Raw genomic sequence first — 108,533 nt, 5'->3', positions numbered from 1 at the left:
TGTGGCTGGCGCGGCCGGCCTTCGCCAGCGCCGACACCGCCGCCAACCGCGCCCTGAAGCTGATGGCCGGCACCTTGGGCATCGTCCCGGCCTGGTGCGCGCTGGGCTGGCTCCACGCCGAAGGCCCGCTGGGCCCGCGCTGGACGCTTTACGCCCTGCTGGTGGTCTGGATCGCCGACAGCGGCGCCTATTTCGCCGGCTCGAAGTTCGGCAAGCGAAAGCTGGCCCCGTCGATCAGCCCCGGCAAGACCTGGGAAGGCGTGTACGGCGGCCTCGCCGCCACCGCCCTGCTGGCCGTGGCGGGCTTCCCGCTGCTGGGCCTGGGCTGGACCTCGCTGCCGGCGCTGCTGGTGGCCACGCTCCTGGTGGCCGGCGTCTCGGTGGTGGGCGACCTGTTCGAAAGCCTGATGAAGCGGCACTCCGGCGTGAAGGATTCCGGCGCCCTGTTCCCGGGCCACGGCGGCCTGATGGACCGGCTCGACAGCATCCTGGCCGCGCTGCCGGTGTTCGTGGTGGCCAAGGCATGGCTGGGCCTCTGAAAACGATCGCGCTGCTGGGGGCCACCGGTTCGATCGGCGGCTCCACCCTCGACGTGGTGGCCCGGCACCCGGACCGCTTCCGCGTCGGCGCGCTCAGCGCCAACGGTCGCGTGGACGAGCTGCTCAGGCTCTGTGCCCGCTTCCGCCCCGACGCGGCCGTAGTGGCCGATGAATCCGCCTGGCCCGCCCTGTGCGACGGCCTCGCCGCCCTGGGCCTGCCCACCCGCGCCCTGGCCGGCGCGGCGGCCCTGGACGAAGTGGCCGCCGACCCGGCCAACGACACCGTGGTGGCGGCCATCGTCGGCGCCGCCGGCGTCGCCTCCACCCTGGCCGCCGCGCGCGCCGGAAAGCGCCTGCTGCTGGCGAACAAGGAATCGGTGGTGCTGGCCGGCGACCTGCTGCTGCAGGCCGCGCGCGAAGGCGGCGCCACCATCCTGCCGGTGGACAGCGAACACAACGCCATCTACCAGTGCCTGCCGGCCGACGGCGGCCGACAGGGCGTGCGCCGCCTGCTGCTGACCGCCTCGGGCGGCCCCTTCCGCGGCCGCCGCCGGGCCGAACTGGAAGGCGTCACCCCCGACCAGGCCTGCGCGCACCCGAACTGGTCCATGGGCCGCAAGATCTCGGTCGACTCCGCCACCCTGATGAACAAGGGCCTCGAGGTCATCGAGGCCCGGCACCTGTTCGGCCTGCCCGCCAGCCGCATCGAGGTGGTGGTGCACCCGCAGAGCGTCATCCACTCGCTGGTGGACTACGTGGACGGCTCGGTGCTGGCCCAGCTGGGCAACCCCGACATGCGCACGGCCCTCGCCTACGGCCTGGCCTGGCCCGAGCGCATCGATTCCGGCGTGGCCCCGCTCGACCTGGCCGCCCTCGCCCGCTTCGACTTCGAGAAGCCCGACCTCGCCGCCTTCCCCTGCCTGGGGCTGGCCTACCGCGCGCTGGAGGCCGGCGGCGCCGCGCCCGCCGTGCTCAACGCCGCCAACGAGGTCGCCGTTTCAGCCTTCCTTCAGGGCAAACTGGGCTTCCTTGGCATTCCGGACCTGATCCAGGCCTGCCTCGACGCCCACCCGGGCGGACCGGCCGACTCCCTGGAGCAGCTGTTGGAAACCGACGCCGAGGCCCGGCGCCTGGCCGGTGACCTGATCGCGAGGATGCGGCGCCCATGACGGAATTCTTCGGCTCGGTTTGGTGGCTCATCGTGAGCCTGGGCATCCTGGTCACCTTCCACGAATTCGGCCACTACTGGGTGGCCCGCCGCTGCGGCGTGCGCGTGCTGCGCTTCTCGGTCGGCTTCGGCCGGCCGCTCTGGACCCGGGTCGGCAAGGACGGCACCGAATACGTGGTGGCCATGCTGCCGCTGGGCGGCTACGTGAAGATGCTCGACGAGCGCGAGGTCGAAGTGGCCCCGCACGAGCGCCACGAAAGCTTCAACGCCAAGACGGTCTGGCAGCGCATCGCCATCGTGGCCGCCGGCCCGCTGGCCAACCTGCTGCTGTGCATCGCCCTGCTGTGGCTGATGTTCGTGATCGGCAAGCCCGACTTCCAGCCCGACATCGGCCGCGCCGAGGGCATCGCCGCCGAGGCCGGCTTCCAGCCGGGCGACCGCCTGCTGGACGTGGCCGGCCGCCCCACCCGCACCTGGACCGAGGCCGGCATTGCCCTGGCCACCGCCGCCATCGACCGCGAATCCACCCCGGTGCGCGTGCGCACGGCCGGGGGCGAGGAGCGGGTTCGCATCCTGCCCCTGGACCGCCCGGGCCTGCAGGTGAGCGAGGAGCGTCCCTTCACCGACCTGGGACTGCGCCCGTCCTGGCCGCCGGTGGTGGGCAGCGTGGCGCCGGATTCGGCCGCCGAGGGCAAGCTGCAGGCCGGCGACCGCCTGCTGGCGATCAACGGCGAGCCGGTGCGCAACTACGACGAAATCGGCCCCCTGCTCCAGCGCCTGGCCCGGCCGGACGCCGAGCTGGCGATCCGCGTCAGCCGCGCCGGCGCCGAAACCACCGTGTCCGTGGCCCCGCGCCAGGCCGAGCGCGACGGCCAGGCGGTGTGGCAGCTGGGCATCCTGGCGGCCGCGCCGGTGGAAGACGCGATGCTGCGCTTCGGCCCGCTGCAGGCCCTGCCGGCGGCGCTGGCCGAGACCCGGCAGATGACCTCGGACGTGGTCGGCATGCTCTGGCGCATGGTCACCGGCCAGGCCTCGCTGAAGAACATCTCGGGCCCGATCACCATCGCCCGCGTCGCCAACGGCAGCGCCAGCCTGGGCCCGGCGTGGTTCCTGAATTTCCTCGCCGTGCTCTCGCTGAGCCTTTTCATCATGAACCTGCTGCCCATCCCTGTCTTGGATGGGGGGCACCTGCTGTATTACCTTATCGAATTGGTCAAGGGCAGCCCGGTCGGCGAGCGTGGTCTCGTGGCGGGCCAGTACATCGGCCTGGCCCTGCTGGCCGGCCTGATGGGACTGGCCTTCTACAACGACATTCTCCGCCTCGGTTCCTGACCTCCACCCTTTGCGCGGCCGTTCCCCGCCCGCCTTCCACGGATTGATGATGACGCGACCCACTGTCCGCCGCTGCCTCCTGAGCATCGCGCTCGCCGCCGCCCTCGCCGGCCCCGCCCACGCCCAGAACTTCGAGGCATTCCAGGTCGCCGACATCCGCGTCGAGGGCCTGCAGCGCATCTCGGCCGGCACGGTCTTCACCTACCTCCCGGTGGAGCGCGGCGACCTGCTCGACCGCAGCCGCTCCAGCGAGGCCATCCGCGCCCTGTTCCGCACCGGCTTCTTCAGCGACGTGCGGCTCGAGCGCCAGGGCGACATCCTGGTGGTGGTGGTGGCCGAGCGCCCCGCCATCAACACCATCACCCTGACCGGCAACAAGGACATCAAGTCCGAGGACCTGCTGGGCGGCCTGCGCAGCATCGGCCTGGCCGAGGGCGAGACCTTCAACCCGCTCAACCTCGACCGCGTCACCCAGGAACTGATCCGCCAGTACAACAACCGCGGCAAGTACAACGTCTCGATCCAGCCGACGATCTCGAACCTCGACCGCAACCGCGTCGACGTCAACATCATCATCGCCGAGGGCAAGGCCGCCCGCATCCGCGACATCAACATCGTCGGCAACGAGACCTACGTCGAGGAAGACCTGCGCGCCGGCTGGGAGTCGAACACCAGCAACTGGCTGTCCTGGTACCGCCGCGACGACCAGTACTCGCGCGAGAAGCTCTCGGGCGACCTCGAGAAGCTCAACAACTACTACCTCGACCGCGGCTACGTCGACTTCAACGTCGAATCCACCCAGGTCGCGATCAGCCCGAACAAGCGCGACATCTTCGTCACCGCCAACATCGCCGAAGGCGAGGTCTACACCATCGGCGAGGTGAAGGTCAGCGGCGACACCATCCTGCCGGTCGAGGAACTCGAGAAGCTGCTGATGGTGGCCGAGGGCGGCACGTTCTCGCGCGCCCGAATCGAGCTCACCACCGACGCCATGATCGCGGTGCTGGGCAACATCGGCTACGCCTTCGCCCAGGTGAACCCGATCCCGGAGATCGACCGCGAGAAGCGCGTGGTCGGCCTGAACTTCTTCGTCGAGCCGGGCCCGCGCGTGCAGGTCCGCCGCATCGTGTTCAAGGGCAACACCGGCACCGCCGACGAGGTGCTGCGCCGCGAGATGCGCCAGTTCGAGGGCGCCTGGTTCTCGCAGGCCGCGGTGGACCGCTCCAAGGTCCGCCTGCAGCGCCTGGGCTTCTTCGAGGAGGTCGACATCGAGACCCCGGAAGTGGCCGGCGCGCCCGACCAGGTGGACGTGGTCGTCAACGTCAAGGAGCGCAACTCGGGCCAGTTCACCTTCGGCCTGGGCTACCAGCAGACCTACGGCCTGATCACCAGCCTGCAGCTGGTGCAGAACAACTTCCTGGGCACCGGCAACCGCGTCTCGGTGGCGGTGCAGAACAACTCCTATTCCAAGCAGTACTCGCTGGGCTTCACCGACCCGTACTTCACCGACAGCGGCGTGAGCGTGGGCTACAACCTCAGCCACAGCGACTACAGCTACTCGCGCCAGGACGCCAACCTCGCCCAGTACAACAACGCCGTGTCCGCGGCCGAGGTGCTGGTCGGCCTGCCGATCACGGAAACCGACTCGATCCAGTTCTCGCTGGGCATCGACCGCAACCAGATCACCACCCAGGACGGCTTCACGCCGGAGCCGCTGATCCAGTACCTGGTCAGCACCCTGGGCGACCGCCGCCGCTTCCCCGAGTTCCACGTCGACGACGACAACAAGCCCGAGACGCCGTCGGACAACGACGACAGCGACCCGACCACCACCGACCCGCTGCAGTTCGGCGGCTCGCGCCAGTGGAACATCAACGCCTGGCGCCTGCAGACCGGCTGGGTGCGCGACTCGCGCAACGACTACCTGCTGCCGACCCGCGGCACCTACCACCGCATCAGCGGCGAGTTCGTGCTGCCGGGCAGCGACCTCGAGTACTACAAGCTGGGCTACAACTTCGAGCACTACATGCCGCTCACCCGGTGGATGGTGATGAAGATCGGCGCCGAGCTCGGCTACGGCGACAGCTACGGCGACACCGGCGGCAACACCTGCCCGTCGTTCGACACCGAAGGCGACATCATCACCACCAGCACCCAGTGCGGCCTGCCGTTCTTCCGCAACTACTACGCAGGCGGCCCGAACTCGATCCGCGGCTTCGAGGTGAACACGGTGGGCCCGACCTACCAGTTCACCGCGGATGGCTACCGCCAGCCGATCGGCGGTTCGCTCAAGACCGCCGGCACCGTGGAGTTCTATTTCCCGACCCTGTTCGACGGCAAGGGCACGCGCCTGTCCGCGTTCGTGGACTACGGCAACGTGTACAACGGCTTCGACGACTGGGAAGCCAAGACCCTGCGCATCTCCACCGGCGTGGCGCTGCAGTGGCAGTCGCCGATGGGCCCGATCCAGATCAGCTATGCCCTGCCGATCCAGCGCGAGCGCTCCGACCAGATCGAACGCCTGCAGTTCACCTTCGGCGGCAGCTTCTAAGGCCACCGCGATGTCGGCGCAGGCCCCGGCACCGACCCTGGCCGAACTGGCGGAACGCTTCGGCCTGGAACTGCGCGGCGACGGCGCCACCCGCATCCGCGGCGTGGCGACCCTGGCCGGGGCCGGCGAGGGCCAGCTGTCCTTCCTTGCCAACCCCCGCTACCGCCGCGACCTCGCCACCACCGCCGCCTCGGCGGTGGTGCTGGCCGCCGGCGACGCCGGCGACTGCCCGGTACCCTGCCTGGTCGCGCGCGCGCCCTACGTGGCCTTCGCGAAGATCGCCGCGCTGTTCGAATCCGTGGCGGCACCGGCGCCGGGCATCCACCCGTCGGCCGTCGTGGCCGCCGATGCCGTGGTGCACCCCAGCGCCGAAGTCGGCCCGCTGGCCGTCATCGGCGCGCGCTGCCAGGTGGGTGCCGGCGCCGTCATCGGCCCGGGCTGCATCCTGGGCGAGGACAACGTGGTCGGCCCTGGCTGCCAGCTGCTGGCGCGCGTCACGCTGGTGACGCGGGTGCGGCTTGGCGCCCGCGTGCGCATCCACCCCGGCGCCGTGCTCGGCGCCGAGGGCTTCGGCCTGGCCATGGACGCCGGCCGCTGGATCAAGGTGCCGCAGCTGGGCGGCGTGGTGGTCGGCGACGACTGCGAGATCGGCGCCAACACCACCATCGACCGCGGCGCGCTCGAGGACACCGTGCTCGAGGAAGACGTCCGCCTCGACAACCAGATCCAGGTCGGCCACAACGTGCGCATCGGCGCCCACACCGCCATGGCCGGCTGCGTGGCCGTGGCCGGCTCGGCCCGGATCGGCCGCTACTGCCTCATCGGCGGCGGCGCCGGCATCACCGGCCACCTGGAGATCTGCGACAAGGTCACCATCACCGCCATGAGCCTGGTGACGGCCTCGATCACCGAGCCGGGCGAGTACTCCTCGGGCATGGCCGTGCAGGACAGCCGCAGCTGGCGTCGCAACGCGGCCCGTTTCCGGCAATTGGACCAGCTGGCGCGTAGAATGGGCGCCCTGCCCAAGGATTGAGTCGAAGGAACCCCAGGATGAGCGAAGACGCCATCAAGATGCCCGTGGATGTCGCCTGCATCCTGCACCTGCTGCCCCACCGCTACCCGTTCCTGCTGGTCGACCGCGTGGTCGAGCTCGAACCGCACCAGCGCATCCGCGCGCTCAAGAACGTCACCTTCAACGAGCCGTTTTTCCAGGGCCACTTCCCCGGCCGCCCGGTGATGCCCGGCGTGCTGGTGATCGAGGCCATGGCCCAGGCCGGCGGCCTGCTCACCCAGCTTTCCCAGCCCAAGGGCAACGGCACCGAAGCCAAGCTGTTCTACCTGGTGAAGGTGGACAACGCCCGCTTCAACCGGATGGTGGTGCCGGGCGACCAGCTCGACATCGAGGTGGTGCTCAAGCGCACCATCCGCAACATGGCGCTGTACGTGTGCGTGGCGCGCGTGGACGGCAAGGACGTCGCCAGCGCCGAGATCCTCTGCGCCGAGGGGAAGGAGTGACATGGTCCACCCGAGCGCCCTGATCGACCCCGGCGCCCGGATCGGCGCCAACGTCAGCATCGGCCCCTACGCCATCATCGGCGCCGACGTCGAGATCGGCGACGGCTGCCGCATCGGCCCGCACGCGGTCATCACCGGCCCCACGCGCATCGGCCGCAACAACACCATCCATTCGCACGCCACGCTCGGCAACGACCCGCAGGACAAGAAGTTCGCGGGCGAGCGCACCGAGCTGGTGATCGGCGACGGCAACACCATCTTCGAGTTCACCACCCTCAGCCGCGGCACCGGCGACGGCGGCGGCGTCACCCGCATCGGCAACGACAACTGGATCATGGCCTACGTGCACGTCGCCCACGACTGCATCATCGGCGACCACTGCATCCTGGCCAACAACGCCACCCTCGCCGGCCACGCCGTGCTGGGCGACTGGGTGATCCTGGGCGGCTTCGCCGGCATCCACCAGTTCTGCAAGATCGGCTCGCATGCCTTCGTGGGCATGGGCAGCCTGGTCAACGCCGACGTGCCGCCCTTCGTGATGGTGGCCGACAAGTACGCGGCGCCGCGCGGCATCAACGCCGAGGGCCTCAAGCGCCGCGGCTTCGACGCCGAGCGCATCGCCGCCATCAAGCGCGCCTACCGGGCGCTGTACATGTCCGGCAAGCCGCTGGCCGAAGTGCGCGAACAGCTGGCCAACGGCGAGTCGCAGGACGTGCGGCTGATGCTCGATTTCATCGAGCGCAGCGAGCGCGGCCTGCTGCGCTGAGCCCGCCGTGGCCCCCGGCACGCCGCGCCGGCTACGCTTCGCCCTGGTGGCGGGCGAAGCCTCGGGCGACCTGCTCGGCGAGGGCCTGGTCCGGCAGCTGAAGGAACGCTTCCCCGACGCCGAGTTCGCCGGCATCGGCGGCCCGCGCATGCGCGAGGCCGGCTTCGAGACCTGGCACGACTACGGCGAACTGGCGGTGATGGGCCTGGCCGAAGTGCTGCGCCACCTGCCGCGCCTGCTGCGCCTGCGCAGCGGCCTCGCGCGCCGCCTGCTGGCCTGGAAGCCCGACGTCTTCATCGGCATCGACGCCCCCGACTTCAACCTCGGCCTGGAGCGCCGCCTCAAGCGCGCCGGCATCCGCACCGTGCACTACGTCAGCCCCTCGGTCTGGGCCTGGCGCGAGGGCCGGGCGGCGAAGATCGGCTGCAGCGCCGACCGCGTGCTCTGCCTGTTCCCGATGGAGCCGCCGATCTACCAGCGCCACGGGGTGGACGCGCGCTTCGTCGGCCACCCGCTGGCCGACGCCTTCGACGCCGTGCCCGACCGGCGCGCCGCGCGCGAGCGGCTCGGCCTGCCGCAGGACGCGCCCGTGCTGGCCGTGCTGCCCGGCAGCCGCCTGGGCGAAATCCAGCGCCTGTGGCCGGTGTTCATCGACGCCGCGCGCCTGGTCACCGTGCAGCAGCCCGGCCTGGTGGTGGCCGTGCCGGCCGCCAACCACGCCTGCCGCGAGGCCATCGAGCAGGGCCTGGCGAAGTCGCAGCTGGCCAACATCGCGCTCTACGACGGCCAGGCGCACGACGTGATGGTGGCCGCCGACGTGGTGCTGCTCGCCTCCGGCACCGCCGCGCTCGAAGCCATGCTGGCCAAGCGGCCGATGGTGGTGGGCTACCGCATTTCCGCGCTCACCTACCGCCTGGTCATGCTGCTTGGCCTGATGAAGGTCAACCGCTACAGCCTGCCGAACGTGCTGGCCAACGAGCCCATCGTGCCGGAGCTGATGCAGCACGACTGCACGCCGGAGAACCTCGCCGACGCCGTGATGGGCTGGTTCCGCGACCACGAGGCGCGCGCCGCGCTGCTGCCGCGCTTCGAGCACATCCACGCCAAGCTGCGCGGCGACGCCTCGGTGGCCGCCGCGGAAGCCGTGGCCGGCCTGCTGCCGCCGGCGCCGTGAACGCGCCGCGCATCGCCGGCGTGGACGAGGCCGGGCGCGGCCCGCTGGCCGGGCCCGTCGCGGTGGCGGCGGTCATCCTGCACCCGGACCGGCCCATCGCCGGCCTCGGCGACTCCAAGGCGCTTTCGGAAGCCCGGCGCGACGCGCTCGAGCCCCTGATCATCGAACACGCCTTGGCCTGGCACGTGGAATGGGTGCCGCCGGAAGAGATCGACCGCCTGAACATCCTGCAGGCTACGCTGGCCGGCATGTCGCGCGCATTGCGCGCGCTCCGGCCCGCCGCAGAACACGCGCTGGTGGACGGCAACCGCCTGCCGCGGGACCTGCCCTGCCCCGCGCAGGCGCTGGTGAAGGGTGACGCGCGCGAGCCGGCCATCATGGCCGCCTCCATCCTCGCCAAGGTGGCGCGCGACCGCCTGATGCGCGAGCTCGACGCACAATTCCCCGGCTACGGCTTCGCCCTGCACAAGGGCTACCCGACGCCGGAACACCTCGAGGCGCTGCGCCGCCTCGGCCCCTGCGCCCAGCACCGCCGCAGCTTCGCGCCGGTGCGCGCCTGCCTGGAACCCACGCTGCTCGACTGAACGAGGCGGCACTGGACAGCCCCTTTTCGCGGGCGTAAACCAAGCCTGCATCCCGGTGGATGCGGCTGCCCGCGGCGAACGCCGACCGGCCGCGGCCACGCTCCCACCCAGGCCGGCAGCGAGCACTGCCATGCGCCATGACGCCCCCCTCCCGGCAGGCACCGCCCTGCCCCTCCCGCGCACGCCCCGCCACGAAGCCCACCCCGGCGACAGCCCGGTGCCGCTGGCACCGGCGGCCATCGCCGATTTCAACGACCTGCTGCACGAACTGCACCCCGACGCACCGCACGTGGACGAGTACGCGCTCGCCAGCGTCGCGCGCTGGCTGGTGGCGCTGCCGCCGGCGCAGGGCGACGCGCTGCTGCAGGCGCGCCTGGGCCGCCTGAAGGAACTCTCCGAACTCGCCGCCGACCGCGACTGGGCGGTCGAACCCGCCCTGGCCAAACGCATCGCCCGCCTGCTCGACTACGTGACGCGCGAACGCGACCTGATTCCCGACGACACGCCGCGCCTGGGCCAGCTCGACGACGCCCTGCTGGTGGAACTAGCCTGGCCGATGGTGGCGGAGGAGCTCGAGGACTACCGCGACTTCTGCCGCTTCCGCGAGGAATCCGGCGCCGGTTTCGGCGGCCACCCCACGCGCGACGACTGGCTGCGCGCGCGGCTGGAGGAAGGCGCGCTGTGGGAGCAGCTGCACCGCGTGCGGCACCAGCGCTACGTCGACTACGGTCCGCTCGAGGGCGGCCTGCGCGTGGTGTGAAAACTGTCGCGACGCTGAATTAGCCCGAAGGTCACGACGACTTCCGGAACGCGCCGCGGACGCTGCAACGCTCCACCATGGCGGTGCATCTGACGAGGCATGCGGCGCGGGAATGGTTCCCGGCGCCGCCTGCCGAAGAGACCCGCCATGAATGCCCAGCTCCGCCACGACGACCTCGCGCTCCCGCTGCCGCCGCCCTCGAACGACGCCCGCCGCCGCCAGCTCGGCGACCTCACGCTCGAGGACGCGGCCGTGGCCCGGTTCAACGCGCTGCTGGCCGAGCTGGCGCCCAATGCGCCGCGCGTGAGCGCCGACCAGCTGGTCACGCTCGCGCGCTGGCTGCAGGCGCAGCCGCCGGGCCAGGCGGTGGCCATCCTGTCCGAGCGCCTCGCGCGCGCCGAGCAACTGCGCCGCATGCTCAACGACGGCGACTGGGACGTGGACGCCGACATGCGCGAACGCGCCCGCATGCTCACCAGCTACCTGCAGCAGGTGGACGACCTGATCCCGGACGACCAGCCCCTGGTCGGCCACCTCGACGACGCGCTGCTGGTCGAGCTGGCCTGGCCGGCTTTCCGCGACGAGACGCTCGACTACCACGACTTCTGCCGCTTCCGCAGCGCCGAGCGCCCGCGCGGCACCGCCGCCGAGCGGCGCCTGGCCTGGGAAACCGCCTGCCTGGCCGAAGCCGCCCTGCTGCTGCAGCGCCGCGACGTGCGCGCGCGCCGCTACGCCGGCGGCCAGCCGCTGCCGGCGCTGTTCCGCGTGTCCTGACGATCTCTCCAACGGGCGGGGCGGCGGGGCTTGGCAACAGGGACTGTCAAGCCTTGTCCGCCCCCACCCTCGGGGTAAACTGCCGGTTGACCCTTGGTCCCCGGCATGACGCCCCGATTCGTCCACCTCCACCTTCACAGCGAGTATTCGCTCACCGATTCCAGCATCCGCATCCCGGAACTGGTGTCGCGCTGCGCCGCGCTCGGGCTGCCGGCGGTGGCGGTCACCGACGTCAGCAACCTGTTCGCGCTGGTGAAGTTCTACAAGGCCGCCGAGGGCGCCGGCCTCAAGCCCCTGGCCGGCGCCGACCTGTGGGTCACCGACGGCGGCGCACCCGCACGGCTCACCCTGCTCTGCCAGGACCGCCGCGGCTACCTGGCGCTGTCGCGCCTGATCAGCCGTGCCTTCCTCGAAGGCCACGCCGGCGACTACGTCGCCATCGAACCCGACTGGCTGTACGCCGACTGCGAGGGCCTGATCGCCCTGGCCGGGCGCGAAAGCCCCGTCGGCCGTGCCGTGGCCACCGGCCGCGACGAGGCCGCGCGCCAGGTCCTGGACGAACTGGCACGCGCCTTCCCGAACCGGCTCTACCTCGAGCTCACCCGCACCGGCCGCGACGGCGAAGAAGCCTTCAACGCCGCCGCCGTGGCCCTGGCCGGCGCGCGCGGGCTGCCACTGGTGGCCAGCAACGACGTGCGCTTCCTCTCGCGCGACGACTTCGAGGCGCACGAGGCGCGCGTGTGCATCGCCACCGGCCGCGTGCTCGACGACCCCAAGCGCCCGCGCGAGTTCACGCCCGAGCAGTACCTGAAGTCGCCGGAGGAAATGGCCGAGCTGTTCGCCGACCTGCCCGAGGCGCTGGAAAACACCGTCGAACTGGCCAAGCGCTGCAACCTCGAGCTCAGCCTGGGCAAGTACTACCTGCCCGACTTCCCGGTGCCGGAAGGCCACACGCTCGACACCTGGATCCGCGAGGAAGCCCACCGCGGGCTGGCCGCGCGCCTGGCGAAGATAGAGCTGGCCCCGGGCCGCAGCGCCTCCGACTATGCCGCGCGGCTCGACATCGAGCTCGACGTGATCGTGAAGATGGGCTTCCCCGGCTACTTCCTGATCGTGGCCGACTTCATCAACTGGTCCAAGCGCAACGACATCCCGGTCGGGCCGGGCCGCGGCTCGGGCGCCGGCTCGCTGGTGGCCTACGCGCTGGGCATCACCGACCTCGATCCGATCCGCTACGACCTGCTGTTCGAGCGCTTCCTGAACCCGGAACGCGTGTCGATGCCCGACTTCGACATCGACTTCTGCATGGACCGGCGCGACGAGGTGATCGACTACGTCGGCCAGAAGTACGGCCGCGACAAGGTCAGCCAGATCATCACCTACGGCACCATGGCCGCGAAGGCCGCGGTGCGCGACTGCGGCCGCGTGCTGGGCCACCCCTACGGCTTCGTCGACGGCGTGGCCAAGCTGATCCCGAACACGCTGGGCATCACCCTCGACGACGCCCTGGGCCTGAGCGAGGCCGCGCGCAAGAACAGCGAACTGGCCTCGGCCGAACTGATCTCGCGCTACCAGACCGAAGACGACGTCCGCGACCTGATCGACCTGGCCCGCAGCCTGGAAGACCTGACCCGCAACGCCGGCAAGCACGCCGGCGGCGTGGTCATCGCGCCAACGCCGCTCACCGACTTCAGCCCGCTGTTCGCCGAACACGTGGCCAAGGGCGAATCGAGCCGCTCGGTGGTCACCCAGTTCGACAAGGACGACGTGGAAGCCGTCGGCCTGGTGAAGTTCGACTTCCTCGGCCTGCGCACGCTCACCATCATCGACTGGGCGCTCAAGGCCATCAATGCCCGCCGCCAGCGCGCCGGCATCGAGCCGGTGGACATCCTGGCGCTGCCGCTGGACGACCCGGACACCTACGCCCTGCTGTCGAAGGGCCAGACCACCGCGGTGTTCCAGTTCGAATCACGCGGCATGAAGGAGTACATCCGCAAGCTGCAGCCCTCGACCTTCGAGGACCTGATCGCGCTCGCGGCGCTGTACCGCCCCGGCCCGCTGGGCGCGGGCATGGTGGACGACTTCATCGACCGCCGCCACGGCCGCGCCGAGGTGAGCTACCCGCACCCGCTGCTCGAGCCCATCCTCAAGCCCACCTACGGCGTCATCGTTTACCAGGAACAGGTGATGCAGATCGCCCAGGTCCTGGCCGGCTATTCGCTGGGCGGCGCCGACCTGCTGCGCCGCGCCATGGGCAAGAAGAAGCCCGAGGAGATGGCCAAGGAGCGCGTGAAGTTCGAGGCCGGCGCGGCCGAACGCAGCATCGAGGCCGCCAACGCCAGCGCCATCTTCGACCTGATGGAGAAGTTCGCGGACTACGGCTTCAACAAGTCGCACTCCGCCGCCTACGCGCTGGTGGCCTACCAGACCGCGTGGCTGAAGGCGCACTACCCGGCCGAGTTCATGGCCGCGACGATGTCCTCGGACATGGACAACACCGACAAGGTGGTGACCTTCCTGGACGAGGCGCGCGAGATCGGCCTGGCCGTGCTGCCGCCCGACGTGAACTCCTCGGCCTACATGTTCGAGGCGCTCGACGCGAAGACGGTGCGCTATGGCCTGGGCGCGGTGAAGGGCGTGGGCCGCGGCGCCTGCGAGTCCATCGTCGAGGCGCGCCGCGCCGGCGGCGAGTTCCGCGACCTGCTCGACTTCTGCCAGCGGGTCGATTCCACCAAGCTCAACCGCCGCGTGCTCGAGGCGCTGGTGCACGCCGGCGCGCTCGACGCGCTGGGCCCGAACCGGCCCTCGCTGCTGCTGCAGCTGCCCGAAGTCATCAAGGCCACCGAACAGCTGGCGCGCGAACGCGCCGCCGGCCAGGTGTCGCTGTTCGGCGGCCCCGCCGACGCGCCCGCCATCCACATCGACCTGCCCGTGGTGCCCGACTGGCCGCTGGAAACCAAGCTGCTGGGCGAGCGCGAAACCCTGGGCCACTACCTCAGCGGCCACCCGCTCGACCCCTGGCGCGCCGAATTGCAGGGCCTGGTGGGCGTGTCGCTGGCCGACCTCGACCACCTCTGGAGCAGCAAGAAGGACCGCCGCGGCGAAGCGGCCGTGGTGCTGGCCGGCATCGTCACCGCCGTGCGCCGGCGCGGCGACACCATGGCCTTCGTGCGCATCGAGGACGGCCGCGGCCAGCTCGAGGTGGCCTTCTTCCGCGAAGCCTTCGCCGAGTCCGGCCACCTGCTCTCGCGCGACCGCATCCTGCTGGTGGAAGGCAACCTGGCCGAGGACCAGTTCAGCGGCGGCTTCGTGCTGCGCGCGCGCCAGTGCTGGGACTTCCGCGCCCTGTGCTCGCAGCACGCGCGCCGGCTGGCCATGACGGTCGACCTGCGAGCCCACGGCGCCTGGGAGCGCCTGCAGTCCACCCTGGCCGCCTACCGCCCCGGCGCCACCCCGATGCGCCTGGACCTGCTCACGCCCGGCAAGGCCCGCGGCACCGTGGACGTGAACGGCCCGCTGGGCGTGCGCACCGACCCGGAGCTGATCAGCCAGCTGCGCGCCCTGCCCGGCGTCAGCCAGGTGAGCCTGGCCCTGCACCGCCCCTGGCAGCAGGGCGGCTAGTGCCCCCTGTTGTAGGAGCGGCTTCAGCCGCGAAGCTCCTCGCGAAAGGCTTCGCGGCTCAAGCCGCTCCTACAGGAACCCAGCCCGTGGTGACCAACCGGCAACCCGGCTAGAATCCCGGCCTTGAGTATTTGCTCCAGACCGCCGGCCGCAGGCTGGCCCGGTCCCACCCGAGTCCCCGAATGAACCCGAACTTCCTCGATTTCGAACAGCCCATCGCCGAACTGGACGCCAAGATCCAGGAACTGCGCAAGGCCAGCACCGGCCCCGCGGTCAACATCGAGACCGAGGTCAACGGCCTGCAGGAGAAGCTGCGCGCCCGCACCGCCGAGATCTTCAAGGCGCTCACGCCCTGGCAGATCTCCCAGCTGGCGCGCCACCCGCAGCGGCCGTACACCAACGACTACATCGGCCTGATGTTCGACGAGTTCCACGAGCTGGCCGGCGACCGCGCCTTCGCCGACGACGCCGCCATCGTCGGCGGCCTGGCCCGCATGGACGGCCGCCCGGTGATGGTCATCGGCCACCAGAAGGGCCGCGACACCAAGGCCAAGATCCGCCGCAACTTCGGCATGCCGCGCCCCGAGGGCTACCGCAAGGCGCTGCGCCTGATGAAGATGGCCGAGCGCTTCAAGCTGCCCCTGCTCACCTTCATCGACACCCCGGGCGCCTACCCCGGCGTCGGCGCCGAGGAGCGCGGCCAGTCCGAGGCCATCGCGCGCAACCTGCTGGAAATGGCCGAGCTCAGGATCCCGGTCATCTGCACCGTCATCGGCGAAGGCGGTTCCGGCGGCGCGCTGGCCATCGGCGTCGGCGACCGCACGCTGATGCTCGAATACAGCACCTACTCGGTCATTTCGCCGGAAGGCTGCGCGTCCATCCTGTGGAAGTCGGCCGACAAGGCCCGTGACGCCGCCGAGGCCCTGGGGCTCACCGCCAGGCGCCTGTTCGAACACGGCCTGGTGGACGTGGTGGTGCCCGAACCGCTGGGCGGCGCGCACCGCGACCCGGCCGCCATGGCCGCCACGCTCAAGCAGCAGATCCAGCTGGAACTGGCCGCGCTCGACCCGCTCGACCACGCCAGCCTGCTCGAGCAGCGCTACCAGCGCCTGCGCCGCTACGGCGCCTACGAGGCGGCCTGAGGCCCCGGCCGCCCTGCGGCCGCCCGCCACCGCCGCCCGGGACGACGCCATGGCCCTGACCCTGCCGCCGCTTCCCGTCGAAGGCCCCGTGCTGGTGGCCTACAGCGGCGGCCTTGATTCCACCGTGCTGCTGCACGCGCTCGCCGCCGACCCGGCGATGCGCGCGCGCGGCCTGCGCGCCCTGCACGTGGACCATGGCCTGCACCCGCAGTCGGCGGCGTGGCTGGAAAGCTGCCGCGCCACCTGCACGGCGCTGGGCCTGGCCTTCGAATCGCGCCGGGTGCAGGTGGTCGATGCCGGCGACGGCCTGGAAGCCGCCGCCCGCCACGCCCGCCACGCCGCCTTCGCGCAGGTGCAGCAACCAGGCGAGGTGGTCGCGCTCGCCCACCACCGCGACGACCAGGCCGAAACCGTGCTGCTGCGCCTGCTGCGCGGCGCCGGCGACGGCCTGGCTGCCATGCGCCCGCTGCGCGCCTTCGGCCAGGGCTGGCTGTGGCGCCCGCTGCTGGCGGTTCCGCGCGCCGAGCTGGCGGACTACGCCCGCCGCCACGCCCTGCACTGGCTGGAAGACCCGTCCAACGCCAGCGACCGCCACGACCGCAACTTCCTGCGCCACCACGTGCTGCCACGGCTGCAGGAACGCTGGCCCCAGGCGGGTGCCGCGCTGGCCCGCAGCGCGGCGCTGCTGGCCACCCAGGCCGACCTGCTGGCCGGCGAGGACACGCGCCGGCTGGCGCAGGTGCAGGGCCTGGACGCGGCCACGCTGTCGGTGCCGGCCCTGCTTGCCGAGCCGCCGGCCTGGCGCGCCCGCCTGCTGCGCGCCTGGCTGGCCGGCCTGGGGCTGCCGCCGCTGCCCGCCGACGCCACCGAAACCATAGACACCGAACTGCTGCCGGCGCGCCCGGACGCCAGCGCCCGCTTCGCCTGGTCGGGCGCCGTCATCCACCGCTGGCGCGACCTGCTGCACGCCGGCCCCGAACGCGCGCCGCTGCCCGCCGACTGGTCGGCCGACTGGACCGGCGAGGCGCCGCTGCCGCTGCCCACCGGCGACACGCTCGCGCTCGACCCGCCCCGCCGCTTCGACGCCCCGCTGCGCGTGCACACCCGCCAGGGAGGCGAACGCCTGGTGCTGCCCGGCCGCGCGCACCACACCGAGCTCAAGCACGCCCTGCAGGAGCTCGGCGTCCCGCCCTGGGAGCGCGCCCGCCTGCCCCTGCTCTCCGCCCCCGACGGCACCCTCCTCGCCGCCGCCGACCTGGTGCTGTCCGCCCCACTCACCGCCTGGCTCGCCCGCCACGAAGCCCGCCTCCGATGGAGCGCACGTAACTAACGCGGATCAGATCCGATTGAAGCGGATGAAGGCAGATCCCCTTTTCAGCGAATCCGCTCTTATCCGCACCAATCCGCTTTTATCCGCGTTCAAACCCGCGCCCGTTGACCGGGCCGCCGGATAGCCGCCACACTTCGCGCATGGCTGCCAAGACCCCCGCCCCGCCGTCGCCCGTCGCCCAGTTCGAGTCCTCGCTGGACGAGCTCGAGCAGCTGGTGCAGAAGATGGAGAAGGGCGAGATGTCGCTCGACGACTCGCTGGCCGCCTACGAGCGTGGCGTGAACCTCTACCGCCAGTGCCAGGGCGCGCTGGAGCAGGCCGAGCTGCGCGTTCGCCTGCTCAGCGACCCGGCCGACCCCGAGACCGCCCAGCCCTTCCAGCCCGATGCCGGCTGAGCCGCGCCTGGCGCGCTGGCTGCAGAGCGTCGAGGCCCGCCTGGAATCCGAACTGCCCCGCGGCGACGAGTCGCCCGAACGCCTGCACCTGGCCATGCGCCACGCCGTGCTCGGCGGCGGCAAGCGCCTGCGGCCGATGCTGGTGTACGCCGCCGGCTGCGCCACCGGCGCCGACGAAACCCTGCTCGACGCCCCCGCCGCCGCCGTGGAGCTTGTGCACGCCTACTCGCTGGTGCACGACGACCTGCCGGCCATGGACGACGACGACCTGCGCCGCGGCCGCCCCACCGTGCACGTGGCCTTCGACGAAGCCACCGCCATCCTGGCCGGCGACGCGCTGCAGGCCCTGGCCTTCACCGCGCTGGCGAACGAAACCCGCGCCGGCGCCGGACTGCGCGTGGCCTGGCTGGCCGCGCTGGCCGACGCGGCCGGCGCCCGCGGCATGTGCGGCGGCCAGGCGCTCGACATGGACGGCACCGGCGCCACGCTGGCGCTGCCCGAGCTCGAGCGCCTGCACGCGCTCAAGACCGGCGCCCTGATCCGCGCCGCCGTGCGCCTGGGCGCGCTGGCCGGCCACGCCGACGCCGGCACGCTGGCGCGCCTGGACGAATTCGCCGCCGCGCTGGGCCTGGCCTTCCAGATCCGCGACGACATCCTCGACATCGAAGCCAGCAGCGAACAGCTGGGCAAGACCGCCGGCAAGGACCAGGCCCAGGCCAAGTCCACCTACCCTGCGCTGCTGGGCCGCGACGGCGCCGCCGACGCGCTGGCCGCGCAGGTGCGGCGCATGGACGCCGCCCTGGCCGGCCTGCCCGGCGACCTGGCGCCGCTGCGCGCACTGGCGACGATGGCGGTCGAGCGCCAGCACTGACCCCCCGCGCCGGCGAACGCCGCGCAAACAAAAAGGGCGGCCCGCGGGCCGCCCTTCCTGTTTCCGCCGGAGCGGGAATTACTTGATCAGGCGGATCGTCATCGGATAGCGGTACGAGATGCCGTCCTTGGCCTTGATCGAGGCCATGATGATCAGCACCAGCGCGCCAATGCCGATGATCACCATCAGCGGCACCGCCACCACCAGGCCGATGCCCAGGGTGACGATGGAGAAGATCGTCAACGCGACCATCGCGATGGCGATGGTGATGTTGAAGTTCAGCGCCTCCTTGCCCTGCTCATTGACGAAGGGCATGGTGTCCTTCTTCATCAGCCAGATGACCAGCGGGCCCAGGAAGCAGCCCCAGCCACCGACGGCGCCGGTCAGCAGGCCGCCCAGCAGGGCGGAGAGGTGGGCGAACATGGCCCACTGGCGCTCGTCCTCGGACGGCGAGCCGGAGGGCGCCGGCGGCGGCGCTGCGTTTTCCATCGGATCCGACATCATTCTTCCCCTTGCGTGGTGTTAGGCCCGCCAGCGGCGGGCTCGCCGGCCACTGTCACGCCTCGTGAAGAAGCTGTCAAGGCTCCGGGGTCATGCCTCGCCGGCGACCGTCATGCGGCCCACCAGCACCGAGCCGATGCCCACGTGCGAGCGCCGGTCGACGTCGGCGCCGACCGCTTCGATGGCCTGGAACATCTCCGGCAGGCGGCCGGCGATGGTGAGTTCGTCCACGGCATGCACGATGCGCCCGCCTTCCACCCAGAAGCCCGCGGCGCCGCGGGAATAGTCACCGGTCACGGTGTTCGCGCCCTGCCCCATCAGCTCGGTCACCAGCAGGCCGGTGCCCATGCCGCGCACCAGTTCGTCGAGGTCGCGCGCGTTCGCCGACACTTCCAGGTTGTGCACGCCGCCGGCGTTGCCGGTGCTTTCCAGGCCCAGCTTGCGCGCCGAATAGCTGCCCAGCAGGTACCGCACCAGCACGCCGTCGCGCACCAGGTCGGAATCGACCGTGGCCACGCCCTCGTGGTCGAAGGCGGAGGAGCGCAGGCCGCGCATCACGTGCGGCCGCTCGGCGATCGAGAACCAGGGCGGCAGGATGCGCTTGCCGGCGTGGTCGAGCAGGAAGCTGGCGCGGCGGTAGAGCGCGCCGCCCGAGACCGCATTGAGCAGGTGGCCCACCAGGCTGCGCGCCATCTCGGGCGCGAACAGCACCGGGTACTCGCCGGTGCGGATCGGCTGCGGGTCGAGCCGGGCCACGGTGCGCTCTGCGGCCTTGCGGCCCACCTGCGCCGGTGACTCGAGGTCGTCGGGCGAAAGCGCGCTGGTGTACCAGTAGTCGCGCTGCATGCCGTCGCCGCGGCCGGCGATGAGCGAGAGGCTGAGCGAATGGTTGGTGCCGCGCTCGGCGCCCAGGAAGCCGTGGCTGTTGGCGTACACCGACACGCTGTCGCCGGTGTAGGCCGAAGCGCCGTCGGAATTGGCGATGCGCGGGTCGGCGGCGCGGCCGGCGGCCTCGGCTTCCAGCGCCAGCGCGATGGCGGCGTCGGCGTCGAGCGACCACGGGTGCCAGCCGTCGAATTCGCGCAGGTCGGTGGCCATGCGGTGGGCATCGGCCAGGCCGTTGCAGGGGTCGGGCTCGGTGTAGCGGGCGATGGCGCAGGCCTGCTCCACCGTGGCCTCGAGGCTCCCGGGCTGCAGGTCGGCGGTGCTGGCGTTGCCCTTGCGCTGGCCGAAGTAGACGGTCACGGCGACGCCGCGGTCGGAGGTGCGCTCCACCGTCTCGACCTCGCCCATGCGCACGTTCACCGACAGGCCGCGGTCGTCGTTCATCAGCACGTCGGCCTGGCTGGCACCGCGGGCGGCGGCCAGGCGCAGGACCTCGCGGGCGGCGGCCGAAAGGCGCTCCATCCGGGCCCGGGAGTCGTCGGAAGCTGCTTCAATGGGGTTCATGGGCGTATCCTTGCGCTCCGGACGGATGGTTTGCGATGCACGAAGAAGAAGATTTCAACGAAGAAGACGGCGATTTCGGCCCGAGCCGCAGCGAGCAACGCCGCGAGGCGCTGGCGGTGCTCGAGCTGGCCCTGCGCCTGGTCGAGCTGAGCGAGGCGCAGATCGCCCAGGTGCCCATGGACGAGGACCTGCGCGACCTGGTGCTGGCCTCGCGCAAGATCACCGCGCAGATCGCCCGCAAGCGGCAGGTGCAGTACCTGGCCAAGCACATGCGGCGCGAGGAACCCGAGGCGCTCGAAGCGATCCGCGCCGCGCTCGACCACGACAAGGCCGACCACCGGCGCGAGGCGCAGGCCCTGCACCAGGTCGAATACTGGCGCGACCGGCTCATCGCCGACGGCGACGACGCGCTGTCCGAACTGCTTGCGCAGTACCCGGACGCCGACCGCCAGCACCTGCGCCAGCTGGCGCGCAACGCCCAGCAGGAGCGACTGAAGAACAAACCCCCGCACGCCTTCCGCGAACTCTTCCGGGAACTCCGCGACCTGCTCTCGCATCCGTCGGAAAGCGAGTGACTGGGTTTGAACACGGATCAAATCTGATTGAAGCGGATAAACACGGATAGGGCGAAGTCCGATAGTTGATCTCGCTCTATTCGCTTCTATCCGCATCGATCCGCTGTTGTCCGCGTTCAAATACGGAGCCCTCACGCCCGCGTGCCGCCGATGGTCATGGCGTCGATCCTGAGGGTGGGCTGGCCGACGCCCACGGGCACGGACTGGCCGTCCTTGCCGCAGACGCCCACGCCTTCGTCCAGCGCCAGGTCGCGGCCGACCATGGAGACGCGGGTCATGGTTTCCGGGCCGTTGCCGATCAGCGTGGCGCCCTTCACCGGCCGTGTGATCTTCCCGTCCTCGATCAGGTAGGCCTCCGAGGCCGAGAACACGAACTTGCCGCTGGTGATGTCCACCTGGCCGCCGCCGAAGTTCGGCGCGTACAGGCCCTTCTTCACCGAGGCGATGATTTCGCCCGGGTCGTAGTTGCCGGCCAGCATGTAGGTGTTGGTCATGCGCGGCATGGTCAGCTGCGCGAAGCTCTCGCGGCGGCCGTTACCGGTGGGCGCCATGCCCATCAGGCGGGCGTTGAGCGTGTCCTGCAGGTAGCCGCGCAGGATGCCGTCCTCGATCAGCGTGGTGCACTGCGTCGGCGTGCCCTCGTCGTCGACATTGAGCGAACCGCGGCGGCCGGCCAGGGTGCCGTCGTCGACGATGGTGACGCCCGGCGCCGCCACGCGCTCGCCGATGCGGCCGGCGTACACCGAGGTGCCCTTGCGGTTGAAGTCGCCTTCCAGGCCGTGGCCCACGGCTTCATGCAGCAGCACGCCGGGCCAGCCCGGGCCGAGCACCACCGGCAGCGTGCCGGCCGGGGCGTCCACCGCCTCCAGGTTCACCAGCGCCTGGCGCAGCGCTTCGCGCGCCACCGCCTGCGGGCGGCCGCCGGAGAACAGCTCCTCGTAGGAATAACGACCGCCAGCGCCCGCGTAACCCTGCTCGCGCCGGCCGCCCTGCTCCACTATCACCTGCACGTTGAAGCGCACCAGCGGCCGCACGTCGGAGGCCAGCACGCCGTCGCTGCGGGCGACGAGCACGGTGTCCACGCCGCCGGAGAGGCTGACGATCACCTGCTTCACGCGCGGGTCGGCTTCGCGCAGCCACTGGTCCACCGCGCGCAGGGCGGCGATCTTGTCGTCGGTGCCCAAGCCTTCGACCGGGTCGAGCGGCGCGTACAGTTCGCGGCCCGGCACCACGATGCGCTGGCCGGCGCGGTGCGACTGGCCGTCGCGGCTGATGGCGCGCGCGGCGGCGGCCGATTCCAGCAACGCCTCGGCGCGGATGTCGTCGGAATAGGCAAAGCCGGTCTTCTCGCCGCTGACCGCGCGCACGCCCACGCCCTGCTCGATGGCGTGCGAGCCGTCCTTGACGATGCCGTCCTCGACCATCCAGCTCTCGCGCCGGCTGTGCTGGAAATACAGGTCGCCGAAGTCCACGCCCGGGCCCATCAGGCGGCCGAAGGCCTGGTCCAGCACCTCCAGGCCAAGGCCGGCGGGGGCGAGCAGGCGCGACTGCGCCAGGGTCAGGGTCTGGGTCATCCGGGGGTGCCGACGTGGGAAAGGGATAGCTTGTCAGATGCGGCCCGAAGCCGCCCGCTTCAAGGCTGGCGCGGGGGAGCGGCCGCCGGCGGCGGACCGCGCTCGACCACCTCGACCTCGGGCTCGGCCCAGGGCCCCGTCACGCGGTAAACGGTGCGCGCGGCCTGCTTGAGCGGCTGCTGCAGCACCGCCTGCGCCACCGCGCCCACCGCCGCGCCCACCGGGCCGCCGGCGATGGCGCCGATGGCGGGCAGCACGCCGCCGGCCTTGGGCAATACTTCGATGCGCTGGTCGTAACGCTGGCGGCGCAGGTCGGTGGAGCCGCTGACGCGGATCTCCGCGGCCGGGCCATTGATCTGCAGCAGGTCGGTGCTGGCCTGGCCGTTGGCGAACACGAATTCGCCGCCCATGGTGTTGAAGCCGAAGCCCTTGGCGAAGAAATCCTTGAAGTCGAGCGTGAGCCGGCGCGGGATCTCGGCCAGCGAAATCAGGCCCAGCACGCGTCCGCCGCCGCCCGGCTCCACTTCCAGCAGCGCGCCCTCGCCCACGTCCACCTTGAAGCGGCCGTTGAAGCGCGCCAGGGAAAAGTCGCCCGGTGAACCGGCCCAGTAGCCGTCCAGGCGGCCCGTGGTGGGCCCGCCCTCGACCATGCCCGCCAGGCCGAAGGCGCCGAGCAGGTCGCCCAGCGCGCCGGCCTTGAAGTCCACCTCGAACTGCGAGCGCGAACGCCCGGCCGGGGTGCGCAGCCAGTCGCCGGCGGCGGTGAGCTGGAAACCCGGCGCGCGCGTGGCGAAACGCTCGACGCGCAGGCCCTCGGCGGCCGGGCTTGCCTTGAGCTCGGCCTTGCCCAGCGCCAGCGCGCCCAGGCGCAGGTCGTCCACGGTGAAGTCGAGCGGCGGCAGCTTGCGCGGGTCCTGGCCCTCTTCCGGCGGCGTTTCCGGCGCGGGCGGCGGCAGTTCCGCCAGCGCTTCGCCGGCCGTGGCCAGCGCGTCGTCGCCGGCGGCGGCTTCGGCCGGCGCCGGCGCTTCGCGCTCGGGCCAGTGCAGGCGTGCGAAGCGGCCCACCACGCCCTGCGCCAATTCCGAGGGCACCAGGATTTCGCCCGCCACCGCCGGGCCGGCCAGGTCGATGCGGGTGCGCGACGGTTCGCGCAGCAGGCGCACGCGGGTGTCGGCGAAGGGCGAACCGAGCAGGTCGAGCGAATCCACCTGCAGGTCCACCTCGCGCAGGCCGCCGGTGCCTTCGCCGCCCGCGGCGAAACCCACCCAGCCGGCGGCGTCGAGCGTGGCGCTGCGGCCGCGCACCACCAGGCCGCGTTCGGGCAGGGCCAGGTTGCCGCCCTCGCCCATCCGGATCACGCCGGTCATGGCGCCGTCCTCGCCGGTGCGGCCACGCAGGCGCAGCAGCTCGCCCAGGCGCAGCTGCACTTCGCCGCCGGCCACCGGCAGCGGCGCGTCCAGGCGCAGCGGCAGGCCCACCTCGGCGGGCTTGGCCAGCGGCGCCGGCAGCGTGATGGCCACGCCGGCCAGGTCGCTTTCCACCCGCAGGCGCGACACGGGCGCGGGCTGGCCCGGCGCCGTCGCCGGCACGTCCACCTGGATGTCCCAGCGGCCGCGGCCCTGCAGGTAGGGGCGCAGCCAGGCCAGCGGCTCGTGCCGGGCCAGCAGCGCCTCGGCCGGGAACTCGCCGCGCAGGCTGGCGCGCGCCGCGAGCGCCGGGTCGTCGGTGTCGCTGCCGACGACCAGGTTGAACACCGCCGGCTGGCCTTCGAACATCACCTGCAGGTCTTCGGTGTAGAAGCCGCCGTCGCTGAAGCGCGTGGTGCCTTCGACTTCGGTGAACTCGATGTCCCAGCGCGGGTCGGCCAGGCGCGCGTCCGACAGCGCCAGCGTGCCCTCGATGCGGCGGCCGCCGAGGCGCGCGGCCAGCGGCAGGTCCAGTTGCACCTCCACCCGCGCATCGCCCGCCACGGAAGCTTCGCGCAGGTGCGTTTCGTACTTCTCGCGCAGCGGGCTGGCCAGCATCAGCGCCTGCAGCGGTTCGCCGCGGGTGGGCGAAACGATGTCCAGGCGCAGGCGCGGGTCCTTGAAGCTGGCGATGTCGCCGGCCACGCGCTCCACCGGGTTGCCGGCGATGGCGCCGGTGCCTTCCAGGGTCATGCCGGGGCCGTCGAAACCGACGTCGAGGTTCATCTCCTCGGCGTCGGGCCAGGCCGGGTTGAAGCGCACGCGCGCGCCGGCCACGCGGGTGCGGGCGTCGAAGCGGCCCTCGCCCTCGCGGAAGGGCCAGTCGTCGAGGTCGCCGGCGAAGGCCACGCGGCCGTCGAGCACCGCGCCTTCGAGCAACGCTTCGTCGAGCCACTTGATGGTGGCCGGCGGCATCTTGCCTTCGACCCAGAACTTGCGCGCCGCCAGCACCGTGGTCGGGTCCACCGACGCGGCCAGGTCGAGCCGCGGCTTGCTGCCGTCGCCCTGGAACTGCAGCTCGGCGCGCACGGTGGTGCCGAAATCCTCGCCGCGCAGGCGCAGCCGGCTGGCGCCAAAGTTCCATTGCCCGCCCTCGCGCCACCAGCCCAGCAGGCCGTCGAGCCGCAGGTCGAGCGGCTGGCGGAACCGCCCCGGCCACTGGAACGCCGCCGGCGACGGCTCGAGCTGCAGCACGCCGCCACGCTGGTCGAAGGCCGCGCTGCCGTCCAGGCCCTGCAGGCCCGGCCGGGTTTCGTAGGGCTGCCAGCCCACTTCGTGGAAGCGCAGCGAGCCCGACCAGTTTCCCTCGCGGCCGGCGACGCGCACGTCGCGCAGTTCGCCGTCGGGCGCGGCGCGGTGCAGCCACTGGCGCAGGCCGTCGGGCACGCGGTCGCTGAGGCTGGCGAACTGGCGCGCCGGCACCAGGTCCATGCGCGGCGCCTGCAGCGCGAAGCGCTCGCCGCCGGCCAGCCACAGGCCGTCGAAATAACGCGGCTCGGCGCGGCCCGGTTCGTGGAAATGCAGCTCCGGCGCATGCAGCTGCCAGCCGCGTTCGCCGGCCTGCCAGCGCGCCAGCAGGTTCACGCGCTCGAAGGCCACCGGCGGCGAGCTGGCTTCGCCCTCCGGCCCCGGCAGCCAGGGCCGGCGCGCGCCCAGCGCCAGCGGCGCGAATTCGGCGCGGGTGCGCACGTCCATGATGCGCTGGGCGTCGATGGTGGCCCACAGGTCCACCTGCGCCGAACCGGCCACCACCAGGCCCAGGTCGGCCAGCAGGCGCGACCACTGGCCCAGCTCCAGCCGCTTGCCGCCGGCCCAGAGCTTGCCGGACCAGTCGCCGCGGCGAAGGTCGGCCACCGCGTTCAGCGGCTGGCCGGCGGGGTCGGCCCAGGCGCGCACGCCGGCCAGCACGTGTTCGCCGCTGACGCGCAGGCGCAGGTCCACGCGCTCCAGGCCCAGCGGCGCCCGGAAGTTGGGCGAGCGCACTTCCAGCCGGGCGCGCTCCACCTGAAGTTCGCCCAGCGCCTCGAGCGTGTCGAGCGGGTCGACGCCGGGCTTGGGTTCGAACGGCAGGCCGGCCAGGCGCCAGCGGCGGTCCTCGCCCTGCTCGAGCACCAGCGACAGGTCGCGCACTTTCAGTTCCGTCAGCGGCTCGCCGGGCAGCAGGCCCGAATACACCGCCACCAGCAATTCGGCGCGGCCGATGTCGAGCCGCCGCTCGCCGGCGCCGACGCTCAGGCCCTCGAGCGTGAAGCGCGGGCCGCGCCGGGTCCATTCGCCGCGGGCGCCGTCGAAGGCCACCGGCTGGCCGATGCGCAGCGACAGCCAGCTGGCGATCTTCGCCGGGTTGCGTTCGACCAGCGGCAGCAGCTGGTTGAGCGCGCCCACCGCCGTGGCCAGCAGGATCAGCACCACGAGGAAGCCGTAGCCGAGCAGTCGGCGGGCGTGGCGGAACCGTCGGCGCAGGGCGGAGGTCATGCGTGTGTTTACAGCAGGACCACGTCGTACTGCTCCTGCGCGTACTGCTCGTCGGCCTGGAAGCGGATGGACTTGCCCAGGAACTCCTCGAGCTCGGCCACCGCCGCCGATTCCTCCTCGGTGATCTTGTTCACGACCTTGGGCGAGGCGATCACCAGCAGCTGCTGGGCCTCGAACTGGCGCACGGCGCGGGTGATCTCGCGGAAGATTTCGTAAGTCAGGGTCTCGGCGGTCTTGAGCGTGCCGCGGCCATTGCACTCGTGGCAGGGCTCGCAGAGCTGGCGCTCGAGGCTGTCGGTGGTGCGCTTGCGCGTCATCTCCACCAGGCCCAGCGGCGAGAATTCATGGAACGACGTGCGGGCGTGGTCGTGCGCCAGGCCCTTCTCGAGCGTGCGCAGCACCTGGCGCTTGTGCTCGTCGTCGGTCATGTCGATGAAGTCGATGATGATGATGCCGCCCAGATTGCGCAGCCGCAGCTGGCGCGCCACCGCCTGCGCGGCCTCGAGGTTGGTGCGGTACACCGTTTCCTCGAGGTTGCGCTGGCCCAGGAAGGAGCCGGTGTTGACGTCGATCGTGGCCATGGCCTCGGTCTGGTCGATCACCAGGTAGCCGCCCGACTTGAGCGGCACTTCCTTCTGCAGCGCGCGCTGGATCTCGTCCTCGACGCCGTAGAGGTCGAAGATGGGCCGCTCGCCGGCGTAGTGCTCGATGCGCGAGGCCAGGGCCGGCATGAACTGGCGGGCGAAGGTGCTCAGGCGCTCGTGCGCCTCGCGCGAATCCACCTTCACCGAATCGACGTTCTTGCGCATCAGGTCGCGCACGGCGCGCATGGGCAGCGCCAGGTCCTCGTAGATGCGCTGGCCCACCTTGCGGCTGGCGCTGGCCTCGCGCACCACCTCCCAGGCGCGGCGCAGGTAGGCCACGTCCTCGGCCAGGGCTTCGGCCGGCTGGCCCTCGGCGTTGGTGCGCACGATGTAGCCCTGGCCGCTGCCGTTGGCCAGCTCGGCCATGATGGCCTTGAGCCGGGCGCGTTCGCCTTCGTCCTCGATGCGCGCCGACACGCCCAGAACGCGCGAATGCGGCAGGAACACCAGGTAGCGCGAGGGAATGGAGATCTGCGTGGTGAGCCGGGCGCCCTTGCTGCCGATCGGGTCCTTGACCACCTGCACCACGATTTCCTGGCCCTCGTGCACCAGCGAACCGATGGCCGGGGTCGGCGCCGGCGCGGCGGCGGGGTCGGCCTCGGCCTCGGACTGCGCGGCCGGCACCTTGATGATGTCGGAGGCGTGCAGGAAGGCGGCGCGCTCGAGCCCGATCTCGACGAAGGCGGCCTGCATGCCGGGCATCACCCGCTGCACCCGGCCCTTGTAGATGTTGCCCACCACGCCGCGGCGCGAGGCGCGCTCGATGTGCAGTTCCTGAAGCATGCCGTTCTCGACCACCGCCACGCGGGTTTCGCGCGGGGTGACGTTGATCAGGATTTCCTCGGACACGGCGCCCCCTCAGTCGAGCAGGCCGAAGCCGCGCAGCAGGCGCGCGGTTTCGTGCAGGGGCAGGCCCATCACGCCGGAATGGCTGCCGGAGAGATGGTCGACGAAGGCCGCGGCGCGGCCCTGGATGGCATAGGCCCCGGCCTTGCCGAAACATTCGCCGCTGGCGACGTAGGCGTCGATGCGCGCCTCGGTGAGCGGCTCGAAGCGCACGTCGGTGATGCAGGTGGCGTGCGCCTCGCGGCCGGCGCTGACCAGCCACACCGAGGAGATGCAGCGGTGGGTGCGGCCCGAGAGCGTGCGCAGCATGCGCGCGGCGTCGGCGGCATCGGCGGGCTTGCCGTAGACCACGTCGTCGAGCACCACCTCGGTGTCGGCGCCCAGCACCACGGCCTGGGGGTTGGCCACCACGGCCAGCAGGCCGGCGCCGGCCTTCTCGCGGGCGACGCGGCTGACGTAGGCCTCGGGCGGCTCGCCCGGCTCGCGCTGCTCCGGCACGTCGACGTCGAGCAAACCGAAGGTCATGCCGAGCTGCGTGAGCAGCTCGCGGCGGCGGGGCGATTGCGAGGCGAGATAGAGCATGCCGCAAGCATAGCCTTTGACCGCCGCGGGGGGCATCACCCGCGCGGGGCGTTCAGGCGCGGTGGTAGGGGTGGTTGGCGAGCAGGCTGGCGGCGCGGTAGACCTGCTCGGCCAGCACCAGGCGCACCAGCATGTGCGGCAGCGTAAGCGGGCCCAGGGACCAGGTTTCGTCGGCGGCGGCCAGCACCTCGGGGGCATGGCCCTCGGGGCCGCCGATCAGGAAGGCCAGGTCGCGGCCCTGCTGGCGCCAGTGCTCGAGGCGCTGGGCCAGTTGCTCGGACGACCAGGCCTTGCCGCGGCCGTCCAGCGCCACCACCCAGGCATTGCGCGGCAGCGCGGCCTGCACGCGGGCGCCTTCGTCGGCCATGGCACGCGCGGCGTCGCGGCCCTTGCCGCGCAGCCCGGGCGCCACTTCCACCAGCTCCAGCGGCAACCAGTGCGACAGCCGCTTCTGGTACTCGGCGAAGCCTTCGGCCACCCACCCGGGCGCCTTATCGCCGACCGCGACGAGCCTTGCCTTCACTCTTCGGGCGGCTGGTCGCCGACGGTCCAGAGGCGCTCGAGGGCGTAGAACTCGCGGATGCGGGGCAGCATGACGTGCACGATCACGTCGCCCAGGTCCACCAGCACCCACTCGGCCTCGCGCTCGCCTTCCACGCCCAGCGGCATGACGCCGCACTTCTTGGCGAACTTCACCACCTCGTCGGCCACCGACTTCACGTGGCGGGTGGAGGTGCCCGAGGCGACCACCAGGTAGTCGGCGATGCTGGTCTTGCCGCGCACGTCGATCTCGACGGCATCCTTGGCCTTCATTTCCTCGAGGGCGAGGCGGACCTGGGCGAGGATGGCTTCCGGCTTCGGGGCCGGGTCGGGCATCTGGGTCTTGATGACGTGGGCTTGGGTGGTCAACGGGCTGCTCTGGCGGGAAAGACGGGCCGGATTATACGCCCGGGGACCTCAGGGCGCCCGGTACAGGCCCCGGCGGGCGATTTCGGCGGCCACGGCCGGGGGCAGCCAGTCGCCGGGGTCGGCGCCTTCCCGCAGCCGGCGGCGCAGTTCGGTGGCCGAGGCCGGGTGCAGGGGCATGTCCAGGCGCCACAGGCGCCCGGCGGTGGCGGCGCCCAGCTCGGCGGGTTCGCTGGCCCAGCGGCCGGCGCAGGCTTGTTCCAGGACCGGCGGCAGGTGGTCCAGGCCGTGGCCGGGGCGCACCGCCACCACGAAATGCGCCAGCCCGAACAGCGCCGTCCACTCGTGCCAGGTCGGCAGTCCCCGGAAGGCGTCGGCGCCGACGATCCAGGCCAGTGGCGCCGCGGGGCCCAGTTCGGCGCGCAGGCCGCGCAGCGTGTCCACGGTGTAGGAGCGGCCGGCGCGGTGCAGTTCGCGGCAGTCCACGGAAAGCCCCGGTTCGCCGGCGATGGCCAGCTCCAGCAGGGCCGCGCGGTCGTCGGCGCCGGCGCCGGGAGCGGCGCGGTGCGGCGGGTCCGCGGCCGGCACCAGCCGCACCTCGGCGCCCAGGGCGTCGCGGGCGGCGCGGGCCACGGCCAGGTGCCCGGCATGCACCGGGTCGAAGGTGCCGCCGTACAGGACGGTCAGGCTCACGAGGCCAGCAGGTTGCGCGCCCGCGCCTCGGCGATGGAGACCAGCAGGCGCTCGAGCATCAGCCAAGGGTCGCCGTCGCCGCGGCCCTTGGCCGTGCGGTCGATGCGGCCGCACTCGGCGGCGAAGGCCTCCCAGCGCGAGGGCGGGTGCCGTTCCACCGCGCGGCGGTAAACCGCCTGCTTGCTTTCCCAGATGCGCGCCTCGCGCATGGCCGACATCAGGTTGCCGCCGCTGCCGGCGCGGGCCAGCGCGCAGAGCGTGAGCACTTCCTTGGCCACCATCGGCATCAGGCCGGCCACCTGCTCGCCCTCGGCGCGCAGCGCGGACAGCATGCGCACGGCGCGCGCGGATTCACCGGCGAGCGCGGCGTCCACCAGCTTGAACACGTCGAAGCGCGAGGAGTCGGCGACCAGCGCCTCCATCTGCGCCAGGTCGATGGCCTCGCGCTTGTCGGCCACCAGCAGGGCCAGCTTGTCCACTTCCTGGGCCGCGGCCAGCAGGTTTCCCTCCACGCGGTCGGCCAGCCGGCGCACCGCGTCGGGCGTGGCCACCAGGCCTCGGCTGCGCAGGCGGCGCTGCAGCCAGTCGCCCAGCTCGTGCGGCTTGAGCGAATACATCGTCACCAGGTGGCCGACCCTGGTGATGGCCTCGCTCCATTTGCCGGCGTGCTGCTTGCTCCATTCCTGGGCGGTGATCAGCAGCACGGTGTCGGGCGGCGGGTTCTCGCAGTATTCGCGCAGGGCCTCGCTGCCTTCCTTGCCGGGCTTGCCGGTGGGCAGGCGCAGGTCGAACAGGCGGCGGCTGGAGAACAGGCTCATCGAGGCCAGGCCGCGGCTGAGCGAATTCCAGTCGAAGCCGGCCTCGACGTCGTAGACCTCGCGCTCGCCGTAACCTTCCTCGCGCGCTTTCGCACGGATGGCGTCGGCGCACTCGAGCACGATCAGCGGCTCGGCGCCCGCGACCAGGTACACCGGCCGCAGCGGCTCGCCGGCGAGCTGGCGCTCGAGGCGGTCCGGCTTGAGTTCCATCAATCGGCGCGCAGGGCGGCGTCGACGCGGCGCAGGATGGCGGCCTGCATGTCGCGGCGCAGTTCGTCCTGCAGCAGCTGCTGCTCGGCCGGGCTGCCGGCGGAGGCCAGCGCGTCGTAGGTGTATTCGCGCGAGAGCTCCACCGCCTGGCGCGGCACGCGCACCGCGCCGTCGGCGCCGCGCAGCTCGAACTCGACCGTGTAGATGGTTTCGTACTCGCGCACCTGGGCGGCGGCGTCCACCGCCAGCGGGCGGGTGCGCATGCTCTCCGACACCACTTGCAGCGTGGCCGAGGGCTGGCCGGCGACCGCTTCGGCCACGCCGGCGCGGCGCAGCGCCGTGGCCAGGCCCTGCCCCAGCGGGCTGTAGGGGTCGGCGGTGCTCACCGCCACCGGGCCCAGTTCGGAGGCGAAGGCCAGCTGGGCGCGCGGCTTGAAGCCACAGCCCGCGAACAGCGCGACGACGCAAAGCACGACAAGCAGACGACGCATCCGATCACCCCACGACGATGTTGACGATCTTGCCCGGCACGACGATCACCTTGCGCACGGACATCCCTTCCATGAACTTTTGCACGTTCGGCTCGGCCAGGGCCAGCGCCTCGACGGTTTCCTTGCTGGCGTTGACCGACACGTCGATGGTGCCGCGCAGCTTGCCGTTCACCTGCACCGCCAGCGTGACCGCGTCGCGCACCAGCGCGGCCGGGTCGGCCTCGGGGAACGGCAGGTCCTCGATGGTGGTTTCCGCATGGCCCAGCGCCTGCCACAGGGCGTGCGAGGTGTGCGGGGTGATCGGGTTGAGCAGCAGGGTCACCGCCTCGAAGCACTCCTGGCGCAGGGCGCGGCCCTGGGCGCTGGCGTCGTCGAACTTGGCGATGGCGTTGAGCAGCTCCATCACCGCGGCGATGGCGGTGTTGAAGGTGTGGCGGCGGCCGTAGTCGTCGCCCACCTTCTGGATGCACTCGTGCAGCTGGCGGCGCAGCGTGCGCTGGGCGCCGTCGAGCGAGGCGGCGTCGAGCTTCGGCGCCGGACCTTCGGCCACGTGCTTGTGCACCTGCGTCCACAGGCGGCGCAGGAAGCGCGCCATGCCCTCCACGCCGGCCTCGTTCCACTCCAGGCTCTGCTCGGGCGGCGCGGCGAACATGGAGAACAGGCGCACGGTGTCGGCGCCGTACTTGTCCACCATCACCTGCGGATCGACGCCGTTGTTCTTGGACTTGGACATCTTCTCGGTGCCGCCGATGCGCACCGGCTGGCCGTCGGCGCGCAGCACGGCGCCGGTGGCATGGCCCTTGGCGTCGCGCTGCACGTCCACGTCGGCCGGGTTGTGCCAGTCCCTGGAACCATCCGCGTTCTCGCGGAAGAAGGTGTCGGCGATCACCATGCCCTGGCACAGCAGGTTGGTGGCCGGCTCGTCCGACTTCACCAGGCCCGCGTCGCGCATGAGCTTGTGGTAGAAGCGGAAATACATCAGGTGCATGATCGCGTGCTCGATGCCGCCGATGTACTGGTCGACCGGCAGCCAGTAGTTCGCGCGCTCGTCCACCAGGTCGGTGGCGCCCGGCGAGGTGTAGCGCGCGTAGTACCAGCTCGACTCCATGAAGGTGTCGAAGGTGTCGGTTTCGCGTTCGGCGGCGCCGCCGCAGCCCGGGCAGGTGGTCTTGCGCCACTCCGGGTCGGCCTTGATCGGCGAGGCCACGCCGGTGAAGGCCACGTCCTCCGGCAGCACCACCGGCAGCTGGTCTTCCGGCACCGGCAGCGCGCCGCACTTGTCGCAGTGGATGACCGGGATCGGGCAGCCCCAGTAGCGCTGGCGGCTCACGCCCCAGTCGCGCAGGCGGTAGTTCACGCGGCGGCGGCCCTGGCCGCGGGCCTCGAGCTGCTCGGCCAGCAGGTCGAACGCGCCCTGGTAGCCCATGCCGTCGAGCGGGCCGGAATTGATCACGCGCAGGCGGTCGTCGGTCTTGTCCGAGTACCAGGCCTGCCAGGTGTCGGGGTCGTAGGACTCGCCGACCATGGCGATGACCTGCTTCACCGGCAGCTGGTACTTGTGCGCGAACTCGAAGTCGCGCTCGTCGTGGCCGGGCACCGCCATCACCGCGCCGGTGCCGTAACCCATCAGCACGAAGTTGGCGATCCACACCGGCACCTTGTCGCCGGAAATGGGGTGCACGGCGTACAGGCCGGTGAACACGCCCTTCTTTTCCTGCGTCTCGAGCTCGGCCTCGGACACGCCGCCCTTGCGGCATTCCTCGATGAAGGCGCGCACCTGCTCGTTGCCCGACGCGGCCCACAGCGCCACCGGGTGCTCGGCCGCCACGGCCAGGTAGGTCACGCCCATCAGCGTGTCGGGGCGGGTGGTGAACACGGTCAGCGGCTCGGCCAGCGCTTCCATCGCGAACTGGATTTCCAGGCCCTCGCTGCGGCCGATCCAGTTGCGCTGCATGGTCTTGACCGCCTCGGGCCAGCCCGGCAGCGTGTCCAGGCCGTCGAGCAGCTGCTGCGCGTAGTCGGTGATCTTGAGGAACCACTGCGGGATCTCGCGCTTTTCCACCAGCGCGCCGGAACGCCAGCCGCGGCCGTCGATGACCTGCTCGTTGGCCAGCACGGTGTGGTCCACCGGGTCCCAGTTCACCACCGAGTTCTTGCGGTAGACCAGGCCCTTCTTCATCAGGCGCGTGAACATCAGCTGCTCCCACCGGTAGTACTCCGGGGTGCAGGTGGCGAACTCGCGGCTCCAGTCGTAGGCGAAGCCCAGGCGCTGCAGCTGGCCGCGCATGTGCTCGATGTTCTTGTAGGTCCACTTCGCCGGCGCGGTGTTGTTCTTGATGGCGGCGTTCTCGGCCGGCAGGCCGAAGGCGTCCCAGCCCATCGGCTGCAGCACGTTGAAGCCCTTCATGCGCCGGTGCCGGCTGATCACGTCGCCGATGGTGTAGTTGCGCACGTGGCCCATGTGCAGCGCGCCCGAGGGGTAAGGCAGCATGGACAGGCAGTAGTACTTCGGACGGCTGGCGTCCTCGGTCACGCGGAAGGCGCCGGTGGCCTGCCAGTGGGTCTGCGCGGCGGTTTCCACCGCCTTCGGGTCGTAGGCGCTGGGATCGATGGTGTCGGACATGGGGGATGGAGGCGAAAAAACAGGCCTCCAGCGTAACAAATCCGCGGCCCTTCCGGCCCGGCCCCGGCTTGCGGTTACCATCGGGGCAACCTGCCCGGAGACCACCCATGCGCCCCACCCCGCTGCTGCTCGCCCTGACCCTGGCCCTGCCCGCCGCCGCCCAGGCCGAAACCCTGGCCCTGCAGTGCGGCCGGCTGTTCGACAGCGCCACCGGGCGCAACCTGCCCGAGCGCACCGTGGTGGTGGCCGACGGCAAGGTCAGCGAGGTGCGCGAGGGCCACGCCGCCGTGCCCGGCGCCACCGCGGTGGACCTCAAGGGCCACACCTGCAGCCCGGGCTGGATCGACCTGCACGTGCACCTGAGCGGCGAATCGAGCCCACAGAGCTATTCCGAGGGTTTCCGGCTCAACCCCGAGTTCACCGTCCTGCGCTCCACCGCCTACGCCAGCCGCACCCTGCGCGCCGGCTTCACCAGCGTGCGCGACCTGGGCGGCGAAACCACCCTGGCCCTGCGCGACGCCGTGAACCAGGGCTGGGTGGAGGGGCCGCGCATCTTCGCGGCCGGCAAGTCCATCGCCACCACCGGCGGCCACGCCGACCCCACCAACGGCTTCAACCACCTGATCTCCGACGCCCTGGGCACCCCGGGTCCGGCCGAGGGCGTGGTCAACAGCCCCGACGAGGCCCGCCAGGCCGTGCGCCAGCGCTACAAGGACGGCTCGGACGTGATCAAGATCACCGCCACCGGCGGCGTGCTCAGCTACGCCCGCAGCGGCGACGCGCCCCAGTTCACCGTGGACGAGGTGGCGGCCGTGGTGCAGACCGCGCACGACTACGGCTACCGCGTGGCCGCGCACGCCCACGGCAAGGAAGGCATGCGCCGCGCCATCGTCGGCGGCGTGGACACCATCGAGCACGGCACCTACATGGACGACGAGATCTTCGCGCTCATGAAGAAGAACGGCACCTGGTACGTGCCCACCATCTCGGCCGGCCGCTTCGTGGCCGAGAAGGCCAAGATCGACGGCTACTACCCGGACGTGGTGCGCCCCAAGGCCGCGCGCATCGGCTCGCAGATCCAGGACACCTTCGGCCGCGCCTGGAAGGCCGGGGTGAAGATCGGCTTCGGCACCGACGCCGGCGTGGGCCTGCACGGCGACAACGCCGACGAGTTCGTGTTCATGGTGGAAGCCGGCATGCCGCCGGCCGAGGCCCTGCGCGCCGCCACCGCCAACGCCGCCGAGATCCTCGGCCGGCCCGAGCTGGGCCGTGTCGCCGCGGGCCTGCCGGCCGACATCGTGGCCATGCCGGGCGATCCGCTGGCCGACATCGCCGCCACCAGGAAGGTGGACTTCGTGATGAAGGACGGCCGCATCGTCCGCCAGCCGGAGTAAGCCGGCGGCGGAAACCATGGCTTGAGTCCGGGGGGTGCTGGCACCATCTGTGCCAGATGCCTTCCCGGACGGACCCGCCATGACCCCCGCCACCCCCCATGTTTTCGACGCCGGCCTCGAGAAGTTCGAGGTCGACGTGCTGCTCAAGTCCAAGCAAGTCCCGGTGCTGGTGGACTTCTGGGCCACCTGGTGCGGCCCCTGCAAGACCCTGGGCCCGGTGCTGGAAAAGCTGGCCGCCGAATTCAACGGCGGCTTCCTGCTGGCCAAGGTGGACGTGGACAAGGAGCAGCAGCTCGCCGGCTACTTCCAGATCAAGTCGGTGCCGACGGTGATGCTGGTGAAGGACGGCCAGATCGTCGACGGCTTCCCCGGCGCCCTGCCCGAGGGCCAGCTGCGCCAGTTCCTGGCCCACCACGGCGTCACCGCGAAGGAAGCCGAGGCCCCGGCCGAACCCGAGGCCGCCGCGCCCGCCGACCCGCACGAAGAAGTGGTGCGCCTGCGCGCCGCCGTGCTGGCCGAGCCGGAAAAGGATGAGCTCAAGCTCGACCTTTCCCTGGCCCTGCTGCGCACCGGCGCCGTGGCCGAGGCCGAGGCCCTGCTCGACGCCCTGCCCGCCAACCTGGCCCAGGACGACCGCGCCCTGCGCGGCCGCGCCCGCCTGGCCTTCCTGGCCCTGCTCAAGGACGCGCCGCCGGCCGACGTGCTGCACCAGGCCCTCGCCGCCGACCCCGCCGACCTGCGTGCCCGGCACCTGCTGGGCGCCGCCGACATCGTCGCCGGCCGCTGGCAGGACGGCCTGGAGCAGTTCCTGGAGATGCTGCGGCGCGACCGCAACTACGCCGAGGGCCTGCCGCGCAAGGCGCTGATCGACGCCTTCCGCGTGGTCGAGGACGAGGACCTGGTCGGCGCCTACCGGCGCAAGATGGCCTCGCTGCTGTTCTGAGCCCGCGCCGATGAAAGCCTCCCGCCTGCGGCTGCTGTTCAACGTGTGGCCGCCCTTCCTGTTCGCCGGCATCCACGTCACCCACCTGGCCGACGACTTCAGCCACGCGCGGGTGGAGCTGCGCCAACGCTGGTACAACCGCAACTACGTCGGCACCCACTTCGGCGGCAGCCTGTTCGCCATGACCGACCCGTTCTGGATGATCCTGGTGATGCGCCGGCTCGGCCCCGGCTACCTGGTGTGGGACCAGGCCGGCGAGGTGAAGTTCGAGAAGCCCGGCCGGGGCACGGTGGTGGCGGAGTTCGACCTGCCGGAGGCCGTGGTGGAGCAGCTGCGCGCCGCCGCCGAGGACGGCTCGAAGGTGCTGCACTGGTTCGACACCGAGGTGCGCGACGGCGAGGGCCACGTGGTGGCCCGGGTGCGCAAGCAGGTCTACGTGCGCCGCAAGCGCCCCAAGCCCGGGGATTGATCGCCCGCCCCTGGGAACCGTGACGCGGTTCACGTTTTCACAAATGGCTTGCCTGAACGGGCCGCTGCCGTATGCTGGAAGGCCCCGTCCCCCCGCCCAGCCCCGCCCCGCGCCATGCAGCAGGAAGAAGAGCTTTCCCCTGACGAGCTGACCGCGCTGCTCTCCAGCTACATGCCGGAGATCCCGGGCTACCGGGTGCTGCGCCGCATCGGCAAGGGCGGCATGTCCCAGGTGTACCTGGGCGTGCAGGAATCGCTCGACCGGCAGGTGGCCATCAAGGTCATGTCGCCCACCGCGCTGACCGACGAAATCTCCAAGCAGCGCTTCGAGCACGAGGCTCGCACCATCGCCAAGCTCGAGCACCCCTGCATCGTCGGCATCCACGAGGTGGGTCGCACGCGCCAGGGCCTGCTTTATTACGTGCTGCCCTACCTGGCCAAGGGCCACCTGGGCCAGCGCGACTTCACGCACGACGAGCCGCGCGCCATCGAAGTGCTGCGCTCGCTGCTCTCGGCGCTCGAATATGCCCACGCCCGCGGCATCGTGCACCGCGACGTGAAGGCCGAAAACGTGCTGTTCGACAACGCCGACCGGCCGCTGCTCACCGACTTCGGCATCGCCCTGAGCAAGCGCGACGCCACCCGCATCACCACCGCCGGCCTGGCCGTCGGCAGCGGCGGCTACATGGCGCCCGAACAGGCCCGCGGCGAAGTGGTGGACGGCCGCGCCGACCTCTACAGCGTCGGCGTGCTGGCCTTCGAACTGCTCACCGGCAAGCTGCCCTTCCAGGCCGCCGACCCGCTGGCGCTGGCGCTGATGCACGCCCAGGACCCGGTGCCGCGCCTGCCGGCCGACAAGAAGCACTGGCAGCCCTTCATCGACCGGGCGATGGCCAAGTCGCCCGACAACCGCTACCGCAACGCGCAGCAGATGCTGGGCGCGCTCAACCAGCTGGCCGAAGGCAAACCGGCCGCGCCACTGGTGGACCCGGGCAAGCTCAAGGCCTTCGCCGAACGCTGGTGGAAGCCGGCGCTGGCCAGCGTCTCGGGCGCGCTGCTGGCCGCCGCCGCCATCGCCTGGCTGATGCGCGACCCGGCCCCGGCCGCCGCCCCGGAAAGCGACTTCTTCACCGTGGAAGACGCCGCGCCCGCCGCGGAGCCCGCGCCGGCCGAAGCCGCGCCCGTGGCCACGGCTGAAACCGCCGCCCCGGAGGCCGCGTCCGCCGCGCCCGAAGCCGCGCCGGAAGCCCCGACCGCCCCCGCGGCGGCGCCGTTCGCACAGGCCAGGGCCGAAGTCGCCGTGTTCACCCTCGACTACGACCCCACCCGCCCCGGCGCCCGCGAACTGGCCGCCGCCCGCCGCCAGATCGACCGCCAGCGCCTGAGCCTGCCGCCCGGCGACAACGCCATGGATTCGCTGCGCACCGCCCGCCAGCTGGCGCCGCGCGAGCCGGCGCTGTTCCGCCTGTCCGACGAGGTGATCGGCTTCTACACCAGCCGAGTGCTCGAAGCCGTGCGCGCCGGCAACGACGACGAGGCGCGCCAGAACCACGAAAAGGCCGCGCCCTTCGCCGCCGAGATGGACCGCCTGGAAGGCAAGCCCTGGCGTGAACTCACCGCCGCGCTGCCGCCGCTGCTGCTGGCGCGGCTGGAAGCCAACCTCGCCGAACTCGACGCCGACGCCGTGGCGGCCACCAAGGCCCTGGCCACCGCGCTGGCGGTGCCGCCGGCCAGCCTGGAGCCGGCCTGGTCGAAGGCCATCGCCCTGCCCAAGGCCGGCGACGTGCTGGCAGATACCGCCGTGGCCATGGTGCTGGCGCGTACGCCGCGCGGCACCCGCGCCGGCCTGGCCGCCATGCGCAGCGAAGTGACCCGCGCCGAATACGCCGCCTTCGCCAGCGCCACCGGCCGCCCGGCCGCGCGCTGCCGCAACCGCCTGGCGCCCATCTCCATCAAGAAGCGCACCTGGGACGACCCCGGCTTCAACCAGAGCGGCAACCACCCGGTGCTGTGCGTGAGCTACGACGATGCCCAGGCCTACGCGCAGTGGCTCAGCCGCCGCAGCGGCAAGGAATACCGCCTGCCCACCCTGGCCGAATGGCGCCCGCTGGCCGACTACCGCGGCGGCGGCAACGCCTGCCAGGACGGCCGCATCGGCTGCGCCGGCGTGGAAGGCACGGTGAACGCCGCCCAGGGCCCGCTCAGCCCCATCGGCCTGGCCGGCACCCGCGGCAACGCCCGCGAGTGGGTGAGCGACTGCACCCGCGGCTGCCAGCGCCGCCTCGCCGCCGGCGTGGGCTGGCGCGACGGCCCCAACCGCGCCAACCCGACGCAGAGCAACGACTTCGACGCCGGCACCGGCTTCGACGACATCGGCTTCCGCCTCGTGCGCAGCGTGCCGGCCGGGGAACTGGGCAAGCGCTGACCCCGCCGCGACGCGGCCTGCCCTACACTGCCCGGCATGCGAAGACTTCGTGCCTATTTCCTCACCGGCCTGCTGACCCTGCTGCCGATCTGGCTGGTCTGGATCGTGTTCAAGTTCGTGCTGGTGCTGCTTTCCGACATGAGCCGGCCGCTGGTGGCGCCGCTGTCGGGCCGCCTGGCCGCCGCCCACCCGGAGTGGCTGGGCTGGATGGACGACCCCTGGGCCCAGGCCACGTTCGCCGTGGTGGCCACCGTGTTCGTGATCGTGGCGGTGGGCGCGCTGGCGCGGCGCGTCATCGGCCAGCGCATCCTGGCCTGGTTCGAGGCGCTGATCGCCCGCATCCCGCTGATGAAGACGGTGTACGGCAGCGCCCGCAAGCTGCTCGACCTGCTGCAGACCAAGCCCGACGGCACCCAGCGCGTGGTGCTGATCGACTTCCCGCACCGCGAGATGAAGTGCGTGGGCTTCGTCACCCGCGTGATGCGCGAGCAAGGCACCGGCCGCGAGCTGGCGGCGGTGTACGTGCCCACCACGCCCAACCCCACCTCGGGCTACCTGGAAGTGGTGCCGGTGGACCGGTTGACGCCCACCGACTGGAGCGTGGACGAGGCCATGGCCTTCATCATCTCCGGCGGCGCCGTCAGCCCCGAGACGATCCCGTTCGAGCGCACCGGGCCGGCCGCGTGACCAGCGCCGAACGCAACCACCGGCTGTTCCTGGTGCTGGCGGTGTTCTTCGTCGCCAACGCACTGCTGGCCGAGTTCATCGGCGTGAAGATCTTCGCGCTCGAGGACACGCTGGGGCTGCGCCCGCTGGAATGGAACCTGTTCGGGCAGAGCGGCTCGCTCAACTTCACCGCCGGCACCCTGCTCTGGCCGATCGTGTTCGTGATGACCGACGTCATCAACGAATTCTTCGGCAAGCGCGGCGTGCGCTTCATCAGCTGGCTGGCGGTGGCGGTGATCGTCTACGGCTTCGCCTTCGCCTACGTGGCCATCGGCCTGGCGCCGGCCTCGTGGTGGGTGGGCGTGGCCGCCGAACAAGGCGTGCCCGACTACCAGGCCGCCTTCGCCGCCGTCTTTGGCCAGGGGCTGTGGACCATCGGCGGTTCGCTGGTGGCCTTCCTGGTCGGCCAGCTGATCGACGTAAGCGTGTTCCACCGCATCCGCCACGCCACCGGCGAACGCATGGTCTGGCTGCGCGCCACCGGCTCCACCGCGGTGTCGCAGCTGGTGGACAGCTTCATCGTGCTCTACATCGCCTTCGTGCTGGGGCCGCAGCAGTGGCCCACCTCGCTGTTCCTGGCCGTGGGCAGCATGAACTACGCCTACAAGATGGCCTGCGCCATCGCCCTGATCCCCCTGCTCTACCTGGTGCGGCGCGGCATCACCGCCTGGCTGGGCCGGGACCAGGCCGCGCAGCTGCGCGCCGCCGCCGCCCGGGACTAGGGCCGGCGTGACTTCCAGCCCGGGCCAGTCCGCCCCGGCTGCGCCAGACTGTGGGGTGAGTTTCCCGCCCCCGATGCGAAGTCCAGCCATGACCAAGCCCCGCCATTCCCCGCCACCCGCCCGCCGGCTCGCGCTGCTCCTGGTCGCCGCCCTGCTGCCTGCGCTGGCGACGGGCGCCGAAGTGGCGGTGCTCGGCACCGCCCACCTGGCGCAATTGCAGCCCGCCGCGTCGCCGGCGCAGCAGGCGGCCGTGGTGGACCGGCTGGCCCGGTTCGCGCCCACCCGCGTGTGCATCGAAGCGGTGCCCGGCGAATCGGTCGAGGCTTTCGCCGCCGACCCGGCGCGCTACGGCGAACTGCTCTCCACCTTCGCGATGAATGCCGTGCGCCTGGCCGGCGAACAGCAGGTGCGGCGCCAGCGCACCGCCGCGCAGGCCCGTGCCGAAGCCGCCCGGCTCGTCGAGCAGGCCTCGCTCGACGACATGCAGCGGCTTACCCTGGTTTCGCTGCAACTGGCCGCCTACGAGCCCTGGTCGGCCGCATTGAACTGGAGCGCCCTGCCGGCCCCGGCGCGCGAATCGGCCGCGGCCACGCTGGGCCTGGCCGCGACGGAGCGGCTTGACGCCATGTCGGCCAGCGACAACGAGATCGCCACGATCGCGCTGCGGCTGGCCCGCCAGCTGGGCCAGCGCGAGCTGTGCGCCGTGGACCCGTTTGCCGACGAACTGGGCGTCAACGCACTGGCCGATGAGCTGATGCCGCGCCTTTCCGTCCCCGCCGTGCAGCAGGGGCTGGAGGCGCTGAACGCCGAACAGGCGAAACACTGGCACGCCGACCAGCCCGACGGGCTGCTGGCCCTGCTGCGCTGGATGAATTCCGACGCCTGGGCGCGTGCCGACCTGGCCGCGGAATGGGCCGTGTTCGACAACGCGGACGGCAGGCACGACGCCGGCCGCCGCCGGCTGATGCTGTGGCATGCCCGCAATGCCGAGATCACGGCGCGGCTCGCCCGCGAAATGGCGCGCGAAGAGGGTGGCCGCACGCTGCTGGTGATCGGTGCCGCCCACCGCCCCTTCCTCCAGGCGTCGCTCCGGGCCCTGCCCTGGGTGGACGTCATCGACGGCGAGGCGCTGCTTGCGCCCTGACCACCCTGCTCCCCGCCAAGGAAATCCCATGACCCTGCGCCCGCTCGCCCTCGCCCTGGCCCTCGCCCTCACGGGCTGCGCCACCACGCCCGCCGCCGACACCGCGGCCGCCGCGCCTGCCGTCGCCGCCCCGCAGCCGGGCGAGCGCGCCGCGCAGCTGTCGCAGCTCTACGCCGACTTCTGGGAAGCCTCGCTGGCACTGAACCCGCTCAACGCCACCTTCGTCGGCGACCCGCGCTACAACGACCAGATGCCCGACTTCTTCAGCGCCGAATTCCGCGCGAAGGAAGCGGCCTTCAACCGCGAATGGCTCGGCCGCGCCCAGGCCATCGGCAGCGACGGCCTGCAGGGCCAGGACCTGCTGAGCTACCAGATCTTCGTGCGCGACCTGGAAGCCAGCATCGAAGGCGAGCGTTTCCCCGACTGGCAGCAGCCGCTGAACCAGTTCTACAACCTCACCGGCCTGTTCGCGCAGCTGGGCTCGGGCTCGAGCGCGCAGCCGTTCAAGACCGTGCAGGACTACGACAACTGGCTCAAGCGCGCCGGCCAGTTCCCGGCGCTGATGCGCAGCATGCAGGCCAACATGCGCGCCGGCATGGCCAGCGGCGTGGTGCAGCCGAAGGTGCTGATGGCCAAGGTCATCCCGCAGATCGACGCGCTGATCAAGGACAAGCCCGAGGACACCCTGTTCTGGCGCCCGGTGGCGGAGTTCCCGGCGGACTTCAGCGAGGCCGACAAGACCCGCCTCGCCGCCGCCTACCGCGAGCTGATCACCACCCAGCTGATGCCGGCCTACCGCGAACTGCGCCGCTTCGTGAACGACGAATACCTGCCGGCTGCGCGCGACACCGTGTCGCTCTCGGCCCTGCCCGACGGCGAGGCCTGGTACGCCTACCGCGTGCGCCAGTCCACCACCACCGACATGAGCCCGGCGCAGATCCACGAGATCGGCCTGGCCGAGGTGGCGCGCATCCACGGCGAGATGGACGCCGTGATGAAGCAGGTCGGCTTCAAGGGCACGCGCGCGCAGTTCTTCGAGTTCGTCACCAAGGACAAGCAGTTCGAGTTCGGCAGCGAAGAGGAGCTGCTCACCGCCTACCGCGCGCTCGAGGCGAAGATCAACCAGCGCATCCCCGAGCTGTTCTCGCTCACGCCCAAGGCGCCGTTCGAGATCCGCCCGGTGGAGGCCTTCCGCGCCCAGTCGGCCGCCGGCGGCAGCTACATGCGCCCCAGCGAGGACGGCACGCGCCCGGGCATCTTCTACGTCAACACCTACGACCTGCCCACCCGCAAGCGCTGGGACAGCGAAAGCCTGTACCTGCACGAAGCCATCCCGGGCCACCACTTCCAGCTGGCGCTGCAGCAGGAGCTGGGCGAACTGCCGAAGTTCCGCCGCTTCGGCGGCGAGACCGCCTTCGCCGAGGGCTGGGGCCTGTACGCCGAGTCGCTGGGCAAGGAGCTGGGCGTCTACACCGACCCCTACCAGTACTTCGGCCGCCTGCAGGCCGAGCTGTGGCGCGCGATCCGCCTGGTGGTGGACACCGGCCTGCACAGCAAGGGCTGGAGCCGCGAGCAGGTGATCGAATACATGAAGGCCAACTCGGCCACCAGCGACACCGAGGCGGTGTCGGAAACCGAGCGCTACATCGCCATCGCCGGCCAGGCCCTGGCCTACAAGATCGGCGAGCTCAAGATCAAGGAACTGCGCGCCCGCGCCGAACGCGAGCTGGGCGACGACTTCGACATCCGCGGCTTCCACGCCGAGGTGCTGCGCGACGGCTCGGTGCCGCTGGCGGTGCTGGAGGCCAAGGTGGACCGCTGGATCGCTTCCCGCAAGAAATACCCCCCCCAAGGACTGGACGCATGAACTTCAACAAGACCCCCCTCGCCCTCGGCCTGGCCGCGCTGCTCGCCCTGGGCGGCTGCACCGGCGGCGACGACGCCGACGTTTCCGAGGACACCGAAGAGGTGGCGCTGGAGGATTCCGGCGACGGCTATGCCGACGACGGCGAAACCATGGACGAGGACGGCGGCGAAGCCGCGCCCCTGCTGCTCACGGCCGAGAACCTCGACGACCTCGAACTTGGCCTAGTGAAGGAAAACGAGGGCCTGCAGGCCGCGCTCGACAAGCTGGCCGCCGCCGACACCGACGCCGGCAAGCTGATGGCGCTGGGCGAGATCGACATGGAGGCCATCGACGCCGACGCGGCCGACGCCGCCGATGTGTCGAAGGATGAGTACGCGGCGCTCAAGGACCAGCTGTTCGAAGTGCTGGGCGCCATCGAGATGCGCGAGATGATGGCCAAGCAGGTCAGCGACTCCGACACCTCCGGCATGGACGAAGCGACCCGCGCCGAGGCCGAGAAGAACATGGCCGAGATGATGGCCGGCGTGCCCGATCCGTTCGAAGGCATGGACCCCGGCCTGGCCGAGGCCCTGCGCGCCAAGCAGGCCCGCCTGGCCGAACTGCGGGCGCAGAACATCGGCCTGCTGTTCAAGTTCATCGGGGGCTGAGCATGGGTGCCGCGCCGACGCTCCGCGTCGCCCGCCCCGTGGGTGACCTGGCGCGCTCCAGGCGGATGTACGTCGAAGGGCTGGGCCTGTCCGTGCTCGGCGGCTTCGAAAACCACGCCGGCTTCGACGGCGTGATGCTGGGTGTTCCGGGCACCGGCTGGCACCTGGAATTCACCGTGTGCCGCCACCACCCGGTGGCACCGGCGCCGACGGCCGAGGACCTGCTGGTGTTCTACCACCCCGTTGCCGACGACTGGCAGGCCGCCTGCGCGCGCCTGCTGTCGGCCGGCTTCGCGGAAGTGCCGGCCTTCAACCCGTACTGGAACCAGGGCGGACGCAGTTTCGCCGATGCCGACGGCTACCGCACCGTGCTCTACCATGGCCTCTGGCCGCCGGCGACCTGATACCAGGAGGGAGCGATGGCCGACTTTCTTCTCGCGACCGAGGTGGACATTCACGCCAGCCCGGCGAAGGTGTGGTCGGTGCTGGCGGACTTCGCGCGTTATCCCGAGTGGAACCCGTTCGTGCGGGCCGTCGAGGGACGCCCCGAACCCGGCACGCGGCTGCACGTCACCGGGCAGCCGCCCGGCGGCAAGCCGATGCGCTTCCGGCCCCGCGTGCTGGCGGCGGTGCCCGGCGCCGAACTTCGATGGCTGGGACGGGTGGGCCTGCCGGGAATCTTCGACGGCGAACACCGCTTCGTGCTCGAAGCCACCGCCCCGGCCTGCACGCGACTGCACCACAGCGAACATTTTTCCGGCCTGCTGGTGGGTGCCATGCGACGCCAACTCGACACCGGCACGCGCGCCGGCTTCGAAGCCATGAACGCCGCGCTCAAGGCCCGGTCCGAGGCCTAGACTTCCTGCACAGGTGCCGCCGGAAGCGAAGGGCTAGCCTGCCGCTTCCCCCACCGAACGGACTTGCCATGAAGGCCCGCCTCATCTTCCCGCTCTTCGCGCTTTCCCTGGCCGGCTGCGCCACCACGGGCAACGACGCACCGGTGCCGGACAACGCCGAGCTGGTGCGCCAGGCCACGGCCGCCGAGACCGCGTTCGCGCAGTCCATGGCCGACCGCGACCTGGAGGCCTTCGCCAGCTTCATCGCCGACGACGCCATCTTCTCGCCCGGCCCGAACACGCTTCGCGGCAAGGCCGCGGTACTGGCGGCCTGGAGCAGGTACTTCGAAGGCGAACAGGCGCCGTTCTCCTGGCGCCCGGAAACCGTGGTGGTGAGCGCCGCCGGCCAGCTGGCCGCGACCAAGGGGCCGGTCTTCGACCCGAGCGGCAAGCCCATCGCCGAATTCCGCTCCACCTGGCGCCGCGAGCCCGACGGCCGCTGGAAGGTGGTGTTCGACGACGGCACCTGCCTGTGCAAGCCGCAGGCGGCGCAATGAGCCGGCAGGTGCAGGGCGCGTTCGACGTGGTGCTGGGCCCCCAGCCGGCCGACGAACGCGAACTGGGCGCGGCCATCGGGCGGATGACGCTCGACAAGCGCTTCCATGGCGCGCTCGACGCCCGCAGCGAAGGCCAGATGCTGGCCTTCCGCAGCGGCGTGGAAGGCTCGGCCGGCTACGTGGCCATGGAGCGCGTGGAAGGTCGCCTGGAAGGCCGCGTGGGCGGCTTCGTGCTGCAGCATTCCGGCACCATGGAGCGCGGCGCGAAGCACCTGGACCTGCACGTGGTGCCCGACTCCGGCAGCGGCCAGCTGGCCGGCCTGCGCGGCAGCATGGCCATCGAGATCACCGGCGGCGAACACTTCTACCGCTTCGAATACACGCTGCCGGGCGGCGCATGAACTTCCGCCGCCTGCTGGCCACCGGGATCCTGCTGCTGGCGCCCGCGCTGGCGCAGGCCGCGGCGCAGACCCCCGGGCAGGCCGTGGCCAGCCTCTGGCGCGCGCTGTCGCACGAACCCGGTGAAGCCGCCGACCTGGCCACGCTGCGCGGACTCTTCCACGAAGACGCCGTGGTCTTCGGCAGCCGCAGCCGCGACGGCAAGCCCAGCCTCACCCGCCGCAGCGCCGCCGAGTTCCTGGCCGCGCTGGCCGGCGTGGACGCGTCGGGCTTCCACGAGAGGGAGATCCACCGCATGGTGGAAGTCGTGGACCGCTTCGCCACGGTGTACAGCGTGGTGGAGTCGCGCACCGACCGCGATGCGCCCAAGGCCGACTTCACCGGCGTGAACAGCCTGCAGCTGTATTTCGACGGGGAGCGGTGGCGGGTGCTGTCGCTGTACTACCACGTGCCCGACGACGCGCGGGACATCCCCGCTCCTCCGCCCGCGCCCGCGCCCGGGCGCTAGGCGGCCCGGCCCGGCCAACGTCGGATCCCGCCCTTGCCCGCGCCCGCCGCGAATCGCCAGACTCGCGGCATGAGCCTGGACCCCGCGGACCGCGTCGTCTTCCATCTCTCGCTTCCGGTACTGGACCTGGGCGAGGCCAAGGCCTTCTATTGCCGCGTGCTGGGAGCCACCGTGGGCCGGGAAAACGCCGCGTGGGCGGACATCCTGCTGTTCGGGCACCAGCTCACGCTGCACCAGCGGCCCGACGAAGTGCTGCCTCCGGAGAAGACCGGCGTGCGCCATTTCGGCGCGATCCTGTCCTGGCAGGACTGGGAGGCGCTGGCCGCCAGGCTCGGGGCGAAGGGCATCCGGTTCCTGCGGCCGCCCACCGTGCACGGGGCGGGCACGCCGCGGGAGCATGGCAAGCTGGTGCTGGCCGACCCCAGTGGCCACGTCATCGAACTCAAGGCCTACCGCGACATGGGCGCGGTGTTCGGTATGCTCGGGCCACCCGCCTGAGCCTGGAAGAGTTCGCATGAAAGGACTGTTGGCCCTGTTTCCCATCCTGCTGCTGGCCAGCCTCGCGCAGGCGGAGGAATCCGTCTGGCACCCGATCGAGGCTGGCTGCCACGAACAATCGCCGTATGCCTCCCTGCGCGACTGGCGGAACGCGCCGCGCTCGACGTCCACCCTGCGCTTCGCGGTCGAACCCGACACCGGCCGAGGCCCCACCGTTGTCGTGGCGATGGACACGGGGCTCAATCGCGCGCTGAAGGCGGACGGGAAGCCGGTGCTGCTCGTCGCCGTGGGTGACACCTTCCGCACCTGCGTCACCCGCGTGCCGCTGTCCGCCTGCGAGGCGGCGCCTGGGGCACGGGAAACGCTGCTCGCCACCGAGATTCCCGTCGGCCGGGATCATGACTCCGGTTTCATCCTCCGCCTGCATGCCGCCACCTTTCACCTGCAGTGGACGGACGGATCGGGCCAGGGCAACGCGGTGTCCTACACCGACGACCAGCATCCCGTGTCGCTGGCCGTGGGCGCGGCGATGAAGAAGCTTGACCAATGCATCGCGCCGGCGATGAAGGCCTACCGCGACCGCGCCTCCTGAGCCCCGGCCCGCATGAACCCATTGGTCGCGCGCTGAGCATGGATGCCGCTCCCGCCACGCTTCGGGATGCCACCCCCGCCGACCGCGACTTCGCCGAGCGGCTCAGCCACGGCAACATGGCGGCGTACCGCGCGGCGCGGAACATCGAATGGGACCCGGCGCGCTTCGAGGCCAGCTGGGCCTGCTTCGACAACCGGGTGATTGAAGTGCAGGGCGTGGCCGTGGGCGTGCTTCGCCTGCATGAGCTGCCCGACGCGCTCGAGATCCGCGACCTGCAGCTACTGCCCGCGCACCAGGGTCGCGGGCTGGGCGCCTGGGCGGTGCGGCAGGCCTTCCGGCGCGCCGCCGAACTCGGCAAACCCGAACTCCGCCTGCGCGTGTTCCCCGAGAACCCCGCGCGGCGCCTGTACGAGCGCCTCGGCTTCGTCACCGAGGCCGAACTGGACGGTGTGCTTCACATGGCCTGCAAGCTGCCCCCGGGAGGAACGCCATGAGCAAGAGCGAAAACAAGACCCAGGCCACCGCCGCCAGCGTGGACGCCTTCCTGGACGCCATCGCCGACCCGCAGCGCCGCGACGACTGCCGCCGCGTGCGCGTGATGATGGAAGCCGCCACCGGCGCGCCGGCGGTGATGTGGGGCCCGGCCATCGTCGGGTTCGGCCGCTACCGCTACCGCTACGAGAGCGGCCGCGAGGGCGAGTGGATGGTCACCGGCTTCTCGCCGCGCAAGAACGATCTCACGCTCTACATCATGCCGGGCTTCGCCGCATACGATGCGCTGATGGCCCGGCTGGGCAGGCACAAGACCGGCAAGAGCTGCCTCTACCTCAAGCGCCTCGCCGACGTGGACCTGGCGGTGCTCGGGGAACTGGTCACGCGCTCGGTGGCCGCGATGGCGGCGCAGCGCATCGACACCGCGAAGGATTGAATCCGCTTAATCCAGCCTCGGCCAGGCCGACGCGTCCAGCGTTTCGCGGTAGGCGTGCCAGGCCGAATAGGCCAGCCACGGCATCACCACCACGAGGCCGAGATACGCGGTAAGGAAACCCACCGCCGTCAGCAGCGCGATCAGCGCGGCCCACAGCACCATCACGCCCTTGTTGCGCAGCACGGCATTCACGCTGGAGACGCCGGCGGTCACCATGTCCACGTCGCGGTCGGCGATCATGGGCAGCGAAAACGCCGCGGTGGCGAAGGTGAAGGCGGCGAACACCGAACCCGCGGCCGAGCCGATCAGCAGGAATTCCAGCCAGGTCAGCAGTTCGTTGTTTTCCACCGGCACCAGCGCGTTCACCATCATGCCGGCGCGCGACCACAGCATCAGAACCACCAGCTGCGCCAGCGCGAACACGCCGGCCTGCCCCGCCACGCGTCGCGCCAGCACGAAGGAGTCGCGCAGTCCGGGCCGGCGCCCGGCTTCCAGTTCGCGGCTCACGCAGTAGAGCCCCACGGCGATCAGCGGCGCCACGAACACGAAGCCCGACAGCAGCGCCGCCAGCAGCGCGAACCGCCCCAGCGACCAGGCCAGCGCCGACACCGCCACGCTCACCAGCAGCACCACGCCGCCGAACAGCAGGCTCAGCCCCGGCGCCCGCCGGAAATCCCGCCAGCCCGCGCGCAGCCAGCGCAGCGGCGCGCCAGAGTCGAGCGAGGCGCAGGGCACGGCGAACGGGCGCTCGGCCTCGTCCACGGGTCAGACGTCCACTTCCAGGCCCGGCCGCGACAGCACCACGTCGGCCTTCACGTCCTCGCGCAGCACCTTGGCCAGGGCCTCGCGGGCGTCGTCCTCGCCGTGCACCAGCACCACCGGCGGGCGGTTCGGGATCTCGCGGTACCACTGCGCCAGGCCGGGCTGGTCGGCATGCGCCGACAGGCCGCCCACGGTGTGCAGCTGCGCCTTCACGTGGATGACTTCGCCGAACATCTTCACTTCGCGTGCGCCGTCCACCAGCCGGCGGCCCAGCGTGCCCTGCGCCTGGTAGCCCACGAACATCACGTGCGCCTCGCGCCGGCCCAGGTTCTGGCGCAGGTGGTGGCGGATGCGGCCGCCGTTGCACATGCCCGAGCCGGCGATGATGATCGCGCCGCCCTTGTGCCTGTTGATGGCCATCGACTCTTCGGTTTCGGCGGTGAAGTTCAGGTTCGGCAGCCGGAACGGATGCGGCCGGCCGCGCCACACTTCCTGCGCGTCCTCGTCGAACAGCGACTCGTGGCCGTCGTACACCTCCACCACCTTGGTGGCCATGGGGCTGTCGAGGAAGATCTTCCAGCGCGACATCTGCCAGTCGTCCCAGTGCCGCGCGAACCAGTACAGCAACTCCTGGCTTCGGCCCACCGCGAAAGCGGGGATGAGCACGTTGCCACCCGCCGACCAGGCGCTGTCGAGCACCTCGGCGATCTCGGCCAGGGTGGCCTCGCGGTCGCGGTGCGCGCGGCTGCCGTACGTGGATTCGAGCAGCAGCAGGTCGGCGTGGGGCACCGGCTGGGCGTCGCGCAGGATGGGCGTGCCCTTGGGGCCGAGGTCGCCGGAGAACACCAGCACGCGCTCGCGTTCGCCTTCCTTCGCGCGCAGTTCCACGCTGGCCGAACCCAGGATGTGGCCGGCGTCGCGCAGCGTCACGGTGACGCCGGGCAGGATCTCGGTAGGCTTGCCGTAGCCGATGGGCCGGACCAGCTTGAGCACCTTGCCCACGTCGCCGCGGGTGAACAGCGGCTTGTGGTGGGCGTGGCCCTCGCGGCGGTACTTGTTGTCGCGCTCGGCGTCCATCTCGGCCAGCGAGGCGGCGTCCTCGAGCATGATGCGCAGCAGGTCGGCCGTGGCCACGTGGGTCCAGATGGGGCCCTTGTAGCCGCGCGCCACCAGCACCGGCAGCCGGCCGCAGTGGTCGATGTGGGCGTGGCTGAGCACCACCGCCGACAGGCCTTCGATGTCGAAGGGAAACGGCTCGAAGTTGCGGTGCTCGTCCTCGATGCTGCCCTGGATCATGCCGCAGTCAAGCAGCAGCCGGTGGCCGGCGGCCTCGACCTCGTGGCAGGAACCGGTGACTTCGCCGGCGGCGCCGTGGAATCGGACTTTCATGGGCTCTCCCATCGGGATTTCCCATCAATGTACCCCGGAAACAACGACGGCTGGGAGGTCCCGGCCGTCGCGTCCAAACCCTGCCCCGCGGTCAGCGGGTGGCGCCCATTTCCTCGAGCAGGTTCGGCGCCGGGAACACCTTGTCCATCACCCAGATCATGTAGCGGTGGTCCACCGAGATCATGCGGGTCATGGTGGGGTCGAACACCCAGTTCGAGCTCACCGACTCCCAGTTGCCGTCGAAGGCCAGGCCCACCAGTTCGCCCTTGCCGTTGAGCACCGGCGAGCCGGAGTTGCCACCGGTGATGTCGAGGTCGGACAGGAAGTTCACCGGGACCGCGGCCTTCTCCTGCGCACCCATGCCGGCGATCAGCTCGAGCTGGTTCTTGGGCGCGTCGAACGGTTCCACGCCGGTGGCCTTGGCGGCCAGGCCGTCGAGCGTGGTGAACGGGGTGTAGGCCACGCCGTCCTTCGGCGAGTAGCCGGTCACGTTGCCGTAGGTGATGCGCAGGCTGAGGTTGGCGTCCGGGTACACGCCCTGGCCCTGGCTGCGCTTGTACGACTGCACGGCGGCCAGGTAGACGGGGCGGTGCAGGCTCTGGTCGCCGGTGCGCGCCTTGCCCACGTCCTCCATTTCCTTGAGCACCGGGGCCAGCGACACGGCCAGCTTCATCAGCGGGTCGTTGCTGGCTTCGATGTCGGCCTGGCTGGCGCCCAGCAGGGCCATGCGGGCGTCGGTGCCGGCCAGCGTGGTGCCGGCGTAGGTGGCGTCGAGGGCGCGGGTGATGGCGGCCTCGTCGTTGCCGCCCAGCCAGGCGTCGATGGCGGCCACGCGCTGGTTGGCCGGCAGCTTCAGGTATTCACGCAGCCAGTAGGCCAGCAGCTGCTTCTCCATCTTCGGCAGGTAGCGGCGCTCGAGCTGCTGCACGGCGCCCTGGATGCCCGGCAGGTCGCGCTGCTGGTAGCCCGGGGCGCGCTCGGCGTCGGGCTTGGCCGACTCGATGGCCAGGCGGTGCAGCATGCGCAGGTTGCCCAGCAGGCCGGTGCCGGCGATCTGTCCCACCACGAGGTCGCGCTCGCGGGTGGCGCGGGCCTCGGCGGCCAGCTGCACCAGGCGGGCGTGCGCGGCCAGGCCGGCTTCGCCCTGCTTGCCCTGCGAACGCAGCCAGGCCAGCACCGCGTCTTCCTCGGCGCGCTTGGTGGACGAGGCGTCGATGCGGGCGAAGCCCTCGAGCTGGCCGTCCCAGTTCTTCATGGCGTTCTGCCAGCCGCGGATGGTGTTGGCGTACTTCACCTCGAGGTCGGCGTCGTCCTTGCCGGCGGCTTCCACCATCGCCACCAGGTTCTTCAGGTGCTGGCCCACCACCGGGTACTGCCAGGTGGACACGGCCTGGAATTCGTCGAACAGCGCGTAGCGGTTGGTGGTGCCCGGGTAGCCGGCCACCATCACGAAGTCGCCGGCTTCCAGCGCGTCCTTGGCCAGGCGCAGGTGCTGCTTCGGCTTGAACGGCACGTTGTCCGGCGAATACGCGGCCGGCTTGCCGTCCTTGCCCACGTAGGCGCGGTAGAAGGAGAAGTCGCCGGTGTGGCGCGGCCACATCCAGTTGTCCACCTCGCCGCCGTAGTTGCCGATGCTGCCCGGGGGCGCATACACCAGGCGCACGTCCTTGATTTCGATCTGGCGGAACAGGCGGTAGGTCTGGCCGCTGAAGAAGCTGTACAGGGTGCAGCGGTAGCCAGCTTCCGATTCGCACTCGGCGATCAGCGCCTTCTGCGCGGCTTCCAGCGCCTGCTGGCGGGCCAGGCCGGCGGTGTCGCCGGCGGCGGCCTGCATCTTGTCGGTCACGTCGGTGATGCGGTCCATCACGTACACGCGGGCGTTCGGGCCGGCGGAGACTTCGTCGGCCAGCGTGGCGGCGTTGAAGCCGTCCCTGATCAGGTTGCGCTCGGCGGTGGAGTTGAGCTGGATGGCGCCGTAGGCGCAGTGGTGGTTGGTGACCACCAGGCCTTCGGGCGACACGAACGAGGCGGTGCAGCCGCCCAGCGCCACCACGGCGCCCATCGGGTCGCCGGTGAGGTTGGCGAGCTGTTCGGGCGGCAGCTCCAGGCCCGCTTGCTTGAGCGGGCCGGCGATCTCGGGCAACTGCTGCGGAACCCACATGCCCTCCCTGGCCTGGGCGGCCAGGGACAGGGACATTGCGGCGGCAAGGACGGCAAGACGCATCGGCGGGACCTCGTGTTTTGGCGAATTCCCAAGCCTAGCAGCGGCGATGCTTGCGGGGCGTGCAGGCGGGTATAGACTTTCGACAGGGGACAAACGAGGGGGACATATGCGTGCACTGCTGCTCGTGGGTGGCCTGCTGGCCGTGCTTGCCGCTCCGGCGCGGGCTCAGTCGCCGGACGAGGCCCTGGCCGCCCTCTGGAACACCCTGTGCGCCGGTGCCGCGCCCGGCAGCCCGCTGGCCAGCCGCTGCGCCGAAATCTTCGCCGGCGGCCCGAACAGCCGCGAGCGCGCGGCCGGCGGCAACTTCCTGGGCGAGATCCCCGGCCAGGGCCGCGCCGCCACCCGCGACGGCGCCCCGGACGACGGCGAACTGCGCACGGAGCTGGGCGCCGGCTGGTCGGCCTTCGCCAGTGCCGACCTGGGCCGGCTCAAGCGGCGCGACGGCACCAACGAAGCCCCGTTCGACGGCGACACCGGCGCCCTGCTCGCGGGCGTCGACTGGGCGCCCTCGGCGCGCTGGCGCCTGGGCCTGGTGGCCAACCACGCGCGCGACGAGCTCGACTTCCTGCGCTCGGACGGCAGCCTGCGCACCCGCTTCACCGGCGTGATGGCGCTGGCCGGCTGGAACGCCTCCGACAGCATCTCGCTCGACGCCTACGCCGGCACGCTCAGCGGCGACTACCGCGTGCGCCGCGCCATCAACTTCACCCTGCTCAGCGGCGTCACCGTGGACGCGGTGGCCAACGCCAGCACCGACGCCACCCGCCACCTGGCCGGCGCCGGCCTCACCTGGGCGATTCCGGCCGGGGCCTGGGAATGGCAACTGGGCGCGGGCCTGGACTGGCAGCGCACCGAGATCGACCCCTATGCCGAAACCGGCGGCTCCGGCCTGGCGCTGTTCGTGCCGGGGCGGGCCGTCACCAGCCGCCGCGGCCGGCTCGACGCGGCGCTCTCGCGCAGCGTGTCCGCCCCGTGGGGCGTGTGGCAGCCGCTGCTGCGGCTGGGCTGGCGGCATGAATACGGCAACCCGGCGCGGCCACTGGCCGTGACCTTCGTGAACGACGGCAGCGCCACCCCCATCCGCTTCGAGACCGACGACGCCGACGCCACCTGGGGCGAGGCCGGGGCCGGCGCGGTGTTCGTCTTCACGGGCGGGCATTCGGGCTTCGTGGAGCTGCGCCAGCGTTTCGGCCACGCCTTCCTGCAGGAGCGGATGCTGGCCCTGGGCTGGCGGGTCGAACTGCCCTGAGGTTTTCCCGGCCGGTTCACGGCCGACGGGTATAATTCCGGCCCTCACGGCCCGTCCGGGCCAGCGTGGAACAGGACGATGTCCCAGCAGACGATGAAGGCGCTGGTGAAGCGCAACCCCGAAAAAGGCATCTGGATGGAACAGGTTCCGGTGCCCTCGCCCGGCCCGAACGAGGTGCTGATCAAGCTCGAGAAGACCGCCATCTGCGGCACCGACCTGCACATCTACAAGTGGGACGAGTGGAGCCAGCGCACGATCAAGCCGGGCCTGGTGATCGGCCACGAGTTCGTCGGCCGCATCGTGGAAATGGGCCCCGGCGTCACCGGCTACGCCATCGGCGACCGCGTGTCGGCCGAAGGCCACATCGTCTGCGGCCACTGCCGCAACTGCCGCGCCGGCCGCCAGCACCTGTGCCCGAACACCACCGGCATCGGCGTGAACCGCCACGGCGCCTTCGCCGAATACATCGTGATGCCGTCGTCGAACCTGTGGCCCATCCCGGACTCGATCCCGTCCGAGCTGGCCGCGTTCTTCGACCCCTACGGCAACGCCGCGCACTGCGCGCTGGAGTTCGACGTGGTCGGCGAGGACGTGCTGATCACCGGCGCCGGCCCCATCGGCATCATCGCCGCGGGCATCTGCAAGCACATCGGCGCGCGCAACGTGGTGGTGACCGACGTCAACGACTACCGCCTGAAGCTGGCGGCCGAGATGGGCGCCACCCGCGTGGTGAACGTCTCCAAGCAGTCGCTCAAGGACGTGATGAAGGACCTGCACATGGAGGGCTTCGACGTGGCCCTCGAGATGAGCGGCAACCCGCACGCCTTCAACGACATGCTCGACTGCATGTACCACGGCGGCAAGATCGCCCTGCTCGGCATCCTGCCCAACGGCGCCGGCATCAACTGGGACAAGGTGATCTTCAAGGGCCTGGTGCTGCACGGCATCTACGGCCGCAAGATGTACGAGACCTGGTACAAGATGACCCAGCTCGTGCAGTCCGGCTTCCCGCTCGGCAAGGTGCTCACCCACCAGGTGCACATCGACGATTTCCAGAAGGGTTTCGACCTGATGGAAAGCGGCCAGTGCGGCAAGGTCGTGTGCAGCTGGTCCTGACGAACGCCTGAGCCCTCCGCCGCCGTGCTCCGCCGCCTGCTGACCCCGGCGGCGCTGGCGCTTGCCCTGGCCGGCGGCGCCCGCGCCGAATCCGAACCGGTGCTCGACGCCGCCACCTTGGTCGAGCCCGCGCTGCTGGCCGGGCCCGGCTGGCGGGTGGACCCGCGCGTCGAGGTGCGCGGCTACCAGGCGCGCTTCCGCATCCACACCGACTGGGGCGAACTCGAGGCCGACAGCGTCGAGCTGCTGGCCGTGCGCGTGGCGGAAATGCCGGCGCTGGCGGCGCTGCAGGGCGCCGAGGTGGACGAGGTGATGGCCGCGGCCGCGAAGGAGCGCGCGCTCAACCCGGCCAACGCGGTGGGCGCCGTGGCCCGCGAGCCGGTGCGCGCCGTCACCGGGCTGCCGCTGGGCGTGGCGCGTTATTTCGGCGAACGCTGGCAGCGCCTGCGCGCTGCCGTGCGCCGCCTGGCCGACCGCGGCCGCGAGGAAGTGATGCACGAGGGCTCGCCCTACGACGATCCCGATGGCCTGCTCGGCGCCGCCGGCGACGACCGCCCCGGGCGTTCGCGCGGCTTCTGGAAGCGCCGCGGCCGCGAAGCGGTGGGCCTGGCCAAGCAGGAGGTGGGCTACCCCACCGCCCGGCGCGCGCTGGCCGCGCGCCTCGGCGTCGACCCGTCCACCCGCAACCCGCTGATCTCGCCGCGCCTGGACGCCCTGGCCTGGGCCGAAACCAGTGGCCGCTTCGCCACCGCGCGCGCCATCGGCCTGGTCGCCGGCCCGGCGGGCTCGGCGCTCTCCTACGCGGTGCAGGTGAACCAGTGGGTGCTGCAGGAGCCGCCGGAGCAGGTGCGCAGGCGCAACCAGGAACGCCTGGGCACCGTCTGCCTGGACGACCGGCTGGTGCGCGCCTTCCTGCGCGACGGCGCCTACGCCCCGGCGCTCCAGACCGAACTGGTGGACCTGATGCTGCGGCTCGAACCCGCCGGCGGCTGCGAGGCCCTGCTCGAGACGGCGCTGATGGCCACCGACGAACCACAGGCGCGCTTCGTGGTGAACGGCCTGCGCCTGCTCGTGGCCAGCCTGCGGGCCGACGAGCGCCGCGGCGAATTCGTGCCCCAGGGCGCGCTGCTGGCCTACCGCACGCCGGGCGGCGAGCTGGTGGTGCCGCTGGCCGTGGACTGGCTGGCCTGGACGCCGGAACTGCAGCGCTGGTTCGGCCTGGGCGTGCTGGCCGACGACGCGCCGCGCCGCCTGCTGGTGTCGGGCGTGGTGAGCGAACTGGCGCAGCGGGAAATCAGCGCCCGCGGCTGGCGCCTCGCCCCGCCGCCGCCCTACCCCGGCGAGCCGCCCTACCGGCGCGGCCTGCGCCTGGCGCGTACGGCGCCCTGAAACGAAACGGGGCGCCCGAAGGCGCCCCGCGGTGTCGCAGCAGGCAGGTGGATCAGCCGCCGATCGACAGGGTGAGCATGAAGCGGTTGTCGGCGGCGTCGCCGAAGTTCACGTCGCCGTCGGCGTCGGTGCCGTAGTAGCCGATCGCCGCGTTCACCGGGCCGAAGTCCTTGTTGAACGAGATCGAGAAGTCGCTGTAGTCCTCGTAGCCGGTGGCTTCGTCGAAGGTGCTGCGGCCCACGGCCACGTCCAGGCCGATCGCGTGCGGGAGCTCCCAGCTGCCGCCCAGGCCGAAGTACATGCCGGTTTCGCCCAGGGCGTACACGTCGTTGGTGTAGCCGAGGGTGAAGGTGTAGGCCTCGTCCAGGGTCAGGGCGCCGATGAACTCGTTGTAGTCGGCCGCGCCGTAGTCGTCGGCTTCGCCGATGTAGTTGTAGCGGTTGACCATCAGGTCGAGGTTCAGGCGCTCGGTCAGGTCGTGGTTCCAGCCGATGTAGGTGTCGAGCTCGACGTCCGGGCTGCCTTCGCCGAAGTCCACGTTCGAACCCCAGACGCCCACGTAGAAGCCGTTGTCGAAGTTCAGGTCGGCGCCGAGCTGCAGGGCGGCCTCGCCGTCGGTCTGCGACGCGCCGCGGAACATGTAGTCGGTGGCGATGGCGGCGTTCCAGCTGTAGATGGAGCTCTCCTCCTCGGCGGCGGCCTCTTCGGCGCCGTCCTGGGCGAGCGAAACCATCGGCAGCGCGAACAGCGCGGCGGTCAGGGCGAGCGAAAGCGTCTTCTTGTTGGGCATCGGGGATTCCTCGTCGGTTTTGGGGCGGGGCAAGGGCACGGCGCGCTGGCTGGTCTTCTCGCCGGCACCCCCGTTCGGGATTCCGGGCCAGTTGTTGAAAATAATGAGCGCAGTGTCCAACAGCGGGCAATGATAAGGCATGCGGCAGCGCAGCAAACCTTTGCCGGCATAATGGCGGGCTTTCCACCGCCCCAGGGACCGCCCATGACCTCGCCCGCCCTCGCCCGCTACGCCGCCGAACTCGACGCCATCCGCGAACAGGGCCTGTTCAAGGCCGAGCGCGTGATCACCGGCCCGCAGTCGGCCGAGATCACCCTGGCCGACGGCTCGACGGTGCTCAACTTCTGCGCCAACAACTACCTGGGCCTGGCCGACAGCCCCGAAGTGATCGAGGCGGCCAAGCACGCCCTGGACACCCACGGCTTCGGCATGGCCTCGGTGCGCTTCATCTGCGGCACCCAGGACCTGCACAAGGAGCTGGAGGCGAAGATCGCCGCGTTCTTCGGCACCGAGGACAGCATCCTGTACGCCGCCTGCTTCGACGCCAACGGCGGCCTGTTCGAGCCGCTGCTGGGCGAGGAGGACGCGATCATCTCCGACGCGCTCAACCACGCCTCGATCATCGACGGCGTTCGCCTGTGCAAGGCGAAGCGCTACCGCTACGCCAACTGCGACATGGCCGACCTCGAGAAGCAGCTGCAGCAGGCCACCGCCGACGGCGCCCGCACGATCATGGTGACCACCGACGGCGTGTTCTCGATGGACGGCTTCATCGCCCCGCTCGACCAGATCACCGCGCTGGCGCGCAAGTACGGCGCCCTGGTGCACATCGACGAATGCCACGCCACCGGCTTCCTGGGCGCCACCGGCCGCGGCAGCGCCGAGGTGAAGGGCGTGATGGACCAGGTGGACATCTTCACCGGCACCCTGGGCAAGGCCCTGGGCGGCGCGCTGGGTGGCTTCACCACCGGCCGCCGCGAGGTGATCGAGATGCTGCGCCAGCGTTCGCGCCCCTACCTGTTCTCGAACTCGCTGCCGCCGCACGTGGTGGCCGCCGGCACCAAGGTGTTCGACATGCTGGCCGCCGCCGGCGACCTGCGCACCCGCCTGCAGGAAAACACCGCCTATTTCCGCGAGAAGATGACCGCCGCCGGCTTCGACCTCAAGCCCGGCGTGCACCCGATCGTGCCGGTGATGCTCTACGACGCGCCGCTGGCGCAGAAGTTCGCCTCGCGCCTGCTCGAGGAAGGCATCTACGTGATCGGCTTCTTCTTCCCGGTGGTGCCCAAGGGCCAGGCCCGCATCCGCACCCAGATGAGCGCCGCGCACACCCGCGAACACCTCGACCGCGCCATCGCCGCCTTCACCAAGGTCGGCCGCGAGCTGGGCGTCATCAAGGGCTGAGGCCCCGGCTCAGCCCGGGCGGATCCGCGCCAGGCTGAGCGCGTCGACGAAGGCGCCGTCGCGGAAGGCGTAGTCGCGGTGGCGGCCTTCCTCGACGAAACCGTGGCGCGTGTAGAGCGCGATGCCGGCGGCGTTGTCGGCGTAGACCTGCAGTTCCAGCCGGCGCAGCTGCAACCAGCGGTCGGCCAGGTCGATGGCCGCGCCCAGCAGGGCCTTGCCGACACCCTGGCCCTGCCAGTCGTCGCGCACGCCCATGCCGATCTCGCCGACGTGGCGGCGGCGCGGATTGGCCGCCACATGCAGTCCGAGCTGCCCGACCACGACCTCGCCGGCGCAGGCCAGCAGCAGGTGCGCGTTCGGGTCCACCGCCTGCATGCGCTGGCGCCACAGGTCCAGCGAGGGGAACGGCAGCTGCAGCGTGCCCGCCTGGGCGCGTGGCATGGCGTAGATGGCCTGCACGGCGGCGTAGTCCTCGGGCTCGGCGCGGCGGATGGTGATGTCGGGGTTCATCGCTTCAGCTCCTGCCCTTCGGGGCCAGCCCCGATACTTCCGCATCGGTGAGCCGGCGCCAAGCACCCTTGGCCAGGTCGCCCAGGGCCACCGGGCCGATGGCCACGCGCACCAGGCGCAGGGTTTCCAGCCCGTGCGCGGCCAGCAGGCGGCGGATCTGCCGGTTGCGGCCCTCGTCGAGCACGATCTCCAGCCAGGCGGTCTTGCCGCCGCTGCGCAGCAGCACCGCGGATTTCGCCGACAGGCGTTCGCCATCGTCGTCGATGCCCGCTTCCAGCGCGGCCAGCAGCGCGGCGTCGGGCACCGCGTCCACCTGCACGTGGTAGGTCTTGTCCGGGCCGGTGGCCGGGTCGGTGATGGCCGCGGCCCAGGCCGGGTCGTTGCTCAGCAGCAGCAGGCCCTCGCTGGCCTGGTCCAGGCGGCCCACGGGCGCCAGCCAGGGCAGCCCGGAGTTCTCCAGGCAGCGGTAGATGGTGTCGCGGCCCTTCTCGTCGCTGGCCGTGGTGACCAGGCCGCGCGGCTTGTTGAGCGCGACGTGCACCGGGGCGGCCGCTTCGAGCGGCCGGCCGTCGAGCGCAAGGCGGTCCTGGCCCTGGCGCACCGGGAACTCGGGGTCGAGCACCACGCGGCCGTTGACCGCCACGCGGCCGGCGGCCACCCAGCGCGCGGCTTCGGTGCGCGAGCACAGGCCCTGCTTCGATAGCACGCGCGCGACCCCATGGCGGGGCACGGCTGGCGTTCGCGGCGGCGGCGGTCGTCGTTGCATGCGCGAAGCATGGCGCACGCTTGCCGGATCCCGCCAGCCCGGCGGCTCGCGGGCCCCGCGGTTCACCGACCCATCACCGCCCGCTGCCGACCATACGGCCATGCCTGATACGCCTGCCCCTCTCCCCGCCTGGCGCCGCGCGCTGCGCGCGGTCGTGCTCTGGTTCGACACCGGCGCCGCGCCCGCCGCCAGCGGCGACCCCGACCGCATCGACTGGCTGCGCGTGCTGCCCTTCATCGGCCTGCACCTGGCCTGCCTGGGCGTGTTCTGGGTGGGCTTCTCGTGGTTCGCCTTCTGGACCGCGGTGGCGCTGTACGCGGCGCGCATGTTCGCCATCACGGGCTTCTACCACCGCTACTTCTCGCACAAGGCCTTCCGCACCTCGCGGCCGGTGCAGTTCGCGTTCGCGGTGCTGGGCGCGGCCTCGGTGCAGCGCGGCCCGCTGTGGTGGGCGGCGCACCACCGCCACCACCACCGCCACGCCGACACCGAGCTCGACGTGCACTCGCCGCGCCACGGCTTCTGGCGCAGCCACATGGGCTGGTTCCTGACCCCGCGCGGCTTCCGCACCGACTTCGACGCCATCAAGGACCTGGTGCGCTTCCCGGAGCTGCGCCTGCTCGACCGCTTCGACATCCTGGTGCCGGCGCTGCTGGCGGCGGGCCTGTACGCGCTGGGTTCGTGGCTGGAAGCCGCCCACCCGGGCCTGGGCACCAACGGGCCGCAGCTGCTGGTGTGGGGCTTCTTCGTCTCGACGATCGTGCTGTTCCACGTCACCGTGACCATCAATTCGCTCTCGCACCGCTGGGGCAGCCGCCGCTTCGCCACCCGCGACGACAGCCGCAACAACGCGCTGCTGGCCCTGCTCACCTTCGGCGAGGGCTGGCACAACAACCACCACCACTACCCGGGTTCGGCCCGGCAGGGTTTCGCCTGGTGGGAACTGGACCTGACCTACCTGGGACTGCGCGCGATGGCGCTGCTGGGCCTGGTGAGCGACCTGCGGCCGGTGCCGGCCGCGCTGCGCACGGCGCGCCGGGAGGCCGCATGAGGATCGCGGTGGTTGGCAGCGGCATCGCGGGCCTGGGCGCGGCCTGGCTGCTTTCGCGCGGGCACGAGGTGGTGCTGTTCGAGCGCGAGTCGCGCCTGGGCGGGCACACCCACACGCACCGCGTCGAGCAAGGCGGCAAGGCCTATTCGGTGGACAGCGGCTTCATCGTGATGAACCCGCAGAACTACCCGCTGCTCACCGCCATGCTCGACGAACTGGGCGTGCCCACCCAGCCCACCACCATGAGCTTCTCGGTGCAGGACGCGCGCAGCGGCCTGGAGTACAACGCCACCAGCCTCGACGCGCTGTTCTGCCAGCGCCGCAACCTGGTGTCGCCGAAGTTCTGGCGCATGGTGCGCGACATCACCCGCTTCTACCGCGAGGCCCCCGCCCTGCTGGCCGAAGCCGGCGACGGCCCCTCGCTGGGCGACTACCTGCGCGACAACGACTATTCGCCGATGTTCGTCGAGGACCACCTCGTACCGATGGCCTGCGCGCTGTGGTCGTCGCCCTCGCAGTCGATCCTGCAGTTCCCGGCCAAGTACCTGGTGCGCTTCATGGACAACCACCACATGCTGCAGGTCAGCGACCGGCCGGCCTGGCGGGTGGTGGTGGGCGGCTCCTCGAGCTACATCGAGGCGCTGCGGCGCGGGTGGCAGGTGCAGGTGCGGCTGTCGTCCCCGGTACGGAGCGTGCGTCGCGAGGCCGACCGCGCCTTCGTGGCCACCGACGACGGCGAGGAGGCCTTCGACCAGGTGCTGCTGGCCTGCCACAGCGACCAGGCCCTGGCCCTGCTGGCCGACCCCAGCGACGCCGAGCGCGAGGTGCTGGGCGCCATTCCCTACCAGGCCAATGAAACCGTGCTGCACACCGACGCCCGCCTGCTGCCGAAGAACCGCAAGGCCTGGGCGGCCTGGAACGCCTACGTGCCGGCGGCGCCCGGCGCGGCCTGCACGGTGAGCTACTGCATGAACCACCTGCAGTCGCTCGAGAGCGAGCAGCCCTTCGTGGTCACCCTGGGCCGCGGCCAGGACATCGACCCCGCCCGGGTGCTGGCGCGCATGCGCTACCACCACCCGGTGTACACCCACGCCAGCGTGGCGGCGCAGGCACGGCGCGGCGAGATCAACGGCGTCAACCGAACCTGGTTCGCCGGCGCCTACTGGGGCTTCGGCTTCCACGAGGACGGGCTGCGCAGCGGCGTGGACGTGGCGCGCGCGCTCGGCGTGCAATGGCGCTGAAATCCGCCATCTACGAGGGCTGGGTCCGGCACCGCCGGCATGCGCCGGCCCCGCATGCCTTCCGCTACCGCATGTTCCAGCTCTACCTCGACCTGGCCGAACTGGACCAGGTGTTCGCGGGCCGCTGGTTCTGGTCCGTCGACCGATCCAACCTGGCCCAGTTCCGCCGCCGCGACTACCACGGCGACCCGGCGCTGCCGCTGGACACCGCCGTACGCGACCGGGTGGAGAGCGAACTCGGCCGTCGCCCCGAGGGCCCCATCCGCCTGCTCACCCACGGCCGCTACTTCGGCAAGACCATGAACCCGGTGAGCTTCTACTACGGCTTCCTGCCCGACGGCGAAACGCTGGACTGGGTGTTCGCCGAGATCACCAACACGCCCTGGGGCGAGCGCCATGGTTACCTGCTGCCGGTAGCCGGGTCCGAACGCCACGGCGACGCCCTGCACTGGGGCTTCGACAAGGCCTTCCACGTCTCGCCCTTCATGGCCATGCAGCGGCGCTACCGCTGGGCCTTCCAGCCCCCGGGCGAACAGCTGCGGGTGCACATGGACGTGCTCGACGGGGAGTCTCGGGAGTTCGACGCCACCCTGGTGCTGGAGCGCTGGCCGCTGGACGGGAACACGTTGGCTTCATGCCTGGCGCGGTATCCCTTGCTCACCGCCAAGGTGGGCGCGGCCATCTACTGGCAGGCCGCCCGGCTCTGGCTCAAGCGCATCCCGTTCCACCCTCACCCCGCCACCACGCCCCGGAGTCCCTGATGAGCAGCACCGCCGAAACCCTGTCCCGCCCGGACCAAGCCTCCGGCCGGTACGGCGCGCTCGACCGCGTGCTGCGCAAGCGCCTGCTCGGCACCCTGGACGGCCTGCGCGGCGGCCAGCTGGTGGTGCGCGACGCCCTGGGCACCGTGGTGCTGGGCGAAGCCGGCGGCGCCCTGCGGGCCGAGCTGGACATCCTGGACCCGGGCTTCTACCGCGCCGCCGCCGCCAGCGGCTCGGTGGGCGCCGGCGAGGCCTACATGGACGGCCTGTGGCGCTGCACCGACCTGGTGGCGCTGGTGCGCCTGCTGGTGCTCAACCGCGACCACCTCGACGCCATGGAGACCGGCCTGGCCCGCGCCGGCGGCCTGGCCCTGCGCGGCTGGCACGCCCTGCGCCGCAACACCCGCGCCGGCAGCCGCAAGAACATCGCCGCGCACTACGACCTCGGCAACGAGCTGTTCCGGCTCTTCCTGGACGAGTCGATGATGTATTCCTCGGCGGTGTTCGCCGACGAGAACGAGTCGCTGGAGACCGCCCAGTGGCGCAAGCTCGAGCGCATCTGCCGCAAGCTCGACCTCCAGCCCGGCGACCACCTGGTCGAGATCGGCACCGGCTGGGGCGGCATGGCCCTGCACGCCGCCTCGCGCTTCGGCTGCCGGGTCACCACCACCACCATTTCCAAGGAACAGCACGCGCTGGCGGTGGAGCGCGTCGCCGCCGCCGGCCTGTCCGACCGCGTGACCGTCCTGCTCGAGGACTACCGCGACCTGCAGGGCAGCTACGACAAGCTGGTGTCGATCGAGATGATCGAGGCCATCGGCCACCAGTACCTGGAAACCTACCTGGCCAAGTGCGCCTCGCTGCTCAAGCCCGAGGGCCTGGCGCTCATCCAGGCCATCACCATCGAAGACCACCGCTACGAGCAGGCCCTGCACTCGGTGGACTTCATCAAGCGCTTCATCTTCCCGGGCAGCTTCATCCCCTGCGTCAGCGCCATCACCCAGGCCGCGGCGAACGCCAGCGACCTGCGCCTGGTGAACCTCGAGGACATCGGCCCGAGCTACGCGCTCACCCTGCGCCACTGGCGCCAGCGCTTCCTGGCGCGGCTGGACGAGGTGCGGGCGCTGGGGTATGACGAGCGCTTCATCCGGATGTGGGAGTTCTACCTGTGCTATTGCGAGGGTGGCTTCCTTGAACGCTCCATCGGCGACGTGCACCTGCTGCTGGCCCGCCCGGGCAACCGGCGCGACCAGTACCTGCCCGCGCCCGAGGCGGCCTGACATGAACGCGATGCTGCTGGCCGCGGGCAACGTCGTCGGCTTCCAGCTGGTGTGGCTGGCGAGCATCGGCGGCGCCGGCGCCGGCGAGCCCTGGGCCGGGCCGGTGGCGGCGCTGCTGTTCGTCGTGGCCATGCTGGCTTGGGGCGGCAAGCGCCGGGAAGACCTGCGCCTGCTGGCCATCGCGCTGCCGCTGGGCATCGCGCTCGACACCGCCTTCGCCGCCTCCGGCTGGCTGGTGTACGCCGAGCCCTGGCCCTGGCATTCGGTGGCGCCGGTGTGGATCTGGTCGCTGTGGGCCGGCTTCGCTCTCACCCTGAACCACTCGATGGGCTTCCTGGCGAACCGCCCGTGGACCGCCGCCCTGTTCGGCCTGGTCGGTGGCCCGCTGGCCTACTGGACGGCCGCCGGCGCCTTCGAGGCGGTCAGCTTCGGCGCGCCCGTGGCCTGGACGCTGGGCGCCCTGGCGCTGGGCTGGGCGCTGGTGATGCCGCTGCTGTTCGCCCTGCACCGCCGCCTCGGCGGGCTGGCGCGGGCCGGCAACCGGGGGACGGCCGCGGCATGAATGCCTGGCTGCTCATCGCGCTCATCTGGGCCGGCTCGGCGCTGGTGATGGCGGCGCTGTGGGCCTTTTCCATGCGCGTGCGCAACGTCGGCTACGTCGACGTCGGCTGGGCCGGGCTGATGGCCCTGGCGGCGCTGCTGGTGGGCGCGCTGGCCGAGGGCTCGCCGATGTCGCGCAGCCTGGTGGCGATGTTCGGCAGCGTCTGGGGCGCACGCCTGTGCCTGCACCTGCTGCACCGCGTGCTCAACGAGGAAGAGGACGGGCGCTACCAGGCCCTGCGCGCCGCCTGGGGCGGCAGCCCGGCGAAGTTCTTCTGGTTCTTCCAGGCCCAGGCACTGGTGGTGGCGCTGTTCGCCCTGCCCTTCGTGGCGGCGGCGCAGAACCCCACCTTCCACTCGGGCCTGTGCACCGTGCTGGCCATCGGGGTGTGGCTGGGCGCGATGGTGGGCGAAGGCGTGGCCGACCGGCAGCTCGCGCGCTTCCGCGCCGACCCGGCGAACCGCGGCCAGACCTGCCGCACCGGCCTGTGGGCCTGGTCGCGGCACCCGAACTATTTCTTCGAGTGGCTGCACTGGTTCAGCTACGTCCTGCTGGCCGTCGGCGGCAGCCTGTTCTGGCTCAGCCTGGTCGGACCGGTGCTGATGTTCGCCTTCCTGTACCGGGTGAGCGGCATTCCCTGGACGGAGGCGCAGGCGCTGCGCAGCCGCGGCGAGGACTACCGCCGCTACCAGCAGGAAACCAGCGCCTTCTTCCCGTGGCCGCCGCGCCGCGCACCCCGCTCCCCGGAGTAAGCGAATGTCCCTGATCGACCTGTGCGAGCGCGGGCTCGTGCCCGACGCCCTGACCCGCCTCGGCATCCGCCGCCTGTGCGCGCAGCGCCTGCGCGAGGAAGGCGCCGGCGACCTGGCCCGGGCCGACGCCCGCTTCCGCGAACTGCTCGACGAACTGCGCCGCAGCCCCATCGCCATCGAAACCGACGCGGCGAACGAGCAGCACTACGAAGTGCCGGCGCGTTTCTTCGAGCTGTGCCTGGGCCGTCGCCTGAAGTATTCAAGCGCCTTCTACCGCACCGGCAGGGAAAGCCTGGACGAGGCCGAGGACGCGATGCTGGCGCTCTACGGCGAGCGCGCCGAACTGGCCGACGGCCAGCGCATCCTCGAGCTCGGCTGCGGCTGGGGTTCGCTGACGCTGTGGATGGCCGAACGCTTCCCGCAGGCGCGCATCACCGGCGTGTCGAACTCACGCAGCCAGCGCGAGCACATCCTGGCGCAGGCGGCCCGGCGCGGCCTGGGCAACGTCGAGATCCTCACCCGCGATGTGAACCGGCTGGAGCTGCCGCCGGGCGAATTCGACCGCGTGGTGTCGATCGAGATGTTCGAGCACATGCGCAACTACCGGCACCTGCTGGGAAACGTCGCCGGCTGGCTGAAGCCGGGCGGCAAGCTGTTCGTGCACATCTTCGCCCACCGCAGCCTGATGTACCCCTTCCTCACCGAAGGCGAGGACAACTGGATGGGCCGGTATTTCTTCACCGGCGGCCTGATGCCCTCGGCCGACACGCTGCTGCATTTCCAGGAACACCTGGCGATCGAGCAGCGCTGGCTGCTGCCGGGCACGCACTACGAGCGCACGGCCAACCACTGGCTCGAGAACCAGGACCGCAACCGCGGTGAAGTGCTGAAGGTGCTCTCGGCCGCCTACGGCGCGGCCGAAGCCGAGCGCTGGCACCAGCGCTGGCGGATGTTCTGGATGGCCTGCGCGGAGCTCTTCGGTTATGCCGGGGGCAACGAGTGGCTCGTCGCCCACTACCGCTTCAGCAAGCCTGCGTAGCGCTGGCCTGGCAGCCCGGCTTGGCGGTGGCGGGCGCGGCAGCCGCCGGCGCCGGCGCATCGGCCGCGGCGGCGGGCTTGCCAGTGGCCACGCGGATGCCCTTGGCCTTCATCCAGGCGTCGAACTCTTCCGCGGTCATGCGGCGGCCGTTCTGGTTCATGTCGAAACGCCAGGGCGTGTTGTCGTGCGCGGTCTTGGGCACGTAGCCGCTGTTAGAGGCCGTGGCGGCCGCCGGGCGGGCCGACGCGGGCGCGGCAGGCGCCGGGGTGGCGGGCTTGCGCAGGCGTTCGACGAAGGACAGCGCGTCCACCCGCAGGCAGCTGGCGGCGGCCGGCGCCCGCAGCATTTCCGGGGCCGGTACCGTGTCGGGCAGCGGCGCCAGCGAGGGCACCTCGCAGGGCGCGCCGGCGGCGAACGCGAACGCGGGGAACAGCAGCGGGGCCAGGAGCAGTTTGCGGATCATCGGACACCAGGGAACCGGTAGGCTGCGGAAAGCTTAGGCCCGGGCCACGCGGCGCGCAATCGAAGAAAACTGAACCCCCGGAAAGACGAAGCCCGGCGCGAGGCCGGGCTTCGTGGTGTTGCCTGCAGCGAACGCCGTCGGGTGGGAGGGGGCCGTTGCCGGCCCCCTCCCCCCTAAGAACCGTGCGTGCGGTTTTCACTGCACACGGCTCAAGCCCTGGCTAGGGCTTCACAACGGTGATACCCAAAGCGTGAACCTGAACGTGACAGCTGGGGTGTAACAGGACTCGGTTGGAGAGGAGGTCGGAACCTCCGGCCACCCGCGGCACGATGTGATGATCGTGCCAGCCTGACTCTGCGGTGATGGGCTGCCAGCAGTGTGCGCACTTGCCCTGTTGGGACAGAAACAGGCTCGCCCATTGCTTGCGGTGCGCGCGGGACCGGACCATGCGGTCCTGCCGCCGCTTCTCGCCGTATTGTTCGAACGCGGGATCGAACGGGTTGTATTCCGCCCTCACCTTCACGTGTCGCACTATCGGCGTGTCGGCAAGCCGGTAGAGCTCCAACAGCGGCTCTTCCGCCCCCATTTCTTCACGGCGTGCCGCGAATACCCAGTTGCGGGTCGCGTTGGTGTGGAAATACCTCTCCCGCACCCACCTCGAACCTTTGTTGTTGTGGCGTCGCCGTGCCCACCGCCACAGAGCCCCAAACACCAGGGCATCCATGCGGTTGAGCGTCTGCTTGGCCACAACGGGGTGGTGGTAATTCGCCCACCCCCTGAGCATCGGGTTCAGCATCTTGATCAGCATTTCCTGCCTGACCGTCTTATGGTCGCTGATGACTCCCTTTACCTTGCGATAGAACGTCGAAACGTTCTTCTTGCTCGGCTTGATCAGGAGCTTCCCGTTGTACTTGCGGAAGTTCCAGCCAAGGAAGTCAAAACCAGCATCGATGTGCGTCACGCGGGTCTTCTCCGCCGACAATTCCAGACCCCGGGTGGCGAGGAACTTCTCCACCCATGGCCGGACCGTGTTCACGAGCACCTCTTGCGAGGAGCCCGTAACCACGAAATCGTCGGCGTACCTGATGACGTTTATCTTTGCCTGCTGGGCTTTCGTGTAACCCAAGGCCGCGTACACATGCTCCTTGAGGCCACCCTCTAACCCATCCAACGCCATGTTCGCCAAAGTTGGCGAGATGATGCCGCCCTGCGGTGTCCCTTCCTCCGTCGGTTCGTACTGACCCCGGTAGAGGATGCCGGCCTTCAACCACTTGCGCAGGATTCCCGCGTCCAGAGGGACGTTGGTCACCAGCCAGTCGTGATTGATGTGGTCAAAGCAACCCTTGATGTCCGCTTCCAGCACCCAACCCGGCGAGTATTTCTTTGCCAGGCAGATGAAGTTCTGCGCCATGGCGTCATGCGTGGAACGACCTTTCCGAAAGCCGAAGCTGTTCGGGTCGCCCTTGCATTCCGCCACCGGTTCCAATGCCAGCAGATGAAGCGCCTGCATGGCCCGGTCCCGCATCGTGGGTATGCCCAGCGGGCGTTCCTTCCCGTTGGATTTCGGGATGAATACGCGCCGCAACGGCAGGGGTTTATAGCCGCGACGATGCAAGCCTGACAGCGCTTCCCATCGTTGCTGCGGTTCAGTCCAAAGCACACGGTCTACTCCGGCCGTGCGCTTACCTTGGTTTTCCGTCACTCGCCGAACGGCCAACATCTTGGCCGTCAGCGAGCGGGTCAGCATCCGTTGCAGGGCTTTCACCCTGCGCCAGTCGCCTTCCTGTGTCGCCTTCGCGATTCGTATCTGCATACCCCGGACGGTCCGGTGGACGTGATGCCAGTCAATGCTCATCCAGTCCTGCGGCCCGCCGGAGGGCGCAGATCCAACCTTGCAGTTGGACTCTTCCATGCTGCTCTCCTCAGTGTTGGTTGACCACATGAGGACGCAGTAACCCCGTAGGGGACTGTTGTCCCCATGCGGGTAGGTTCGATGCCGCCAAGAGGCGCGGCATCCACGTTGCGGGTGTCAGCAGATCGCCATCGCGATCCAGAACCACGCGGAAGTGGGCGTACTCTCGTACCAGCGTGATGTTTCAACGCCTATGCCGACGATTACCGCCGGCCATTCGCTTTCTCCGCGATCCCTGTCCCATGCATCCAACAGCGTTCCTTGCGGTTCGCCTGCCACGAGGGCGGATGGGTGGGGTTGCCACGTTCCCGTGATGTCACACGACCGGGTGAGGGTCTGTCTGTTCGCCGGTGAGCCTGATTAGCGACGTGCCCCGAAACTAAAGCGGGACAGCTGCTCACATACCGTTTTGGTCGATGCCTTAACCAGCAGCGTTGGCACCTTCGTCCTAACGGCGTTTATAGACAGTTCTCTGTTCGATACCCATACCGGTCAGCCTAGCTCCCGAACCGTAGTGCTGCTCACAGTTCCACGCACCACCCTCGCGGGTTGCGCGCTCCTGGCCATGCAGGGGGCTTCATTGTCGGAAAGGCTTCGCACGAAACCGTTGCCGGTAACGCACGCTTTCCTAGGCTACCGCTAGTCGCATAGCGGGCTCGCTATCGTGCTTTTGGGCACGATTGAGCAATGACATCACGGACACGCAATCTGCGCGCCTGAAAAGGTTCTCTCCCCATTGCGGGAAGAGCACACCGTCTGCCCTCGAGACGAGGACTCCGGTCATCGTTGCGATGAGCGGCAGAGCATGGGAGTACAGACGCACCCCACCCTCTCCGCTTTGCGCGAAGACCCGGGAGGGTAGTGCCCTCCCGGGCTCCGTTTTTGGTACCGCGGGCTTCGGATGAAGCCCGCTTTTACATCGGGGTGTCTCGGAAAAGCCGAGTCTTTTCAGTGCCTTACGATTGCTCGTGTCGCACTTAGTTCTGGACGTTCAGCTCGGTGCGGCGGTTGCGCGCACGGCCTTCGCTGGTGTCGTTGGTGTCGATCGGACGGCTCTCGCCGAAGCCGTTCGGACCCACCAGGCGGCCGGCGTCGATGCCCTTGCCGGTCAGGTAGTTGTACACGGCGGCGGCGCGACGCTCCGACAGGCCCTGGTTGTACTGCTCGGTACCGACGGAGTCGGTGTGGCCGGCGACCTCAACCTTCAGCTGCGGGTACTTCTGCAGGATCGACACGGCCTCGTCGAGGATGGCCACGGCGTCCGGACGCAGGGTGTCCTTGTCGAAGTCGAAGTTCACGCCCTTCAGGTCGATGGTCAGCGGGACCGGGCAACCGTCCGGACCGATGGCCTGGCCGGCAACCGAGCCCGGGCACTTGTCGTCGCAGTTGTTGACGCCGTCGCCGTCGTCATCGAGGTCGGCGCAGGTCTTCTCGACCGGGGCCGGGGCTTCCGGCACGACCGGGGCCGGCAGGTCGCCGAGCTTCACGAGCACGCTGACGGAAGCCAGGATGTCGCCGAACGAGTTCGAGTTCGGGGCGGCGATCGAGGTGTCGTCGAACGCAAAGCGGCCGGTCAGCTCGCCGCGCAGGGCGTAGCGGTCGTAGTCGGCCTGGATGCCGGCGCCGAGGTTGGCGGCCATGAAGGAGTCTTCGCGCTGGCCCGGCGAGTTCGGGCTCGGGAAGGCGTTGAACTCTTCCTCGGCCTTCTGGAAGCCCAGGCCCATGCGGACGAACGGCCACCAGTTCTTGCCTTCGCGCAGGAAGTGGTAGCGGGCGTCGACGGACGCGCCGTACTGGCTGAACCAGAGGTTGCCGTTCTTCGGGTTCTGGTAGTTGGCTTCGACGTCGACCGACCAGTTCGGGGTGATGAACTTGCCGAGACCGAGGCCCATGAACAGGGCGTTGTCGGTGTTGCGGTCATCGTCCTGGAAGTTCTGGCCGAGGGTGCCGGAGACGTACCAGCGGTCGTCGAAATCCTGGGCCATCGCGGCCTGCGACATCGAAACGGCGCCAAGGAGGGCACAGCAGAGGAGTTTCTTCTTCATGATTTGCTCCGTATTCAAGGGGAAACAGCTCAAACGGTGCGGACTAATCCTCGCGAGAGGGGCCCCGCCAGAGTCAACCCAGACCATAGTGGTCTGAATGTTAACGGGAAGCTAACAAATTGGCCGCGGCTTGGCAAGCTGGCCCGGGGGCCCGCCCGCCCATTCCGGGCGCTCAGAGGGCGAACAGGTCCATGAAGCGGTGGATGGGGGTGGCCTCGAACCGGGAGGTGTCCCCGGTGAGGGCCAGGACCTGCTGGACCTTCCGGGCCGGCAGCTGGCCGGCGATGGCCGCCTCGAACTTGCGCAGCAGGACCGGGACGCCCTCGCCGCGACGCTCGCGGTGCCCGATCGGGGCGTCCACCGAGACCTTGCCGGTAGAGGTGCCGTCCTTGAAGAAGACCTCGACGGCGTTGCCGATGTAGCGCTTTTCCGGGTCCATGTAGTCGCGGGTGAAGCGCGGCTCCTCGCGGACCTCCATCTTGGCGCGCAGGGCGTCGATGCGCGGGTCGGCGGCCACGGCGTCGCCGTAGTCCTCGTGGCCGAGGCGGCCGAAGATGAGCGGCACGGCCACCATGTACTGCAGGCAGTGGTCGCGGTCGGCCGGGTTGGCCAGCGGGCCGGTCTTGTCGATGATGCGCATCGCCGCTTCCTGGGTCTCGATGACCACGCGCTCGACCTGGTCGAGCCGGCCGGCGACCATGGCGTGCAGCTGCATGGCGCATTCGACCGCGGTCTGGGCGTGGAACTCGGCCGGGTGGCTGATCTTGAACAGCACGTTTTCCATCACGTAGCTGCCGAAGGTGCGCTCGAACTCGAAGGGCTTGCCCTTGAACAGCACGTCGGAGAAACCCCAGGTCCTGGCGCTGACCACGCTGGGGTAGCCCACGCAGCCCTTCATGGCGTTGAGCGCATGGGTGACGGCGCGGCGGCAGGCGTCGCCCGCGGCCCAGCCCTTGCGCGGGCCCGCGTTGGGCGCGTGGCGGTAGGTGCGCAGGGCGCCGCCGTCGGCCCAGCTGTGGCTGACGGCGTTGATGATTTCCTCCTTGCCGCCGCCCAGCATGTGCGTGGCCACGGCGGTCGAGGCCAGGCGCACCAGCAGCACGTGGTCGAGGCCGACGCGGTTGAAGCTGTTCTTCAGCGCGTAGCAGCCCTGGATCTCGTGCGCCTTGATGGCCCAGGTGAGGATGTCGCGCACGGTGATCGGCTTGCCGTGCTCGCGCTCGGCCTTGCGGCTGAGGTAGTCGCCGACGGCGAGGATGGCGCCGAGGTTGTCGGACGGGTGGCCCCATTCGGCGGCGAGCCAGGTGTCGTTGAAGTCGAGCCAGCGCACCTGCACGCCGATGTTGTAGGCCGCCTGCACCGGGTCGAGCTCGTGGCAGGTGCCCGGCACGCGCACGCCGCCCGGCAGGGTGGCGCCGGGCACCAGCGGGCCGAGGTGCTTGACGCATTCCGGGTGGCGCATGGCCAGCATCGCGCACGCCAGCGAGTCGAGCAGCATGTAGCGCGCCGTGGTGTAGGCCTCCGACGAACCGATGTAGTAGTCGGTGACGTAATTGGCGATGTCGACCATCGACTGGTCGGGCTCGGGGCGCTTGGCGGAGCGGTGGTCTTGGAGGCTCATCGGCGGGCGGTCCGTGCGTGCATTGGCGGAGTGGGCTTACTTTGCCAGAAGCGGCGCAAACCCGCCGGTCCTGGTCCTAGCCACAACGGACAATGGCCCCGCGCGCGGCCGTCCCCTCAGGCAGCGCGCGTGTCGATGAAGCCAGCCACATGCTCGAGCACCGCCGCGTCGTGCAGCACGGCGCGATGCCCGAGGCCCCGGGTGGCGAGCAGTTCGCCCTGCGTGGCGCGGGCGATGCGGCGGGCGTCGTCGAAGGGGATCACCGCGTCGTCGTGGTCGTGCACCACCAGCATCGGCTGGGCGATGCGCGCGGCGAGCTGATCGATATCCAGCGCCTCGGGCGCGAGGCCGGTGCGGCGATGCATCTTCTCGAAGAACCGGCGCCGCGCGGGCTCGGGCAGGCCCAGCCCGCGGCTCATGCGCGCCAGCACGCCGGCGAGGCCGGCCGGCGCCGCGATCGCCACCGTGCGCACGGCGTCGAGCCCGCGGCTCAGCGCCAGTAGCGCGGAGGCGCCGCCCATCGAATGCCCCACCACCGCGTGCAGCGGGCCGAGTTCAGCGGCCACTTCCTGCAATGCGTCGGCGAACACCACCGGGTCGGCCTCGCGGCCCGGGGAACGGCCGTGCGCAGGCGCGTCGAGGGCGATGAGCTGGTAACCACGCGCCGCCAGGCGTTCGCCAAGGCCGCGGAACTGCGACGCCCGCCCCTGCCAGCCGTGCAGCGCGAGCACGCGCGGCCCCTGTTCGCCCCAGCGCAGGCCGGCCAGGCCGAAGCGGAAGGTCACCGGCACCGCGCCCTCGGGGTCGGGACGACGGGAACGGCCCATGGGCCGGGTGGCCAGGAAGCGGGCCAGTTCGGCCGCGAGTTCGGGCGACAGCGCGCCCAGCAGGCGGCCCAGCGGACGGATCGGGAGGCGGGTCATGGCGGTTCCTTTTCGGTTGCTTGATGCAACTGAGGTGGAACCTACGCCTTTCGGTTGCTTGATGCAACTGGTATCCGTTAGGCTGCCGCCATGAAGCGAACCTCCTATTCAGAGATGGCCTGCCCCATGGCCCAGGCGCTGGAACGGGTCGGCGAATGGTGGAGCCTGCTGATCCTGCGCGAGGCCTTCCGCGGCGCCCGCCGCTTCGGCGACTTCGAGCGCCGGCTGGGCATCGCCAAGAACGTGCTCAGCGCCCGCCTGAAGCGCCTGGTCGAGGCCGGCGTGCTCGAGCGCCGCCCCTCCGCGGACGACGCCCGCGAGGTCGAATACCGCCTCACCCCCAGCGGCAAGGACCTGGCCCCGGTGCTGATCGCGCTGGCGCAGTGGGGCGACCGCTGGGTTTACGGCGGCCAGTCGCCGGTGCGCTTCGTGAACCGCCACACCGGGGCGCCGCTGGCCACGCTGGAGTTGCATGACGCCGACGGCAACCGCCTCGAACTGCGCGACGTGGGCCTGCGCCCCACCGGTGCCGACGCGCCCTGACCCCACCCTTCCCCGCCTTGTCCGCGCCGGATGAACCGGGCAAGGTGAAACGCTGAGACGACGCACGCGCCCGCCATGACCACGACGCCCTACCCGCACCTCTTCCAGCCGCTGGACCTGGGCTTCTGCCAGCTGCCCAACCGCATCCTGATGGGTTCGATGCACACCGGCCTCGAGGACCACGCGCGCGACTTCCCGAAGCTGGCGGCCTACTTCCGCGAGCGCGCCGAGGGCGGCGTGGGCCTGATGGTGACCGGCGGCATTTCGCCGAACCTGGTGGGCTGGCTCAAGCCCTTCGCCGGCAAGCTCAGCTGGCCCTGGGAAATCCACAAGCACCGCATCGTCACCGACGCGGTGCACGGGGCCGGCGGCCGCATCTGCCTGCAGATCCTGCACGCCGGCCGCTACGCCGCGCATCCGCTGCTGGTGTCGGCGTCCAAGGTCAAGGCGCCGATCAGCCCGCTCACCCCGCGCGCGCTCACCGCCTGGGGCGTCGAGCGGCAGATCCGCGCCTTCGTCACCACGGCGAAGCTGGCCCGCGACGCGGGCTACGACGGCGTCGAGGTCATGGGCTCCGAGGGCTACCTGATCAACCAGTTCCTGTCGGCGCGCACCAACAGGCGCAACGACGCCTGGGGCGGCACGCCGGAGAGGCGCATGCGCTTCGCGGTGGAGATCGTTCGCCGCATCCGCGAGGCGGTGGGCCCGGACTTCATCCTGGTCTACCGGCTGTCCATGCTCGAGCTGGTCGAGGGCGGTTCGGCCTGGGACGAGATCGTGATGCAGGCCAAGGCCATCGAGGCCGCCGGCGCCACGATCATCAACACCGGCATCGGCTGGCACGAGGCCCGCGTCCCCACCATCGCCACCTCGGTGCCGCGCGGCGCGTTCGCCGGCGTGACCGCCAAGCTCAAGCCGCACGTGTCGGTGCCGCTGGTGGCGACCAACCGCATCAACATGCCCGAGGTGGCCGAGGGCATCCTCGCCGCGGGCCAGGCCGACATGGTTTCCATGGCGCGCCCGCTGCTGGCCGACCCGCAGTGGGCCAACAAGGCCCGCGCCGGCCGCCGCGACGAGATCAACACCTGCATCGCCTGCAACCAGGCCTGCCTGGACCACGTCTTCGTGAACCGCAAGGCCAGCTGCCTGGTGAACCCGCGCGCCTGCGCCGAGACCGAGCTGGTCTACACCCCGGCGGCCACGCCCAAGCGCATCGCCGTGGTGGGCGCCGGTCCGGCCGGGCTGGCCTGCGCCACCGTGGCCGCCGAACGCGGGCACCGGGTCACCCTGGTCGACGCTGCTGGCGAGATCGGCGGCCAGTTCAACCTGGCCAAGAAGATCCCGGGCAAGGAGGAGTTCCACGAAACCCTTCGCTACTTCGGCAAGCGCATCGAGCTCACCGGCGTCGAACTGCACCTGGGCCAGCGCGTGGACGCCGCGGCGCTGCTGGCCGGCGGCTACGACGAGATCGTGCTGGCCACCGGCATCCGCCCGCGCAAGGTGGCCTTCCCCGGCGCCGACCACCCGAAGGTGGTGAGCTACCTGGACGTGCTCACCGGGCGCGTGGTCCCGGGCGCGCGGGTGGCCATCATCGGCGCCGGCGGCATCGGCTTCGACGTGGCCGAATACCTCGCCCACGAAGGCCCCTCGCCCAGCCTGGACACCTCGCGATGGATGGCCGAATGGGGTGTTGCCCCCGACTTCGACGGCTCCGGTGGCCTGGCCAAACCCCGCCCCGAGGCCCCGGCCCGGCAGCTGTGGCTGCTCCAGCGCAGCCCGGGCAAGCCCGGCGCGCGCCTGGGCAAGACCACCGGCTGGATCCACCGCTCGGCCCTGAAGGCCAAGGGCGTGCAGGCCCTCGGCGGGGTCGAGTACCTGGGCGTGGACGACGCCGGCCTGCGCATCCGCGTGGACGGCCAGGAGCAGTTGCTGCCCGTCGACCACGTGGTGGTCTGCGCCGGCCAGGAACCACTGCGCGAGCTGGTGGAACCGCTGCAGGCCGCCGGCCGCGTCACCCACCTGATCGGCGGCGCGGACGTGGCGGCGGAGCTAGACGCCAAACGCGCGATCGACCAGGGCAGCCGCCTCGCCGCTGCCCTCTGAGCAATTACTCCAAGTCAAATCAAAGGCTTGGAAATTCCCGTTCAGGCAAGGTTGGTTTTTTGCCCGTACCATGCGCCGCTGGATCGGTGCCCGGCCAAGGGCCGCACCGACTGAAACGGCCCCGCAGCGCATGGCTTCGCGGGGATTCCGGGGGCGCCCAACCTAGCCCGCCCCCCGGAATGCGGGCAAGGCCCGTCCATCCCCAAAACGCCAGGCCGCAGGCCCTCCCCTCCCCCGTTGACCATTACGGGACCCGCCCGTTGGCGGGCGGGAACTTGCGGCGCAACGGAGCAAGGAGTTCCGCCATGAAGTTGTCTTTCATCCTTTGGCTGGCCCAGATCCTGCCCCAGCCTGCCGCCGACCCGCTGTGCCTGGCGACGACGGTGTACCTGGAAGCCCGCAACCAGTCCGAGCTGGGCCAGCGCGCGGTGGCCGAGGTGGCCCTGCGCCGCCGCGACAGCGGCCAGTGGGGCGATTCGGTCTGCGAGGTGGTCACCGCCCGCAAGCAGTTCGCGCCCACCATCGTGAACCCCGGCCTGCGCATGAAGAACCTCGAGGCCTGGCAGCAGGCCGTGGAAGTGGCCTTCCAGGCACAGCAGGACTGGCGCCTGCCGCCCGGCCAGCGGCACGAGGTGGTGCCCGGCGCCAGCCATTTCGCCGCGCTCGACCTGGCCAACCCGGCCTGGGCGGCCTCGCCGCGGGTGGCCACCATCGGCGACCACACCTTCTTCCGCGTGCAGCGCCTGAGCCCGCCGGTGCCCACGGTCACCGTGGCCGCCCTTCCCGCCACCACCCAGCGCATGGCGCCCTGAGGGCCGCCCCGCCGGAAAAAAAGAAGGCCGCGCATCGCTGCGCGGCCTTTTCTTTTGCCCAGGGGCGCGATCAGCGCTTGTCGAGCGGCACGAACGCGCGGTCCTCGGGACCGGTGTAGTTCGCGCTCGGGCGGATGATCTTGCCGTCGATGCGCTGCTCGATCACGTGCGCCGACCAGCCGCTGGTGCGGGCGATGACGAACAGCGGGGTGAACATCGCGGTGGGCACGCCCATCATGTGGTAGGCCGAAGCGCTGTACCAGTCGAGGTTCGGGAACATCTTCTTGAGGTCCATCATCAGCGTCTCGATGCGCTCGCTGACGTCGAACAGGACCTGGTTGCCGCCTTCCTTGCAGAGCTTGCGGCTGATTTCCTTGATGATCGGGTTGCGCGGGTCGCCGATGGTGTACACCGGGTGGCCGAAGCCGATGACGATTTCCTTGCGCTCCACGCGGGCGCGGATGTCGGCCTCGGCCTCGTCGGCGCTGCCGTAGCGGGCGATGATCTCCATCGCCACCTCGTTGGCGCCGCCGTGCTTCGGGCCGCGCAGCGCGCCGATGGCGCCGGTGATGCAGCTGAACAGGTCGGAGCCGGTGCCGGCGATGACGCGGGCGGTGAAGGTGGAGGCGTTGAACTCGTGCTCGGCGTACAGCACCAGCGACTGGTCGAGCGCGCGCGCATGCGAGGCGCTCGGCGGCTCGCCGTGCAGCAGGTGCAGGAAGTGCGCGGCGATGGTGTCGTCGTCGGTCTCGACGTCGATGCGGCGGCCGTTGCGGGTGAAGTGCCACCAGTACAGCAGCATCGAGCCGAAGCTGGCCATCAGCTTGTCGGCGATGTCGCGGGCTTCGTTCACCGGGTGGCCGTCGCGCTCGGGCAGCACGGTGCCCAGCACCGAGCAGCCGGTGCGCAGCACGTCCATCGGATGGGCGTTGGCCGGCACCAGCTCGAGCGCGTCGGTCACGATGGCCGGCAGGCCGCGCAGGCGGCGCAGCTTGGTCTTGTAGGCCGCCAGCTGGCTGGCCGTGGGCAGCGCGCCGTGCACCAGCAGGTGGGCCACTTCCTCGAAGCCGGCCTTGGTGGCCAGGTCGTGGATGTCGTAGCCTCGGTAGTGCAGGTCGTTGCCGCTGCGGCCGACGGTGCACAGCGCGGTGTTGCCCGCCGCGGTGCCGCTGAGGGCGACCGACTTCTTGGGCTTGGGCAGGTTCGTGTTTTCGCTCATCGGTGGCTCCTGGCTCAGTCTTTCTTCTGCGAGAAAAGTTCGTCGAGCTTGTCCTCGTAGGCGTGGTAGCCCAGGAAGTCGTAGAGCTCGGCGCGGGTCTGCAGCGTGTCGATGATGTTCTTCTGGGTGCCTTCGCGGCGCACCGTCTCGTAGAAGTTCAGCGCGGCCTTGTTCATGGCGCGGTAGGCGCCGCAGCAGTACAGCGCGATGTCCACGCCGGCCTCGCGCAGCTCGTCCGTGGTGAAGAACGGGGTGGAGCCGAACTCGGTGAGGTTGGCGAGGATGGGCACTTTCACCGCGGCCTTGAAGCGGCGGTAGTCGTCCAGGGTCTTCATGGCCTCGGGGAAGATCATGTCGGCGCCGGCCTCGACGTAGGCCACGGCGCGTTCGATGGCGGCGTCGATGCCCTCCACCGCCGCGGCGTCGGTGCGCGCCATGATCACGAAACCGGCGTCGGTGCGCGCGTCCACGGCGGCCCTGACCCGGTCCACCATCTCTTCCTTCGACACCACTTCCTTGCCCGGGCGGTGGCCGCAGCGCTTCTGGCCGACCTGGTCCTCCATGTGCACGGCGGCCACGCCGACGCGCTGGAAGGCCTTGATGGTGCGGCCGATGTTGAAGGCGCCGCCCCAGCCGGTGTCGATGTCCACCAGCAGCGGCATGCCGGTGGCGTCGACGATGCGGCGGGCGTCGGTGAGCACGTCTTCCATGGTGCTGATGCCTAGGTCGGGCACGCCCAGCGAATTGGCCGCCACGCCGCCGCCCGACAGGTACAGCGCCTTGTAGCCGACCCGCTTGGCCATCAGGCCGGCGTAGGCGGTGATGGCGCCCATCACCTGCAGCGGGGATTCTTCCTTGACGGCGGCGCGGAAGCGCGCGCCGGCCGAGTTCGCGTCAGTCATTTCGGTTCCCTCGAGTGCGAAGGCGGCCCGGGGGCCGCCTTCGCTGGTGGATCAGAGCAGGTGGGCGACGCCGGCCCGCTCTTCCTCGAGCTCGGCCAGGGTCTTGTCCATCATCGAGCGCGAGTACTCGTCGATCTCCAGGCCCTGCACGATCTCGTACTTGCCGTCCTTGCAGGTGACCGGGAAGCCGTACATCACGTCCTTCGGGATGCCGTAGCTGCCGTCCGACGGGATGCCCATGGTGGTCCACTTGCCCTGGGTGCCCAGCGACCAGTCGCGGATGTGGTCGATGGCGGCGTTGGCGGCCGAGGCGGCCGAGCTCAGGCCGCGGGCCTCGATGATGGCGGCGCCGCGCTTGCCGACCTTCGGGATGAAGGTTTCGCGGTTCCAGGCCTCGTCGCCGATCTTGTCCTTGAGCGAGGCGCCGTTCGCGGTGGCGAAGCGGTAGTCCGGGTACATGGTCGGGCTGTGGTTGCCCCACACCACCAGCTTCTCGATGTCGGCCACGGCCACGCCGGCGCGGGTGGCCAGCTGCGACAGGGCGCGGTTGTGGTCGAGGCGCAGCATGGCGGTGAAGTTGCGCGGGTCGAGGTCCGGCGCCGACTTCATGGCGATGTAGGCGTTGGTGTTGGCCGGGTTGCCCACCACCAGCACCTTCACGTTGCGCGAGGCGACGGCGTTGAGCGCCTTGCCCTGCACGGTGAAGATCTCGGCGTTCTTGAGCAGCAGGTCCTTGCGCTCCATGCCCGGGCCGCGCGGCATGGCGCCGACCAGCAGGGCCACGTCGGCGTCCTTGAAGGCGACCATGGGGTCGTCGGTGCCGACCATGCCGGCCAGCAGCGGGAACGCGCAGTCCTCGAGCTCCATCATCACGCCGCGCAGGGCGGCCTGGGCCTTCTCCATCGGCAGCTCGAGCATCTGCAGGATGACCGGCTGGTCCTTGCCCAGCATCTCGCCCGAGGCGATGCGGAACAGCAGCGAATAACCGATCTGGCCAGCGGCGCCGGTGACGGCGACGCGAACGGGGGTCTTCATGAAAGGCTCCTTACGAAAGTTCGGCGAAGAATTCCTGGATCCGCTGCAGGCCCTGGGGCAGCTGCTCGGTCGGGCAGGTGTAGCTGATGCGCAGCGCGCGCGGCTCGCCGAAGGCCGAGCCCGGCACGCAGGCCACGCCCTTGGCTTCGAGCAGCACCGAGCAGAAGTCGACGTCGTTGGCGATCTTCACGCCCTTGTGCGACTTGCCGAAGGCGCAGCTGATGTCGGGGAACACGTAGAACGCGCCCTGCGGCTTCGGGCAGACCACGCCCGGGATGGCGTTCATGGTGTCCACCACCAGGTCGCGCTTGGCCTGGAACTCGGCGCACTTGCTGGTGGGCACGTCCTGCGGGCCGGTGAGCGCGGCGATGGCGGCGGCCACCACCACTTCGGGCAGGTTGGTGATGTGGGTGGAATTGAGCACCGTGAGCGCCTTGGCCACCACTTCCGGGCCGGCCATGAAGCCGACGCGCCAGCCGGGCATGCCGTAGGTCTTCGACAGCGAGTCCACGAAGATGGTGCGCTCGCGCAGTTCCGGGCGGAACTGCACGAAGTTGTGGTAGCCCAGGCCGTCGAACACCATGGTGTTGTAGATGTCGTCGGTGATGACCCAGGTGTCCGGGTACTTGGCGACGACGTCGGCCAGCGCCGCGATCTCGTCGCGGGTGTAGACCATGCCGGTGGGGTTGTTCGGGTTGTTGAACAGGAACACCTTGGGCTTGGTCGCCAGCGCGGCGTCGAGCTGGGCCGGGGTGAGCTTGTAGTCCTGGCTGGCCGGGCACGGCAGCTCGAGGATCTTCGCGTTCAGCACCTCGGCGATGTCGGCGTAGGTGGTCCAGTAGGGCGTGGCGTAGGCGATGGTGTCGCCTTCGTCCAGCAGCGCCTCGGCCAGGTTGTACAGGATGTGCTTGGCGCCGATTCCGGTGGCGCAGTTCATGCGCGTGTAGCCAGTGAGGCCGAGCGCCTCGATGTGCTTGAGGAAGGCGTCGAGCAGGGCGTCCGAACCGCGGTTGCTGCCGTACTGGCCGCTGTCCTTGGCCAGCGCCTCGCGGGCGGCGGCGTAGACGTGTTCACCGGGCAGGAAGTTCGGGACGCCGATGGAGAAGCTGACGATGTCGCGGCCTTCGGCCTTGAGCTTCTTCGCCTTTTCGGCGACGGCCATGATGGCGCTGGGCTTGGCACGGCCCATGCGCTGAGCGAGCTGGGGCATCACTATCCTCGCGTGCTTGGTTGGCGGGATGGAAAACCGGTAAAGGATACCACGCCACCCTCCCCGGCCGGCCCGCCGGGGGCTTGCCTGCGGGCCCGGATCAGGCACTCTGGCGGCAGGAGAAACCCATGGCCGCAGCGTGCGCCCATCGACGGACACCGCCTGCCGCCGCCCTGGCGCTGGCCGCCCTGCTTTGCCTGTGGGCGGGCGGCGCGGGCGCCGGGCCGGAGCGGGTCGCCCAGGACGCGGCCGGCCGGCCGCTGGGCATCGAGGGCAGCGTCGTGGTGGTCGAGCCCGACATCGAGCTCGGCGAGATCACCGCCGGCGGCATGACCGAACCACGGCGCGACTGGTCCGAAACCGCGCGCCGGCTCTACCCCGCGGCGGTGGGCGAGCGCCTGGCGGCCGCCGGCGTCGCGCGCCGCCCCGATTTCGACGTGCCCGACGACCTGCCGGCGGACTCCCGCCTCGGCCAGGTGCTGCGGCTGAACGAGGCCGTCGCGCTCTCCATCGCCTACCACGCCCGCCCGGGCAGCGAGCTCGCCACCAAGGGCGACCGGCTGGACTGGACCCTGGGCGCCGGCGTCTCGGAACTGCACGCGGCCAGCGGCGCCGACTATGCCCTGTTCACCTATGTGCGCGACAGCTACGCCAGCGACGGCCGCAAGGCGCTGCGCGTGCTGGGCCTGGTGGCGGGCGCGGCCTTCGGCGGCGTGGTGGACATCGGCGGCGGGCGCCAGGTCGGCGTGGCCACCCTGGTGGACCTGCGCGACGGGCGCGTGGTGTGGTTCAACCGCATCGCCCGGCAATCGGGCGACCTGCGCGACGAGGCCGGCGCCCGGGCCACCGCCGGCGAACTGCTGGAAGGGCTGCCGCTGTGATGGCGGCCAGCCTGCCGCTGCTGCTGGCGCTGGCCGTGGCCACCGGCGCGCCGCCCGCGGCGGCCCCGGGCCAGCAGCCAGCGCCCGGCAGCGTGGAAGCCGAACTGCGCTACGCGACCGACCGCGCCGAACGCGATCTGCGAGAACACCCGCTGCGCGTGCACGACCCCGCCCTCGAAGCCTACGTGCGCGAGGTGGCCTGCCGCGTCGCCGGCGACTACTGCGGCGAGCTGCGCGTGTATGTCGTCGAACAGCCGTGGTTCAACGCCTCGATGGCGCCCAACGGCATGATGGTGGTCTGGACCGGCACCCTGCTGCGCTGCCGCGACGAGGCCGAGCTGGCCATGGTACTGGGCCACGAATTCGCGCACTTCCGGCAGCGCCATTCCCTGGCGCAGTGGCGCAAGGCCAAGCGCACCAGCGCCTTCCTGGGCACCTTCGGCCTGGTGGCCTGGGGCGCCGGCGCGGCGGCCGCGGGGCCGGCGGCCCGCCGGCTGGGCGCCGCCTCGGGGTTCGGGCACTCGCGCCCGGCCGAGCCCGAGGCGGACGCCATCGGCCTGGCCGCCGCCGTCGCCCAGGGATACGAGCCTGCGGCGGCGCCGCGGCTCTGGCAGCGCATGAAGGCCGAGGAAGGCGCCCGCCGCCACGGCAAGCCCCTGCCCGTCTTCGCCACCCATCCCCGCACCGCCGAGCGGCTGGCCGACGTGACGGCGGCCGCGGCGCGCCTGCCGGCGGGTGGCGAATCCGGCCGCGACCGCCACCAGGCGGCGGTGGCGCCCCATCTCGCGCGCTGGCTGCGCGGCGAGCTGTCGCGGCGCATGTACGACACCTCGGTGCAGGTGGTTGGCGACCTGCTCGCCGATGCGCCGCCGGGGCAGGAAGCCCTGCTGGCCTATTACCTGGCCGAGGCGCACCGCCGGCGCGGCGCGCCCGGTGACGCGGAGCGCGCGGGGGAACTGCTGGCGCGTTCGCTGGCCCTGCCTCACCCGCCGGCGGAGGCCTGGCGCGACCAAGGCCTGGCCCTGCTTGCGGCCGGCCGGAAGGAGGAAGCCGCGGTTGCGCTGCGCCGCTATCTCGACATGGCGCCGGACGCCGACGACACGGAGTTCATCACGGCCTCCCTGGCCCCGCCGGAGGCCCGGCGATGACGCGCCGCTGGCTGCTGCTCGCCGCCACCCTGCTGTTGGCCGCGTGTGCAGGCGCGGGCGGCACGCTGCAGCCGGCCGGCCGGGTGCAGGTGTTCGACCTGCAGCTGGAAACCTCGCTCGACTGGGCCCGCATCAAGGGCGCGCGCCAGGAACTGTGGACGGTGGACGGCACGCCGCTGAACCAGCTCAGCATCGTCTCGCGGGTGAAACCCGGCGAGCACGTTTTCCAGGGCAGCAAGGCAACCAAGCGGCGCCCCGACGGGCCGTGGTTCCGCCCCGGCATGCGCCCGGACGAAATCCGCGACCTGGTGGCCGACGGCCTGGCGCTGGCCGGCTGGTCGGCGGTGGAAACGCAGGGGCTGCGGCCCGCCGATTTCGGCGGCGTGCCGGGCCTGCGCTTCGAACTTTCCCTGGCCAACGGCCGGGGCCTGCGCTACCGCGGCCAGGCCGCGGCGGCGGAACGCAGCGGGCGCCTCACCCTGCTGGTGTGGCTGGCGCCCGGGGAGCACTACTACCCGCGCGACGCCGAAGCGGTGTCGCGCACGCTGGACAGGCTGCGTTTCCTGCCCTGAGCCGGCTCAGGCGTCGAGCACCTTGTTCCAGTCGGCCACGCGCGCGGCCTGGGCGGCCAGCAGCGGGGCGGTGTCGCCCTCGATGCGCACGCTCTCGATCTTGTCGCCGCCGCGCACCGCGTCCACGACCTGCTGGTCGCCGGCGCCGATGACCTCGCCGAACACGGTGTGCTTGCCGTCCAGCCACGGGGTCGGCACGTGGGTGATGAAGAACTGGCTGCCGTTGGTGCCGGGGCCGGCGTTGGCCATGGACAGCACGCCCGGCTTGTCGTGGCGCAGGTCGGCGCGGCACTCGTCCTCGAAGCGGTAGCCCGGGCCACCGGTGCCGGTGCCCTTCGGGCAGCCGCCCTGGATCATGAAGTCGGGGATGACGCGGTGGAAGCTCAGGCCATCGTAGAAGCCGCGCTGGGCCAGGTTGACGAAGCTGGCCACGGTGACCGGGGCCTTGTCGGCGTGCAGGCGGACGCGGATCGGGCCGCGGGAGGTGGTGAAGACGGCGGTCAGGGACATGTCGGGCTCCGGAAGCGGGTGCCGGGCGGTTCCCGGCGGGCCGCCTAGGATGCCACAGCTGCCGCCCCGGGGGCCGTCCGGGGCGCCGTTCGGTGATATACTGTCAGACTCATTTTCCTACGAGACAGCGCCCCCGGCGCCCATTCGCATGTCCATCGAAAAGCTCCGCAACATCGCCATCGTCGCCCACGTCGACCATGGCAAGACCACCCTGGTGGACCAGCTGCTCAAGCAGTCCAACACCCTGGGTGAACGCCAGCAGCTCGCCGAGCGCGCGATGGACAGCAACGACATCGAAAAGGAGCGTGGCATCACGATCCTTTCCAAGAACACCGCCATCCGCTGGACCTCGCCCGAGGGCGAGGACTACCGCATCAACATCGTCGACACCCCGGGCCATGCCGACTTCGGCGGCGAGGTGGAGCGCGTGCTGTCGATGGTGGACTCGGTGCTGATCCTGGTGGACGCGATGGACGGCCCGATGCCGCAGACGCGCTTCGTCACCCAGAAGGCGTTCGCGATGGGCTTCAAGCCGATCGTGGTGATCAACAAGGTCGACCGTCCCGGCGCGCGCCCGGACTGGGTGCTCAACCAGACCTTCGACCTGTTCGACCGCCTGGGCGCCACCGACGAGCAGCTCGACTTCACCGTGGTCTACGCCTCGGGCCTGAACGGCTACGCCGGCATGGACGAATCCGTGCGCTCGGGCGACATGACCCCGCTGTTCCAGACCATCGTCGACAAGGTCCCGCCGCCGCCGGTGGACATCGACGGCCCGTTCCAGATGCGCATCACCTCGCTCGACTACAACAACTACGTCGGCATCATCGGCGTGGGCCGCGTGCAGCGCGGCACCATCCGCACCAACATGCCGGTCAGCGTGGTCGCCCGCGACGGCAAGGTGCGCAACGCCAAGGTGCTGCAGGTGCTCGGCTTCATGGGCCTGGAGCGCCACGAGGTGAAGGAAGCGCGCGCCGGCGACATCATCGCCATCTCCGGCGTCGAGGGCCTGGGCATCTCCGACACCGTCTGCGACCCGTCGGCGCCCGAGCAGCTGCCGGTGCTCACGGTCGACGAGCCGACCATCTCCATGACCTTCCAGGTCAACGACTCGCCCTTCGCCGGCAACAAGGACCGCAGCGGCGGCAAGTTCCTCACCTCGCGCCAGCTGCGCGACCGCCTGATGCGCGAGACCCAGCACAACGTGGCGCTGAAGGTCGAGGACACCGCCGACGCCGACAAGTTCAAGGTCAGCGGCCGCGGCGAGCTGCACCTGTCGATCCTGATCGAAACCATGCGCCGCGAGGGCTACGAGCTGGCCGTGTCGCGCCCCGAGGTGATCATCAAGGACATCGACGGCGTGAAGTCCGAGCCGTTCGAGTCGCTGGTGGTGGACCTCGAGGAGCAGTACCAGGGCGGCGTCATGCAGCGCCTGGGCGAGCGCCGCGCGCTGCTGCAGAACATGGAGCCGGACGGCAAGGGCCGCGTGCGCATGGACTTCATCATCCCGGCGCGTGGCCTGATCGGCTTCCAGACCGAATTCCGCACCATTACCGCCGGCACCGGCCTGCTCTTCCACGTCTTCGACCACTATGCGCCGAAGCAGGAAGGCGAGATCGGCCAGCGCCAGAACGGCGTGCTGATCTCCAACGGCACCGGCCCGTCGCCGGCCTACGCGCAGATCGCCATGCAGGAACGCGGCCGCCTGATGGTCGAGCCGGGCGAGGAGATCTACGAAGGCCAGATCGTCGGCATCCACGCCAAGGACAACGACCTCACCGTCAACGCCCTGCGCGGCAAGCAGCTCACCAACTTCCGCGCCTCGGGCACCGACAAGGACGAGGGCCTGATCCCGCCGGTGAAGTTCTCGCTCGAGCAGGCGCTGGAGTTCATCGACGACGACGAGCTGGTCGAGATCACCCCGGTGGCCATCCGCCTTCGCAAGAAGTTCCGCACCGAGAACGACCGCAAGAAGGCCTCGCGCGCCGGCTGATCCCCGCCCGCGGCCCCGCCCACGATGAGCGCCGAGCTCTGGTTGCTGACCGGGCTGGCCGGCTTCGCCGCCGGCCTGCTCGACAGCATCGTCGGCGGCGGCGGCCTCATCCTCACTCCCGCGATGCTCAACCTGCATCCGGGCCTGAACATCCTGCAGACCATCGCCACCCAGCGCACCAGTTCGCTGCTGGGCACCAGCGTGGCGGCCTGGAACTACTTCCGCCACCTCACGGTGGAGCGCCGCATCGTGCTGCCAGCGCTGTTCGCGGCGCTGGCCGCCTCGGCGGTGGGCGTGCAGTTCGCCAAGCGCATCGAACCCGACGTGCTCAAGCTCGTGGTGCTGTCGGTGTGCGTGGTGCTGGCCATCTACACGGTGCTGCGCAAGGACCTGGGCACGCGCGAGCAGCGTCGCTTCGCCCCGCGGCGCGAAGCCGTGGCCGCGGCCCTGGTCGGTGGCGCCTGCGGCTTCTACAACGGCCTGATCGGTCCCGGCACGGGCACGCTGCTGGTGTTCGCCTTCGTCAGCGTCATCGGCCTGGATTTCCTGAAGTCGTCGGCGGTGTCGAAGTCCACCAACGTGGCCGCCGACCTGTCCTCGTGGGCGGTGCTGGCGGCCAGCGGCTTCGTGCAGTGGGCGCTGGCGGTGCCGCTGATCGTCGGCAACATGCTGGGCAGCTACGTCGGCAGCCGGCTGGCCATCCGCCAGGGCGACCGCTTCATCCGGCTGCTGTTCCTGGGCGTCGTGCTGGCCCTGGTGGCCCGCATCGGCTGGGACCTGCTGCGCCAGTAACGCGCGGCGGGTCACGCCGCCGAAACGCGGGGCTTGTCTAGACTCCACGGGCCTGCCACCGGAGCCCGCCATGCGTCCCGCCGCCCTGCCCCTGCTTTGCCTCGTCGCCGCGCTCGCCTCCTCACCGATCGCCCGCGCCGACACCCTCGTGGTGCTCAACAAGGCCGCCGACACCGCCACCCTGCTCGACCTGGCCAGCGGCCGCGAGCGCGCCACGATCCCGGTGGGCGCCGGCCCGCACGAGGCCGCGGTCAGCCCGGACGGGCGCTGGGCCCTGGTGGCGAACTACGGCCGCCCCGGCGCGCCGGGCAACAGCCTGAGCCTGGTGGACGTGGCGGCGGCGCGGGTGGTGGCCACGCACCGGCTGGGCCGCTACGACCGCCCGCATGGCATCGCCTGGCATGGCGACACCGCCTGGGTCACGGCGGAGGGCCAGCGCGCCCTGGTCGGCTGGTCGGCGCGCACCGGCGAACAGCTGGCCGTGCTGCCCACGGACCAGGCCGGTTCGCACATGGTGGCCCTGCATCCCGACGGCAGCCGTGCCTATGTTTCCAACCTCGGCGACGACTCGGTGACGGTGTTCGACCTGCTGGCCGACAAACGCGTGGGCACCTGGAAAACCGGCGACGGCGCCGAGGGCATCGCCGTGTCGCCCGACGGCCGCGAGCTGTGGGTGGGCCACCGCGACGCCGGCGACGTGGCCGTGTTCGACGCCGCCAGCGGCAAGGAGCTGGCGCGCCTGCCCGCGGCCGGTTTCCCCATCCGCGTGACGATCACGCCCGACGGCTCGCGCGTGCTGGTGAGCTGCGCCGAGGCCGGGCTGGTGCGCGTCTACGACCGCGCCGCGCGCCGCCACCTGGCCGACATCCGCTTCGACCGCGAGGCCAAGGACGCCGAGGGCCGCCTGTTCGGCGACCGCTTCGGCAAGAGCCCGCTGCCGATCGGCATCGTGGTGCCGCCCACCGGGAACCGGGCCTACGTGGCGCTCGCCAGCGCCGACGCCGTCGCCGAGGTGGACCTGGGCGATTACCGCGTGCGCCGATGGCTACCCACCGGCAAGGAGCCCGACGGCATGGCCTGGTCGCCGGTGGTGGTCAGCGACACCGCCAATGTCGTCGAACTCGACGTGGCGAGCGCGCGCGCCGCATTCGAAGCCGGCGCGCTGAGCGCCGAGTCCCTCGCCAGTGCCTACCTAGAGCGCATCGCCGCCATCGACCGCGCCGGCCCGCGCCTGAATTCGGTGATCGGGCTCAACCCGGCCGCCCTCGACGAAGCCCGCGCACGCGACGCCGAACGTCGCGCCGGCAAGGTGCGCGGCCCGCTGCACGGCATCCCGGTGCTGCTCAAGGACAACATCGACGTGGCGGGCCTGGTGAACTCGGCCGGCTCGCTCGCCCTCGCCGGGCACCGCCCCGCCGACGACGCCTTCCTGGTGGCGCGCCTGCGCGACGCCGGCGCCGTGGTGCTGGGCAAGACCAACCTGAGCGAATGGGCGAACTTCCGCTCCAGCCATTCCAGCTCCGGCTGGAGCTCGCGCGGCGGCCAGACCCGCAACCCCTACGCGCTCGACCGCAATCCCTGCGGCTCGAGCTCCGGCACCGGCGCGGCCATCGCCGCCAGCCTGGCCACGGTGGGCGTGGGCACCGAGACCGACGGCAGCATCCTCTGCCCCTCGGCGGTGAACGGCCTGGTGGGGCTCAAGCCCACGGTGGGGCTGGTGAGCCGCGACGGCATCATCCCGATCTCGGCGAGCCAGGACACCGCCGGCCCCATGGCGCGCACGGTGGCCGACGCGGCCGCGCTGCTGCAGGTGCTGGCGGCGCACCACCCCGCCGATCCCGCGGCGGCGGCGCGCCCGCCGGTGGACTACCTGGCGGCGCTCGACGCCCGGGCGCTCGCCGGCAAGCGCATCGGCGTGCTGCGCCAGGCCATGGGCCGCCACCCGGCCCTGGACGCCGCCACCGAAACCGCGCTCGAGGCGCTGCGCAAGGCCGGCGCCGAGGTCGTGGACGTGACCGTGCCCACCTGGGGCCAGTGGGGCCAGGCCGAGTTCGAAGTGCTGCTCCATGAATTCAAGGCAGGGCTCAATGACTACCTGCGCGGCAGCCGGGCGCCCGTGGCCTCGCTGGAAGCCCTGATCGCCTGGAACGAAGCGCACGCCGACGTGGCCATGCCGTTCTTCGGCCAGGACCTGCTGCTGCAGGCCCAGGCCAAGCCCGGGCTGGACGACAAGGCCTACCTCGAGGCGCGCGACACCGCCCGCCGCCTGGCCCGCGACGAAGGCCTGCTGGCCGTGCTCGACGGCGAAAAGCTCGACGCACTGGTGGCACCCACCACCGGCCCCGCCTGGCCCACCGACCACGTGCTGGGCGACCACTTCGTGAGCGCGGGCTATGGCATGGCCGCCGTGGCCGGCACGCCCAGCCTCACGGTTCCCATGGGCGAAGCCAGCGGGCTGCCGCTGGGCCTGGCCTTCCTGGGCCGGCCGTATTCCGAAGCGCAGTTGCTGGCGCTGGGCTATGCCTTCGAGCAGGCCACTCATGCCCGCCGCCCGCCCGGATTCGCGCCGGCGGCCAGCAGTCGCTGATCAGCGCCCGGACACCACCAGGTCCAGCAGTTCGCCGATCGTCCGGTGCGCCTCCAGCGGGTGGCGCAGCCGCAGGTCGCGCTGGATGAGGTACTGGTTCCGGCGGCCTTCGCGCCCGCGCACCAGGGCGCCCGCGGCCTCGAGCTCGGCCACGATCCGCTGCACCGCCCGCTCCGTGATGCCCACGCTCGCGGCGACCTCGCGCAGGGTCGCGCCGGGCTGGGCGGCCAGCGCCACCAGCACGTGGGTGTGGTTGGACATGAAGGTCCAGCCGGGCGCCGGCCCGGGGTCATTGACTGGCGGCTCGTAACCTGATTCTATATTCACGACATTTTTTTCGTGCATTGGAGTTCTTATGTCCGCCCAGTTCGAGAACCGCCTGCCCTTCCCGGCCCCCGCCCGCAGCATCGCCGTCGCCCACGGCGACGGCATCGGCCCCGAGATCATGGCCGCGACCCTGCGCGTTCTCGGCGCGGCGGATCCGGGCCTCACTTTCCATGAAGTGCCGCTGGGCCTCAAGGCCTACGAAGCGGGCCACGCCGCCGGTTTCACCCCGGAAGCGCTCGAGGCGGTGACCCGGCACGGCGTGCTGCTCAAGGCGCCGCTGTCGACGCCCCAGGGCGGCGGCTACAAGAGCGTCAACGTCACCCTGCGCAAGACCCTGGGCCTGTTCGCCAACGTGCGCCCCTGCGTGGCCTACCACCCGGTGGTGCCGGCGACGCACCCCGGCATGGACCTGGTGGTGGTGCGCGAGAACGAGGAAGACACCTACGCCGGCATCGAACACCGCCAGACCGACGAGGTGGTGCAGTGCCTGAAGCTGATCACCCGCCCGGGCTGCGAACGCATCGTCCGACACGCCTTCGAGTACGCGCTGGCGAACGGCCGGCGCAAGGTCACCTGCATGACCAAGGACAACATCATGAAGCTCACCGACGGCCTGTTCCACGCCGTCTTCGACGAGGTCGCGGCCGGGTACCCGGGCATCGCCACCGAGCACATGATCATCGACATCGGCACCGCGCGCGTGGCCACCCGTCCGCGCGACTTCGACGTGATCGTGACGCCCAACCTCTACGGCGACATCCTGTCCGACGTGGCCGCGGAAGTCGCGGGCTCCATCGGATTCGCACCCTCGGCCAACATCGGCTACCGCGCCTCGATGTTCGAGGCCGTGCACGGCTCGGCGCCCGACATCGCCGGGCGAGACCTGGCCAATCCCTCGGGCCTGCTGCTGTCGGCGGTGATGATGCTGGTGCACCTGGGCCGCGGCGCGCCGGCCACGGCGATCCACAATGCCTGGCTGCGCACGCTGGAGGACGGCGTGCTCACCGGCGACGTGCCGGCCGCCGGCAAGGTGCGCCGGGTTGGCACGCAGGCCTTCGCCGACGCCGTGATCGAGCGGCTCGGGCAGCGCCCCGAACGGCTGCGCCCGGTGGACTATCCCTCGCGCGCCGAAGCGGTGCCGGCCGCGCCGAAGCCGCGCCTCGCGGAGACCGGGCGGGTGCCGGCGGACAAGCAGCTCGAGGGCGTGGACCTGTTCCTGCACTGGGACCAGGACGGCCGCTCGCCCGCGGCGCTGGGCGCGCGGCTGGAGCGCATCGCCGGGCCGGAGTTCACGCTGGAGCTGGTGACCAACCGCGGCGTGAAGGTGTACCCGGGCGGCAACCCGCACACGCTCTGCTCCGACCACTGGCGCTGCCGGTTCCGCGACGCCGGCGAGGCCTCGCCGCTCGCGATCACGCGGCTGATGGCCCGCGCCGCGGAGGCCGGCCTGGACGTGGTCAAGACCGAGAACCTCTACCGCTTCGACGGCAAGGCGGGCTACTCCCAGGCGCAGGGCGCCTGAGCCCGGAGGCCAGGCCCCGGATTCAGGGCGTGACCGGGGCCGCCAGGCTGGTCTGCTTGCGCACGATCAGCATGGCGATCTCGAGCGACTGCTCGTAGTTCAGGCGCGGGTCCACCGTGGAGCGGTAGGCCCGCGCCAGGTCGGTGTCGGTGAGTTCGCGCGCGCCGCCCGTGCACTCGGTGACGTTTTCGCCGGTGAGCTCCAGATGCACGCCGCCCAGGCGGGTGCCCGCCGCGGCATGCAGTTCGAAGCTGGCTTCGACCTCGGCGCGGATGTTGTCGAAGCGGCGGGTCTTGTAGCCGTTGCTGGTGCTCTCGGTGTTGCCGTGCATCGGGTCGCAGATCCACAGCACGCGGCGGCCTTCGCGGCGCATGGCGTCCAGCAGCGGCGGCAGCTTTTCGGCGACCTTCGCGGCGCCCATGCGGTGGATGAAGCTCAGGCGCCCCGGCTCGTTGTCCGGGTTGAGCGCGTCGGCAAGGCGCAGGAGCTGGTCCGGCGTCACCGAGGGGCCGATCTTCACCGCCACCGGGTTGCGCAGGCCGCGGAAATACTCCACGTGGGCGCCGTCCAGCGCCGCCGTGCGCATGCCGATCCACGGGAAGTGGGTGGAGAGGTTGAACCAGCCCCACTGGCGCGGCACCTGGCGGGTCAGCGCCTCCTCGTAGGGCAGCAGCAGCGCTTCGTGCGAGGTGTAGAAGTCGGCGCGGTTGAGGTTGTGCAGCGCCTCGCCGGAGATGGTTTCCATGAAGCGCACGGCGTCGCCCACGGCGGCCACCATGCGGCGGTATTCGTCGGACAGCGGCGAGTGGCCAACCCAGCCCAGGTCCCAGTATTCCGGGTGGTGCAGGTCGGCGAAGCCGCCGTCGATGAGTGCGCGCACGAAGTTCATCGTCATGGCCGAGCGCGCGTGGCCCTTGATCATGCGGCGCGGGTCGGCGGTGCGGGCCTCGGCGGTGAACTCGGGCTGGTTGATGAAGTCGCCGCGGTAGCTGGGCAGCGACACGCCGTCCTTCTCCTCCATGTCGGCGGAGCGCGGCTTGGCGTACTGGCCGGCGAAGCGGCCCACGCGCACCACCGGCAGGCGCAGGCCGTGCACGAGCACCAGGCTCATCTGCAGCAGCACCTTCAGGCGGTTCGAGACCAGGGCCGATTCGCAGTCGGCGAAGGATTCGGCGCAGTCGCCGCCCTGCAGCAGGAAGCGCTTGCCTTCCTGCGCCTCGGCCAGCTGCTTCTTGAGCGCCAGGATCTCCCAGGACGTCACCAGCGGCGGCAGGCGACCGAGTTCGCCCAGCACCTCTTCCAGGGCGCGGGCGTCCGGATACGTGGGCTGCTGGGCCGCGGCGAACGCCCGCCAGCTCGCCGGCGACCAGTCACCGGGAACGGAAACGGGAGTCAGGCTGCGGTCGGAGGCGTTCATTTCAGGGGTCCGTGTCGTCATCGCGGGAAAGAAGTCGAAAACACTATGCCACAGGCGCCTCGCGGGCCCGTGCAGGCGACGCGATGACGCGGGGATTCAGCGGCGGCGCCAGGCCGCCCAGAGCGCGCCGAGGCCGAGGCCGACGAACCAGGCCAGGGTCCAGGCCGGCATGGAAAGGCCCAGGAAGGTCCAGTCCACCTTCGCGCATTCGCCGGAGCCGGCGAGCACGCTGGAAAGGGCCTTCAGCGGGCCCATCGCCTCGACCATGTAGTCGAGGCCCATGGACGTGCACAGCGGCACTTCGCTGGCCGGCAGCGACTGCAGCCAGACGTGGCGGCCAGCCACTCCGGCGCCGGCGGCGGCGGCCACGAAGGCCAGGAGCCCATAGACGCCGCGCCCCACCCGCCCCTTCGGCGAATGCAGGCCACCGACCAGGAAGACGATGCCCATCGCCGCGAAAGCGAGCCGCTGCAGGATGCACAGCGGGCACGGCAGCATAAGCATGCCGAACTGCACGTAGAGCGCGTACGCCAGCAGCGCCGCGCAGAGCAGGAAACCGGTGAGGAACTGGGACCGGAAGGTCCAGGCGAAGGGGTTTGCGGTCATCGGCGCGGCGTTCGTGTGCTGGGTCTAGCGTACAGGACAGCGGCGCGGGCGCGAAGTTTCCCGGCCTCGAAAAACAAGACCCCGGCGCGGGCCGGGGTCTTGGGTACCACGTCGGTGCGCCGGGATTATTCGGCGGCTTCGGTGGCCGCCTGCGGGCGGTCGACGAGTTCGACGTAGGCCATCGGGGCGTTGTCGCCCGGACGGAAACCACACTTCAGGATGCGCAGGTAACCGCCGGGGCGGGCCTGGTAACGCGGGCCGAGCTCGACGAAGAGCTTGCCCACCGCTTCCTTGTCGCGCAGGCGGGACATGGCCAGGCGGCGATTGGCGACGCCATCGGTCTTGCCGATGGTGATCAGCGGCTCGGCGACGCGGCGCAGTTCCTTGGCCTTCGGCAGGGTGGTGCGGATCAGTTCGTGCTTGATCAGGGACGCAGCCATGTTGCTGAACATCGCTTCGCGATGAGCGCTGGTACGGCTGAACTTGCGTCCGGATTTCTGGTGGCGCATGGTCGTGGTTCCTTAGTGAATTCCGGGGCTCAGCCCAGCATGCCCTGCTGCAGGCCGGCCGGCGGCCAGTTCTCCAGCTTCATCCCGAGCGAAAGACCGCGCTGGGCGAGGACTTCCTTGATCTCGGTGAGCGACTTCTTGCCCAGATTCGGGGTCTTGAGCAGCTCGACCTCCGTACGCTGGATCAGGTCGCCGATGTAGTAGATGTTCTCGGCCTTGAGGCAGTTGGCCGAGCGCACGGTCAGCTCGAGGTCGTCGATCGGGCGCAGCAGCACCGGGTCGATGCCCGTCGCGGAGGCCTTGGCCGGGCCGCGCTCGCGCTGGGTGAAGTCGCCGAACACCGACAGCTGGTCGGTGAGGATGTCGGCGGCCGTGCGGATCGCGTCCTCGGCATCGATCGTGCCGTTGGTCTCGATCTCCAGCACCAGCTTGTCCAGGTCGGTGCGCTGCTCGACGCGGGCGGCCTCGACGGCGTAGGCGACGCGGCGGACCGGCGAGAAGGTGGCATCAAGCACCAGTCGGCCGATCGCCCGGGACTCTTCGTCCGGGCGGCGGCGATCGGCGGCCGGCTGGTAGCCGAAACCGCGCTCGATCTTCAGGCGCATGTTCAGCGCCGTGTCCTTGGTCAGGGTGCAGATCACGTGGTCGGGATTGATGATCTCGACGTTGTGGTCGGTCTTGATGTCGCCGGCGGTGACGACGCCCGGACCCTTCTTCTGCAGCGACAGCGTGGTGTGGTCCACGTTGTGCATGCGGATGGCGACGTCCTTGAGGTTCAGAAGGACCTCGAGCACGTCTTCCTGCAGGCCTTCGACGGTGGTGTACTCGTGGAGCACGCCGTCGATCTCGACCTCGGTGATGGCGAAGCCGGGGATCGACGACAGCAGGACGCGACGCAGGGCGTTGCCCAGCGTGTGGCCGTAGCCGCGCTCCAGCGGCTCGATGACCACCTTGGCGCGGTTGGAGCCGAGGCGTTCGATGTGCGGGCCGCGCGGGCGCAGCACCTGGGTGGCGGTAACCGTCATGGTCAAGGTGTCTCCTAAAGGATTACTTCGAGTACAGCTCGACGATCAGCGCTTCATTGATGTCCGAGGGCAGGTCGGCGCGGTCCGGGACGGCCTTGAAGACGCCGGCGAACTTCTTGGCGTCGACTTCGCACCAGCTCGGGACCAGGTCCATCTGCTGCGACAGGTTCACGGCTTCCTGGACGTTCAGGTGCTTCTGCGCGCGTTCGGTCAGGGCGATGTTGTCGCCGGCCTTGACCTGGTACGAGGGCAGGTTCACGGCCTTGCCGTTGACCAGCACGCCCTTGTGCGACACCAGCTGGCGCGCCTGCGGACGGGTGACGGCGAAGCCCATGCGGTACACCACGTTGTCGAGGCGCTGCTCAAGCATCTGCAGCAGGGTCTCGCCGGTGTTGCCCTTCTTGGTCGAAGCCTTCTTGTAGTAGTTGCGGAACTGGCGCTCCAGCAGGCCGTAGATGCGCTTGACCTTCTGCTTCTCGCGCAGCTGGGTGGCGTAGTCGGACAGCTTGCCGCGCTTGGCGACGGCGCCGTGCTGGCCGGGCTTCTGCTCCAGCTTGCACTTGGAATCAATCGCGCGCGCCGGCGACTTCAGGCTGAGGTCGGAGCCTTCGCGGCGGGCGAGCTTACAGGTGGGACCGATATAACGAGCCATTTATGTAGTCTCCAGTTCCCGTTAGACGCGGCGCTTCTTCGGCGGCCGGCACCCGTTGTGCGGGATCGGGGTGACGTCGATGATGTTGGTGATCTTGTAACCGCACGCGTTGAGCGAACGCACGGCCGACTCGCGGCCCGGGCCGGGGCCCTTGATGCGGACTTCCAGCGTCTTCACGCCGTACTCCAGCGCGACCTTGCCGGCCTTCTCGGCGGCGACCTGGGCGGCGAACGGGGTGGACTTGCGGGAACCGCGGAAACCCGCGCCGCCCGAAGTCGCCCACGACAGCGCGTTGCCCTGGCGGTCGGTGATGGTGACGATGGTGTTGTTGAAGGAAGCGTGGACGTGGGCGATGCCGTCGGTGACGACCCGCTTGATCTTCTTCTTCGTCTTAACTGCCGGCTTGTTCATTGGGCCAGGTCCTTACTTCTTGATGGCTTTGCGCGGACCCTTGCGGGTACGGGCATTGGTGCGGGTACGCTGACCACGCATCGGCAGGCCACGACGATGGCGCAGGCCGCGGTAGCAGCCCAGGTCCATCAGGCGCTTGATCGACATGCCCACTTCACGGCGCAGGTCGCCCTCGACCGTGTACTTGGCCACCTCGGCGCGGATGCGCTCGATTTCCGGCTCGGACAGGTCGCGGATCTTCGTGGCCGGAGCCACGCCAGCCGCCTCACAAACAAGCTTCGACCGGGTACGGCCGATGCCAAAGATACTCTGCAGGCCCACCCAGACATGCTTCTGGACAGGCAGGTTGACACCCGCAATGCGCGCCATCAGGCGTTCTCCAAAACTAAATTGAGCGCAGTGAATCGGAAAGTATACAGCAGCTTGGGGTTTCATTGTAGCCCCCCGGGTCATGGGACCCGGGAAACCCGGCATGGGGAGTGTGCCCATGCTCCGGCGACGAACTGGCGCCTGCCCTTCCCTTCCCGGGTCGGGCGCCCCGCGCTACTCCAGCGCAGGAACGGGTGCCGGCTCATCCGCGCGCCAAGCTGCCGCGCGGACCGCCCATTGTGCGTGGTTCTCAGCTGCGGGCGAGGCCGCCGCGGGAACCACCCTTCAAATTGGCCTTCTTCATCAGGCTCTCGTACTGATGGGACATCAGGTGAGCCTGGATCTGGGCGGTGAAATCCATCACCACCACGACCACGATCAGCAGCGAGGTGCCGCCGAAGTAGAACGGAACCGACCAGAACGCCCGGATGACCTCCGGAAGCAGGCACACGAGCACCAGATACAGCGCGCCGATCAGGGTCAGGCGGGTCAGGACGCCGTCGATGTAGTCGGCGGTGGCCTTGCCCGGCCGGATGCCCGGCACCAGGGCGCCGGACTTCTTGAGATTATCCGCCGTTTCCTGGGAATTGAAAACCAGGGCGGTGTAGAAGAACGCGAAGCCGATGATCATGGCGCCGTAGAGCAGCATGTGCAGCGGCTCGCTCGGGGCCAGGGCCTGGCTCAGGTTCTGCAGGAACAGGTTCAGCTGGTCGCGCCAGCCCTCGCCCGTCGGGCCGCTGCCCTGGCCGAACCACTGGACCATGGTCGCCGGGAACATGATCAGGCTCGAGGCGAAGATCGCCGGGATCACGCCCGCCATGTTGAGCTTGAGCGGCAGGTGCGAGCTCTGGTTCATGTAGGCCTGGCGGCCGCCCTGGCGACGGGCGTAGTTCACGGTGATGCGGCGCTGGCCGCGCTCCATGAACACCACGAAGTAGGTGACGCCCAGCACCAGCGCGAGGATGGCGACCACCGCGAAACCACTGATCTCGCCGTTCGCGACCTGCTGGAAGGTGCCGAGGATGGCGCCCGGCAGGCTGGCCACGATGCCCGCGAAGATGATCAGCGAGATGCCGTTGCCGATGCCGCGCTCGGTGATCTGCTCACCCAGCCACATCAGGAAGATCGTGCCGGCGGTCAGGGAGACCACGGCGGTGAGGATGAAGCCCGGGCCCGGCGCGTAGACCACGCCACCCTGCCCCTGCAGCATCGAGGCGATGGAGCCGGCCTGCACGATCGCCAGGAACACCGCGCCGACGCGCGAGTACTGGGTCAGCTTGCGGCGGCCGCTCTCGCCTTCCTTCTTCATCTGCTTCCAGGGCTCGTAGATCTGGCCCATCAGCTGCACGATGATCGAGGAGGAGATGTAGGGAATGACGTTCAGCGCGAACAGGCTGAAGCGGTTGAGGGCACCACCGGAGAACATGTTGAACATGTCCACGATGGTGCCTTCCTGCTGTTCCATCAGCCGCAGCATGGCTTCCGGATCGATGCCGGGCACCGGGATGTAGCTACCGATGCGGTAGACGATCAGGGCCAGGATCACGAAGACCAGGCGCTGGCGGAGCTCGGTGAACTTGCCGAGCCCGCCCAGGGCAGCTGCTGCGGAAGAGGACTGGGCCAAGGCTTTACTCCGCGACGCTGCCGCCGGCAGCCTCGATGGCGGCCTTGGCACCGGCGGTGGCCAGCACGCCCTTGAGCACGAACTTCTTGCTCAGCTCGCCCTTCTTGACGATCTTGGCCTGCTTGGCGGTGGCCGGGACCAGCTTGGCCTCGCGCAGGGCGGCGAAGTCGATCTCGCCGGCCTCGAGCTTGTCCAGCTGGTACAGCAGCACTTCGGCCGTGTCGTTCTTCAGCTTCGAGCGGAAGCCGATCTTCGGCAGGCGGCGCTGCATGGGCATCTGGCCGCCTTCGAAGCCGGCCTTGATCTTGCCCTTGCCGGTGCGGGCAAAGGAACCCTTGTGGCCGCGGCCGGCGGTCTTGCCGAGGCCGGAGCCGATACCACGGCCAACGCGGACGCGTTCCTTGCGGGCGCCGTCGGCGGGCTTGAGAGAATTGAGCTTCATATGGGTTCTCCTCGGGGCGCTCAGGACTCGACGCGCACCAGGTAATGCACTTGGTTGATCAGGCCGCGCACGGACGGGGAGTCCTTGAGCTCGCGGACGTCATTGACCTTGTTCAGGCCCAGGGCGCGAACCGAGACGCGGTGGCGCTCCTGGCAGCCGCGCAGGCCCTTGACCAGGCGGACTTTGACGGTCTTCTCAGCCATTGAGGATCTCCTCAAGCTTCTTGCCACGCTTGGCGGCGATGCGGGCCGGCGACTGGGTGGCGGCCAGGCCCTTGACGGTGGCGCGCACCAGGTTGATCGGGTTGCGGGAACCAACGGCCTTGGCCAGCACGTTCTTCACGCCCACGGCCTCGAGCACGGCGCGCATGGCGCCACCGGCGATCACGCCGGTACCCTCGGAAGCCGGCTGCATGTACACGCGGGCGGCGCCGTGGTTGGCCTTGACCGGGTGGAACAGGGTGCCGTTGTCGAGGTCGACGGAGACCATCGCCTTGCGGGCGTACTCCATCGACTTCTGGATGGCCACCGGGACCTCGCGGGCCTTGCCGTAGCCGAAACCGACCTTGCCGGCGCCGTCGCCGACGACGGTCAGCGCGGTGAAGGTGAACTGACGACCGCCCTTGACGGTCTTGGACACGCGGTTCACGGCGACCAGCTTCTCGATGAAGCCGTCGTCGCTTTCGCCGCGATTGCGATCGCGCTCGTTGCTGCTCATGTGGATTCCTGAGGTTGCTTACGGCACCTGGCCGCTTATGGTTGTGGTTGGATCTTGGAACTCAAGCCCGTGGGCTTAGAACTGCAGGCCACCCTCGCGGGCGGCGTCGGCCAGGGCCTTGATGCGGCCGTGGTAGCGGTAGCCCGAACGGTCGAAGGCAACCTTGTCGATGCCCGCGGCCAGCGCCTTGGCGGCGATGGTGCGGCCGACCTTGGCGGCAGCCTCCATGTTCTTGCTGCCCTTGAGGCCTTCCTTGACGTCGGCCTGCACGGTGGAGGCCGAAGCCAGCACCTTGGAGCCATCGGCCGTGAACAGCTGGGCGTAGATGTGCTGGCCCGAGCGCAGCACCGACAGGCGGGCGACACCGAGCTTGCGGATGTGCGCGCGGGTGGTCTTGGCGCGACGGAGACGGGCGGTGTTCTTTTCCATGGTCTTTTACCTTTGGGAAGCTGAAGTGCCCGATTAGGCCTTCTTGGCTTCCTTCATGATGATCTTTTCGCCGGAGTAGCGGACGCCCTTGCCCTTGTAAGGCTCGGGCTTGCGGAAGGCGCGGATCTTGGCCGCGACCTCGCCCACCAGCTGCTTGTCGGCGCCGGTGACCAGGATCTCGGTCTGGGTCGGGGTGGTGAGCGTGATGCCTTCCGGCGCCACGAACACGACCGGGTGCGAGAAGCCCAGGCTGAGGTTGAGGTCCTTGCCCTGCATGGCGGCGCGGTAACCGACGCCGACCAGCTCGAGCTTGCGGGTGAAGCCCTCGGCCACGCCGGTGACCATGTTGGCCAGGATGGCGCGGGCGGTGCCGGCCATCGGGATGTTGGCGGCTTCGACGGCGGACAGCTGCAGCACGCCGTTCTCGACCTTGAACTCGACGCCGGCCGGCTTGGCCAGGCTCAGGGAACCCTTCGGGCCCTTGACGGTGACCTGGTCGTTGGAAACGTTGAACTCGACGCCCTTCGGCAGGGAGATCGGCTTCTTGGCAACGCGGGACATGGGTGCGTCCTCCTTAGGCCACGAGGCAGATGACTTCGCCGCCCACGCCCGCAGCGCGGGCCTGGCGATCGGTCATCAGACCCTGGGAGGTGGAAATGATGGCGACGCCGAGACCGGCGAGCACCTTCGGGAGATCGTTCTTGCCCTTGTACTGGCGCAGGCCCGAACGGGAGACGCGCTCGAGGCGCTCGATCACCGGCTTGCCTTCGTAGTACTTCAGGGAGATCTCGAGCTTGGCCTTGGCGCCCTCGCCGTTCACGCGGAAGTCGCCGATGTAACCCTCGGACTTCAGCACGTTGGCGATGGCCAGCTTCATCTTGGAGGCAGGCATGGAAACCTGCGGCTTGCCGACGGCGAGCGCATTCTTGATGCGCACCAGCATGTCGGCAATGGGATCAGTCATGCTCATTTTTGCTTACCTTGTTCCTAGGTGTGGGAGCACCGATATCCGCTGGCCCCCGAGGGGGCCGGCGATTACCAGCTGGCCTTGCGCAGGCCGGGCACGTCGCCACGCATGGTGGCTTCGCGCAGCTTGTTGCGGCCGAGGCCGAACTTGCTGTACACGCCGCGCGAGCGGCCGGTCAGTTCGCAGCGGTTGCGCACGCGGCTCGGGCTCGAGTCGCGCGGCAGCTTCTGCAGCTTGGTGGCGGCATCCATCTTCTCCTCGTAGGAGGCAGTGGTGCTGCTGATGATCTTCTTCAGTTCCGCGCGCTTGGTGGCGTGCTTCGCGACAAGCTTCTTGCGCTTGATGTCGCGGTTCACCATCGAAGTCTTGGCCATCTCGATAATCCTCGGATCAGTTGCGGAACGGGAAGTTGAAGGCCTCGAGCAGCGCCTTGGCTTCCTCGTTGGTCTTCGCCGTCGTGGTGATGGCGATGTCCATGCCACGCATGGCGTCGACGGCGTCGAAATCGATCTCGGGGAAGATGATCTGTTCCTTGACGCCCATGTTGTAGTTGCCACGGCCGTCGAAGGAGCGGCCCGACACGCCGCGGAAGTCGCGCACGCGCGGCAGCGAGACGTTGATCAGGCGGTCCAGGAACTCGTACATCTTGGCGCGGCGCAGGGTGACCTTGCAGCCGATCGGCCAGCCGTCACGGATCTTGAAGCTCGCCACCGAGACGCGGGCGTTGGTGGTGATGGGCTTCTGGCCCGCGATCTTGGTCATGTCGGCGACGGCATTTTCCAGGATCTTCTTGTTACCCACGGCCTCGCCCACGCCCATGTTCAGCGTGATCTTGGTGATGCGGGGAACTTCCATCACGTTCTTGTAACCGAAGCGCTCGATCAGCTTCGGCAGAACCTCTTCCTTGTAAATCTTCTCAAGCCGGGTCATGGCATCATTCCTTAGGCGTCAACCGCCTCACCGCTCGAGCGGAACACACGCACTTTGCGTCCATCCTCGAGCACCTTGAAACCAATGCGCTCACCCTTGCCCGAGGCCTGGTTGAACAGCATCACGTTGGAAATGTGGAGCGGCGCCTCGCGCTCGACGATGCCGCCGGCGATGTTCGCCTGCGGATTCGGCTTGGTGTGGCGCTTGATGATGTTGACGTTCTGCACGACGACCTTGTCGCCCGCGACGCGAACAACCTCACCCTTCTTGCCCTTGTCGGCGCCGGCGATCACGATCACCTGGTCGCCCTTGCGAATACGGTTCATGTCTGTTCCTTCCCTCAGATCACTTCGGGAGCGAGCGACACGATCTTCATGAACTTCTCGGAACGAAGCTCACGGGTCACGGGCCCGAAGATGCGGGTGCCGATCGGCTCCTGCTTGTTGTTGAGCAGGACGGCGGCGTTGCCGTCGAAACGGATCAGCGAGCCATCGGCACGGCGCACGCCCGAACGGGTGCGGACCACGACGGCGTCGTAGACCTCGCCCTTCTTGACCTTGCCACGCGGGATCGCGTCCTTGACGGTGACCTTGATGATGTCGCCAATGTGCGCGTAACGGCGCTTGGAGCCGCCGAGCACCTTGATGCACATCATTTCCTTGGCGCCGGAGTTGTCGGCGGCCTCGAGGTAGCTCTGTACCTGGATCATTTCCGGGCCTCCTTACTTACCGGCTCGCGTGATGACTTCCACCACACGCCAGTTCTTGGTCTTGGAAAGCGGACGGCACTCGGTGACGCGGACAACGTCGCCTTCGTTGCAGGCGTTGTCCTCGTCGTGCGCGTGCAGCTTGGTCGAGCGGCGGATGTACTTACCGTACAGCGCGTGCTTGACCTGGCGCTCGACGAGCACGGTGACGGTCTTGTTCATCTTGTTGCTGACGACGCGGCCTTCGACCGTGCGCAGCTGGTTGGCATTATCGCTCATAGCTCGCCCTTACTTCTTGTCGGTCAGCAGGGTCATCGTCTGCGCGATTTCGCGACGGACCCGCTTGATGTTGTGGGGCTGGCTCAGCTGGCCAGTCGCCTTCTGCATGCGCAGGGCGAACTGTTCCTTGTGCAGGTCCAGCAGGTGGGCCTTCAGCTCGGCCGCCGACTTGTTACGCAGTTCCTTGAGTTCCATATCAGCGCACCGTCCGGGTCACGAAAGTGGTGGTGACCGAGAGCTTCGCGGCAGCCAGGCGGAAAGCCTCGCGAGCCGTCGCCTCGTCCACGCCCTCGATCTCGTAGATCATCCGACCGGGGGCGATCTGGGCCACCCAGTACTCGACGTTGCCCTTACCGGCGCCCATTCGCACTTCGATCGGCTTCTTGGTGATCGGCTTGTCCGGGAACACGCGGATCCACATCTTGCCGCCACGCTTCACGTAACGGCTGATCGAGCGGCGGGCCGCCTCGATCTGGCGCGCGGTCAGCTGGCCGTGCGAGGTGGCCTTGAGGCCGAACTCACCGAAGCTGACGGCGGCGCCGTTCCAGCTCAGGCCGTCGTTGCGGCCCTTGAAGACCTTGCGGTACTTGGTTCGCTTGGGTTGCAGCATGGCGGATTACCTCGTTTCCTTCGCCGGACGGGACGGGCGCTCAGTGCGCTCTTCCACCTTCTCCTGGCCGACCTGGCTGAAGTCGAACACTTCGCCCTTGTAGATCCAGACCTTCACGCCGATGATGCCGTACGTGGTCGAGGCCTCGGCGAAACCGTAGTCGATGTCGGCGCGCAGGGTGTGCAGGGGCACGCGGCCCTCGCGGTACCACTCCGAACGCGCGATCTCGGCGCCGTTGAGGCGGCCGGCGACGTTGACCTTGATGCCCAGGGCGCCAAGGCGCATCGAGTTGCCCACGGCGCGCTTCATCGCGCGGCGGAACATGATGCGGCGCTCGAGCTGCTGGGCGATCGACTCGGCCACCAGCTGGGCGTCGAGCTCGGGCTTGCGCACCTCGGACACGTTGATGTGCGCCGGGACGCCCATGATGTCCGAGACTTCCTTGCGCAGCTTCTCGATGTCCTCGCCGCGCTTGCCGATCACCACGCCCGGGCGAGCCGAGTGGATGGTGACGCGGGCGCTCTTCGAGGGACGCTCGATCAGGATCTTGGAAATGCCAGCCTGCGCGAGCTTCTTGCGCAGCATCTCACGGACCTTCAGGTCCGAGGTGAGGTACTGGGCGTAGTCGCGCTTGTTGGCGAACCACTTGGAATTCCAGTCCTTGGCGATGCCCAGGCGGATTCCGGTCGGATGAACTTTGTGACCCATATTCGTCGTCCCTGCCTTACTTGCCCGAGCCCACAACCACGGTGATGTGGCTGGTGCGCTTGAGGATGCGGGTGCCGCGGCCCTTGGCGCGGGCCATGAAGCGCTTCAGGACGGGGCCCTCGTCGACCATGATGGTCGAAACCTTGAGCTCGTCGATGTCAGCGCCGAGGTTGTTTTCGGCGTTCGAGATGGCGCTCCACAGGACCTTGCCGATCATGTGGGCGGCCTTCTTGTCGGAGAACTGCAGCAGCTCGTAGGCGCGGGAGGCCTGCATGCCACGGACCTGGTCGGCGACCAGGCGGGCCTTCTGCGGCGAAATCCGGGCGGTACGGAGAATGGCTTTGGCTTCCATCGTCATATCCCCTTACTTGCCCGACTTCTTGTCGCCGCCGTGACCCTTGAAGGTACGGGTCAGGGCGAACTCGCCGAGCTTGTGGCCAACCATGTTCTCGTTCACGAGGACCGGGACGTGCACCTTGCCATTGTGAATGGCGATGGTGAGCCCGACCATTTCCGGCGAGATCATTGAACGACGCGACCAGGTCTTGATCGGCTTCTTGCTGCTGCCCTGGGCGGCCTCCACCTTCTTGACGAGGTGGTGGTCGATGAAGGGACCTTTCTTAAGAGAACGTGCCATGGCCTATCAACCCCTACGATCGCGCACGATGAACTTCTGGGTGCGCTTGTTCTTGCGCGTCTTGTAACCCTTCGCCGGGGTGCCCCACGGGGACACCGGGTGCGGGTTGCCCTGGCCAGCCTTGGCCTCGCCACCGCCGTGCGGATGGTCAACCGGGTTCATGGCCGCGCCGCGCACGGTCGGCTTGACGCCGCGCCAGCGAGCCGCACCAGCCTTGCCCAGCTTCTCGAGGTTGTGCTCGACGTTGCCGACTTCGCCGATGGTCGCGCGGCAGTCGGCCGGCACCTTGCGCATTTCGCCGGAGCGCAGGCGCAGGGTGGCGTAGCCGCCGTCGCGGGAGATCAGCTGGGCACCGGCGCCAGCGGCGCGGGCCAGCTGGGCGCCCTTGCCCGGCTTCATCTCGACGCAATGCACGGTCGAACCCACCGGCATGTTGCGCAGCGGCAGGCTGTTGCCGGTCTTGATCGGCGCATCCTTGCCAGCGATCACCTGGTCGCCCTGGGCCAGACCCTTGGGAGCGATGATGTAGCGGCGCTCGCCGTCGGCATAGCACAGCAGCGCGATGTGCGCGGTGCGGTTCGGATCGTACTCAAGGCGCTCGACGCGGGCCGGGATGCCCTCCTTGTCGCGCTTGAAGTCGATGATGCGGTAATGCTGCTTGTGGCCACCGCCGATGTGGCGGGTGGTGATGCGACCGTAGTTGTTACGGCCACCGGTCTTGCTCTTCTTTTCGACCAGCGATTCCAGCGGGCCGCCCTTGTGCAGGCCGGCGGTGGAGACGCGCACCATGGCGCGGCGGCCAGGCGAGGTCGGCTTGAAAGTCTGTAGTGCCATGGGTTCCTACCTCAGGCCTTGGCCATCACGTCGATCGTCTGGCCATCGGCCAGGCGAACGTATGCTTTGCGCCAGTCGCCGCGACGGCCGGCACGGTTACGGAAGGCCTTGGCTTTGCCCTTCACGTTGACCACGTTGACCGCTTCGACCTTGACGTTGAACAGCGACTCGACGGCGGACTTGACGTCGGCCTTGGTCGCGGTCTGCGCCACTTCGAAGACGTACTGGTTGCTCTGTTCCTGCAGGCGCGCGGTCTTTTCCGACACGCGCGGGGCGCGGATAACGCCGAGGATGTTGATGTTCATGCCAGCCACTCCTCGACCTTCTTGACCGCTTCGGCGGTCATGATCACGTTCTCGGCACCAACCAGGGCGACCGGGTCCAGACCCTGGACGTCGCGGACCTGCACGTACGGCAGGTTGCGGGCGGCCAGGAACAGGGCTTCGGTGCCGTTCTCGGTGACGATCAGCGGACGGGCGACGCCCATCTCGTTCAACTTGGCGATCAGGGCCTTGGTCTTCGGCTCGGCGACATCGAAGCTGTCGACGACCTTCAGGCGATCCTGACGATTGAGCTCGGAGATGATCGCGCAAATGGCGGCGCGGTACATCTTGCGGTTGACCTTCTGCGCGAAGCTGCGCGGCTTGGCCGCGAACGACACGCCACCGCCCACGAAGATCGGAGCGCGGTAGTCGCCGTGACGCGCGCCGCCGCCCTTCTGCTTCTTGAACTTCTTGGTCGTGCCGGAGACTTCCGAGCGGGTCAGCTGGGCCTTGGTGCCTGCACGGCCGGCGTTGCGGAAAGCAACCACCACCTGGTGCACCAGGTCCTCGCTGAATTCGCGGCCGAAGACGGCGTCGGAAACCGACAGCGCCTTACCGCTTCCAATGACGGCGAGTTCCATTATCTAACTCCTCAACCTTTGCTCGCGGGACGGACGACGACGTCGCCGCCCGGCGCACCGGGGACGGAACCCTTGACCGCGATCAGGCCGCGCTCGGCGTCGACCTTGACCACTTCGAGGTTCTGCATGCTCTGGCGCTCGGCACCCATGTGGCCGGCCATCTTCTTGCCCGGGAAAACGCGGCCCGGGGTCTGGCGCTGGCCGATGGAGCCCGGCGAACGGTGCGACAGCGAGTTACCGTGGGTAGCGTCGCCCATCTTGAAGTTGTGGCGCTTGATGGTGCCCTGGAAGCCCTTGCCCTTGGTGATGCCGGCAACGTCAACCAGCTGGCCCACTTCGAAGATGTCGGCCTTGATTTCGCCGCCCACCTGGAAGTTGCCCGCGTCCTTGTCTTCGATGCGGAACTCCCAGAGGCCACGGCCGGCCTCTACCTTCGCCTTGGCGAAGTGGCCCGACAGCGGCTTGTTCACCAGCGCAGCGCGCTTGGCACCGGCGGTGACCTGCACGGCGGTGTAGCCGTCGGTCTCGGTGGTCTTGATCTGGGTGATGCGGTTCGGGCTGGCCTCGATCACGGTCACGGGGATGGAGCGGCCATCCTCGGTGAACATGCGGCTCATGCCCGCCTTGCGGCCCACGATTCCAATGTTTTTGGTCGTCATGGCGGTTGCCTCAGGTCAGCTTGATCTGGACATCGACGCCAGCCGCGAGCTCGAGCTTCATGAGCGCGTCGACGGTCTTGTCATTGGGGTCAACGATGTCCAGCACACGCTTGTGGGTGCGGGTCTCGTACTGGTCGCGCGCGTCCTTGTCGACGTGCGGCGACACCAGCACGGTGTAGCGTTCGATCTTGGTCGGCAGCGGGATCGGGCCGCGCACCTGCGCGCCGGTCCGCTTGGCCGTCTCCACGATTTCGGAAGCCGAACGATCAATCAGACGATGATCGTAGGCCTTGAGCCGAATCCGGATCTTCTGGTCCGCCATGGCGATGTCCTTGTTACGGTAAAGAGCGTCGGAACCAGGGGCCTGGGGCCCTGCTTCCCGTGGAAAACAAACTCGGCGGACCAAGGAATGGTCCACCGAGCAAGAAAGTGTAGCTCGTGTTAACCCGATCTGTCAAACAGATCGGCTTTCCACCAGCTTCGCCCGTCCTGGGCGCGAACACGAGGGGCGTCCTGCCCCTCATTTCGTATGTTGGCTCCCCCTGGGGGGAGCCGAGCCGCGCACTATACGCTTACTTGATGATCTTGGCAACCACGCCGGCGCCGACGGTGCGGCCACCCTCGC

114 protein-coding genes (1 of these 114 running past the window's edge) are annotated in these 108,533 nt (G+C 70.2%); 56 read left to right on the top strand and 58 right to left on the bottom strand.

All coding sequences use genetic code 11. The annotated features are described in order from the left end of the window. The 16 genes from ACE3Q2_RS00570 to ACE3Q2_RS00495 all read left to right on the top strand — a co-directional run. Positions 1-539, top strand: partial view of a phosphatidate cytidylyltransferase gene (locus ACE3Q2_RS00570; protein WP_231698613.1) — the 3' portion only. Its footprint begins 292 nt before the window's first position; 539 of the gene's 831 nt are visible here — the last part of the coding sequence; the start codon falls outside the window, past its left edge; it ends in the stop codon at positions 537-539. Next, on the top strand, positions 524-1,708 hold the full coding sequence (locus ACE3Q2_RS00565; RefSeq protein WP_374471987.1) for a 1-deoxy-D-xylulose-5-phosphate reductoisomerase: 1,185 nt from the start codon (positions 524-526) through the stop codon (positions 1,706-1,708). The genes ACE3Q2_RS00570 and ACE3Q2_RS00565 overlap by 16 nt, the downstream gene beginning before the upstream one ends. After that, the gene (gene rseP / locus ACE3Q2_RS00560; RefSeq protein ID WP_374471985.1) at positions 1,705-3,039 is read left to right on the top strand and encodes an RIP metalloprotease RseP; all 1,335 of its coding nucleotides are present in this window, start codon (positions 1,705-1,707) and stop codon (positions 3,037-3,039) included. Before ACE3Q2_RS00565 ends, rseP begins: the two co-directional genes overlap by 4 nt. A 49-nt stretch (positions 3,040-3,088) precedes the next feature. After that, on the top strand, positions 3,089-5,590 hold the full coding sequence (gene bamA / locus ACE3Q2_RS00555; protein WP_231698611.1) for an outer membrane protein assembly factor BamA: 2,502 nt from the start codon (positions 3,089-3,091) through the stop codon (positions 5,588-5,590). 10 nt (positions 5,591-5,600) lie between these two features. Continuing rightward, complete coding sequence (lpxD, locus tag ACE3Q2_RS00550; RefSeq protein ID WP_374471983.1) at positions 5,601-6,623, top strand: UDP-3-O-(3-hydroxymyristoyl)glucosamine N-acyltransferase; 1,023 nt, start codon at positions 5,601-5,603, stop codon at positions 6,621-6,623. 17 nt (positions 6,624-6,640) lie between these two features. Then, on the top strand, positions 6,641-7,105 hold the full coding sequence (gene fabZ / locus ACE3Q2_RS00545; RefSeq protein WP_231698609.1) for a 3-hydroxyacyl-ACP dehydratase FabZ: 465 nt from the start codon (positions 6,641-6,643) through the stop codon (positions 7,103-7,105). 1 nt (position 7,106) lies between these two features. Then, positions 7,107-7,871 (top strand): acyl-ACP--UDP-N-acetylglucosamine O-acyltransferase, encoded by a 765-nt coding sequence (lpxA, locus tag ACE3Q2_RS00540; RefSeq protein ID WP_231698608.1) that lies wholly within the window; start codon positions 7,107-7,109, stop codon positions 7,869-7,871. Next, positions 7,834-9,045, top strand: coding sequence for a lipid-A-disaccharide synthase (gene lpxB, locus ACE3Q2_RS00535; protein WP_374472039.1), 1,212 nt, complete (start codon positions 7,834-7,836; stop codon positions 9,043-9,045). Before lpxA ends, lpxB begins: the two co-directional genes overlap by 38 nt. Then, positions 9,042-9,629 carry a ribonuclease HII gene (gene rnhB, locus ACE3Q2_RS00530; protein ID WP_374471980.1) on the top strand — a complete coding sequence of 196 codons (588 nt, stop codon included), beginning with the start codon at positions 9,042-9,044 and terminating at the stop codon, positions 9,627-9,629. Before lpxB ends, rnhB begins: the two co-directional genes overlap by 4 nt. A gap of 130 nt (positions 9,630-9,759) precedes the next feature. Beyond that, the gene (locus ACE3Q2_RS00525; RefSeq protein ID WP_231698605.1) at positions 9,760-10,389 is read left to right on the top strand and encodes a hypothetical protein; all 630 of its coding nucleotides are present in this window, start codon (positions 9,760-9,762) and stop codon (positions 10,387-10,389) included. 147 nt (positions 10,390-10,536) lie between these two features. Then, positions 10,537-11,163 (top strand): hypothetical protein, encoded by a 627-nt coding sequence (locus ACE3Q2_RS00520; protein WP_374471978.1) that lies wholly within the window; start codon positions 10,537-10,539, stop codon positions 11,161-11,163. Between the two features lie 105 nt (positions 11,164-11,268). Continuing rightward, positions 11,269-14,784 (top strand): DNA polymerase III subunit alpha, encoded by a 3,516-nt coding sequence (gene dnaE, locus ACE3Q2_RS00515; RefSeq protein ID WP_374471976.1) that lies wholly within the window; start codon positions 11,269-11,271, stop codon positions 14,782-14,784. Between the two features lie 182 nt (positions 14,785-14,966). Continuing rightward, positions 14,967-15,926 (top strand): acetyl-CoA carboxylase carboxyltransferase subunit alpha, encoded by a 960-nt coding sequence (locus tag ACE3Q2_RS00510; RefSeq protein ID WP_231698371.1) that lies wholly within the window; start codon positions 14,967-14,969, stop codon positions 15,924-15,926. A gap of 49 nt (positions 15,927-15,975) precedes the next feature. Further along, the gene (gene tilS / locus ACE3Q2_RS00505) at positions 15,976-17,256 is read left to right on the top strand and encodes a tRNA lysidine(34) synthetase TilS (RefSeq protein WP_374471973.1); all 1,281 of its coding nucleotides are present in this window, start codon (positions 15,976-15,978) and stop codon (positions 17,254-17,256) included. Positions 17,257-17,396: 140 nt separating this feature from the next. After that, positions 17,397-17,651 carry an exodeoxyribonuclease VII small subunit gene (locus ACE3Q2_RS00500; protein WP_231698373.1) on the top strand — a complete coding sequence of 85 codons (255 nt, stop codon included), beginning with the start codon at positions 17,397-17,399 and terminating at the stop codon, positions 17,649-17,651. Further along, complete coding sequence (locus ACE3Q2_RS00495) at positions 17,641-18,522, top strand: polyprenyl synthetase family protein (RefSeq protein WP_231698374.1); 882 nt, start codon at positions 17,641-17,643, stop codon at positions 18,520-18,522. Before ACE3Q2_RS00500 ends, ACE3Q2_RS00495 begins: the two co-directional genes overlap by 11 nt. Before the next feature lie 78 nt (positions 18,523-18,600). On the opposite strand, the gene ACE3Q2_RS00490 is transcribed toward ACE3Q2_RS00495, so the two are convergent. Further along, entirely contained in the window at positions 18,601-18,945 is a 345-nt protein-coding gene (locus ACE3Q2_RS00490; protein WP_374472037.1) for a DUF4870 domain-containing protein, read from the bottom strand. A gap of 168 nt (positions 18,946-19,113) precedes the next feature. Further along, a complete protein-coding gene (gene pmbA / locus ACE3Q2_RS00485; RefSeq protein WP_231698376.1) occupies positions 19,114-20,472 on the bottom strand; it encodes a metalloprotease PmbA in 1,359 nt (452 codons plus the stop codon). Between the two features lie 35 nt (positions 20,473-20,507). On the opposite strand from pmbA, the gene yjgA reads away from it, so the two are divergent. Then, entirely contained in the window at positions 20,508-21,047 is a 540-nt protein-coding gene (yjgA, locus tag ACE3Q2_RS00480) for a ribosome biogenesis factor YjgA (RefSeq protein ID WP_231698377.1), read from the top strand. 131 nt (positions 21,048-21,178) lie between these two features. On the opposite strand, the gene tldD is transcribed toward yjgA, so the two are convergent. From tldD to leuS, 10 genes are read right to left on the bottom strand one after another with little or no spacing between them, the layout of a single operon-like run. Further along, positions 21,179-22,621: a metalloprotease TldD gene (tldD, locus tag ACE3Q2_RS00475; RefSeq protein ID WP_374471970.1), complete on the bottom strand. Its 1,443-nt coding sequence runs from the start codon at positions 22,619-22,621 to the stop codon at positions 21,179-21,181. Between the two features lie 59 nt (positions 22,622-22,680). Continuing rightward, positions 22,681-26,562 carry a YhdP family protein gene (locus ACE3Q2_RS00470; protein WP_374471968.1) on the bottom strand — a complete coding sequence of 1,294 codons (3,882 nt, stop codon included), beginning with the start codon at positions 26,560-26,562 and terminating at the stop codon, positions 22,681-22,683. An 8-nt stretch (positions 26,563-26,570) separates the two neighbouring features. Then, a complete protein-coding gene (gene rng, locus ACE3Q2_RS00465) occupies positions 26,571-28,055 on the bottom strand; it encodes a ribonuclease G (RefSeq protein WP_374471966.1) in 1,485 nt (494 codons plus the stop codon). A gap of 9 nt (positions 28,056-28,064) precedes the next feature. Next, positions 28,065-28,634 (bottom strand): Maf family protein, encoded by a 570-nt coding sequence (locus tag ACE3Q2_RS00460; RefSeq protein WP_231698381.1) that lies wholly within the window; start codon positions 28,632-28,634, stop codon positions 28,065-28,067. Positions 28,635-28,686: 52 nt separating this feature from the next. Further along, entirely contained in the window at positions 28,687-29,157 is a 471-nt protein-coding gene (gene rlmH / locus ACE3Q2_RS00455) for a 23S rRNA (pseudouridine(1915)-N(3))-methyltransferase RlmH (protein ID WP_231698382.1), read from the bottom strand. Continuing rightward, on the bottom strand, positions 29,154-29,543 hold the full coding sequence (rsfS, locus tag ACE3Q2_RS00450) for a ribosome silencing factor (RefSeq protein ID WP_374471963.1): 390 nt from the start codon (positions 29,541-29,543) through the stop codon (positions 29,154-29,156). Before rsfS ends, rlmH begins: the two co-directional genes overlap by 4 nt. Before the next feature lie 48 nt (positions 29,544-29,591). Continuing rightward, positions 29,592-30,233, bottom strand: coding sequence for a nicotinate-nucleotide adenylyltransferase (gene nadD / locus ACE3Q2_RS00445; RefSeq protein WP_231698383.1), 642 nt, complete (start codon positions 30,231-30,233; stop codon positions 29,592-29,594). Further along, complete coding sequence (holA, locus tag ACE3Q2_RS00440) at positions 30,230-31,261, bottom strand: DNA polymerase III subunit delta (protein WP_231698384.1); 1,032 nt, start codon at positions 31,259-31,261, stop codon at positions 30,230-30,232. The genes nadD and holA overlap by 4 nt, the downstream gene beginning before the upstream one ends. Continuing rightward, on the bottom strand, positions 31,261-31,752 hold the full coding sequence (gene lptE / locus ACE3Q2_RS00435) for an LPS assembly lipoprotein LptE (RefSeq protein ID WP_231698385.1): 492 nt from the start codon (positions 31,750-31,752) through the stop codon (positions 31,261-31,263). Before lptE ends, holA begins: the two co-directional genes overlap by 1 nt. 4 nt (positions 31,753-31,756) lie before the next feature. Further along, positions 31,757-34,375, bottom strand: a complete 2,619-nt coding sequence (gene leuS / locus ACE3Q2_RS00430; RefSeq protein ID WP_231698386.1) for a leucine--tRNA ligase — start codon at positions 34,373-34,375, stop codon at positions 31,757-31,759. Between the two features lie 107 nt (positions 34,376-34,482). On the opposite strand from leuS, the gene ACE3Q2_RS00425 reads away from it, so the two are divergent. The 18 genes from ACE3Q2_RS00425 (at position 34,483) to ACE3Q2_RS00340 (ending at position 49,029) form a co-directional block, all read left to right on the top strand. Beyond that, positions 34,483-35,769, top strand: a complete 1,287-nt coding sequence (locus ACE3Q2_RS00425; protein ID WP_231698387.1) for an amidohydrolase family protein — start codon at positions 34,483-34,485, stop codon at positions 35,767-35,769. A gap of 79 nt (positions 35,770-35,848) precedes the next feature. Beyond that, complete coding sequence (gene trxA / locus ACE3Q2_RS00420) at positions 35,849-36,712, top strand: thioredoxin (protein WP_374471959.1); 864 nt, start codon at positions 35,849-35,851, stop codon at positions 36,710-36,712. A gap of 10 nt (positions 36,713-36,722) precedes the next feature. Then, the gene (locus ACE3Q2_RS00415; RefSeq protein WP_231698389.1) at positions 36,723-37,181 is read left to right on the top strand and encodes a DUF4442 domain-containing protein; all 459 of its coding nucleotides are present in this window, start codon (positions 36,723-36,725) and stop codon (positions 37,179-37,181) included. A 114-nt stretch (positions 37,182-37,295) separates the two neighbouring features. Continuing rightward, positions 37,296-39,605, top strand: a complete 2,310-nt coding sequence (locus ACE3Q2_RS00410) for a bifunctional serine/threonine-protein kinase/formylglycine-generating enzyme family protein (RefSeq protein ID WP_374471956.1) — start codon at positions 37,296-37,298, stop codon at positions 39,603-39,605. Between the two features lie 36 nt (positions 39,606-39,641). Further along, positions 39,642-40,292 (top strand): DUF502 domain-containing protein, encoded by a 651-nt coding sequence (locus ACE3Q2_RS00405; protein ID WP_374471954.1) that lies wholly within the window; start codon positions 39,642-39,644, stop codon positions 40,290-40,292. Beyond that, positions 40,289-41,053 (top strand): queuosine precursor transporter, encoded by a 765-nt coding sequence (locus tag ACE3Q2_RS00400; protein ID WP_231698392.1) that lies wholly within the window; start codon positions 40,289-40,291, stop codon positions 41,051-41,053. The genes ACE3Q2_RS00405 and ACE3Q2_RS00400 overlap by 4 nt, the downstream gene beginning before the upstream one ends. Positions 41,054-41,141: 88 nt before the next feature. Then, complete coding sequence (locus ACE3Q2_RS00395; protein ID WP_374471952.1) at positions 41,142-42,197, top strand: DUF5694 domain-containing protein; 1,056 nt, start codon at positions 41,142-41,144, stop codon at positions 42,195-42,197. A 28-nt stretch (positions 42,198-42,225) separates the two neighbouring features. After that, a complete protein-coding gene (locus tag ACE3Q2_RS00390) occupies positions 42,226-44,064 on the top strand; it encodes a DUF885 family protein (protein ID WP_374471950.1) in 1,839 nt (612 codons plus the stop codon). Continuing rightward, entirely contained in the window at positions 44,061-44,711 is a 651-nt protein-coding gene (locus ACE3Q2_RS00385) for a hypothetical protein (protein ID WP_231698395.1), read from the top strand. Before ACE3Q2_RS00390 ends, ACE3Q2_RS00385 begins: the two co-directional genes overlap by 4 nt. Positions 44,712-44,713: 2 nt before the next feature. Further along, positions 44,714-45,115: a VOC family protein gene (locus ACE3Q2_RS00380; protein WP_374471948.1), complete on the top strand. Its 402-nt coding sequence runs from the start codon at positions 44,714-44,716 to the stop codon at positions 45,113-45,115. A 15-nt stretch (positions 45,116-45,130) separates the two neighbouring features. Then, positions 45,131-45,568 carry an SRPBCC family protein gene (locus ACE3Q2_RS00375; RefSeq protein ID WP_374471946.1) on the top strand — a complete coding sequence of 146 codons (438 nt, stop codon included), beginning with the start codon at positions 45,131-45,133 and terminating at the stop codon, positions 45,566-45,568. Between the two features lie 68 nt (positions 45,569-45,636). After that, entirely contained in the window at positions 45,637-46,104 is a 468-nt protein-coding gene (locus ACE3Q2_RS00370) for a DUF4440 domain-containing protein (protein WP_231698398.1), read from the top strand. Next, positions 46,101-46,505 carry a DUF3224 domain-containing protein gene (locus ACE3Q2_RS00365; RefSeq protein ID WP_231698399.1) on the top strand — a complete coding sequence of 135 codons (405 nt, stop codon included), beginning with the start codon at positions 46,101-46,103 and terminating at the stop codon, positions 46,503-46,505. Before ACE3Q2_RS00370 ends, ACE3Q2_RS00365 begins: the two co-directional genes overlap by 4 nt. Continuing rightward, on the top strand, positions 46,502-47,011 hold the full coding sequence (locus ACE3Q2_RS00360; RefSeq protein WP_374471943.1) for a nuclear transport factor 2 family protein: 510 nt from the start codon (positions 46,502-46,504) through the stop codon (positions 47,009-47,011). The genes ACE3Q2_RS00365 and ACE3Q2_RS00360 overlap by 4 nt, the downstream gene beginning before the upstream one ends. A 69-nt stretch (positions 47,012-47,080) precedes the next feature. After that, complete coding sequence (locus ACE3Q2_RS00355; RefSeq protein WP_231698401.1) at positions 47,081-47,509, top strand: VOC family protein; 429 nt, start codon at positions 47,081-47,083, stop codon at positions 47,507-47,509. Between the two features lie 16 nt (positions 47,510-47,525). Next, positions 47,526-48,101 (top strand): hypothetical protein, encoded by a 576-nt coding sequence (locus tag ACE3Q2_RS00350; protein ID WP_231698402.1) that lies wholly within the window; start codon positions 47,526-47,528, stop codon positions 48,099-48,101. Between the two features lie 38 nt (positions 48,102-48,139). Then, a complete protein-coding gene (locus ACE3Q2_RS00345) occupies positions 48,140-48,595 on the top strand; it encodes a GNAT family N-acetyltransferase (RefSeq protein WP_231698403.1) in 456 nt (151 codons plus the stop codon). Beyond that, positions 48,592-49,029, top strand: coding sequence for a DUF1801 domain-containing protein (locus tag ACE3Q2_RS00340; protein WP_231698404.1), 438 nt, complete (start codon positions 48,592-48,594; stop codon positions 49,027-49,029). The genes ACE3Q2_RS00345 and ACE3Q2_RS00340 overlap by 4 nt, the downstream gene beginning before the upstream one ends. 6 nt (positions 49,030-49,035) lie before the next feature. Here the strand turns inward: ACE3Q2_RS00340 and ACE3Q2_RS00335 are convergent, their stop codons facing one another. The 3 genes from ACE3Q2_RS00335 to ACE3Q2_RS00325 form a co-directional block, all read right to left on the bottom strand. Next, the gene (locus ACE3Q2_RS00335) at positions 49,036-49,791 is read right to left on the bottom strand and encodes a DUF2189 domain-containing protein (protein ID WP_374471939.1); all 756 of its coding nucleotides are present in this window, start codon (positions 49,789-49,791) and stop codon (positions 49,036-49,038) included. 3 nt (positions 49,792-49,794) lie between these two features. Then, positions 49,795-51,180 carry an MBL fold metallo-hydrolase RNA specificity domain-containing protein gene (locus tag ACE3Q2_RS00330; protein ID WP_374471937.1) on the bottom strand — a complete coding sequence of 462 codons (1,386 nt, stop codon included), beginning with the start codon at positions 51,178-51,180 and terminating at the stop codon, positions 49,795-49,797. Positions 51,181-51,271: 91 nt separating this feature from the next. Further along, on the bottom strand, positions 51,272-53,404 hold the full coding sequence (locus ACE3Q2_RS00325; protein WP_374471935.1) for a S46 family peptidase: 2,133 nt from the start codon (positions 53,402-53,404) through the stop codon (positions 51,272-51,274). Positions 53,405-53,510: 106 nt separating this feature from the next. Between ACE3Q2_RS00325 and ACE3Q2_RS00320 the strand changes: the two genes are divergently transcribed. The 3 genes from ACE3Q2_RS00320 (at position 53,511) to ACE3Q2_RS00310 (ending at position 57,158) form a co-directional block, all read left to right on the top strand. Continuing rightward, positions 53,511-54,653, top strand: coding sequence for an autotransporter outer membrane beta-barrel domain-containing protein (locus ACE3Q2_RS00320; protein WP_374471933.1), 1,143 nt, complete (start codon positions 53,511-53,513; stop codon positions 54,651-54,653). 78 nt (positions 54,654-54,731) lie between these two features. Continuing rightward, positions 54,732-55,769 carry an L-threonine 3-dehydrogenase gene (gene tdh, locus ACE3Q2_RS00315; protein WP_211252008.1) on the top strand — a complete coding sequence of 346 codons (1,038 nt, stop codon included), beginning with the start codon at positions 54,732-54,734 and terminating at the stop codon, positions 55,767-55,769. Positions 55,770-55,793: 24 nt separating this feature from the next. Next, positions 55,794-57,158: a hypothetical protein gene (locus tag ACE3Q2_RS00310; protein ID WP_374471930.1), complete on the top strand. Its 1,365-nt coding sequence runs from the start codon at positions 55,794-55,796 to the stop codon at positions 57,156-57,158. Positions 57,159-57,210: 52 nt separating this feature from the next. Here ACE3Q2_RS00310 and ACE3Q2_RS00305 read toward each other — a convergent pair whose 3' ends face one another. Next, complete coding sequence (locus tag ACE3Q2_RS00305) at positions 57,211-57,948, bottom strand: TorF family putative porin (protein WP_374471928.1); 738 nt, start codon at positions 57,946-57,948, stop codon at positions 57,211-57,213. Between the two features lie 204 nt (positions 57,949-58,152). Here ACE3Q2_RS00305 and kbl point away from each other — a divergent pair, with 204 nt between their 5' ends. After that, positions 58,153-59,352: a glycine C-acetyltransferase gene (gene kbl / locus ACE3Q2_RS00300; RefSeq protein ID WP_231698411.1), complete on the top strand. Its 1,200-nt coding sequence runs from the start codon at positions 58,153-58,155 to the stop codon at positions 59,350-59,352. Between the two features lie 9 nt (positions 59,353-59,361). Here the strand turns inward: kbl and ACE3Q2_RS00295 are convergent, their stop codons facing one another. Further along, a complete protein-coding gene (locus tag ACE3Q2_RS00295; protein WP_231698412.1) occupies positions 59,362-59,862 on the bottom strand; it encodes a GNAT family N-acetyltransferase in 501 nt (166 codons plus the stop codon). A 4-nt stretch (positions 59,863-59,866) separates the two neighbouring features. Continuing rightward, on the bottom strand, positions 59,867-60,628 hold the full coding sequence (locus tag ACE3Q2_RS00290) for a pseudouridine synthase (RefSeq protein ID WP_374471925.1): 762 nt from the start codon (positions 60,626-60,628) through the stop codon (positions 59,867-59,869). Positions 60,629-60,728: 100 nt separating this feature from the next. Between ACE3Q2_RS00290 and ACE3Q2_RS00285 the strand changes: the two genes are divergently transcribed. Genes ACE3Q2_RS00285 through ACE3Q2_RS00255 form a run of 7 tightly spaced genes read left to right on the top strand, consistent with a single transcriptional unit; the run spans position 60,729 to position 67,353 of the window. Further along, complete coding sequence (locus tag ACE3Q2_RS00285; RefSeq protein WP_231698414.1) at positions 60,729-61,679, top strand: acyl-CoA desaturase; 951 nt, start codon at positions 60,729-60,731, stop codon at positions 61,677-61,679. Beyond that, on the top strand, positions 61,676-62,920 hold the full coding sequence (locus tag ACE3Q2_RS00280) for an FAD-dependent oxidoreductase (protein WP_231698415.1): 1,245 nt from the start codon (positions 61,676-61,678) through the stop codon (positions 62,918-62,920). The genes ACE3Q2_RS00285 and ACE3Q2_RS00280 overlap by 4 nt, the downstream gene beginning before the upstream one ends. Next, entirely contained in the window at positions 62,911-63,681 is a 771-nt protein-coding gene (locus ACE3Q2_RS00275) for a DUF1365 domain-containing protein (protein ID WP_374471922.1), read from the top strand. Before ACE3Q2_RS00280 ends, ACE3Q2_RS00275 begins: the two co-directional genes overlap by 10 nt. Continuing rightward, positions 63,681-64,961 (top strand): cyclopropane-fatty-acyl-phospholipid synthase family protein, encoded by a 1,281-nt coding sequence (locus ACE3Q2_RS00270; RefSeq protein ID WP_231698417.1) that lies wholly within the window; start codon positions 63,681-63,683, stop codon positions 64,959-64,961. The genes ACE3Q2_RS00275 and ACE3Q2_RS00270 overlap by 1 nt, the downstream gene beginning before the upstream one ends. 1 nt (position 64,962) lies before the next feature. After that, positions 64,963-65,523, top strand: a complete 561-nt coding sequence (locus tag ACE3Q2_RS00265) for a DUF2878 domain-containing protein (RefSeq protein ID WP_374471920.1) — start codon at positions 64,963-64,965, stop codon at positions 65,521-65,523. Beyond that, positions 65,520-66,314, top strand: a complete 795-nt coding sequence (locus ACE3Q2_RS00260; protein ID WP_231698419.1) for a DUF1295 domain-containing protein — start codon at positions 65,520-65,522, stop codon at positions 66,312-66,314. Before ACE3Q2_RS00265 ends, ACE3Q2_RS00260 begins: the two co-directional genes overlap by 4 nt. A gap of 4 nt (positions 66,315-66,318) precedes the next feature. Further along, positions 66,319-67,353 (top strand): cyclopropane-fatty-acyl-phospholipid synthase family protein, encoded by a 1,035-nt coding sequence (locus tag ACE3Q2_RS00255; RefSeq protein ID WP_231698420.1) that lies wholly within the window; start codon positions 66,319-66,321, stop codon positions 67,351-67,353. On the opposite strand, the gene ACE3Q2_RS00250 is transcribed toward ACE3Q2_RS00255, so the two are convergent. From ACE3Q2_RS00250 to ACE3Q2_RS00230, 5 genes are all read right to left on the bottom strand, one after another. Further along, the gene (locus ACE3Q2_RS00250) at positions 67,337-67,816 is read right to left on the bottom strand and encodes a hypothetical protein (protein ID WP_231698421.1); all 480 of its coding nucleotides are present in this window, start codon (positions 67,814-67,816) and stop codon (positions 67,337-67,339) included. The two genes, ACE3Q2_RS00255 and ACE3Q2_RS00250, sit on opposite strands and share 17 nt — an antisense overlap. Positions 67,817-68,036: 220 nt before the next feature. Beyond that, entirely contained in the window at positions 68,037-69,728 is a 1,692-nt protein-coding gene (gene ltrA, locus ACE3Q2_RS00245) for a group II intron reverse transcriptase/maturase (RefSeq protein WP_374471916.1), read from the bottom strand. Between the two features lie 977 nt (positions 69,729-70,705). Continuing rightward, positions 70,706-71,773 carry an OmpA family protein gene (locus tag ACE3Q2_RS00240; protein WP_374471914.1) on the bottom strand — a complete coding sequence of 356 codons (1,068 nt, stop codon included), beginning with the start codon at positions 71,771-71,773 and terminating at the stop codon, positions 70,706-70,708. Between the two features lie 172 nt (positions 71,774-71,945). Then, positions 71,946-73,394 (bottom strand): bifunctional 2-methylcitrate dehydratase/aconitate hydratase, encoded by a 1,449-nt coding sequence (locus ACE3Q2_RS00235; protein WP_374471912.1) that lies wholly within the window; start codon positions 73,392-73,394, stop codon positions 71,946-71,948. A gap of 116 nt (positions 73,395-73,510) precedes the next feature. Further along, positions 73,511-74,317, bottom strand: coding sequence for an alpha/beta fold hydrolase (locus ACE3Q2_RS00230; protein WP_374471910.1), 807 nt, complete (start codon positions 74,315-74,317; stop codon positions 73,511-73,513). A gap of 90 nt (positions 74,318-74,407) precedes the next feature. On the opposite strand from ACE3Q2_RS00230, the gene ACE3Q2_RS00225 reads away from it, so the two are divergent. The 3 genes from ACE3Q2_RS00225 to ACE3Q2_RS00215 all read left to right on the top strand — a co-directional run bounded on the left by ACE3Q2_RS00225 (position 74,408) and on the right by ACE3Q2_RS00215 (position 77,775). After that, a complete protein-coding gene (locus tag ACE3Q2_RS00225; protein ID WP_374471908.1) occupies positions 74,408-74,860 on the top strand; it encodes a winged helix-turn-helix transcriptional regulator in 453 nt (150 codons plus the stop codon). Between the two features lie 75 nt (positions 74,861-74,935). Further along, complete coding sequence (locus tag ACE3Q2_RS00220) at positions 74,936-76,963, top strand: FAD-dependent oxidoreductase (RefSeq protein WP_374471906.1); 2,028 nt, start codon at positions 74,936-74,938, stop codon at positions 76,961-76,963. 305 nt (positions 76,964-77,268) lie between these two features. After that, positions 77,269-77,775, top strand: coding sequence for a cell wall hydrolase (locus ACE3Q2_RS00215; RefSeq protein WP_374471904.1), 507 nt, complete (start codon positions 77,269-77,271; stop codon positions 77,773-77,775). 70 nt (positions 77,776-77,845) lie between these two features. Here ACE3Q2_RS00215 and prpC read toward each other — a convergent pair whose 3' ends face one another. Genes prpC through ACE3Q2_RS00195 form a run of 4 tightly spaced genes read right to left on the bottom strand, consistent with a single transcriptional unit; the run spans position 77,846 to position 82,141 of the window. Further along, a complete protein-coding gene (gene prpC, locus ACE3Q2_RS00210; protein ID WP_374471902.1) occupies positions 77,846-78,994 on the bottom strand; it encodes a 2-methylcitrate synthase in 1,149 nt (382 codons plus the stop codon). 14 nt (positions 78,995-79,008) lie between these two features. Further along, entirely contained in the window at positions 79,009-79,896 is an 888-nt protein-coding gene (gene prpB / locus ACE3Q2_RS00205) for a methylisocitrate lyase (RefSeq protein WP_374471900.1), read from the bottom strand. Positions 79,897-79,947: 51 nt separating this feature from the next. Further along, positions 79,948-80,931, bottom strand: a complete 984-nt coding sequence (locus tag ACE3Q2_RS00200; RefSeq protein ID WP_374471898.1) for a malate dehydrogenase — start codon at positions 80,929-80,931, stop codon at positions 79,948-79,950. A gap of 10 nt (positions 80,932-80,941) precedes the next feature. Continuing rightward, positions 80,942-82,141: an aminotransferase class I/II-fold pyridoxal phosphate-dependent enzyme gene (locus ACE3Q2_RS00195; protein WP_374471895.1), complete on the bottom strand. Its 1,200-nt coding sequence runs from the start codon at positions 82,139-82,141 to the stop codon at positions 80,942-80,944. Positions 82,142-82,269: 128 nt separating this feature from the next. Here ACE3Q2_RS00195 and ACE3Q2_RS00190 point away from each other — a divergent pair, with 128 nt between their 5' ends. From ACE3Q2_RS00190 to ACE3Q2_RS00180, 3 genes are read left to right on the top strand one after another with little or no spacing between them, the layout of a single operon-like run. Continuing rightward, the gene (locus ACE3Q2_RS00190; protein ID WP_374471893.1) at positions 82,270-83,022 is read left to right on the top strand and encodes a hypothetical protein; all 753 of its coding nucleotides are present in this window, start codon (positions 82,270-82,272) and stop codon (positions 83,020-83,022) included. After that, a complete protein-coding gene (locus tag ACE3Q2_RS00185; RefSeq protein ID WP_374471891.1) occupies positions 83,022-84,170 on the top strand; it encodes a M48 family metalloprotease in 1,149 nt (382 codons plus the stop codon). The genes ACE3Q2_RS00190 and ACE3Q2_RS00185 overlap by 1 nt, the downstream gene beginning before the upstream one ends. Further along, positions 84,167-84,742 carry a hypothetical protein gene (locus ACE3Q2_RS00180; protein ID WP_374471889.1) on the top strand — a complete coding sequence of 192 codons (576 nt, stop codon included), beginning with the start codon at positions 84,167-84,169 and terminating at the stop codon, positions 84,740-84,742. Before ACE3Q2_RS00185 ends, ACE3Q2_RS00180 begins: the two co-directional genes overlap by 4 nt. Before the next feature lie 6 nt (positions 84,743-84,748). Here the strand turns inward: ACE3Q2_RS00180 and ACE3Q2_RS00175 are convergent, their stop codons facing one another. Next, positions 84,749-85,252, bottom strand: coding sequence for a peptidylprolyl isomerase (locus ACE3Q2_RS00175; RefSeq protein ID WP_374471887.1), 504 nt, complete (start codon positions 85,250-85,252; stop codon positions 84,749-84,751). 148 nt (positions 85,253-85,400) lie between these two features. Here ACE3Q2_RS00175 and typA point away from each other — a divergent pair, with 148 nt between their 5' ends. The 3 genes from typA to ACE3Q2_RS00160 all read left to right on the top strand — a co-directional run bounded on the left by typA (position 85,401) and on the right by ACE3Q2_RS00160 (position 90,624). Then, positions 85,401-87,245 carry a translational GTPase TypA gene (gene typA / locus ACE3Q2_RS00170; protein ID WP_374471885.1) on the top strand — a complete coding sequence of 615 codons (1,845 nt, stop codon included), beginning with the start codon at positions 85,401-85,403 and terminating at the stop codon, positions 87,243-87,245. 24 nt (positions 87,246-87,269) lie between these two features. Beyond that, entirely contained in the window at positions 87,270-88,037 is a 768-nt protein-coding gene (locus ACE3Q2_RS00165; RefSeq protein ID WP_374471883.1) for a sulfite exporter TauE/SafE family protein, read from the top strand. A 70-nt stretch (positions 88,038-88,107) separates the two neighbouring features. Continuing rightward, positions 88,108-90,624 carry an amidase gene (locus ACE3Q2_RS00160; protein WP_374471881.1) on the top strand — a complete coding sequence of 839 codons (2,517 nt, stop codon included), beginning with the start codon at positions 88,108-88,110 and terminating at the stop codon, positions 90,622-90,624. Here the strand turns inward: ACE3Q2_RS00160 and ACE3Q2_RS00155 are convergent, their stop codons facing one another. Next, complete coding sequence (locus ACE3Q2_RS00155) at positions 90,625-90,885, bottom strand: MarR family transcriptional regulator (RefSeq protein ID WP_374471879.1); 261 nt, start codon at positions 90,883-90,885, stop codon at positions 90,625-90,627. It lies immediately after the preceding gene. 94 nt (positions 90,886-90,979) lie between these two features. Here ACE3Q2_RS00155 and ACE3Q2_RS00150 point away from each other — a divergent pair, with 94 nt between their 5' ends. Continuing rightward, positions 90,980-92,473 (top strand): NADP-dependent isocitrate dehydrogenase, encoded by a 1,494-nt coding sequence (locus ACE3Q2_RS00150; RefSeq protein WP_374471877.1) that lies wholly within the window; start codon positions 90,980-90,982, stop codon positions 92,471-92,473. 22 nt (positions 92,474-92,495) lie between these two features. On the opposite strand, the gene ACE3Q2_RS00145 is transcribed toward ACE3Q2_RS00150, so the two are convergent. The 29 genes from ACE3Q2_RS00145 to rpsJ form a co-directional block, all read right to left on the bottom strand. Further along, complete coding sequence (locus ACE3Q2_RS00145) at positions 92,496-93,890, bottom strand: class II 3-deoxy-7-phosphoheptulonate synthase (protein WP_374471875.1); 1,395 nt, start codon at positions 93,888-93,890, stop codon at positions 92,496-92,498. A 96-nt stretch (positions 93,891-93,986) separates the two neighbouring features. Beyond that, the gene (locus ACE3Q2_RS00140; RefSeq protein WP_374471873.1) at positions 93,987-94,496 is read right to left on the bottom strand and encodes a disulfide bond formation protein B; all 510 of its coding nucleotides are present in this window, start codon (positions 94,494-94,496) and stop codon (positions 93,987-93,989) included. A gap of 125 nt (positions 94,497-94,621) precedes the next feature. Further along, positions 94,622-95,005, bottom strand: coding sequence for a 50S ribosomal protein L17 (rplQ, locus tag ACE3Q2_RS00135; RefSeq protein WP_043805373.1), 384 nt, complete (start codon positions 95,003-95,005; stop codon positions 94,622-94,624). Positions 95,006-95,034: 29 nt separating this feature from the next. After that, complete coding sequence (locus tag ACE3Q2_RS00130; RefSeq protein WP_043805374.1) at positions 95,035-96,030, bottom strand: DNA-directed RNA polymerase subunit alpha; 996 nt, start codon at positions 96,028-96,030, stop codon at positions 95,035-95,037. 22 nt (positions 96,031-96,052) lie between these two features. Next, the gene (gene rpsD, locus ACE3Q2_RS00125; protein WP_043805375.1) at positions 96,053-96,682 is read right to left on the bottom strand and encodes a 30S ribosomal protein S4; all 630 of its coding nucleotides are present in this window, start codon (positions 96,680-96,682) and stop codon (positions 96,053-96,055) included. A 21-nt stretch (positions 96,683-96,703) separates the two neighbouring features. After that, positions 96,704-97,093 (bottom strand): 30S ribosomal protein S11, encoded by a 390-nt coding sequence (gene rpsK / locus ACE3Q2_RS00120; protein ID WP_043805377.1) that lies wholly within the window; start codon positions 97,091-97,093, stop codon positions 96,704-96,706. A gap of 12 nt (positions 97,094-97,105) precedes the next feature. Further along, a complete protein-coding gene (gene rpsM / locus ACE3Q2_RS00115; protein ID WP_043805378.1) occupies positions 97,106-97,462 on the bottom strand; it encodes a 30S ribosomal protein S13 in 357 nt (118 codons plus the stop codon). A 250-nt stretch (positions 97,463-97,712) separates the two neighbouring features. Then, positions 97,713-99,086, bottom strand: a complete 1,374-nt coding sequence (secY, locus tag ACE3Q2_RS00110; RefSeq protein ID WP_374471869.1) for a preprotein translocase subunit SecY — start codon at positions 99,084-99,086, stop codon at positions 97,713-97,715. 4 nt (positions 99,087-99,090) lie between these two features. Beyond that, entirely contained in the window at positions 99,091-99,528 is a 438-nt protein-coding gene (gene rplO / locus ACE3Q2_RS00105) for a 50S ribosomal protein L15 (RefSeq protein WP_374471867.1), read from the bottom strand. A gap of 20 nt (positions 99,529-99,548) precedes the next feature. Further along, positions 99,549-99,731, bottom strand: a complete 183-nt coding sequence (rpmD, locus tag ACE3Q2_RS00100; RefSeq protein ID WP_106990015.1) for a 50S ribosomal protein L30 — start codon at positions 99,729-99,731, stop codon at positions 99,549-99,551. After that, complete coding sequence (gene rpsE, locus ACE3Q2_RS00095) at positions 99,724-100,245, bottom strand: 30S ribosomal protein S5 (protein WP_043805383.1); 522 nt, start codon at positions 100,243-100,245, stop codon at positions 99,724-99,726. Before rpsE ends, rpmD begins: the two co-directional genes overlap by 8 nt. Before the next feature lie 75 nt (positions 100,246-100,320). Continuing rightward, positions 100,321-100,674 (bottom strand): 50S ribosomal protein L18, encoded by a 354-nt coding sequence (gene rplR / locus ACE3Q2_RS00090; protein WP_043805384.1) that lies wholly within the window; start codon positions 100,672-100,674, stop codon positions 100,321-100,323. A 33-nt stretch (positions 100,675-100,707) separates the two neighbouring features. Continuing rightward, positions 100,708-101,235: a 50S ribosomal protein L6 gene (rplF, locus tag ACE3Q2_RS00085; RefSeq protein WP_374471864.1), complete on the bottom strand. Its 528-nt coding sequence runs from the start codon at positions 101,233-101,235 to the stop codon at positions 100,708-100,710. A 13-nt stretch (positions 101,236-101,248) separates the two neighbouring features. Then, complete coding sequence (gene rpsH, locus ACE3Q2_RS00080) at positions 101,249-101,644, bottom strand: 30S ribosomal protein S8 (RefSeq protein WP_374471862.1); 396 nt, start codon at positions 101,642-101,644, stop codon at positions 101,249-101,251. 65 nt (positions 101,645-101,709) lie between these two features. Next, the gene (gene rpsN / locus ACE3Q2_RS00075; RefSeq protein WP_374471860.1) at positions 101,710-102,015 is read right to left on the bottom strand and encodes a 30S ribosomal protein S14; all 306 of its coding nucleotides are present in this window, start codon (positions 102,013-102,015) and stop codon (positions 101,710-101,712) included. A 16-nt stretch (positions 102,016-102,031) separates the two neighbouring features. Next, the gene (gene rplE / locus ACE3Q2_RS00070) at positions 102,032-102,571 is read right to left on the bottom strand and encodes a 50S ribosomal protein L5 (protein ID WP_043805388.1); all 540 of its coding nucleotides are present in this window, start codon (positions 102,569-102,571) and stop codon (positions 102,032-102,034) included. Between the two features lie 11 nt (positions 102,572-102,582). Further along, positions 102,583-102,897 carry a 50S ribosomal protein L24 gene (rplX, locus tag ACE3Q2_RS00065; RefSeq protein ID WP_043805389.1) on the bottom strand — a complete coding sequence of 105 codons (315 nt, stop codon included), beginning with the start codon at positions 102,895-102,897 and terminating at the stop codon, positions 102,583-102,585. A gap of 14 nt (positions 102,898-102,911) precedes the next feature. Then, positions 102,912-103,280, bottom strand: coding sequence for a 50S ribosomal protein L14 (gene rplN, locus ACE3Q2_RS00060; RefSeq protein ID WP_034213292.1), 369 nt, complete (start codon positions 103,278-103,280; stop codon positions 102,912-102,914). Between the two features lie 12 nt (positions 103,281-103,292). Further along, positions 103,293-103,556: a 30S ribosomal protein S17 gene (gene rpsQ, locus ACE3Q2_RS00055; RefSeq protein WP_043805391.1), complete on the bottom strand. Its 264-nt coding sequence runs from the start codon at positions 103,554-103,556 to the stop codon at positions 103,293-103,295. A 9-nt stretch (positions 103,557-103,565) separates the two neighbouring features. Beyond that, positions 103,566-103,751: a 50S ribosomal protein L29 gene (rpmC, locus tag ACE3Q2_RS00050; protein WP_043805393.1), complete on the bottom strand. Its 186-nt coding sequence runs from the start codon at positions 103,749-103,751 to the stop codon at positions 103,566-103,568. A gap of 1 nt (position 103,752) precedes the next feature. Then, positions 103,753-104,166 carry a 50S ribosomal protein L16 gene (rplP, locus tag ACE3Q2_RS00045; protein ID WP_188662902.1) on the bottom strand — a complete coding sequence of 138 codons (414 nt, stop codon included), beginning with the start codon at positions 104,164-104,166 and terminating at the stop codon, positions 103,753-103,755. A gap of 6 nt (positions 104,167-104,172) precedes the next feature. Next, the gene (rpsC, locus tag ACE3Q2_RS00040) at positions 104,173-104,874 is read right to left on the bottom strand and encodes a 30S ribosomal protein S3 (RefSeq protein ID WP_374471855.1); all 702 of its coding nucleotides are present in this window, start codon (positions 104,872-104,874) and stop codon (positions 104,173-104,175) included. A gap of 16 nt (positions 104,875-104,890) precedes the next feature. Then, a complete protein-coding gene (gene rplV, locus ACE3Q2_RS00035; RefSeq protein WP_043805396.1) occupies positions 104,891-105,226 on the bottom strand; it encodes a 50S ribosomal protein L22 in 336 nt (111 codons plus the stop codon). Positions 105,227-105,238: 12 nt separating this feature from the next. Beyond that, a complete protein-coding gene (rpsS, locus tag ACE3Q2_RS00030) occupies positions 105,239-105,511 on the bottom strand; it encodes a 30S ribosomal protein S19 (RefSeq protein ID WP_374471853.1) in 273 nt (90 codons plus the stop codon). Positions 105,512-105,517: 6 nt separating this feature from the next. Further along, positions 105,518-106,345 carry a 50S ribosomal protein L2 gene (rplB, locus tag ACE3Q2_RS00025; RefSeq protein ID WP_043805398.1) on the bottom strand — a complete coding sequence of 276 codons (828 nt, stop codon included), beginning with the start codon at positions 106,343-106,345 and terminating at the stop codon, positions 105,518-105,520. Between the two features lie 11 nt (positions 106,346-106,356). Then, complete coding sequence (rplW, locus tag ACE3Q2_RS00020) at positions 106,357-106,650, bottom strand: 50S ribosomal protein L23 (protein WP_374471850.1); 294 nt, start codon at positions 106,648-106,650, stop codon at positions 106,357-106,359. Further along, positions 106,647-107,249 carry a 50S ribosomal protein L4 gene (gene rplD / locus ACE3Q2_RS00015; protein WP_043805399.1) on the bottom strand — a complete coding sequence of 201 codons (603 nt, stop codon included), beginning with the start codon at positions 107,247-107,249 and terminating at the stop codon, positions 106,647-106,649. The genes rplW and rplD overlap by 4 nt, the downstream gene beginning before the upstream one ends. 11 nt (positions 107,250-107,260) lie before the next feature. Then, positions 107,261-107,908 (bottom strand): 50S ribosomal protein L3, encoded by a 648-nt coding sequence (rplC, locus tag ACE3Q2_RS00010; RefSeq protein ID WP_374471848.1) that lies wholly within the window; start codon positions 107,906-107,908, stop codon positions 107,261-107,263. 10 nt (positions 107,909-107,918) lie between these two features. After that, entirely contained in the window at positions 107,919-108,230 is a 312-nt protein-coding gene (gene rpsJ / locus ACE3Q2_RS00005) for a 30S ribosomal protein S10 (protein ID WP_022968186.1), read from the bottom strand. Between the last annotated feature and the right edge of the window lie 303 nt (positions 108,231-108,533).

Source organism: Arenimonas sp. (assembly GCF_041913985.1).
Classification (GTDB): domain Bacteria; phylum Pseudomonadota; class Gammaproteobacteria; order Xanthomonadales; family Xanthomonadaceae; genus Arenimonas.
This window is presented reverse-complemented; position numbering and strand designations above follow the sequence as displayed.

What these genes read in the sequence shown, in the direction of transcription:
- ACE3Q2_RS00470 (WP_374471968.1), bottom strand. Translation starts at nt 26,562, where the DNA reads ATGACCTCCGCCCTGCGCCGACGGTTCCGCCACGCCCGCCGACTGCTC.
- ACE3Q2_RS00385 (WP_231698395.1), top strand. Translation starts at nt 44,061, where the DNA reads ATGAACTTCAACAAGACCCCCCTCGCCCTCGGCCTGGCCGCGCTGCTC.
- rpsC (WP_374471855.1), bottom strand. Translation starts at nt 104,874, where the DNA reads ATGGGTCACAAAGTTCATCCGACCGGAATCCGCCTGGGCATCGCCAAG.
- ACE3Q2_RS00355 (WP_231698401.1), top strand. Translation starts at nt 47,081, where the DNA reads ATGAGCCTGGACCCCGCGGACCGCGTCGTCTTCCATCTCTCGCTTCCG.
- ACE3Q2_RS00395 (WP_374471952.1), top strand. Translation starts at nt 41,142, where the DNA reads ATGACCAAGCCCCGCCATTCCCCGCCACCCGCCCGCCGGCTCGCGCTG.
- ACE3Q2_RS00370 (WP_231698398.1), top strand. Translation starts at nt 45,637, where the DNA reads ATGAAGGCCCGCCTCATCTTCCCGCTCTTCGCGCTTTCCCTGGCCGGC.
- ACE3Q2_RS00510 (WP_231698371.1), top strand. Translation starts at nt 14,967, where the DNA reads ATGAACCCGAACTTCCTCGATTTCGAACAGCCCATCGCCGAACTGGAC.
- tdh (WP_211252008.1), top strand. Translation starts at nt 54,732, where the DNA reads ATGTCCCAGCAGACGATGAAGGCGCTGGTGAAGCGCAACCCCGAAAAA.
- rpsS (WP_374471853.1), bottom strand. Translation starts at nt 105,511, where the DNA reads ATGGCACGTTCTCTTAAGAAAGGTCCCTTCATCGACCACCACCTCGTC.
- lptE (WP_231698385.1), bottom strand. Translation starts at nt 31,752, where the DNA reads ATGCGTCGTCTGCTTGTCGTGCTTTGCGTCGTCGCGCTGTTCGCGGGC.
- rplW (WP_374471850.1), bottom strand. Translation starts at nt 106,650, where the DNA reads ATGAACATCAACATCCTCGGCGTTATCCGCGCCCCGCGCGTGTCGGAA.
- ACE3Q2_RS00500 (WP_231698373.1), top strand. Translation starts at nt 17,397, where the DNA reads ATGGCTGCCAAGACCCCCGCCCCGCCGTCGCCCGTCGCCCAGTTCGAG.
- prpB (WP_374471900.1), bottom strand. Translation starts at nt 79,896, where the DNA reads ATGACTGACGCGAACTCGGCCGGCGCGCGCTTCCGCGCCGCCGTCAAG.
- bamA (WP_231698611.1), top strand. Translation starts at nt 3,089, where the DNA reads ATGACGCGACCCACTGTCCGCCGCTGCCTCCTGAGCATCGCGCTCGCC.
- rpsM (WP_043805378.1), bottom strand. Translation starts at nt 97,462, where the DNA reads ATGGCGCGCATTGCGGGTGTCAACCTGCCTGTCCAGAAGCATGTCTGG.
- ACE3Q2_RS00360 (WP_374471943.1), top strand. Translation starts at nt 46,502, where the DNA reads ATGAACTTCCGCCGCCTGCTGGCCACCGGGATCCTGCTGCTGGCGCCC.
- ACE3Q2_RS00140 (WP_374471873.1), bottom strand. Translation starts at nt 94,496, where the DNA reads ATGACCGCAAACCCCTTCGCCTGGACCTTCCGGTCCCAGTTCCTCACC.
- ACE3Q2_RS00160 (WP_374471881.1), top strand. Translation starts at nt 88,108, where the DNA reads ATGCGTCCCGCCGCCCTGCCCCTGCTTTGCCTCGTCGCCGCGCTCGCC.
- ACE3Q2_RS00270 (WP_231698417.1), top strand. Translation starts at nt 63,681, where the DNA reads ATGAGCAGCACCGCCGAAACCCTGTCCCGCCCGGACCAAGCCTCCGGC.
- rplE (WP_043805388.1), bottom strand. Translation starts at nt 102,571, where the DNA reads ATGACCCGGCTTGAGAAGATTTACAAGGAAGAGGTTCTGCCGAAGCTG.
- kbl (WP_231698411.1), top strand. Translation starts at nt 58,153, where the DNA reads ATGACCTCGCCCGCCCTCGCCCGCTACGCCGCCGAACTCGACGCCATC.
- ACE3Q2_RS00525 (WP_231698605.1), top strand. Translation starts at nt 9,760, where the DNA reads ATGCGCCATGACGCCCCCCTCCCGGCAGGCACCGCCCTGCCCCTCCCG.
- trxA (WP_374471959.1), top strand. Translation starts at nt 35,849, where the DNA reads ATGACCCCCGCCACCCCCCATGTTTTCGACGCCGGCCTCGAGAAGTTC.
- ACE3Q2_RS00190 (WP_374471893.1), top strand. Translation starts at nt 82,270, where the DNA reads ATGGCCGCAGCGTGCGCCCATCGACGGACACCGCCTGCCGCCGCCCTG.
- leuS (WP_231698386.1), bottom strand. Translation starts at nt 34,375, where the DNA reads ATGTCCGACACCATCGATCCCAGCGCCTACGACCCGAAGGCGGTGGAA.
- ACE3Q2_RS00175 (WP_374471887.1), bottom strand. Translation starts at nt 85,252, where the DNA reads ATGTCCCTGACCGCCGTCTTCACCACCTCCCGCGGCCCGATCCGCGTC.
- ACE3Q2_RS00235 (WP_374471912.1), bottom strand. Translation starts at nt 73,394, where the DNA reads ATGAGCCTCCAAGACCACCGCTCCGCCAAGCGCCCCGAGCCCGACCAG.
- ACE3Q2_RS00250 (WP_231698421.1), bottom strand. Translation starts at nt 67,816, where the DNA reads ATGATCCGCAAACTGCTCCTGGCCCCGCTGCTGTTCCCCGCGTTCGCG.
- ACE3Q2_RS00565 (WP_374471987.1), top strand. Translation starts at nt 524, where the DNA reads ATGGCTGGGCCTCTGAAAACGATCGCGCTGCTGGGGGCCACCGGTTCG.
- ACE3Q2_RS00425 (WP_231698387.1), top strand. Translation starts at nt 34,483, where the DNA reads ATGCGCCCCACCCCGCTGCTGCTCGCCCTGACCCTGGCCCTGCCCGCC.
- ACE3Q2_RS00255 (WP_231698420.1), top strand. Translation starts at nt 66,319, where the DNA reads ATGTCCCTGATCGACCTGTGCGAGCGCGGGCTCGTGCCCGACGCCCTG.
- yjgA (WP_231698377.1), top strand. Translation starts at nt 20,508, where the DNA reads ATGCACGAAGAAGAAGATTTCAACGAAGAAGACGGCGATTTCGGCCCG.
- rpsQ (WP_043805391.1), bottom strand. Translation starts at nt 103,556, where the DNA reads ATGAGCGATAATGCCAACCAGCTGCGCACGGTCGAAGGCCGCGTCGTC.
- ACE3Q2_RS00380 (WP_374471948.1), top strand. Translation starts at nt 44,714, where the DNA reads ATGGGTGCCGCGCCGACGCTCCGCGTCGCCCGCCCCGTGGGTGACCTG.
- rpsN (WP_374471860.1), bottom strand. Translation starts at nt 102,015, where the DNA reads ATGGCCAAGACTTCGATGGTGAACCGCGACATCAAGCGCAAGAAGCTT.
- tldD (WP_374471970.1), bottom strand. Translation starts at nt 22,621, where the DNA reads ATGACCCAGACCCTGACCCTGGCGCAGTCGCGCCTGCTCGCCCCCGCC.
- rplP (WP_188662902.1), bottom strand. Translation starts at nt 104,166, where the DNA reads ATGCTGCAACCCAAGCGAACCAAGTACCGCAAGGTCTTCAAGGGCCGC.
- rpmD (WP_106990015.1), bottom strand. Translation starts at nt 99,731, where the DNA reads ATGGCTGAGAAGACCGTCAAAGTCCGCCTGGTCAAGGGCCTGCGCGGC.
- rplX (WP_043805389.1), bottom strand. Translation starts at nt 102,897, where the DNA reads ATGAACCGTATTCGCAAGGGCGACCAGGTGATCGTGATCGCCGGCGCC.
- rplC (WP_374471848.1), bottom strand. Translation starts at nt 107,908, where the DNA reads ATGACGACCAAAAACATTGGAATCGTGGGCCGCAAGGCGGGCATGAGC.
- fabZ (WP_231698609.1), top strand. Translation starts at nt 6,641, where the DNA reads ATGAGCGAAGACGCCATCAAGATGCCCGTGGATGTCGCCTGCATCCTG.
- tilS (WP_374471973.1), top strand. Translation starts at nt 15,976, where the DNA reads ATGGCCCTGACCCTGCCGCCGCTTCCCGTCGAAGGCCCCGTGCTGGTG.
- ACE3Q2_RS00520 (WP_374471978.1), top strand. Translation starts at nt 10,537, where the DNA reads ATGAATGCCCAGCTCCGCCACGACGACCTCGCGCTCCCGCTGCCGCCG.
- ACE3Q2_RS00155 (WP_374471879.1), bottom strand. Translation starts at nt 90,885, where the DNA reads ATGTCCAACCACACCCACGTGCTGGTGGCGCTGGCCGCCCAGCCCGGC.
- rseP (WP_374471985.1), top strand. Translation starts at nt 1,705, where the DNA reads ATGACGGAATTCTTCGGCTCGGTTTGGTGGCTCATCGTGAGCCTGGGC.
- ACE3Q2_RS00390 (WP_374471950.1), top strand. Translation starts at nt 42,226, where the DNA reads ATGACCCTGCGCCCGCTCGCCCTCGCCCTGGCCCTCGCCCTCACGGGC.
- ACE3Q2_RS00195 (WP_374471895.1), bottom strand. Translation starts at nt 82,141, where the DNA reads ATGCCCCAGCTCGCTCAGCGCATGGGCCGTGCCAAGCCCAGCGCCATC.
- rpmC (WP_043805393.1), bottom strand. Translation starts at nt 103,751, where the DNA reads ATGGAACTCAAGGAACTGCGTAACAAGTCGGCGGCCGAGCTGAAGGCC.
- rpsJ (WP_022968186.1), bottom strand. Translation starts at nt 108,230, where the DNA reads ATGGCGGACCAGAAGATCCGGATTCGGCTCAAGGCCTACGATCATCGT.
- ACE3Q2_RS00495 (WP_231698374.1), top strand. Translation starts at nt 17,641, where the DNA reads ATGCCGGCTGAGCCGCGCCTGGCGCGCTGGCTGCAGAGCGTCGAGGCC.
- ACE3Q2_RS00225 (WP_374471908.1), top strand. Translation starts at nt 74,408, where the DNA reads ATGAAGCGAACCTCCTATTCAGAGATGGCCTGCCCCATGGCCCAGGCG.
- lpxA (WP_231698608.1), top strand. Translation starts at nt 7,107, where the DNA reads ATGGTCCACCCGAGCGCCCTGATCGACCCCGGCGCCCGGATCGGCGCC.
- pmbA (WP_231698376.1), bottom strand. Translation starts at nt 20,472, where the DNA reads ATGAACCCCATTGAAGCAGCTTCCGACGACTCCCGGGCCCGGATGGAG.
- rpsK (WP_043805377.1), bottom strand. Translation starts at nt 97,093, where the DNA reads ATGAACAAGCCGGCAGTTAAGACGAAGAAGAAGATCAAGCGGGTCGTC.
- rpsH (WP_374471862.1), bottom strand. Translation starts at nt 101,644, where the DNA reads ATGAGCATGACTGATCCCATTGCCGACATGCTGGTGCGCATCAAGAAT.
- ACE3Q2_RS00350 (WP_231698402.1), top strand. Translation starts at nt 47,526, where the DNA reads ATGAAAGGACTGTTGGCCCTGTTTCCCATCCTGCTGCTGGCCAGCCTC.
- prpC (WP_374471902.1), bottom strand. Translation starts at nt 78,994, where the DNA reads ATGAGCGAAAACACGAACCTGCCCAAGCCCAAGAAGTCGGTCGCCCTC.
- ACE3Q2_RS00130 (WP_043805374.1), bottom strand. Translation starts at nt 96,030, where the DNA reads ATGACGGTTACCGCCACCCAGGTGCTGCGCCCGCGCGGCCCGCACATC.
- rplO (WP_374471867.1), bottom strand. Translation starts at nt 99,528, where the DNA reads ATGAAGCTCAATTCTCTCAAGCCCGCCGACGGCGCCCGCAAGGAACGC.
- ACE3Q2_RS00200 (WP_374471898.1), bottom strand. Translation starts at nt 80,931, where the DNA reads ATGAAGACCCCCGTTCGCGTCGCCGTCACCGGCGCCGCTGGCCAGATC.
- ACE3Q2_RS00345 (WP_231698403.1), top strand. Translation starts at nt 48,140, where the DNA reads ATGGATGCCGCTCCCGCCACGCTTCGGGATGCCACCCCCGCCGACCGC.
- typA (WP_374471885.1), top strand. Translation starts at nt 85,401, where the DNA reads ATGTCCATCGAAAAGCTCCGCAACATCGCCATCGTCGCCCACGTCGAC.
- ACE3Q2_RS00325 (WP_374471935.1), bottom strand. Translation starts at nt 53,404, where the DNA reads ATGCGTCTTGCCGTCCTTGCCGCCGCAATGTCCCTGTCCCTGGCCGCC.
- ltrA (WP_374471916.1), bottom strand. Translation starts at nt 69,728, where the DNA reads ATGGAAGAGTCCAACTGCAAGGTTGGATCTGCGCCCTCCGGCGGGCCG.
- ACE3Q2_RS00145 (WP_374471875.1), bottom strand. Translation starts at nt 93,890, where the DNA reads ATGAACGCCTCCGACCGCAGCCTGACTCCCGTTTCCGTTCCCGGTGAC.
- ACE3Q2_RS00340 (WP_231698404.1), top strand. Translation starts at nt 48,592, where the DNA reads ATGAGCAAGAGCGAAAACAAGACCCAGGCCACCGCCGCCAGCGTGGAC.
- rpsE (WP_043805383.1), bottom strand. Translation starts at nt 100,245, where the DNA reads ATGAGCAGCAACGAGCGCGATCGCAATCGCGGCGAAAGCGACGACGGC.
- ACE3Q2_RS00165 (WP_374471883.1), top strand. Translation starts at nt 87,270, where the DNA reads ATGAGCGCCGAGCTCTGGTTGCTGACCGGGCTGGCCGGCTTCGCCGCC.
- ACE3Q2_RS00260 (WP_231698419.1), top strand. Translation starts at nt 65,520, where the DNA reads ATGAATGCCTGGCTGCTCATCGCGCTCATCTGGGCCGGCTCGGCGCTG.
- lpxD (WP_374471983.1), top strand. Translation starts at nt 5,601, where the DNA reads ATGTCGGCGCAGGCCCCGGCACCGACCCTGGCCGAACTGGCGGAACGC.
- rplV (WP_043805396.1), bottom strand. Translation starts at nt 105,226, where the DNA reads ATGGAAGCCAAAGCCATTCTCCGTACCGCCCGGATTTCGCCGCAGAAG.
- ACE3Q2_RS00295 (WP_231698412.1), bottom strand. Translation starts at nt 59,862, where the DNA reads ATGAACCCCGACATCACCATCCGCCGCGCCGAGCCCGAGGACTACGCC.
- rplQ (WP_043805373.1), bottom strand. Translation starts at nt 95,005, where the DNA reads ATGCGCCACCAGAAATCCGGACGCAAGTTCAGCCGTACCAGCGCTCAT.
- rplB (WP_043805398.1), bottom strand. Translation starts at nt 106,345, where the DNA reads ATGGCACTACAGACTTTCAAGCCGACCTCGCCTGGCCGCCGCGCCATG.
- rpsD (WP_043805375.1), bottom strand. Translation starts at nt 96,682, where the DNA reads ATGGCTCGTTATATCGGTCCCACCTGTAAGCTCGCCCGCCGCGAAGGC.
- ACE3Q2_RS00405 (WP_374471954.1), top strand. Translation starts at nt 39,642, where the DNA reads ATGCGAAGACTTCGTGCCTATTTCCTCACCGGCCTGCTGACCCTGCTG.
- ACE3Q2_RS00305 (WP_374471928.1), bottom strand. Translation starts at nt 57,948, where the DNA reads ATGCCCAACAAGAAGACGCTTTCGCTCGCCCTGACCGCCGCGCTGTTC.
- ACE3Q2_RS00285 (WP_231698414.1), top strand. Translation starts at nt 60,729, where the DNA reads ATGCCTGATACGCCTGCCCCTCTCCCCGCCTGGCGCCGCGCGCTGCGC.
- ACE3Q2_RS00275 (WP_374471922.1), top strand. Translation starts at nt 62,911, where the DNA reads ATGGCGCTGAAATCCGCCATCTACGAGGGCTGGGTCCGGCACCGCCGG.
- ACE3Q2_RS00290 (WP_374471925.1), bottom strand. Translation starts at nt 60,628, where the DNA reads ATGCAACGACGACCGCCGCCGCCGCGAACGCCAGCCGTGCCCCGCCAT.
- ACE3Q2_RS00265 (WP_374471920.1), top strand. Translation starts at nt 64,963, where the DNA reads ATGAACGCGATGCTGCTGGCCGCGGGCAACGTCGTCGGCTTCCAGCTG.
- ACE3Q2_RS00320 (WP_374471933.1), top strand. Translation starts at nt 53,511, where the DNA reads ATGCGTGCACTGCTGCTCGTGGGTGGCCTGCTGGCCGTGCTTGCCGCT.
- ACE3Q2_RS00410 (WP_374471956.1), top strand. Translation starts at nt 37,296, where the DNA reads ATGCAGCAGGAAGAAGAGCTTTCCCCTGACGAGCTGACCGCGCTGCTC.
- ACE3Q2_RS00460 (WP_231698381.1), bottom strand. Translation starts at nt 28,634, where the DNA reads ATGCTCTATCTCGCCTCGCAATCGCCCCGCCGCCGCGAGCTGCTCACG.
- ACE3Q2_RS00415 (WP_231698389.1), top strand. Translation starts at nt 36,723, where the DNA reads ATGAAAGCCTCCCGCCTGCGGCTGCTGTTCAACGTGTGGCCGCCCTTC.
- ACE3Q2_RS00230 (WP_374471910.1), bottom strand. Translation starts at nt 74,317, where the DNA reads ATGACCCGCCTCCCGATCCGTCCGCTGGGCCGCCTGCTGGGCGCGCTG.
- rplD (WP_043805399.1), bottom strand. Translation starts at nt 107,249, where the DNA reads ATGGAACTCGCCGTCATTGGAAGCGGTAAGGCGCTGTCGGTTTCCGAC.
- ACE3Q2_RS00220 (WP_374471906.1), top strand. Translation starts at nt 74,936, where the DNA reads ATGACCACGACGCCCTACCCGCACCTCTTCCAGCCGCTGGACCTGGGC.
- ACE3Q2_RS00330 (WP_374471937.1), bottom strand. Translation starts at nt 51,180, where the DNA reads ATGAAAGTCCGATTCCACGGCGCCGCCGGCGAAGTCACCGGTTCCTGC.
- ACE3Q2_RS00490 (WP_374472037.1), bottom strand. Translation starts at nt 18,945, where the DNA reads ATGTTCGCCCACCTCTCCGCCCTGCTGGGCGGCCTGCTGACCGGCGCC.
- holA (WP_231698384.1), bottom strand. Translation starts at nt 31,261, where the DNA reads ATGGAACTCAAGCCGGACCGCCTCGAGCGCCAGCTCGCCGGCGAGCCG.
- rplN (WP_034213292.1), bottom strand. Translation starts at nt 103,280, where the DNA reads ATGATCCAGGTACAGAGCTACCTCGAGGCCGCCGACAACTCCGGCGCC.
- ACE3Q2_RS00280 (WP_231698415.1), top strand. Translation starts at nt 61,676, where the DNA reads ATGAGGATCGCGGTGGTTGGCAGCGGCATCGCGGGCCTGGGCGCGGCC.
- ACE3Q2_RS00180 (WP_374471889.1), top strand. Translation starts at nt 84,167, where the DNA reads ATGACGCGCCGCTGGCTGCTGCTCGCCGCCACCCTGCTGTTGGCCGCG.
- rplF (WP_374471864.1), bottom strand. Translation starts at nt 101,235, where the DNA reads ATGTCCCGCGTTGCCAAGAAGCCGATCTCCCTGCCGAAGGGCGTCGAG.
- ACE3Q2_RS00240 (WP_374471914.1), bottom strand. Translation starts at nt 71,773, where the DNA reads ATGAAGAAGAAACTCCTCTGCTGTGCCCTCCTTGGCGCCGTTTCGATG.
- dnaE (WP_374471976.1), top strand. Translation starts at nt 11,269, where the DNA reads ATGACGCCCCGATTCGTCCACCTCCACCTTCACAGCGAGTATTCGCTC.
- ACE3Q2_RS00375 (WP_374471946.1), top strand. Translation starts at nt 45,131, where the DNA reads ATGGCCGACTTTCTTCTCGCGACCGAGGTGGACATTCACGCCAGCCCG.
- rplR (WP_043805384.1), bottom strand. Translation starts at nt 100,674, where the DNA reads ATGGAAAAGAACACCGCCCGTCTCCGTCGCGCCAAGACCACCCGCGCG.
- ACE3Q2_RS00215 (WP_374471904.1), top strand. Translation starts at nt 77,269, where the DNA reads ATGAAGTTGTCTTTCATCCTTTGGCTGGCCCAGATCCTGCCCCAGCCT.
- ACE3Q2_RS00150 (WP_374471877.1), top strand. Translation starts at nt 90,980, where the DNA reads ATGTCCGCCCAGTTCGAGAACCGCCTGCCCTTCCCGGCCCCCGCCCGC.
- ACE3Q2_RS00185 (WP_374471891.1), top strand. Translation starts at nt 83,022, where the DNA reads ATGGCGGCCAGCCTGCCGCTGCTGCTGGCGCTGGCCGTGGCCACCGGC.
- ACE3Q2_RS00365 (WP_231698399.1), top strand. Translation starts at nt 46,101, where the DNA reads ATGAGCCGGCAGGTGCAGGGCGCGTTCGACGTGGTGCTGGGCCCCCAG.